At 36.6% G+C, this 114751-nt stretch carries 126 protein-coding genes, 4 pseudogenes and 3 riboswitches; of the genes and pseudogenes, 24 read left to right on the top strand and 106 right to left on the bottom strand.

Going from position 1 to position 114751, the window contains the following annotated elements; all coding sequences use genetic code 11:
* Positions 1–79 precede the first annotated feature (79 nt).
* The 3 genes and pseudogenes from BN30_RS10490 to BN30_RS10080 all read right to left on the bottom strand — a co-directional run bounded on the left by BN30_RS10490 (position 80) and on the right by BN30_RS10080 (position 2035).
* A complete protein-coding gene (locus BN30_RS10490) occupies positions 80–1477 on the bottom strand; it encodes a stalk domain-containing protein (RefSeq protein WP_341348925.1) in 1398 nt (465 codons plus the stop codon).
* Positions 1451–1873, bottom strand: a pseudogene (locus BN30_RS10485) (bacterial Ig-like domain-containing protein); the annotation flags it as partial. The gene BN30_RS10490 and the pseudogene BN30_RS10485, both read right to left, overlap by 27 nt.
* 12 nt (positions 1874–1885) lie before the next feature.
* Positions 1886–2035, bottom strand: a complete 150-nt coding sequence (locus BN30_RS10080) for a hypothetical protein (protein ID WP_019214551.1) — start codon at positions 2033–2035, stop codon at positions 1886–1888.
* Positions 2036–2298: 263 nt separating this feature from the next.
* Between BN30_RS10080 and BN30_RS05685 the strand changes: the two genes are divergently transcribed.
* Complete coding sequence (locus BN30_RS05685; RefSeq protein WP_019214550.1) at positions 2299–2817, top strand: adenine phosphoribosyltransferase; 519 nt, start codon at positions 2299–2301, stop codon at positions 2815–2817.
* Positions 2810–3628, top strand: coding sequence for a tRNA 2-thiocytidine biosynthesis protein TtcA (locus BN30_RS05680; protein ID WP_019214549.1), 819 nt, complete (start codon positions 2810–2812; stop codon positions 3626–3628). Before BN30_RS05685 ends, BN30_RS05680 begins: the two co-directional genes overlap by 8 nt.
* 57 nt (positions 3629–3685) lie before the next feature.
* On the opposite strand, the gene BN30_RS05675 is transcribed toward BN30_RS05680, so the two are convergent.
* From BN30_RS05675 to BN30_RS05660, 4 genes are all read right to left on the bottom strand, one after another.
* Positions 3686–4015, bottom strand: a complete 330-nt coding sequence (locus BN30_RS05675) for a type II toxin-antitoxin system PemK/MazF family toxin (RefSeq protein ID WP_019214548.1) — start codon at positions 4013–4015, stop codon at positions 3686–3688.
* A complete protein-coding gene (locus BN30_RS05670) occupies positions 4009–4245 on the bottom strand; it encodes an AbrB/MazE/SpoVT family DNA-binding domain-containing protein (RefSeq protein ID WP_019214547.1) in 237 nt (78 codons plus the stop codon). The genes BN30_RS05675 and BN30_RS05670 overlap by 7 nt, the downstream gene beginning before the upstream one ends.
* Positions 4246–4650: 405 nt before the next feature.
* A complete protein-coding gene (locus BN30_RS09175) occupies positions 4651–5481 on the bottom strand; it encodes a mechanosensitive ion channel family protein (RefSeq protein WP_019214546.1) in 831 nt (276 codons plus the stop codon).
* Positions 5482–5490: 9 nt separating this feature from the next.
* Positions 5491–6942, bottom strand: coding sequence for an alpha/beta hydrolase (locus BN30_RS05660; RefSeq protein ID WP_019214545.1), 1452 nt, complete (start codon positions 6940–6942; stop codon positions 5491–5493).
* A gap of 552 nt (positions 6943–7494) precedes the next feature.
* Between BN30_RS05660 and BN30_RS05655 the strand changes: the two genes are divergently transcribed.
* Both BN30_RS05655 and BN30_RS05650 read left to right on the top strand, forming a co-directional pair.
* Positions 7495–8037, top strand: a complete 543-nt coding sequence (locus tag BN30_RS05655) for a LemA family protein (protein ID WP_019214544.1) — start codon at positions 7495–7497, stop codon at positions 8035–8037.
* On the top strand, positions 8037–9800 hold the full coding sequence (locus BN30_RS05650) for a DUF2207 family protein (protein ID WP_019214543.1): 1764 nt from the start codon (positions 8037–8039) through the stop codon (positions 9798–9800). The genes BN30_RS05655 and BN30_RS05650 overlap by 1 nt, the downstream gene beginning before the upstream one ends.
* Before the next feature lie 619 nt (positions 9801–10419).
* Here BN30_RS05650 and tnpA read toward each other — a convergent pair.
* Positions 10420–10875 carry an IS200/IS605 family transposase gene (gene tnpA, locus BN30_RS05645; protein WP_019214255.1) on the bottom strand — a complete coding sequence of 152 codons (456 nt, stop codon included), beginning with the start codon at positions 10873–10875 and terminating at the stop codon, positions 10420–10422.
* Between the two features lie 528 nt (positions 10876–11403).
* Positions 11404–11979, bottom strand: a complete 576-nt coding sequence (locus BN30_RS05640; RefSeq protein WP_019214542.1) for a TetR/AcrR family transcriptional regulator C-terminal domain-containing protein — start codon at positions 11977–11979, stop codon at positions 11404–11406.
* A 176-nt stretch (positions 11980–12155) separates the two neighbouring features.
* Here BN30_RS05640 and BN30_RS05635 point away from each other — a divergent pair, with 176 nt between their 5' ends.
* The 6 genes and pseudogenes from BN30_RS05635 (at position 12156) to BN30_RS09165 (ending at position 20406) form a co-directional block, all read left to right on the top strand.
* Positions 12156–14207: an efflux RND transporter permease subunit gene (locus BN30_RS05635; protein ID WP_019214541.1), complete on the top strand. Its 2052-nt coding sequence runs from the start codon at positions 12156–12158 to the stop codon at positions 14205–14207.
* A 13-nt stretch (positions 14208–14220) separates the two neighbouring features.
* Positions 14221–15693 carry a hypothetical protein gene (locus BN30_RS05630; protein ID WP_019214540.1) on the top strand — a complete coding sequence of 491 codons (1473 nt, stop codon included), beginning with the start codon at positions 14221–14223 and terminating at the stop codon, positions 15691–15693.
* A gap of 163 nt (positions 15694–15856) precedes the next feature.
* Positions 15857–16156: pseudogene (locus BN30_RS09170) on the top strand (transposase); the annotation flags it as partial.
* Between the two features lie 163 nt (positions 16157–16319).
* Positions 16320–18050 (top strand): ABC transporter ATP-binding protein/permease, encoded by a 1731-nt coding sequence (locus tag BN30_RS05620; RefSeq protein WP_019214538.1) that lies wholly within the window; start codon positions 16320–16322, stop codon positions 18048–18050.
* The gene (locus tag BN30_RS05615) at positions 18040–19689 is read left to right on the top strand and encodes an amino acid ABC transporter ATP-binding/permease protein (RefSeq protein WP_019214537.1); all 1650 of its coding nucleotides are present in this window, start codon (positions 18040–18042) and stop codon (positions 19687–19689) included. Before BN30_RS05620 ends, BN30_RS05615 begins: the two co-directional genes overlap by 11 nt.
* Positions 19690–19926: 237 nt before the next feature.
* Positions 19927–20406 (top strand): nitrous oxide-stimulated promoter family protein, encoded by a 480-nt coding sequence (locus BN30_RS09165; RefSeq protein ID WP_019214536.1) that lies wholly within the window; start codon positions 19927–19929, stop codon positions 20404–20406.
* A 282-nt stretch (positions 20407–20688) separates the two neighbouring features.
* Here BN30_RS09165 and BN30_RS05605 read toward each other — a convergent pair whose 3' ends face one another.
* The 18 genes and pseudogenes from BN30_RS05605 to ybaK all read right to left on the bottom strand — a co-directional run bounded on the left by BN30_RS05605 (position 20689) and on the right by ybaK (position 38768).
* On the bottom strand, positions 20689–21096 hold the full coding sequence (locus tag BN30_RS05605; RefSeq protein WP_019214535.1) for a hypothetical protein: 408 nt from the start codon (positions 21094–21096) through the stop codon (positions 20689–20691).
* A gap of 368 nt (positions 21097–21464) precedes the next feature.
* Positions 21465–22112 (bottom strand): ECF transporter S component, encoded by a 648-nt coding sequence (locus tag BN30_RS05600; protein WP_019214534.1) that lies wholly within the window; start codon positions 22110–22112, stop codon positions 21465–21467.
* Between the two features lie 42 nt (positions 22113–22154).
* A riboswitch (FMN riboswitch) is annotated at positions 22155–22269 on the bottom strand.
* 41 nt (positions 22270–22310) lie between these two features.
* A complete protein-coding gene (locus BN30_RS05595) occupies positions 22311–22820 on the bottom strand; it encodes a hypothetical protein (RefSeq protein ID WP_019214533.1) in 510 nt (169 codons plus the stop codon).
* Positions 22820–23974, bottom strand: a complete 1155-nt coding sequence (locus BN30_RS10330; RefSeq protein WP_026880668.1) for an NAD(P)-dependent malic enzyme — start codon at positions 23972–23974, stop codon at positions 22820–22822. Before BN30_RS10330 ends, BN30_RS05595 begins: the two co-directional genes overlap by 1 nt.
* Before the next feature lie 27 nt (positions 23975–24001).
* Positions 24002–25036 (bottom strand): annotated as a pseudogene (locus BN30_RS10325) (glycerate kinase); the annotation flags it as partial.
* A complete protein-coding gene (locus tag BN30_RS05585) occupies positions 25029–25973 on the bottom strand; it encodes a D-2-hydroxyacid dehydrogenase (protein WP_019214531.1) in 945 nt (314 codons plus the stop codon). The pseudogene BN30_RS10325 and the gene BN30_RS05585, both read right to left, overlap by 8 nt.
* A gap of 281 nt (positions 25974–26254) precedes the next feature.
* Positions 26255–27625 (bottom strand): sensor histidine kinase, encoded by a 1371-nt coding sequence (locus tag BN30_RS05580; protein WP_019214530.1) that lies wholly within the window; start codon positions 27623–27625, stop codon positions 26255–26257.
* On the bottom strand, positions 27616–28275 hold the full coding sequence (locus BN30_RS05575) for a response regulator transcription factor (RefSeq protein ID WP_019214529.1): 660 nt from the start codon (positions 28273–28275) through the stop codon (positions 27616–27618). The genes BN30_RS05580 and BN30_RS05575 overlap by 10 nt, the downstream gene beginning before the upstream one ends.
* Before the next feature lie 32 nt (positions 28276–28307).
* Entirely contained in the window at positions 28308–29048 is a 741-nt protein-coding gene (locus BN30_RS05570) for a lantibiotic immunity ABC transporter MutG family permease subunit (protein WP_019214528.1), read from the bottom strand.
* Positions 29048–29788, bottom strand: coding sequence for a lantibiotic immunity ABC transporter MutE/EpiE family permease subunit (locus BN30_RS05565; RefSeq protein ID WP_019214527.1), 741 nt, complete (start codon positions 29786–29788; stop codon positions 29048–29050). Before BN30_RS05565 ends, BN30_RS05570 begins: the two co-directional genes overlap by 1 nt.
* Positions 29789–29791: 3 nt before the next feature.
* Positions 29792–30493 (bottom strand): lantibiotic protection ABC transporter ATP-binding protein, encoded by a 702-nt coding sequence (locus tag BN30_RS05560; protein WP_019214526.1) that lies wholly within the window; start codon positions 30491–30493, stop codon positions 29792–29794.
* A gap of 344 nt (positions 30494–30837) precedes the next feature.
* On the bottom strand, positions 30838–31383 hold the full coding sequence (locus BN30_RS05555; protein WP_019214525.1) for a GNAT family N-acetyltransferase: 546 nt from the start codon (positions 31381–31383) through the stop codon (positions 30838–30840).
* 51 nt (positions 31384–31434) lie between these two features.
* Positions 31435–31980 carry a Type 1 glutamine amidotransferase-like domain-containing protein gene (locus BN30_RS09160; RefSeq protein WP_242824748.1) on the bottom strand — a complete coding sequence of 182 codons (546 nt, stop codon included), beginning with the start codon at positions 31978–31980 and terminating at the stop codon, positions 31435–31437.
* The gene (locus BN30_RS10320) at positions 31977–32117 is read right to left on the bottom strand and encodes a hypothetical protein (protein ID WP_242824747.1); all 141 of its coding nucleotides are present in this window, start codon (positions 32115–32117) and stop codon (positions 31977–31979) included. Before BN30_RS10320 ends, BN30_RS09160 begins: the two co-directional genes overlap by 4 nt.
* Positions 32118–32295: 178 nt before the next feature.
* Positions 32296–34776, bottom strand: a complete 2481-nt coding sequence (locus tag BN30_RS05545) for an S-layer homology domain-containing protein (RefSeq protein ID WP_019214524.1) — start codon at positions 34774–34776, stop codon at positions 32296–32298.
* Between the two features lie 77 nt (positions 34777–34853).
* A complete protein-coding gene (locus BN30_RS05540) occupies positions 34854–35054 on the bottom strand; it encodes a DUF4177 domain-containing protein (protein ID WP_019214523.1) in 201 nt (66 codons plus the stop codon).
* A gap of 389 nt (positions 35055–35443) precedes the next feature.
* Positions 35444–38284, bottom strand: coding sequence for an insulinase family protein (locus BN30_RS05535; protein ID WP_019214522.1), 2841 nt, complete (start codon positions 38282–38284; stop codon positions 35444–35446).
* Positions 38285–38303: 19 nt separating this feature from the next.
* Positions 38304–38768 carry a Cys-tRNA(Pro) deacylase gene (ybaK, locus tag BN30_RS05530; RefSeq protein WP_019214521.1) on the bottom strand — a complete coding sequence of 155 codons (465 nt, stop codon included), beginning with the start codon at positions 38766–38768 and terminating at the stop codon, positions 38304–38306.
* Positions 38769–38878: 110 nt separating this feature from the next.
* Here ybaK and BN30_RS05525 point away from each other — a divergent pair, with 110 nt between their 5' ends.
* Together BN30_RS05525 and BN30_RS09155 are read left to right on the top strand one after the other, a co-directional pair.
* Positions 38879–39991 carry an amidohydrolase family protein gene (locus BN30_RS05525; RefSeq protein ID WP_019214520.1) on the top strand — a complete coding sequence of 371 codons (1113 nt, stop codon included), beginning with the start codon at positions 38879–38881 and terminating at the stop codon, positions 39989–39991.
* An 8-nt stretch (positions 39992–39999) separates the two neighbouring features.
* Entirely contained in the window at positions 40000–40878 is an 879-nt protein-coding gene (locus BN30_RS09155; protein WP_019214519.1) for a glycosylasparaginase, read from the top strand.
* A gap of 626 nt (positions 40879–41504) precedes the next feature.
* On the opposite strand, the gene BN30_RS05515 is transcribed toward BN30_RS09155, so the two are convergent.
* Positions 41505–42143, bottom strand: a complete 639-nt coding sequence (locus tag BN30_RS05515; RefSeq protein ID WP_019214518.1) for a YARHG domain-containing protein — start codon at positions 42141–42143, stop codon at positions 41505–41507.
* A gap of 170 nt (positions 42144–42313) precedes the next feature.
* Between BN30_RS05515 and msrB the strand changes: the two genes are divergently transcribed.
* Positions 42314–43348 carry a peptide-methionine (R)-S-oxide reductase MsrB gene (msrB, locus tag BN30_RS05510; RefSeq protein WP_019214517.1) on the top strand — a complete coding sequence of 345 codons (1035 nt, stop codon included), beginning with the start codon at positions 42314–42316 and terminating at the stop codon, positions 43346–43348.
* 119 nt (positions 43349–43467) lie between these two features.
* Here msrB and BN30_RS05505 read toward each other — a convergent pair whose 3' ends face one another.
* The 16 genes and pseudogenes from BN30_RS05505 to BN30_RS05430 all read right to left on the bottom strand — a co-directional run bounded on the left by BN30_RS05505 (position 43468) and on the right by BN30_RS05430 (position 58092).
* Positions 43468–43743 carry a type II toxin-antitoxin system YafQ family toxin gene (locus tag BN30_RS05505; RefSeq protein ID WP_019214516.1) on the bottom strand — a complete coding sequence of 92 codons (276 nt, stop codon included), beginning with the start codon at positions 43741–43743 and terminating at the stop codon, positions 43468–43470.
* Positions 43740–44012, bottom strand: coding sequence for a type II toxin-antitoxin system RelB/DinJ family antitoxin (locus tag BN30_RS05500; RefSeq protein WP_019214515.1), 273 nt, complete (start codon positions 44010–44012; stop codon positions 43740–43742). Before BN30_RS05500 ends, BN30_RS05505 begins: the two co-directional genes overlap by 4 nt.
* A 247-nt stretch (positions 44013–44259) precedes the next feature.
* Positions 44260–45738: a C69 family dipeptidase gene (locus BN30_RS05495; protein ID WP_019214514.1), complete on the bottom strand. Its 1479-nt coding sequence runs from the start codon at positions 45736–45738 to the stop codon at positions 44260–44262.
* A gap of 337 nt (positions 45739–46075) precedes the next feature.
* A complete protein-coding gene (locus tag BN30_RS05490) occupies positions 46076–47098 on the bottom strand; it encodes a PTS sugar transporter subunit IIC (protein WP_019214513.1) in 1023 nt (340 codons plus the stop codon).
* Between the two features lie 201 nt (positions 47099–47299).
* On the bottom strand, positions 47300–47464 hold the full coding sequence (locus BN30_RS05485; RefSeq protein WP_019214512.1) for a transposon-encoded TnpW family protein: 165 nt from the start codon (positions 47462–47464) through the stop codon (positions 47300–47302).
* 101 nt (positions 47465–47565) lie between these two features.
* Entirely contained in the window at positions 47566–48330 is a 765-nt protein-coding gene (locus tag BN30_RS05480) for a class I SAM-dependent methyltransferase (protein ID WP_341348924.1), read from the bottom strand.
* A 235-nt stretch (positions 48331–48565) separates the two neighbouring features.
* A pseudogene (locus BN30_RS10575) lies at positions 48566–48679 on the bottom strand (recombinase family protein); the annotation flags it as partial.
* Between the two features lie 465 nt (positions 48680–49144).
* On the bottom strand, positions 49145–51640 hold the full coding sequence (locus BN30_RS05475; RefSeq protein ID WP_019214510.1) for an FtsX-like permease family protein: 2496 nt from the start codon (positions 51638–51640) through the stop codon (positions 49145–49147).
* On the bottom strand, positions 51627–52316 hold the full coding sequence (locus BN30_RS05470; protein ID WP_019214509.1) for an ABC transporter ATP-binding protein: 690 nt from the start codon (positions 52314–52316) through the stop codon (positions 51627–51629). Before BN30_RS05470 ends, BN30_RS05475 begins: the two co-directional genes overlap by 14 nt.
* A gap of 99 nt (positions 52317–52415) precedes the next feature.
* The gene (locus BN30_RS05465) at positions 52416–53393 is read right to left on the bottom strand and encodes a sensor histidine kinase (protein ID WP_019214508.1); all 978 of its coding nucleotides are present in this window, start codon (positions 53391–53393) and stop codon (positions 52416–52418) included.
* Entirely contained in the window at positions 53386–54045 is a 660-nt protein-coding gene (locus tag BN30_RS05460) for a response regulator transcription factor (protein WP_019214507.1), read from the bottom strand. The genes BN30_RS05465 and BN30_RS05460 overlap by 8 nt, the downstream gene beginning before the upstream one ends.
* A gap of 494 nt (positions 54046–54539) precedes the next feature.
* Entirely contained in the window at positions 54540–55091 is a 552-nt protein-coding gene (gene thiT, locus BN30_RS05455; protein ID WP_019214506.1) for an energy-coupled thiamine transporter ThiT, read from the bottom strand.
* Between the two features lie 25 nt (positions 55092–55116).
* Positions 55117–55210, bottom strand: a riboswitch (TPP riboswitch).
* Positions 55211–55272: 62 nt separating this feature from the next.
* The gene (locus BN30_RS05450; RefSeq protein ID WP_019214505.1) at positions 55273–55539 is read right to left on the bottom strand and encodes a type II toxin-antitoxin system RelE family toxin; all 267 of its coding nucleotides are present in this window, start codon (positions 55537–55539) and stop codon (positions 55273–55275) included.
* Positions 55539–55757: a type II toxin-antitoxin system RelB family antitoxin gene (gene relB, locus BN30_RS05445; RefSeq protein WP_019214504.1), complete on the bottom strand. Its 219-nt coding sequence runs from the start codon at positions 55755–55757 to the stop codon at positions 55539–55541. The genes BN30_RS05450 and relB overlap by 1 nt, the downstream gene beginning before the upstream one ends.
* Before the next feature lie 360 nt (positions 55758–56117).
* The gene (locus tag BN30_RS05435; protein ID WP_019214502.1) at positions 56118–57395 is read right to left on the bottom strand and encodes a sensor histidine kinase; all 1278 of its coding nucleotides are present in this window, start codon (positions 57393–57395) and stop codon (positions 56118–56120) included.
* A gap of 1 nt (position 57396) precedes the next feature.
* Complete coding sequence (locus tag BN30_RS05430) at positions 57397–58092, bottom strand: response regulator transcription factor (protein ID WP_019214501.1); 696 nt, start codon at positions 58090–58092, stop codon at positions 57397–57399.
* Between the two features lie 136 nt (positions 58093–58228).
* Here BN30_RS05430 and BN30_RS05425 point away from each other — a divergent pair, with 136 nt between their 5' ends.
* The 3 genes from BN30_RS05425 to BN30_RS05415 are packed head-to-tail and all read left to right on the top strand — an operon-like array spanning position 58229 to position 60589.
* A complete protein-coding gene (locus BN30_RS05425; RefSeq protein ID WP_019214500.1) occupies positions 58229–59122 on the top strand; it encodes an ABC transporter ATP-binding protein in 894 nt (297 codons plus the stop codon).
* 1 nt (position 59123) lies between these two features.
* Positions 59124–59876 carry an ABC transporter permease gene (locus tag BN30_RS05420; protein WP_026880665.1) on the top strand — a complete coding sequence of 251 codons (753 nt, stop codon included), beginning with the start codon at positions 59124–59126 and terminating at the stop codon, positions 59874–59876.
* A gap of 8 nt (positions 59877–59884) precedes the next feature.
* Positions 59885–60589, top strand: coding sequence for an ABC transporter permease (locus BN30_RS05415; RefSeq protein ID WP_019214498.1), 705 nt, complete (start codon positions 59885–59887; stop codon positions 60587–60589).
* Positions 60590–60639: 50 nt separating this feature from the next.
* Here the strand turns inward: BN30_RS05415 and clpB are convergent, their stop codons facing one another.
* The 47 genes from clpB to BN30_RS10055 form a co-directional block, all read right to left on the bottom strand.
* The gene (gene clpB / locus BN30_RS05410) at positions 60640–63219 is read right to left on the bottom strand and encodes an ATP-dependent chaperone ClpB (RefSeq protein WP_019214497.1); all 2580 of its coding nucleotides are present in this window, start codon (positions 63217–63219) and stop codon (positions 60640–60642) included.
* 20 nt (positions 63220–63239) lie between these two features.
* Positions 63240–64232 (bottom strand): DnaJ domain-containing protein, encoded by a 993-nt coding sequence (locus BN30_RS05405; RefSeq protein ID WP_019214496.1) that lies wholly within the window; start codon positions 64230–64232, stop codon positions 63240–63242.
* Between the two features lie 163 nt (positions 64233–64395).
* Positions 64396–65349 (bottom strand): sensor histidine kinase, encoded by a 954-nt coding sequence (locus BN30_RS05400; protein WP_019214495.1) that lies wholly within the window; start codon positions 65347–65349, stop codon positions 64396–64398.
* Positions 65349–66155, bottom strand: a complete 807-nt coding sequence (locus BN30_RS05395; RefSeq protein WP_019214494.1) for a hypothetical protein — start codon at positions 66153–66155, stop codon at positions 65349–65351. Before BN30_RS05395 ends, BN30_RS05400 begins: the two co-directional genes overlap by 1 nt.
* Positions 66148–67065: an ABC transporter ATP-binding protein gene (locus tag BN30_RS05390; RefSeq protein WP_019214493.1), complete on the bottom strand. Its 918-nt coding sequence runs from the start codon at positions 67063–67065 to the stop codon at positions 66148–66150. Before BN30_RS05390 ends, BN30_RS05395 begins: the two co-directional genes overlap by 8 nt.
* 280 nt (positions 67066–67345) lie before the next feature.
* Positions 67346–67663 (bottom strand): phage holin family protein, encoded by a 318-nt coding sequence (locus BN30_RS05385; protein WP_019214492.1) that lies wholly within the window; start codon positions 67661–67663, stop codon positions 67346–67348.
* Positions 67656–67850, bottom strand: a complete 195-nt coding sequence (locus tag BN30_RS09150) for a hypothetical protein (protein ID WP_154648839.1) — start codon at positions 67848–67850, stop codon at positions 67656–67658. The genes BN30_RS05385 and BN30_RS09150 overlap by 8 nt, the downstream gene beginning before the upstream one ends.
* A 35-nt stretch (positions 67851–67885) precedes the next feature.
* Entirely contained in the window at positions 67886–68611 is a 726-nt protein-coding gene (locus BN30_RS09145) for an N-acetylmuramoyl-L-alanine amidase (protein WP_019214490.1), read from the bottom strand.
* Complete coding sequence (locus BN30_RS05370; protein ID WP_019214489.1) at positions 68598–69035, bottom strand: hypothetical protein; 438 nt, start codon at positions 69033–69035, stop codon at positions 68598–68600. The genes BN30_RS09145 and BN30_RS05370 overlap by 14 nt, the downstream gene beginning before the upstream one ends.
* Complete coding sequence (locus tag BN30_RS09140; RefSeq protein ID WP_019214488.1) at positions 69032–70123, bottom strand: reverse transcriptase domain-containing protein; 1092 nt, start codon at positions 70121–70123, stop codon at positions 69032–69034. The genes BN30_RS05370 and BN30_RS09140 overlap by 4 nt, the downstream gene beginning before the upstream one ends.
* 271 nt (positions 70124–70394) lie before the next feature.
* Complete coding sequence (gene avd, locus BN30_RS05360; RefSeq protein WP_019214487.1) at positions 70395–70739, bottom strand: diversity-generating retroelement protein Avd; 345 nt, start codon at positions 70737–70739, stop codon at positions 70395–70397.
* 63 nt (positions 70740–70802) lie between these two features.
* The gene (locus tag BN30_RS09645; RefSeq protein WP_019214486.1) at positions 70803–71531 is read right to left on the bottom strand and encodes a hypothetical protein; all 729 of its coding nucleotides are present in this window, start codon (positions 71529–71531) and stop codon (positions 70803–70805) included.
* 3 nt (positions 71532–71534) lie between these two features.
* The gene (locus BN30_RS09640; protein ID WP_019214485.1) at positions 71535–73547 is read right to left on the bottom strand and encodes a BppU family phage baseplate upper protein; all 2013 of its coding nucleotides are present in this window, start codon (positions 73545–73547) and stop codon (positions 71535–71537) included.
* Positions 73544–73798: a hypothetical protein gene (locus tag BN30_RS05345; protein ID WP_019214484.1), complete on the bottom strand. Its 255-nt coding sequence runs from the start codon at positions 73796–73798 to the stop codon at positions 73544–73546. Before BN30_RS05345 ends, BN30_RS09640 begins: the two co-directional genes overlap by 4 nt.
* A gap of 1 nt (position 73799) precedes the next feature.
* Positions 73800–76178, bottom strand: a complete 2379-nt coding sequence (locus BN30_RS05340) for a phage tail spike protein (RefSeq protein ID WP_019214483.1) — start codon at positions 76176–76178, stop codon at positions 73800–73802.
* Complete coding sequence (locus BN30_RS09125) at positions 76175–76903, bottom strand: distal tail protein Dit (protein ID WP_019214482.1); 729 nt, start codon at positions 76901–76903, stop codon at positions 76175–76177. Before BN30_RS09125 ends, BN30_RS05340 begins: the two co-directional genes overlap by 4 nt.
* A gap of 9 nt (positions 76904–76912) precedes the next feature.
* Positions 76913–78970 carry a phage tail protein gene (locus BN30_RS05330; protein ID WP_019214481.1) on the bottom strand — a complete coding sequence of 686 codons (2058 nt, stop codon included), beginning with the start codon at positions 78968–78970 and terminating at the stop codon, positions 76913–76915.
* Positions 78960–79316: a DUF5361 domain-containing protein gene (locus tag BN30_RS05325; protein ID WP_019214480.1), complete on the bottom strand. Its 357-nt coding sequence runs from the start codon at positions 79314–79316 to the stop codon at positions 78960–78962. The genes BN30_RS05330 and BN30_RS05325 overlap by 11 nt, the downstream gene beginning before the upstream one ends.
* A gap of 11 nt (positions 79317–79327) precedes the next feature.
* The gene (locus tag BN30_RS05320) at positions 79328–79615 is read right to left on the bottom strand and encodes a hypothetical protein (RefSeq protein WP_019214479.1); all 288 of its coding nucleotides are present in this window, start codon (positions 79613–79615) and stop codon (positions 79328–79330) included.
* Complete coding sequence (locus BN30_RS05315; protein WP_019214478.1) at positions 79615–80172, bottom strand: phage tail tube protein; 558 nt, start codon at positions 80170–80172, stop codon at positions 79615–79617. The genes BN30_RS05320 and BN30_RS05315 overlap by 1 nt, the downstream gene beginning before the upstream one ends.
* Before the next feature lie 15 nt (positions 80173–80187).
* Positions 80188–80520: a hypothetical protein gene (locus tag BN30_RS05310; RefSeq protein ID WP_019214477.1), complete on the bottom strand. Its 333-nt coding sequence runs from the start codon at positions 80518–80520 to the stop codon at positions 80188–80190.
* A gap of 2 nt (positions 80521–80522) precedes the next feature.
* Complete coding sequence (locus BN30_RS05305) at positions 80523–80789, bottom strand: hypothetical protein (protein ID WP_019214476.1); 267 nt, start codon at positions 80787–80789, stop codon at positions 80523–80525.
* Positions 80782–81120 (bottom strand): hypothetical protein, encoded by a 339-nt coding sequence (locus BN30_RS05300; RefSeq protein WP_019214475.1) that lies wholly within the window; start codon positions 81118–81120, stop codon positions 80782–80784. Before BN30_RS05300 ends, BN30_RS05305 begins: the two co-directional genes overlap by 8 nt.
* Positions 81107–81496 (bottom strand): phage Gp19/Gp15/Gp42 family protein, encoded by a 390-nt coding sequence (locus BN30_RS05295; protein ID WP_019214474.1) that lies wholly within the window; start codon positions 81494–81496, stop codon positions 81107–81109. Before BN30_RS05295 ends, BN30_RS05300 begins: the two co-directional genes overlap by 14 nt.
* A gap of 1 nt (position 81497) precedes the next feature.
* Positions 81498–81782: a hypothetical protein gene (locus BN30_RS10070; RefSeq protein ID WP_019214473.1), complete on the bottom strand. Its 285-nt coding sequence runs from the start codon at positions 81780–81782 to the stop codon at positions 81498–81500.
* A gap of 9 nt (positions 81783–81791) precedes the next feature.
* Entirely contained in the window at positions 81792–82670 is an 879-nt protein-coding gene (locus BN30_RS05285) for a phage major capsid family protein (protein ID WP_019214472.1), read from the bottom strand.
* Positions 82671–82672: 2 nt separating this feature from the next.
* On the bottom strand, positions 82673–83092 hold the full coding sequence (locus tag BN30_RS05280; RefSeq protein ID WP_019214471.1) for a capsid assembly scaffolding protein Gp46 family protein: 420 nt from the start codon (positions 83090–83092) through the stop codon (positions 82673–82675).
* Between the two features lie 82 nt (positions 83093–83174).
* The gene (locus BN30_RS05275; RefSeq protein WP_019214470.1) at positions 83175–84569 is read right to left on the bottom strand and encodes a terminase large subunit; all 1395 of its coding nucleotides are present in this window, start codon (positions 84567–84569) and stop codon (positions 83175–83177) included.
* Positions 84570–84571: 2 nt separating this feature from the next.
* Positions 84572–84937 carry a DUF2513 domain-containing protein gene (locus BN30_RS05270; protein WP_019214469.1) on the bottom strand — a complete coding sequence of 122 codons (366 nt, stop codon included), beginning with the start codon at positions 84935–84937 and terminating at the stop codon, positions 84572–84574.
* A 12-nt stretch (positions 84938–84949) separates the two neighbouring features.
* Positions 84950–85108 carry a hypothetical protein gene (locus tag BN30_RS10065; RefSeq protein ID WP_019214468.1) on the bottom strand — a complete coding sequence of 53 codons (159 nt, stop codon included), beginning with the start codon at positions 85106–85108 and terminating at the stop codon, positions 84950–84952.
* 169 nt (positions 85109–85277) lie between these two features.
* On the bottom strand, positions 85278–85544 hold the full coding sequence (locus tag BN30_RS05260) for a hypothetical protein (RefSeq protein WP_019214467.1): 267 nt from the start codon (positions 85542–85544) through the stop codon (positions 85278–85280).
* Complete coding sequence (locus BN30_RS09635; RefSeq protein ID WP_019214466.1) at positions 85537–86652, bottom strand: hypothetical protein; 1116 nt, start codon at positions 86650–86652, stop codon at positions 85537–85539. The genes BN30_RS05260 and BN30_RS09635 overlap by 8 nt, the downstream gene beginning before the upstream one ends.
* Positions 86653–87045 carry an ATP-binding protein gene (locus BN30_RS05250; RefSeq protein WP_019214465.1) on the bottom strand — a complete coding sequence of 131 codons (393 nt, stop codon included), beginning with the start codon at positions 87043–87045 and terminating at the stop codon, positions 86653–86655. It abuts the gene before it with no gap.
* On the bottom strand, positions 87045–88262 hold the full coding sequence (locus BN30_RS05245; protein ID WP_019214464.1) for a phage portal protein: 1218 nt from the start codon (positions 88260–88262) through the stop codon (positions 87045–87047). Before BN30_RS05245 ends, BN30_RS05250 begins: the two co-directional genes overlap by 1 nt.
* A gap of 326 nt (positions 88263–88588) precedes the next feature.
* On the bottom strand, positions 88589–88927 hold the full coding sequence (locus tag BN30_RS05240; RefSeq protein ID WP_034450455.1) for an HNH endonuclease: 339 nt from the start codon (positions 88925–88927) through the stop codon (positions 88589–88591).
* 258 nt (positions 88928–89185) lie between these two features.
* On the bottom strand, positions 89186–89584 hold the full coding sequence (locus tag BN30_RS05235) for a hypothetical protein (RefSeq protein ID WP_019214462.1): 399 nt from the start codon (positions 89582–89584) through the stop codon (positions 89186–89188).
* Positions 89577–89828, bottom strand: a complete 252-nt coding sequence (locus BN30_RS05230) for a hypothetical protein (protein ID WP_019214461.1) — start codon at positions 89826–89828, stop codon at positions 89577–89579. Before BN30_RS05230 ends, BN30_RS05235 begins: the two co-directional genes overlap by 8 nt.
* A 6-nt stretch (positions 89829–89834) precedes the next feature.
* Positions 89835–90644 carry a hypothetical protein gene (locus BN30_RS05225; protein ID WP_019214460.1) on the bottom strand — a complete coding sequence of 270 codons (810 nt, stop codon included), beginning with the start codon at positions 90642–90644 and terminating at the stop codon, positions 89835–89837.
* Positions 90645–90801: 157 nt separating this feature from the next.
* Positions 90802–91197: a hypothetical protein gene (locus tag BN30_RS05220; protein WP_019214459.1), complete on the bottom strand. Its 396-nt coding sequence runs from the start codon at positions 91195–91197 to the stop codon at positions 90802–90804.
* Entirely contained in the window at positions 91187–91723 is a 537-nt protein-coding gene (locus BN30_RS05215; RefSeq protein WP_019214458.1) for a hypothetical protein, read from the bottom strand. Before BN30_RS05215 ends, BN30_RS05220 begins: the two co-directional genes overlap by 11 nt.
* Positions 91713–92054: a hypothetical protein gene (locus BN30_RS05210; RefSeq protein WP_019214457.1), complete on the bottom strand. Its 342-nt coding sequence runs from the start codon at positions 92052–92054 to the stop codon at positions 91713–91715. The genes BN30_RS05215 and BN30_RS05210 overlap by 11 nt, the downstream gene beginning before the upstream one ends.
* Before the next feature lie 143 nt (positions 92055–92197).
* A complete protein-coding gene (locus tag BN30_RS09630) occupies positions 92198–92464 on the bottom strand; it encodes a hypothetical protein (protein ID WP_019214455.1) in 267 nt (88 codons plus the stop codon).
* Entirely contained in the window at positions 92457–92618 is a 162-nt protein-coding gene (locus BN30_RS10060) for a hypothetical protein (RefSeq protein ID WP_019214454.1), read from the bottom strand. Before BN30_RS10060 ends, BN30_RS09630 begins: the two co-directional genes overlap by 8 nt.
* Positions 92619–92629: 11 nt before the next feature.
* Entirely contained in the window at positions 92630–92893 is a 264-nt protein-coding gene (locus tag BN30_RS05190) for a hypothetical protein (protein ID WP_019214453.1), read from the bottom strand.
* A 51-nt stretch (positions 92894–92944) separates the two neighbouring features.
* On the bottom strand, positions 92945–93157 hold the full coding sequence (locus tag BN30_RS05185; RefSeq protein ID WP_019214452.1) for a hypothetical protein: 213 nt from the start codon (positions 93155–93157) through the stop codon (positions 92945–92947).
* Entirely contained in the window at positions 93150–93335 is a 186-nt protein-coding gene (locus tag BN30_RS05180; protein WP_154648838.1) for a hypothetical protein, read from the bottom strand. The genes BN30_RS05185 and BN30_RS05180 overlap by 8 nt, the downstream gene beginning before the upstream one ends.
* Positions 93328–93495, bottom strand: coding sequence for a hypothetical protein (locus BN30_RS10055; RefSeq protein ID WP_154648837.1), 168 nt, complete (start codon positions 93493–93495; stop codon positions 93328–93330). The genes BN30_RS05180 and BN30_RS10055 overlap by 8 nt, the downstream gene beginning before the upstream one ends.
* 70 nt (positions 93496–93565) lie before the next feature.
* Here BN30_RS10055 and BN30_RS05170 point away from each other — a divergent pair, with 70 nt between their 5' ends.
* On the top strand, positions 93566–94069 hold the full coding sequence (locus BN30_RS05170) for a hypothetical protein (protein ID WP_019214449.1): 504 nt from the start codon (positions 93566–93568) through the stop codon (positions 94067–94069).
* On the opposite strand, the gene BN30_RS05165 is transcribed toward BN30_RS05170, so the two are convergent.
* From BN30_RS05165 to BN30_RS05140, 5 genes are all read right to left on the bottom strand, one after another.
* A complete protein-coding gene (locus tag BN30_RS05165; RefSeq protein WP_019214448.1) occupies positions 94035–94397 on the bottom strand; it encodes a hypothetical protein in 363 nt (120 codons plus the stop codon). The genes BN30_RS05170 and BN30_RS05165 overlap by 35 nt on opposite strands.
* A gap of 16 nt (positions 94398–94413) precedes the next feature.
* Positions 94414–94620: a hypothetical protein gene (locus tag BN30_RS05160; protein ID WP_019214447.1), complete on the bottom strand. Its 207-nt coding sequence runs from the start codon at positions 94618–94620 to the stop codon at positions 94414–94416.
* Positions 94613–94915, bottom strand: a complete 303-nt coding sequence (locus BN30_RS05155) for a hypothetical protein (protein WP_154648836.1) — start codon at positions 94913–94915, stop codon at positions 94613–94615. Before BN30_RS05155 ends, BN30_RS05160 begins: the two co-directional genes overlap by 8 nt.
* A gap of 187 nt (positions 94916–95102) precedes the next feature.
* Complete coding sequence (locus BN30_RS05145; protein WP_019214444.1) at positions 95103–95393, bottom strand: hypothetical protein; 291 nt, start codon at positions 95391–95393, stop codon at positions 95103–95105.
* Positions 95394–95428: 35 nt separating this feature from the next.
* A complete protein-coding gene (locus BN30_RS05140) occupies positions 95429–95671 on the bottom strand; it encodes a phage regulatory CII family protein (protein ID WP_019214443.1) in 243 nt (80 codons plus the stop codon).
* Between the two features lie 199 nt (positions 95672–95870).
* Between BN30_RS05140 and BN30_RS09115 the strand changes: the two genes are divergently transcribed.
* The 3 genes from BN30_RS09115 (at position 95871) to BN30_RS05120 (ending at position 99225) form a co-directional block, all read left to right on the top strand.
* A complete protein-coding gene (locus tag BN30_RS09115) occupies positions 95871–96494 on the top strand; it encodes a LexA family protein (protein WP_019214442.1) in 624 nt (207 codons plus the stop codon).
* 12 nt (positions 96495–96506) lie between these two features.
* Positions 96507–97709: a 3'-5' exonuclease gene (locus tag BN30_RS05125; RefSeq protein WP_019214441.1), complete on the top strand. Its 1203-nt coding sequence runs from the start codon at positions 96507–96509 to the stop codon at positions 97707–97709.
* 490 nt (positions 97710–98199) lie between these two features.
* On the top strand, positions 98200–99225 hold the full coding sequence (locus tag BN30_RS05120) for a tyrosine-type recombinase/integrase (RefSeq protein ID WP_019214440.1): 1026 nt from the start codon (positions 98200–98202) through the stop codon (positions 99223–99225).
* On the opposite strand, the gene BN30_RS09885 is transcribed toward BN30_RS05120, so the two are convergent.
* The 7 genes from BN30_RS09885 to BN30_RS09110 all read right to left on the bottom strand — a co-directional run bounded on the left by BN30_RS09885 (position 99174) and on the right by BN30_RS09110 (position 104673).
* Positions 99174–99488 (bottom strand): ASCH domain-containing protein, encoded by a 315-nt coding sequence (locus BN30_RS09885; protein WP_084691375.1) that lies wholly within the window; start codon positions 99486–99488, stop codon positions 99174–99176. The two genes, BN30_RS05120 and BN30_RS09885, sit on opposite strands and share 52 nt — an antisense overlap.
* A 296-nt stretch (positions 99489–99784) precedes the next feature.
* Positions 99785–101089: a 23S rRNA (uracil(1939)-C(5))-methyltransferase RlmD gene (gene rlmD, locus BN30_RS05115; protein ID WP_019214439.1), complete on the bottom strand. Its 1305-nt coding sequence runs from the start codon at positions 101087–101089 to the stop codon at positions 99785–99787.
* On the bottom strand, positions 101089–101475 hold the full coding sequence (locus tag BN30_RS05110; protein WP_019214438.1) for a GrdX family protein: 387 nt from the start codon (positions 101473–101475) through the stop codon (positions 101089–101091). Before BN30_RS05110 ends, rlmD begins: the two co-directional genes overlap by 1 nt.
* A 1-nt stretch (position 101476) precedes the next feature.
* Entirely contained in the window at positions 101477–102415 is a 939-nt protein-coding gene (gene whiA / locus BN30_RS05105) for a DNA-binding protein WhiA (RefSeq protein ID WP_019214437.1), read from the bottom strand.
* Entirely contained in the window at positions 102415–102837 is a 423-nt protein-coding gene (locus BN30_RS05100; protein WP_019214436.1) for an NUDIX hydrolase, read from the bottom strand. The genes whiA and BN30_RS05100 overlap by 1 nt, the downstream gene beginning before the upstream one ends.
* Before the next feature lie 5 nt (positions 102838–102842).
* On the bottom strand, positions 102843–103925 hold the full coding sequence (locus tag BN30_RS05095; RefSeq protein WP_019214435.1) for a hypothetical protein: 1083 nt from the start codon (positions 103923–103925) through the stop codon (positions 102843–102845).
* A gap of 40 nt (positions 103926–103965) precedes the next feature.
* The gene (locus BN30_RS09110) at positions 103966–104673 is read right to left on the bottom strand and encodes a hypothetical protein (protein WP_019214434.1); all 708 of its coding nucleotides are present in this window, start codon (positions 104671–104673) and stop codon (positions 103966–103968) included.
* A gap of 95 nt (positions 104674–104768) precedes the next feature.
* Here BN30_RS09110 and BN30_RS05085 point away from each other — a divergent pair, with 95 nt between their 5' ends.
* Both BN30_RS05085 and BN30_RS05080 read left to right on the top strand, forming a co-directional pair.
* Positions 104769–105998 (top strand): aminopeptidase, encoded by a 1230-nt coding sequence (locus tag BN30_RS05085; protein ID WP_019214433.1) that lies wholly within the window; start codon positions 104769–104771, stop codon positions 105996–105998.
* Positions 105999–106010: 12 nt separating this feature from the next.
* A complete protein-coding gene (locus BN30_RS05080) occupies positions 106011–107141 on the top strand; it encodes a PTS sugar transporter subunit IIC (protein ID WP_019214432.1) in 1131 nt (376 codons plus the stop codon).
* Between the two features lie 346 nt (positions 107142–107487).
* Here the strand turns inward: BN30_RS05080 and BN30_RS05075 are convergent, their stop codons facing one another.
* Positions 107488–109080: an ABC transporter ATP-binding protein gene (locus tag BN30_RS05075; protein WP_019214431.1), complete on the bottom strand. Its 1593-nt coding sequence runs from the start codon at positions 109078–109080 to the stop codon at positions 107488–107490.
* Positions 109081–109406: 326 nt separating this feature from the next.
* Here BN30_RS05075 and BN30_RS05070 point away from each other — a divergent pair, with 326 nt between their 5' ends.
* Both BN30_RS05070 and BN30_RS05065 read left to right on the top strand, forming a co-directional pair.
* Positions 109407–110660, top strand: coding sequence for an ATP-binding protein (locus BN30_RS05070; protein WP_019214430.1), 1254 nt, complete (start codon positions 109407–109409; stop codon positions 110658–110660).
* Positions 110661–110964: 304 nt separating this feature from the next.
* Complete coding sequence (locus BN30_RS05065) at positions 110965–111666, top strand: B3/B4 domain-containing protein (protein ID WP_019214429.1); 702 nt, start codon at positions 110965–110967, stop codon at positions 111664–111666.
* Positions 111667–111756: 90 nt separating this feature from the next.
* Here the strand turns inward: BN30_RS05065 and BN30_RS05060 are convergent, their stop codons facing one another.
* The gene (locus tag BN30_RS05060; RefSeq protein WP_019214428.1) at positions 111757–112950 is read right to left on the bottom strand and encodes a cation:proton antiporter; all 1194 of its coding nucleotides are present in this window, start codon (positions 112948–112950) and stop codon (positions 111757–111759) included.
* 117 nt (positions 112951–113067) lie between these two features.
* Positions 113068–113134: riboswitch (Fluoride riboswitch) on the bottom strand.
* Positions 113135–113562: 428 nt separating this feature from the next.
* Positions 113563–113709 (bottom strand): iron-sulfur cluster assembly accessory protein, encoded by a 147-nt coding sequence (locus BN30_RS10050; protein ID WP_019214427.1) that lies wholly within the window; start codon positions 113707–113709, stop codon positions 113563–113565.
* Between the last annotated feature and the right edge of the window lie 1042 nt (positions 113710–114751).

Genomic DNA, 114751 nt, shown 5'->3' with positions numbered 1-114751 from the left:
CCCAGTCTAACTGGGGGTTTTCTAATACAAAAAAGATCCGCCCAAATCGATGAGCGGACCCTTCATAGGACTTTATAAATTATTTAGATAATACTTTTCTTGTTAGAGTTACTTGTTTATTGTATTGATCCCATATGATGTCAGAACCATCGATTAATCCAAGTGCTCTTGCAATGTTAGCTATTGGAAGCATTGTTCTACTGCTCTTAATTTCTGGCTTAACATCGCTTGTGTAAGTTATACCGTTAACAATAATTCTGTTAGACTTTACAGGTATTTCAACTCTTTGAGTTAAATCCCAGATAATAACAGTTTTTGTTTCAGGAACCCAAGATACTTGTAGGCCAAGAGCTTCAGCAACGTATCTTAGTGGAAGCATTACTCTGCCGTCCTTAACGTAAGCAGGAGTGTCCATTTGATGAACAGTGTGAACGTTCTTGCTAACTTTGTCTAATACGTTTGAACCGATAGCGATAACAGCCTTGTTTTCGTAAACTTGTGGAAGTTTTTCTGCTTCAGCCTTTGCCTTAGCTTCTTCTTCCTTCTTAGCTGCTTCTTTCTTAGCTTCAGCTTCTTTGTCTCTACGTGATCTATAGTAATAGTAGTCATCGTAGTAGTATCCATAGTATGACCAGTCAATAAATTCTACATAAACAGTTACGTTACTTGCTGGCATATCAAATGTATCGCTTGTGTTGTAACCATATCTATAGTTATGGTATCTGTAGTCATATCTGTCAAGGTATCTGTAGTTATAGTAGTGATTAGGGTGTATAGCTCTTAGATATTCTTCATAATTATCATATATGTCAGAATATTTTCTTCTGAAATCATCTAAATATTTGTAATAATAGTTGTCGTATCTATCATACCAGTCATAATCATATCTATCTGTCCAGTAGTCGTAGTCTTCATAGTATCTGTAGTGGCTTGGATATTCATGACGTAAGAATTCTCTGTAGCTATCATATTTTCTTAAGTAATAACTACTATTTTCATATACGTATAAATATTTATTATAGTCATTGTATCTTCCATAATATCTACCATCGTAATAGTATCCGTTATAGTAAGTGTTAATGTTTTTAGTAATTCCATTATATTCTAAGTATACTCTAGCAACTGCATATCCACTATATGGTTTAGCTGTTACAGTAACTGTTTGACCTTTAGTAGCATATTCTTTATCAACTGATGCTGTACCGTTACCAATAGTAACTACTTTTACAGTTTTTTCTGGTGTATCTGGCTTCTTAGCATCATTTTTTGCTTTTGCTGCGCCTATTGCTGCTTTCACTTGATTTGTGTTTTTTGCGCCTTCAATATCTTTTTTTGCAGCTTCTTTTTCTTCAGGTGTTAAATTAGTTAATTTTTCAAGATCAGCTAAAGCAGTTTTCTTAGCTTCTTCTAGTGCTTTCTTTTCATCTTCATTTACAGTCTTTTTAAATCTTACTACTACTTTCTTATTTTCAGTCATAGTAAGTTTTAATTCGTCATTTGCTACTTCTGCTTTTTTGTTTACATCATTAACATTTACTTCAGCTAGTTCATAACCATTTGTAGCCTTAATTTTTATACTTACATTATCGTTTTCGTTGCATTCTTTTTCACCTGATGGATCAACTGTTCCGCCTTCGCCATCAACTTTTGCTGTTAATTTGAATTTTTTAACTTCTGGTTCTTTAGCTTTTATACTAACATTATAAGTTATTGTTTGATTTTCATAAGTAATTGTAAGTTTTTGGCTATCAGCTGCTGTAGATGAGTTAAAGCCTGTTACCATTCCACTTGTAACATCAACAGTTTGAGTCGAATCATCTGATTTTGTAACAATAATCTTTAAGCCTGTTACATCTAGCTCTTCACCAACTTTGTACTCTTTCTTTTAAGTACTGCTAGTATCTATAGCAATACTTTTAACTGTCACTGCTGGTGCTGGTTTATCTCCTGGCTCAGCAAATACATTCATTGGCATTAAGCCTATTAGCATTATAAAGACTAATGCTAATGATAAAATATTTCTAATCTTTTTCATACTACTACCTCCCGTGTAGAATAATTTGAAAGTCCTAATAATTTCTTTCTTATCTATATTATACATCTTAATTAAACCATTTGCAATATAAAAAACGTTTTTTAACCAAAATGTAATATAATATTATACTATGCTAAAGATACTCAATATAAATTCTATCAATGAAGAAATTTTCCGTAGTGGCAAAGGCATGTGCATAATTAAAAATATATTATCATTGCCATAATTATGAATAAGTGGTATAATACCCTTTGGGTGATAATATGGATTTAAAAAGCACTATAAGGGTGATCGAAGGCTTCCCGAAGGAAGGGATTTCTTTTAAGGATATAACTACGCTTCTTAAGGATAAGGACGCTTTCAGATGCGCTATAGATGAATTAGAAAAAAATATTGAGGGTCTTGGCGCTGAGTACATCGTTGGTCCTGAAGCAAGGGGCTTTATGCTTGGCTGCGCGCTTAGCTACAAGATGGATCTTGGTTTTATTCCTGTTAGAAAAAAGGGCAAGCTTCCGGCTGAGACTGTATCTTTCTCTTATGAAAAGGAATATGGCACTGATACTATCGAGATTCACAAGGATGCGATCAAGCCTGGAACTAAGGTTGTTGTAATTGATGACCTACTAGCAACTGGAGGAACTGTTGAGGCTGTGAAGAATCTTCTTGAAAAGATGGGTGCGGAGATTGTCGCTTTTGAATTTTTGATTGAACTAACTGACCTTAAGGGCCGCGACAAGCTTGATGGCTACAAGGTTGACTCGCTGATAACTTATAATGTATAGTATAGAGAAAAAAGAGATTGAGCGCTTCATCATCAAGAGCTACAGAAAAGAGCTTTGGAAGAAATTTCTTAAGGCGATAAATGATTTTAATCTGATTGAAGAAGGTGACAAGGTCTTGGTCGCTATAAGTGGCGGAAAGGACTCGATACTTCTTGCGAAGATGTTTGAAGAGCTGAAAAAGCACTCGATTTTTAAATTTGATGTCTGCTATGTCAGCATGGACCCTGGCTTTACTAAAGAAAACAGAGACAAGCTTGAGGAGCTATGCAAATTTTTGGGTATTGATTTACAAATATTTGAGACGGATATATTTGAAGTCGCTGAAAAGCTTGCGGGTGACTACCCATGCTACATGTGTGCTCGTATGCGCCGCGGTGCTTTGTATGGCAAGGCGAAGGAGCTTGGCTGCAATAAGGTCGCTTTAGGTCATCACATGAATGATGTGGTCGAGACGACACTTATGAACATGCTATACGCTGGTACTTTCAAGACCATGCGCCCGATTCTTGATAGCCAAAACTTTGACGGGCTCAAACTGATTAGGCCTATGTACTACATAAAAGAAGATGATATTAAGAGGTGGCTTAAGAGAAGTGATCTCAAGGCTTTGGACTGCGCCTGCTCCGTTACAAAGAAAAGAAGCGGCAATATCCGCTACGAGATAAAAGACCTTGTCGCAAAGCTTATGGAGACAAATAATATGGCAGAGAGAAATATTTTGAATAGCGCGATGAATATAAATTTGGATTCGTGCATTGCATGGCATGAAAATGGTAAGACATTTTTACTAGGCGAAGAAGTGGATGAATAGATATAAAACAATGGTCGGATTGCTCCGGCCATTTTCTTTATACTTACTTTCACTCGTTTATATTATTTCTACTTGTGAGAAAATTATATTGATAGCTTTTTCTAATATATCATCTGGACATTTCTCAATAAAAATATGTTCTCTTGCATTAAGATCTAGTGACTTAAGATGCTCACAAAGTATTACGCCTGTAGTTTCTGTTCTTGAATCAAGTGGAACATGCAAAGGAAACTCATTATTCGTATTAGTGATTGGGCATAAAATTGCTAATTTTGCATTTCTATTAAAAACGTCATTGCTAACAACTACTGCTGGTCTAAATCCTGCTTGCTCGTGTCCCTTTTGCGGATTAAAGCTTAGTTTTACAATATCTCCTTGTTTTACCATAGTTCCTTACCCTTTGTTTCGCCCCAATCAACTTCTTCTGGCTTGTAATCACCCTTGTATCCATCAAAAAGCTCTACTATGCTTTTTCTTTTATTATGTTTTTTTATGATAATCTTGTCATCATCCTTGCTTATTGAAAGCTCATCGTTTTCGTTCCAACCAAGTTCATCTAATAAAAACTTAGGAAGTCTTATACCTTGACTGTTGCCCCACTTTTGTAAAGTAATCATAATATACACCTCCACGATATATGTATATATATAGTATATACTTTTTATTTTAATATGTCAATATTTTTACATAAAAAATAGGCGTTCGCAAAATAAATATGCTTTATAAACAATTTTAATGCGAACACCTTAATTTTTTCTTAATTTAGATCCTTTTTCTTTTATTCACTAACTTTTATCATTTTTACACCGAATCATAGTCCGACCATGGGACTTCGCAGAGCAAGGAAGAACCTCACCCATTTACAAAGCTTCGCTTTGAATGGGTCCCGAGAACCTTGGTGCAAGACACTTGAGCTGGATTGGACGAAGTGGACTGACGAAGCAAGCGCAGCGTACAGATGGTACGTGAGCATTGCTGAGGAGGGAACGAGTTCAAGGGCTCGCTTGCTCTGCGAACTGTGTTTATTTAATCAATGTTAACGTTTTGTCTAAAACCTTAATCTTATTCCTCCTCAGCTCTTCTATAGCAATTTTACGCATTTCTCTCTCAATTCGCCATTGTTCCCCCGGTACCGTCTTCGCCGCACAAGAAATCACTACACCATTATTATTAAAATCAGTGATGCCCCAAACGCTGACATTCTCAATAACTGCGTGGTCATCATTAACTTTTTCAAGCTCCTTTGTCAAGATGTCCATAGCCATTTGCGCGTCGGCATCGTAGGCTATAGGCACGGTGATTAGCGCTCTTTGGATGTTTTTGTTCCTGTTAGTCACGACCCTTATCTCGCCGTTTGGAATTACGTGCAATTCACCGTTATAATCGCGGATGGTTGTCGTGCGAAGGCCGATTTTCTCGACAACGCCAGTCTTTCCAGCGACTGTGATGTCGTCGCCGATAACAAAGCTATCTTCAAGCATTAGAAAAATTCCGCTGATGATGTCCTCTACAAGACTTTTCGCACCGAAGGAGATCGCGACACCGCCTATCCCAGCAGTTGTCACTATCGCAGAGGTATTTACCCCGAAAATCCTTAGCGCCGACAAAAACCATGTAAATATAATTATGACAGTCGCGAAGCTCTTCAAAACGCTTAGAACCGTCTTAAGCCTCTTCGCATCAATGGTTCTGAGCTTATCATATTTCTTCCTTGCAAGCCTCGATATGACTATGCCAATAACTTTCACAACCAAGATGGCTATGATGAGGTAAATAAGCACAAGTGCGACTTTTCCTAAAGTGTTTATCGCTCCTGCCTCATTTGTAAAATATATTTTTAATTTATCTAGCATCCTTTCCTCCTAATCTTCGCTTAAAAATTTGCACATGGCGTCCATCGCCCTCAAATCCATGAGCATGCCCATGTGTGTGCTTTTTATTTTTTGAAATTTTTCTCTAATTTCTTCTGGCATCTGATCAAGCCTTTGACCCATACATGCTGAAAACATTGGCACTAAGCCATCGCCTTCCTTTGTCACCATCTCTTTGATTATGGTCTCATTCGCATCATCCACGCTGTAGTAGCCCGAAACCTGAGTATCCATGCCCTCTCCAACTATAAACATGGTTCTTGGCCTATACAATAGATTGATGGGCTCAGAAAAACTTCTGTGGCGCCTATAATTTTTTGCTTTTTTCAAAAAACGCCCGAAGCGAAGCGCACCAAGATAGCTTTTCATGCGGCTTTGAACCTCGCGTGGCTCAAAATCTTCAGAGGCACCTGCCTCATGAAGTTTTTCTAGAAGTTCATCGTAGTCCTTATATTTTTTGGATATAATTTTGTCAAAATTTTCTTTATTTAAAATTTTTTGATAAGGGTAGGCGCCAAGCATCTTTGCCGTTGGATATAGCTCTACAAGCCCATCGTAGCCTTGAACAACTTCCTTTTCTATGCCGAATAAATTTTCCAAAATGACATCTTTTATCCCACCAAAAATATTTCCGCTCGCCATTTGGTTGTAAGCGTGAGGCGCGCCCTCATAAGGCGTGCAAAGCGAAATGAATTTGTCGACGCGGCCGCCATGTTCACGGATATAGTGCGCTGCAACAAGGCCTCCCATGCTGTGAGCAACTATGTCGACCTTGCCTTTTTTGCGAATGGTCTTGATAAAGACATCGAGCTTTTTCATCGTCAAAGTGTTGGATTTACGCCAATCGTATGAAAATTGATAGATGGGCCTATCCGGAAACTTGATGAGTAGCGCATTTAGAAGAACCGCGTTCGCAGCGCCCGGTCCCACGTGCCTGTCAAAAACCTTTAGCTCTCTGAAGTCGCCCTCTTGCAGTCCATAAGCTTCGTTCGTGATTTTTAAATCCTCGTTAAGCTCCTTGGCATCGTAGCCTTGTGGCAGCCAGAGCCTTTTTGCGTGCTCTTCATTACCGCTAGATATCATCCCAATTTTGCGCTCAATATCACTTAGATATTTTTCGTCAATGGTGAAGAGTTCGCTCCCAGAAATCCCTGGAATGAATATGATGGGCTTGGCATCGGGCACTTTAGTTTTTTCTTCAGCAATAATATTTTTATTATTTTGACTAATTTTGTCAATTTTGAAAATCTTGTCAATTTTGCTTTTTTTGTCATGATTTTTCTTCTTATTATTAGCTTTGCTATTGGTCTCGCCTTTAAAAATCTTTTCTATTCTTATAGCTTTGTCATGATTTTTCTTATTATTAGCCTTGCTAGCAAAAATATTTTTCTTTTTCTTATTCTTTTTATTTTTATCAGAAAAAATTTCATTTATATTAAACATATCATACACCTCTTGTATAAATAAATTATATCATATATCGGTGTGGATTTGTTATGATAAATCATTTTTGATAAAATACACTAATTTTAGAATATAATTAGATTATTTGGGTAAAATATAATACCAAAGATTTATTTATAAAAATATTTATTAAATCAAATTAATTTTGCAAAGAAAATTTGATGAAGCAAATTAATTTCGCAAACAAATAATTTTTTTGCTACATAAAAAGAAAAGTGATTTTCACGAGCGAAGCATTCGGAGAAAACTGCATTAGTGAAAAAAGATATGTTCCGAAAGCAGCGCATTGAGACAAATTGCTTCAATTGCTTAGAGAAGTGAGCTGCCCGAAAATTCATCTAGTGGAGCGCAGCGTAACGAATATGAATTTTCAAGCGAACGAACTTAGCAATTGTCAATTTGGTGAACTAAGCTGCGTGGAACTATCTTTTTGATGTGTGAACAAGCTTAGAAATTATCAGTTTTCGTAGACTAGCAAGCGAAGGAAAACACTTTTCGATTAATAATCGCGAATTTAAAGGAGGTAATATTATGATAATCGGAATTATTTTAGTAGTTTTAGTACTTTTAGTGTTCTATTTCATTTCAACACAAAGAAGTCTAGTAAGCCTTGAAGAAAACGTTGACAATGCTTTTGCAAACATTGCCGTAAATTTAAACTCACGTTGGGACGCTCTAAAGGCGCTTGCTAACGCGGTTAAAGCTTACTCAGAACATGAGTACGAAACTCTTAGAGACATTATCGAAAAGAGAAGTGCTGTTAAAAATGCAAATGACGTAAAGGAAGGCGAGGCTCTACTTGGAAGCGCTCTATCGAGGATAAACGCTGTTGCTGAGAGCTATCCAGAGCTAAAAGCCTCTGAACTTTACGCAAAAACCATGGACTCGATCAATGACTATGAAAATAAAGTCAGAATCAGCCGCATGGTTTACAACGACTCAGTTACAAAGCTTAACAGAGCTGTCAAAATGTTCCCAACATCCATCGCTGCGTCCATCTTAAACGTTCATCCTAAAGAGTATTTGAGCACAGACGAAGCCAAAAAAGATATGCCGGATTTGGAGTTTAGATAATGAAAAAGTTTTTGGCGAGCATATTCGCCGCCATAATCCTAGTATTTTCAATAAATTGCTACGCATCATCAGATGAAATCCACTCCATTGACATAAAAGCTACGCTTATGGACGATGGATCACTACTAGTCACTGAGGTGTGGAAGGCTAGAGCCGGCTCTGGCACTGAGTTTTTCATACCTAAGAGTCACATGCGAGATATGGTCATTACGGATTTTAAAGTTTCCGATGAGAGCGGCCCATACGAGACCATTGACAATTGGAACGTCGATTGGACCTTTGACGAAAAGGCTCGCAAATGCGGTATACACGGCACCTCTGACGGTGTCGAGCTTTGCTTTGGCAAGAGCGAGCTTAACAAAGACAAGACCTATACATTAAATTATAAAATGTACAGAGCTGCCCAAAGTTTTGATGATATGGACGGCTTCAACATTCGCTTCGTCAATGACCAGATGGATCCTGCTCCAGAAAAAGTTTCTTTCGAGCTAAGTTTGGAAAATGGTGAGATAAATGAGAATAACGCTCGTGTTTGGGGCTTCGGCTCAGACGCGCCAATCGTTTTTGAGGGCGGCAAGGTCGTCGTTCACGAGATAAATGATTTTGGCTCAGAAAATCACCTAACAGTTTTGTTCGGTCTTAATAAAGATATAATTCATCCTATTAGCAAGGGTAGCGGAAGCTTTGAAGACTTGAAGAATACCGCACTTGAAGGCTCTGACTATAACAATCGTGAAGAAGATATTGAAGAAGAAAATAATTATGATAATAATGAAGACAATTACTATTATCCAGAATATAATGGCAATTTCGTCACAAGATTTATTGGCACTGCTAACCCAATTGTCATACCGATGATTTTTATTTTTATTGCGTCAATCTTTTCCATGATTATGTCAGGAATTAAAAAATCCATGATAAATTCTGAGAATAGACTACCGAGAGATGTAAACTATTGGCGTGATTTGCCAATGAATGGAAATATTTTGCTTAACAGCGGCATTTATTCGGTGAATGAAAACTTTTCTGTGACAAATGTGGTCGCCGCCTATTTTCTAAAATGGATTAAGGACGGCAATTTAGAGCTTGTCAAGGAAAAGTTTACTAAGGGACTGATTTTCAAAAAGGACGTTATTGAGGATTGCTTTAAAATTATTAGAGCGCCCGAGAGTGATGATGTGATGGAAGAGTGGCTATATAAGCTGATTACAAGCGCATCGGGCGATGACCTCGTGCTTAGAAACGATGAGCTTACGAGGGCCTTTAACAGAGGAAGCGTTGCCGAAAATTTCGTTAAAAATTACAATAAAAATGCGAATAGCGCGGCTGAAAATTTGAATTTATTATATAAGAAGCCAGGATTTTTGCTATCTAGCTACGATGTTTTCACTGAGCAAGGTCGTGAAGAGGCCATTAAACAAAAAGGATTTATAAAGTTTTTGAAGGATTTCACTTTGATTAACGAGCGTGAAGCGGTTGAAGTCGCACTTTGGGACGAATATTTGGTGCTTGCAGCTCTGTTTGGACTTGGAGAAAAAGTTTTGGAAAAGTTTAAAAGCCTTGATCCAAACTACACTTACGCTGGATATACAGGCCTTGACCCAGTTCTTTTGTATCACGTTGTGAATAATGTCGGCACATCAGTAAACCACGCCTACCAAAGCAATCGCTCATCATCAGCCTCACATGGAGGAGGCGGAGGGATGTCGTTTGGTGGAGGCGGAGGATTTTCGGGAGGCGGATCTGGCGGAGGCGGCAGATAGCCCTTGTATGAGTTTGTGCTAAAACGCGCCCTTGGGCTTGTTCCCTTTTCAGCAATGCTCACCTTATTTCGCATTAAGTTGAGCCCTTTTGCTAGTTTCGAATTGTTTTGTCGCTACGGAGTGCGTTTAGCACACCTCACTCCAAAAAATTCTGTACAACGCAAAATCCATCAAATTATTTCAAGAACTTACGGTTGTGGATGAATTATTTTTAAAGATGTTATATGTATTTAAGTCCACATCGTCCAATCATCTCGAGTGCGAGCTCTGGCGGTGGCTGTAGGTCGCTCGTTATGCTGCGCCTTATTCATCGTAGCGTAAAGGTTCACGTCCATTTATGGACGGGGTTCTTCCTTATTTCAAGAACTTACGGTTGTGGATAAATTATTTTTAATAACTGCTTTATTTGTTTCAGGTCCACTTCGTCCAATCGTCGCATTTTTCCGACAAACTTTAGTTGCGGTTCTGGCGGCGGCAGTTGTGAATAAATATATTATTCTAGACATAAATAAATATCCCCCGGCCTAGCCGGGGGTTTTTCTCATGCGGCCCAAAGGGCCTGTATTACTAGCCACGCCTCAAGGACGTTGGTTAATCTGTCACTTGCAAATTATACTAGCTACCCTTTAAAAGGGTCTATTGTATCAAATGTCAGCTGTTCACTAAGCTGGTCTTGTTTCAATTGATTTTGTATATACTCTTGTATGATTTTTGTATTTTTTCCTGCTGTATCTACATAATAACCTCTACACCAAAATTGACGTCCTCTGTACTTATATTTTAAATTGCCCCATTTTTCATAAATCATTATACTGCTTTTTCCTTTTAAGAATCCCATGAAGCTTGATACTGCTAATTTGGGTGGTATTTCTACCAACATGTGTACATGATCTGGGCAAACTTCTGCTTCTATTATATTAACTTCTTTCCAACTACATAATTCTCTTAAAATTTGTCCTATTTCAAGTCTTTTATCTCCAAAAAATTCTTTCCTTCTATACTTGGGTGCAAACACTATGTGGTATTTGCAATTCCATTTAGTATGTGATAAACTATGTGTGTCATTCAATGACATTTTTAATTCCTCCCTTATTTGATTTTATATTGCAATTGACAGATTACAATTATATTATATCAAATAGGGAGGTTTTTTTGTTTGTTTATCACCGCTAAAGCTAAACTGAACCCCCAGTCTAACTGGGGGTTTTCTAATACAACAAGGATAGAGATTTTATTTCTCTGTCCTTCTTCTTTTATCTATGATTTAATTCTTCGTTTATTTTTATATTTTACTCGCCATTGTACATCGAAAAGATAGTTCCACGCAGCTTAGTTCAACAAATTTGCAGAGCAAAGAAGAACCTCACCCATTTACAAAGCTTCGCTTTGAATGGGTCCCGAGAACCTTGGTGCAAGACACTTGAGCTGGATTGGACGATGCGGAGTCTTGATATAACTCTACAAATTAACTCAAAACCTTAGTTCGCAGAGAAGTTGAGATGATTTTGCGTTGTACAGAATTTTTTGGAGCGAGGTGTGCTAAACGCACTCCGCAGCGACAAAATAATTCGAAACTAGCAAAAGGGCTCAACTTAATGCGAAATTAAGTCATATATTCCTCAATAGAGCTACGTATCGATGCCGCTACTATCAGCGCTATATAATTTGCGATCTTCTCGTGGTCAATGTGCTTTCTCGAGTAAAAGTAGTCGATAATCATGTTGGCGATCGCGCCCGCATACATCTTGCACAGAAAATCCTTGAAGTCTGGGTCCAGGGCTATATCCATATCTTCTTCTGTCGTTTCAATCACTTTTAGCACTACCTCATAGAAATCGTCGTAGAAGAAGTCCTTGAGCCCTTCTCTACCGATCGAGTCGTAGGCGCAATTAAGTATGTCCTGATTGTTATCTATGTAGTCCATGACGAAGAGTATCGCCTCTTTGTGGTCCTTCTTTACGTCGAAGTTCTTCACGACGTGAACCGCCTCCTCCTCGAGCATCCACTTGAAGAGCTCTTCGATGCCGATGAAGTGGTAGTAGAAGGTCTTTCTGTTGACGTCGCAGTCCTTAACTATATCTGAGATTGTGATTTTGCTTAAGCTTTTCTTTTTCATTAGCTTTTTTAATGACTCTGCCAATTTTTTCTTGGTCATAGTCGAAATTTCTTCGTTTTTCATTGTATCACCACTTATATTATACCCGATTTATAAAAATAGCTGCACTTTTAATACATATTTGACCATCAAGTATAATAATTTTGTCCCATTTCACACAAGAACGTGTAAATTGACCAGTTTAACTTAGCTCATATCTGGCTATAATATGTACTAGATTAAAGAAAGGGGATAATTTTGTGAAAAAGATTTTTGCAAAGCTTATTGAAAAGCCTAAGTTAATAGTATCGATCTTTGTGATTTTACTAGTCTTTTCAATAGTTTCGTACCCGAAGATTCGGGTTAACTACAAGATTAATGACTACTTGCCAGAAAAGAGCGACTCGTCTGTCGCCATTGACAAGATGAAGGAAGAGTTTGATGAGGACATCTTTAACGTGCGCGTCATGCTTCCAAAGAAGGATGTCAGCGAGGTTTTGGATACTATCAGCGCCATCAAAATGGTGGATGGCGTCAAAACCGTCAGCTGGCTAAGTGATTTCGAAGATGTGATGAAGCCCATGGATTTCATGGATCAAAAGCATCTAGATAGCTACTACAAGGACGGCTCTGCGCTTATAAACATTTCCGTGGATGAGGACAAGGCGATAGCCTCGACTGAGGCAATCAGAGAGATTATAGGTGAAGAGGCGGCCATGACTGGCTCTGCTGTGAACACTGCCATCGCTACGACTAACTCGGTTAATGAAATCATCATCGTAACCATCATCGGTGTGCTATTTACAATACTTATACTGATTTTAACGACTGATGCGTGGATCGAGCCTGTCATAATCATGCTTTCACTAGCGACTGCCATACTTATAAATGCGGGCACGAATATCATCTTCGGAGAGATTTCATTCGTGACAAACGCCGCGGGCAACATACTTCTACTCGCCGTGTCCATGGACTACACTGTCTTTGTGATGCACAGGTTTAAAGAGGAAAAGCTCAAGACGAATGACAAGAAGGAGGCAATGATTGAGGCGCTTGATATGTCGTTCTCGTCGATACTTTCGTCGGCTCTGACTACCATCATCGGTTTCTTGGCCCTTGTCTTTATGCAATTTAAGATAGGTCCAGACCTTGGTCTAGCGCTTGCAAAGGGCGTATTCATCTCGCTTCTAACTGTATTTACGCTTGCACCCATCATTATTTTGCACTTTGATAAGTACATCGACAAGACTAGCCACAAACGCTTCATTCCAAGCTTTGACGGCTTCGCCCATCACGTTTTTAAACACAAGAGAGCCTACATCGTGGTCTTCTTGCTACTTATCGTGCCAAGCTTTTTAGCGGCTAGCAAAAACTCATACTACTTCGGCACTTCACACATCTTTGGCCCAGATACTAAGCTCGGCCAGGACAACATCGCCATCGAGGAAAAGTTCGGCGCTGAAGATAATTACGCGATCTTGGTGCCTCTTGGAAGCTTAGAAAAGGAAAGGCGTCTTTCTGACGATTTGAGGTCCATGAGCAAGGTCAAGAGCGTTATCTCTTATGTGGACATGGTTGGAGAGACGATACCGACTAGCTTTTTGGACGAGAGTGACCTAAAAAAGCTAAACTCCGATAATTACACTAGGATGATAGTTTCGGTCGACGCGGACTTCGAAGGCGAAGATACTTACAAGCTCATAGACGATATTAAGGCCGCAATAAGTAAGTACTACGGCGAATACTACCTACTTGGCGAAGGCGTATCGACTTATGACCTTAAAAACACTGTAACAGCGGACATGACTACCGTTAATATCATAGCCATCGCCGCCGTATTTATAGTTTTATTGCTTACAGAAAAGTCCTTAAGCCTACCTATACTCTTGGTTGCAGCCATCGAGACAGCGATATATATAAACATGTCAGTGCCTTACTACCGCTCATCGAGCGTCTTCTACATCGCCTACCTGATCATTTCATCGATACAGCTTGGGGCGACAGTCGATTACGCGATACTTTTGAGCGAGAGATACCTTGAAGAGAGAAAGTCCTTGAACAAGGCAGATGCAGCCATTAACACAGTGTCAATGACGGCCGTTTCGATACTGACATCAGCTACCGCGATGATAGTTGTCGGCATATTGCTAGGAAAGTTCTCAACTCACGGCCTGATCTCGCAGCTGGGCTACCTGCTTGCGATAGGAACGACAGCTTCACTAGTCATAGTGCTCTTCGTTTTGCCTGGCCTACTATATAGCCTCGACGGACTTATTCAAAAAACTACGAAAAACACAGAATTTGTTAATTAAGAAAGGTGATATTATGGATAAAAAGAAAAGATTATTAGCGGGCGTTTTGTGCCTCGTAATGATATTTATGGCTACGGCGCCCATCTTAGCAGCGAGTGATAATGCGAAGGAAGAGGTTGTCTACGCTAGTTTAAAAAGCGATGGCGAGGTCAATAGCCTTAGCATTGTGAATATTTTTAGCAAGGGTGCTAAGGAAGACTACGGCTCTTACACTAAGGTCAAGGCCTTAAACTCAGAAGCCGATGTCAAGATGAACGCAGATAAAATTACATTTACAAGCGATAAAGATAGGTTCTACTACCAAGGCGACATGGACGACAAGACTCTTCCTTGGCTAATTAACGTAAAATATTACATCGATGGCAAAGAGATAATCGCAAAAGAAATTAAGGGCAAGTCTGGCGAGGTCGAGATCAAACTTAGCATCAAGGAAAACCCTGCCATGGACAAGGAGTTCTTTGAAAAATACACACTTGAAGTCTCGACTAAGCTCGACACAAAGAAGTTTAAGAATATATCTTCAGACAAGGCCTCTCTTGCAAATGAAGGCGAGATGAAGCTTATAAACTTTATCGTCCTTCCAAACACAGGGATTGAAGCAAGCATAAACGCTGATGTAGAGGACTTTTCATTCGAAGGCTTCTCCATCAATTGTCTTGATTTAAAGCTAAACATCGACCTTGAAAGCCTTGGACTTGAGGAAAAAGCAGACGATTTGAAGAGCGCGAGCCAAAAACTTAAGGACGCGAGCTACAAAATCAATAAAAATACAAAACCCCTTGCCAATGGTGCAAGAGATATAAAGGCTTCATATGATAAGCTTGAGGGCGCAAACAGAGCCTACATCGAGAAGAGCGTAGAAGTTTTTGATGGCGTAGCAAAACTTGATGCTGGGCTTGAAGCCATTGACGCGAAGTCAGATGAATTAAAGGCAGCTTCAAAGAGCGTGGAAGATGGTCTTGAGAAGATCGCTTTACTTGCGCAAAATAACAAGAATATGGCCCAAGCCATTGCCATGATAAAAGAATCATACAAGGCCTTTGACGCGGGACTTAATGAGTACGTAGGCGGAGTGAGTGTCGCGGCTAAGTCAAGCAAAATGCTAAACGCAGGCGCTGCATCCATGAGCGCAAAAGCAAGTGAACTAATAAGCGCAAACTCTAGTATGACTAAGGGCATGGCGAGCTTCACGAAGAGCCTCTCAGACTACCTAGTCGCTACAGACAAGATTACAACAGGCTTTACGAAGCTATATGACGAGATAAAGAGCGAAGAAAATAAAGTTAAGGACAAATTCGTGAAAAATGACAGCGCTAGCACTTATGTGAAATCATTCGCTTCAGAGAAAAATGAAAACGTTAGATCCGTGCAATTCGTGCTAAAAACAGAAAAGATAGAAGAAGAAGTCAAAGAAGAAGTCCACGAAAAGAAAGTAGACGAAAAGAAAAACGTCTTTAAGAAGTTTACAGAACTCTTTAGTAAATAGATTTAATTTATATATACATGAAGGCAAGTCCTTCCATATAAACCTCTCAAAAATAAAGGATAGAGAAAAGTTGATATGTACCCTCTTTACTGGACAAAGCAGTAAGGAGGGTATTTTTATGCGATATAGTTATGAATTCAAAAAAGAATGCGTAGAAGGCTTAATCATGCACTCAGACCAAGGCTGGCAATATCAAAACAGCTACTACATCAAAGAACTAGAAAAGCATCAAATAACACAGTCAATGTCAAGAAAGGGAAACTGTTACGATAACTGTATCATGGAAACATTTTTTGGTAGACTAAAAACAGAGATGTATTATGGATGTGAGAGAGAATTTAAAACATTTGAAGAATTTTCAAAAGCTATTGATGAATATATATACTACTATAATAACGAAAGAATTCAGAAGAAAACAAAATGGATGCCACCTACTTTGTATAGGTTAGCATCCATAGTGTAAACTAAATATTAATGCGTCCAGTTTTCTGGGTACACATCATTATCTTCATCCTATACTTTTTTATTTCTATAAAATATCTAGTAATTCAAACCAATTTATGTTATACTTAATCTTGGTTAGTGCTAGCTAAGTCACGCACTAAAATACATAAAGGAGAAAATTTATGCTTGATAAATATTTATTCAAATCTATTGGCAATGCGAAAAAATATATTCGTAACAGCGTTTTTATGATGATGCTGCGCGTTGTAGGCACTGCTCTACTTGCTCTGGCCTTTGGCACTTTGGCTGAGGCGCTTTACTCAAAAACTGCCATTGACATGAAAAGGCTTTTAATAATCTTTGCTCTTGGCGTAATTATAAGGGTTCTAGCGCTTTTCAAGGTGACTGATTATCAATCAAACATCATCGGCGAGGTTAAAGGCAAACTCAGAGAAAGGCTTATCACGAAGGCGGTTTCGATCGGTCCAAGCTACAAGGAGCAAATTTCTACAGCGACTTTAATCAATTTAGGCTCGGACACTATTGAGCAGCTGCAAAACTATTACGGCCGCTTCCTTCCTGAATACTACGGCGCATTTGGCGCAAGTCTTGTGAATTTCGCGGTTCTAACGTATATCGACTGGCACGTGGGACTATTATTCCTAGTTCTAATGCCAATCATACCACTTTTATTAAAATTTATCTTGACTATGGTTGGGCGCATGCAAAAGAAGTATTGGCGCAAATATCAAGACGTTGGCGAGCTATTTCTTGACAGTTTACAAGGCATCACTGCTTTAAAAATTTTCAGAGCGGACGCGAAAAGGGCTGACGAGCTTGACAAAAAGGCTGAAGACTTTAGAAATGAAACGATGCGTATACTTGCTATGCAGCTAAATTCAATAACTCTAATCGAATGGATTGCCTATGGTTCGTCCATCGCCTGCATTTTCATGAGTCTTTATGTTTATGCAAAAACTGGCCTTGCTCTGCACTTTTTAATCATGATTTTAATCATGTCCATGGATGCTTTCAGACCGATGATTACGCTTACAGCAAGTTTTCACGTTGCAATGACTGGTGTTGCGGCTGGTAAAACGCTTATAGATTTTCTAGAACTAAAAGAGGATGAAAGAGGCATGAGCTTCCCTAAAGCTGATGATATCAAGCTTAGCGTAAAAAATCTTTCATATAAGTACCCTGACGGAGATGAATCTGCTCTTCAAAATATTAACATAGACTTCCCTAATAAAGGCTACATCGCTCTTGTTGGCGAGAGCGGCTCGGGTAAATCAACTCTTGCAAAAGTTTTGTCGGCTGCGATGAGAGCAAGTTCTGGCGATGTTTTTGCAAATGATACTGCGTATAATGAGATAAATTCTGCATCCATCGCCTCGAATGTCAATAGGATTACGCATAATGCACACATTTTCGAAGGATCTTTGAGGGAAAATTTAGTGATGGCAAAAAATAATGTCAATGATAGTACCATAAACACAGCTCTTAAAAAAGTTAATTTATATGAGGAGATCATTGAAAGAGATGGCCTTAAAATGCCTTTATCAAGCGGCGGAGTTAACCTTAGTGGCGGCCAAAGGCAAAGGCTTGCTCTTGCGAGAGCTATGATTGAAGATTCGAAAATTTTCATTTTTGACGAGGCAACTAGCAACATTGACATCGAAAGTGAAGAAATAATTTTAGAAAATATCAAAAATATTGCCAAAGAAAAGCTTGTAATCATAGTTAGTCACCGTCTTTCATCGATTAAGGACGCTGACAAAATCTATGTCTTAGCTAAGGCAAAACTGGTAGAAGAAGGCACTCATAACGCGCTCATGGCGCAAAATGGCGAGTACAAGCGCATTTACGATGCGCAAGAAAGCTTGGAAGGAGGTCTTGTAAGTGAAAAATAATAAAAGCGGATTAAAAACTGTTACTAAGCTTTTAAAAGTAGTCAGACCTCTTAGCAAATTCATGGCAATAGCTGTTTTAGCGGGATGCATCTCATTTTTATTCTACACAGCAATTGGCGTGATGGGCGCAAAACTCATACTTCAGTACGTCGAAGGCGGCTCGCAAATGGCAAGCATCATGAAAATAATGGCTGGAGCTGTCATCTTGAGAGGACTTTTCAGATATCTTGAGCAGTACATGAATCACTTAATCGCCTTCAAAGTATTGGCTCTGCTAAGAAATAGAGTGTTCGCAGCGATTCGTAGACTTGCTCCTGCTAAGATTGAGATGATGAATAAAGGAGACCTGATCAGCGCCATATCCTCTGACATGGAGCTATTGGAAGTCTTCTACGCTCATACCATATCCCCAGTTTGCATAGCAATGATCACAAGCCTTGTATATGCGTTTTTCTTGGGACAAATATCACCTATAGCAGCTCTTGTAGTGCTTATGGGCCACGCAGCCATCGCTATAGTTTTGCCAATGATATTCTCAAAGCTAGCTGGAAATGCTGCAGCTGAGACAAGACGCGCACTTGCGAGGATTAACAACAGCTTTTTGGATTTGCTAAGAGGCATATCCGAAATAATTAGTTTTGCTTATCAAAAAGAGGCGGTAAAAAAAGTTAATGCGCTAAACGCGAGACTTAAAACTAATCAAGATACGCTAATTAAGCAGCTTGCAGTACTTCTTGCGCTTGAGGACATGCTTGAAGTTTTGGTGACTGCTCTAGTCTTTCTAGCCTTGATAGTGGCTGGAACAACTGGCTCAGACATCTTCCTAGCATCTGTTTTAACATACTTTAGTTTTGGCGCCGTCAGAGCCGTTTCGCTTCTTGGTAATGGCCTTTCACAAACGCTTGCCTCGGCTGATAGGGTTATGAATATACTTGAAGAAAAGCCTATGGTTGAGGAAATTACTAATAAAGAAAATTTAAGAAAAAATGCAATTGCTTCATACGAAGGAAATATTATTGAAATAAATGGCATAAATTTTGCTTATAAAGATGAAAAGATTTTGAATGATTTTAGTTTAGCTGTTAAAAATCATGAATTTATCGGCATTCAAGGACCAAGTGGCTGTGGTAAATCGACTATGCTTAAGCTTATCATGCACTTTTGGAATCTTGACCGTGGCGAGATTAAAATCGCCGGCAAAAATATTATGGATATAAATACGGCATCGCTTTACGAGAATCTTAGCTATATGACACAAACAAGCGAATTTTTCGAGGGCAGCATCAGAGACAATCTATTGATTGCAAAGCCCTATGCGTCTGACGAAGAGCTTAAGGAAGCGCTACGCAAGGCATCGATACTTGATTATGTAAGCTCACTTAAGGACGGCTTAGACACATATATCAAGGAGCTGGGCGAGAACTTTTCAGGTGGCGAGCAGCAAAGACTTGGACTTGCGAGGTGCTTTTTGAAAGATGCCGAAATTTATCTCTTCGATGAGCCAACAAGTAATTTGGATGCGCTTAACGAGAGCATAATCCTAAACTCGATTGTGAATTATATGAAGGGAAAGACCGTGATTATGGTGAGTCATAGGATTTCGACGCTTAGGATATGTGACGACATCGTGAAAATATAAATTTCGCGCCAAAATCGTATCTAAGGCTTGCGCGCTCGCTTCCTCCTTGCGGAGTACCTGTACGTACACCTCAGTCGGTCGCTCGTTATGCTGCGCCTTATATATCGATTTTCATCGCAAAATTAAATAAATAAATTTATAAAAAATTAATATATTTTCATCGCAAAATTAAATAATTAAATTTATAAATAATTTTAATCTCTCTTAAAAAATAATATATAAAAAACAAGGTGAAAAATGATAAAAGAAAAAACATTTCCAATACTAAAAAATAAAATCTCCATCGACAAAAATAAAGAAGCGAGGAAAAAACTATTCGAAAAGAAATTATTTCTCTTGATGACGGCTATTTACTGCGAAAATATGGTGAGAGACAGTAAAAAATCCATTAGCAAATATAAATTTGAAGAAGGCATAGATGAATTTATCAATAAAAATCCAAAGCTTTGGAAATACAAGATAAATGACACTTATTACGAGCTAATTATGAAAGCCTTTAGGCACACAGATCGCTGCCCACACTCCTTCTACAAAACTTTCTGCCACCAATGCCCGACCACCTGCTACAAGAGCGAGGATTTAGAACATATAGAGCCGATTATGAAGTACGCCGGCAGAAAAATTATGATGAAGCACCCGATTATAGGATTGAAATTTGTGATAAATTTGTTAATGGCTAAAAATTTGATAAATAAAAACAAGGACAGAGAAAATTAATTCCCTGTCCTTTTGTATTGATAGATGTATTTTGTTTTTGATTGAGATTGAGTCCAAGGGCGCATTGCGATGATTGGACGATGCGATCTGACGAAACAAGCGGAATGTACAGATGGTACGTGCTCTTGGTGCATGGACTTAACAAGTCCAAGGGCGCATTAGACGTGAAATGTAATTTCATAGGATAAATGCGATGATTGGACGATGTGGACTGACGAAGCAAGCGGAGCGTACAGATGGTACGTGAGCATTGCTGAGGATGGAACGAGTCCAAGGGCGCATTTAGCCATGAAATTTTATATAGTTTAGCATAAATTTAGCTCCAGCTAGACTAAGTGCACCCCCTAGACCTGTATAGAAAAAAGATATGAAGTTCATATCCAAAAGCTGATATTTTCTGATAAGTATGCCTCCTGTCATCATTATCGCCATGATGATGAAGCTCTTGAGATCAAAAAAGTTCCAAAAGTATCTTTTCTCTTCTTGATACGCTTTTATCCTTGCAGTGTGCTTGTTTACAAGCCTGTTGAAAACCATGAACCAAAAGGCTATAAAGACCGCTATGGATAGCAAAACGTTTAGTGCCGAGAAATTCGTTTTGTAGGCTTCGAGGCCTAAGTTTAGAACTTTTATCCCTGCGAATAACCAAACTAGGCTCGCTATGAGTAGTAGATATCTTTTCTTGACCATGATGTGTCACCTTTCTATTTTATTTTGTTTTTATTTATACCCAAAAGATAAAAAAGTGAGCACATAATCAATGTACTCACTTTAATGTGATTATTATTTAATTCCGCTTACAATTAAAGAACCTCATACACCAAAGTGTACGAGAACTTTTGCGCTACACAGAAAAATTTGATTTAGTATCCACTTATCTTTATTCACTAATTTCACTGGAAAATTTGATGAGATTGGCGTTGTACAGAATTTTTTGGAGCGAGGTGTGCATAGGCGCACTCCGCAGCGACAAAAGAATTCGAAACTAGCCAAGGTCGCAAATTGAAGAACCTCGTACTCACGTACGAGAACCTTGGTGCTTCGCACGAACGTGAAATTTATTTAAGTCCGCCTCTCATATACACAATAAGCGCGATCAAACAAAGTAATATTACAAAGCTCACCATCTTAATAATATTCCAAGTAGCATTTTTGCCTGTTTGTACTTCTTCTGTAAGGCCTGCGCCTGCAAGTGCGCTCTTGATTGGTTTATACAAAAGTATGATAAGTGCTGCGTTTACTCCGCCTTTGATTAAATTAAATGGTATGATAACTGGCATAAGTTTTATGACTTCTGCTCTTGGAAAGCCTGTATATATCGGTGTTACAACTAGATTCCAAAGTGCCATAACTACTGTTAGCGATAAAACTGCGCAAACTAGTGATAAAACTGCTCCCTTTGTTGTTCTTTTTCTGTGGTAGATAGCTGCTGCTATACCTGAGAATGAAAGTGTTGCGATGATGTTCATCAATGCGCCCCAAGGTCCTGACTCGGAGAACGTTACCATCTCAACAACTACTTCGATGACTGCTGCAAGTATTGCAACTAGTGGTCCAAAGATGAAGCCTGCTGTTGTTAGTATGACGTCTTTTGGGTCATACTTTAAGAATGGTAGTGATGTGATTGGGAAGCGAATTATCGCTGTTAAAACTATTGCCATAGCGGCAACTGCTGCAATTAATGTGATTTTTTTTGCTCTTGACATAAAAAAAACACCCTCCTTAATGATTATTCAACTAATAACCTTTAAGATCTTTTTCCGTCCTGACTATACAGTCGGCACCTGAATTTCACAGGTTCTGCAAATGCTCGCGGGCTTTACCGCCGGTTAAAAGGAATTTCACCTTACCCCAAAGTATTAGATGTACTTTTATTATAGTCCTCTTAAAATAATTTGTCAAGGCTAAATAAAAAATTCAAGGCTCATTACGGCCTTGCTGCCCTCATTCATTTTATAATAGCGAGCCTCGTGGTACCAATTTGTAAATATTTTTAGATAAATTTCTCCCATGCGTATGGCGTAGCCTGTGACTATCACCCAATGTGCGCTTTTTACTGATTCTATTAGGAGCATGGCTGTGATATGTCCCTCGTCGATGGCTTTTACCATGTCCATGGTTTTTGGGAAATATTTTCTTTTAATTTTTACGCTTGTCTTTCTATTTTTAATAATTTTTTTGAGGCGCGGCTCCATAAATAGTACTGGGCCCGATTTTATATGTCTATAGACTTCATCAAAAGTGACTTCGCTAAAACCCATCATCTTCATGATATTGGTGGCTGTGGTGAAGGCGCAGTGATTGTTAAGGCCCGTCCCCTCAAAGTCACCCGTAATAGAAAGTGATGCCGGATCAATACCCAGCATCACTTCTTTATCTAATTTATCTATTTTTTTAATAAATCCGTAGCTCATTACTCTCTGTATGCGTCATAAACTGCTTTTGCAACGACTTTTGGAACTCTTTCGTCGAACATATCTGGCATGATGTGACTGGCTGTTAGGTCCTCATCTGATACAAGTCCAGCGATTGCATGTGCTGCAGCAACTTTCATATCGAAAGTGATTGTCTTTGCGCGTCTATCAAGTGCTCCTCTGAATATGCCTGGGAAGGCTAAGGAGTTATTGATTTGGTTAGGAAAATCGCTTCTACCTGTTCCAACTACTTTAGCACCAGCTTCTTTTGCTTCGTCTGGATAAATTTCTGGAACTGGATTTGCCATAGCAAAAACTACTGCGTCTTTGTTCATTGTCTTAACCATGTCTTTTGTAAGAACGCCAGGTGCTGAAACGCCTATGAATACGTCTGCGCCTACCATTGCGTCTTTAAGTGTGCCTTGTTCGTTATTTGGATTTGTCTTTTCAGCTATTTCTGCCTTGATCCAGTTATTCTTTTCATTTCCTCTATAGATAATGCCCTTTGAGTCGCATATCAAGATATTCTTAACGCCTAGGTTAAGCATCATATAAGCGATGGCGATGCCTGCTGCGCCACTACCATTGATAACAACTTTAAGGTCAGCGTATTCTTTTTTAATAAGTTTGCATGCGTTGATAAGTGCTGCTGTTACGACGATGGCTGTACCATATTGATCGTCATGAAATACTGGTATATCAAGCATCTCATCTAGTTTTCTCTCTATCTCAAAGCATCTAGGCGCACTGATATCTTCAAGGTTAATGCCGCCAAAGCCTGGAGCAATGTTTTTAACTGTATTAACGATCTCGTCAACGTCTTGTGTATCAAGCATGATAGGGAAAGCGTCAACATTACCAAACTTTTTGAATAGTATGGACTTTCCTTCCATAACTGGCATACCTGCCCTTGAACCGATATTACCAAGGCCAAGAACTGCTGAACCATCTGTAACTACAGCGATAAGATTGCCTTTTGCAGTGTATTTGTATTGAAGTTCTGGATCTTCGTGAATAAGCTTGCAAGGCTCGGCAACGCCTGGTGTGTAAGCAAGTGCAAGGTCATGTGCGTTATTTACCTCAACCTTTGGAACTACTTCTAATTTACCTCTTTTTTCTTCATGAAACTTAAGTGCTTCTTCTTTGTAAGCCATGTCATCCTCTCCTTTTAAATAATTATTGATTATCTTTGCCGCTCTATCAAGTGACTCGGAGTCGTATGTAAGGTCTATCATCCTAGTAAAGCCTTGCTCGATAAAAGAGGCTTTCTCCTCTTCAGCGTCAAGCGCAAGACCGATAATCTCTTTGTCATATTGTTTTGCCTTGTTCAAGACAAGTGCCCTAAAGCTTTCTTTTCTTAACTTTAAGGACAGATAGTCGTCAACTAAGATTATTATATCACTTTTTTGAGTAATATTGTCAAAATTAAAATATTTTTCTAAAAATTCTCCCAAATCGACTACTTTTGCATTTAAAAATTTAATTAGGCTAAGCATGGAGCCGCCGCCAGCGCCTGCCGCTTCAATGCTTTTAACTTTGAAGTCAAAATGGTTTTGCAAAAGATACTGAAAATTCTCCATATTGCGCTCGAAAATCTCAAGAATCAGATTGTCCTTGATGAGCCTGTTTTGATAAGTAGTGCCTCTGTAGCCGATGAAGCGCGTTTTGGAGTACTTGAAGACGATAAAATCAACACCCTTAATCAAATTATCCAGCTCAGTCGTGTCAAAGCGCTTGATCTTGTAGATGTCTCTCGTCTCTTTCACTTCTTCGTCTAAAACGTTATAGAATTTCACGCCCATGGCACGCAAAAAACCTACGGCAGCGTCATTGACTCCACTTCCACCCACGCTGATGGTGATCTTTTTCTCGCCACTTTCAATAAGTTTTTTCACAAGAGCTCCTGCTAAATAACTTGTAGAATTAAGTTCGCCCTTCATCTTGTAATTTACTATGCTTGAGAAGGAGACGATAACTCTGTCGTCGTGACGAAGGTACTTTAATAGTTTTTCTTCGCCAGCTTCGTTCATTACCGTAAGCTCCTCGACTTTAAAGGATTTTAAATCCTCTGTCGACTCATAAATGTTGCCATAGCCGTCTGGAAGCGCGTAAATATCTACGTCGGCATCTATTTTCCCTTGTATCGCCTTTAAAAGCTCAATCGATGAAATCCCCGAAATGAAAGAGCCAGCGATGAGTGCGACCTTCTTAGACAATTCTGTTTAAGCTCCTTCCATTAACGTATGCATCGATATTGTCATAAATAACTTTGTAAAGCCTTTGCCTTGCTTCAAGGGAAGCCCATGCGATGTGTGGCGTGAAAGCCGCATTATCAAGCGCATATAGCTTGTTGTCCTTAGTCATAGGTTCAGGCGCAGAAACGTCTGAAGCGTAGAAAGCGACCTTGCCATTCTTAAGAGCGTCAGCTAAATCAGCCTCGTTTATAAGACCGCCACGTGCTGTGTTTATGATGATGGCTGTGTTTTTCATAAGCGCAAGACTATCTTTATTAATAATTTCTTTTGAATCCGCATTCATAGGCGCGTGTAAACTGATTATGTCCGCTTCTTTGAAGAAATCTTTATAATCACGGAAGAAATCGCCGTCCGCATGGTGACCCGCTACCTTTAAAGCTATGACCTTCATGCCAAGAGCCCTATAAGCATCAGCTACTTTTTGGCCGATGTCACCATAGCCCACAATGCCAGCTGTTTTGCCAGCAAGCTCGTGAATAGTGCCTAGGAAGAAATTAAAGTCTTGATTGTCCACCCATGCTCCCTCACGAACCTTTTTCGCATAACTATAGACATCGTTAGTAGCATTAAGCAAATGAGCAAGCGTTAGCTGTACAACTGAGTAAGTTGAGTAGCTAGGAACGTTCGCAAGGCCTATGCCAAGCTCCTTAAGCGCATTTAGGTCAAGGTTATCGAAGCCAGTCGCTGCCTCGGCGATGAACTTAACCTTAGTGCCCTCAAGCTCAGCTTTGCCAAGCCTTACCTTGTTTGTGATCACGATGTCCGCATCTTTGATTCTATCTTTTATATCAGATGGATTAGTTCTATCGTATGTAATAAATTCTCCAAAATCCTTGAACATAGCAGTGTCAATGTCGCCCGGATTTGAATTGTACATATCTAAGAAAACAATCTTCATAAATATCACCTCTAATGTATAGCTACCCAAAAAGAAGTGATTTTAAACGGTGGGGTGGGTTTGTAAAGGCAAAATCAAAACCTTGTAAGCTCAAAGCTTAAATATTACTGATAATGTAACTCGGATTATAAAGGAAACATTTGTAAAAAATAAATTAAATAATAATTCTAAGTGCTTTGTGCTTGGAAAAAAATCAGACCATAACTTACTTATTATGGTCTTTTTATATAAATCAAATATAATAAAATAAAGAAATTTGATATTATAGTAATATTCTCTATTTATTTCTTTACAGGTAGTAATATGCTTACTTTGGCACCGATTTCATCAGTTCTATTTTCTAAAACAAGACTTCCTCCGTGCATATCAATAATTTGTTCGGCAACAAATAATCCGATTCCATGGTTTTCTTTTGAATGCCTACTTTTGTCTCCTTGATAGAATTGATCTTTTGCATATAAGAGGTCTTCACCTGTAAATCCATGTCCTTGATCTAATATTGATATTTCGAGCTTAGCAGCTTTGGAACATATAATTAACTTAATAGTTGAGTTTTTAGGGCTGTTTTCTTCTGCATTACTAAGAATATTTAGAAAGGCTCGTTCAAAATTTTTCAAATCTACTATTAAAAAATCATCATCATAGTTAATATCTTCTAAAAGATTTAACTTATAAGTTGATGTAAATTCTTTAGCAAGTTTTTCAATGTTTTCAACAAATTTTTCTGTCTTAATTTCATTAAAATTTAATTCATTTGCTTGATTAGATTTATTAACAAGCATTAAAGTTTCGACATATTTATCAATACGGTTTGTATTTTTTCTAATATAATTTAGATATGTTTCTTGCTCTTTAGTTAGATTTGTTTCTCCTAATAATTCTGAGTTTCCCTTTATAATTGAAACTGGAGTTTTTATATCATGGCTTAATGCTGAAATCTGATTTCTTTTTTTCTCTTCCTCTCTCCAATTTGTTCTTAAAGATTCACTTAACCCTAACTTTATTTTTTCTAAACTTTCTAATATGACATTAAATTCCTGAACATTTGACTTTTTAACTTGGAAGTCTAAGTTTTGTTTCCCGATTTCTTCCGAAGCTTCTAGCAAAGGATTTAATTCTTTCGATATTTTCTTTGCCCAAATTAATGTGATAGTAATAATACTAATAAAACAAAATATTATCAGTAAAGTTAGTAATAAAATATTTATTTGTGGTAGATTTTTTTGCATCCAAGGACTTTTATAAAAAGGCTTTAGGTCATAAGCTACAAGTACATATCCATCTGATCTCTGTATTTCCATAAAGGATAAGTTGGAATTAGAATTAACAGAGCCCTTATGATAATTAAAGGCTATATCTTGGATATTCTTATTCATATTTGTTTCTATAACTTTTTCGTCTTTTGATAGAAATAGATAAGATGTATTATCTGGAAGTAATGATTTTTCGAAATTTTTTGAAGTGGCAATATCTGTTCTTTTTTCAAGAATTAAATTCTCAGTATAGTTCGCAGGAAATATCCACTTAAATTGGTAAGAAGCAGATATAAAAGCCATTATTAATCCAACAGAGATTACTAGTCCTAGTGCAATACTTAACAAATATTTAAAAAGTATATTTTTAAGAGATTGACCTTTTGATTTTAATTCCATTTATATCCGATCCCCCATACTGTTTCAATTGGATTTTTCCCATATTTTTGAAACTTTGCCCTAATATTTTTTACATGTTCTGATATTGCAGATGCATCTCCTATACCATCAAATCCAAAGATAAGCTCGTATATTTGGTCTCTTGAAAATACTTGTCCTTTTCTTTTTGCCAGTAATTCTGAAATTTGATATTCAGATTTTGTCAAATGAACTTTTTCATCTCCTACAAAGACTTCATTGGAAGATAAATCAAAACGAATCTCACCGAGATTTAAACTACTGTGTCGTTCTCTTTTTTCTCGTCTTAAATGTGCCTCTATACGAGCTAGGAGTTCTGCTGCACCGAATGGTTTTGTGATGTAATCATCTCCTCCAATTAATAAGCCTTCAACTATATCTTCTTCCATAGTTTTTGCTGTTAAAAAAAGAATAGGGCAGTCTACTTTAGCTCGAATATCCTTACAGAAACTAATTCCGTCAATACCTGGCATCATAACATCAAGTAGAATCAAATCATATTTACTAAGCTTACTATTATCAACGTCTAAAGGATTTTGATATACATCGACTTGATGCTTGTTCTTTTTCAAAATGTTTCTTATTAGATCAAGCATATCTAACTCGTCATCAACTGCAAGAATTAAAGACATTTTATCACCTCATAATTTTTCATAAAACATTTTTATTCGCTAAGAGATTTCCCATCCCACTTATTAAACCAAATAATTGAGGAAATAAATAGGATTAAGATAATAAACAAAGCTACAAAACTCCAAATTCTGAACTCTTTATAAAAATAGGAAGGATCCGAAACTTTGCCCATAGTAATATACATAGCTGGAAGTCTAGAGCCCCAAGTACAAGGTATAAAATACCAAATACTATCACCAATTACAGTCATTGAAAGTAAAGTAATCATTGTTTCTAGAAAACCTAATCCAATAGATGCACCACTACTTAATACGATTGATACCCAAAGATGAATCATGTATAGAGAAAAGCTGCTAATAAAAATTAAGAAAAATTCAATAACCCAATCAAAGATATTTTGATATACCGACAATATTGCAAAAATTATAATCGCTAAAGTCAGAGAAATAACAAATCCCAATTCTAATACAAGGAGTTTTCCTATATATGCTTTGCTTCTAGATTTTGTAGTAGATAAAAGCACTTGAAATTTTCCAGCACTCATTTCCATATCAACTACTTTTGAACTTATCGAACTTAATATTATTGGCATTACTGCTCCTAAAAGTACAAAATAAGTTTGTATTATATCTCTTTCTTCAAAATTTTTTAATCCTGTGGTTTTTAATGCCACATAAAATAGTAAAGAATAGGCTATAGGTAAGACTATGTGAATCCAAGGAAGCCAGGTGCCTTTAATTTTGTATATTTCTGATTTTATTATATTTATCATTACTTTACCTCTTGTTTTGAAAACCATTTTGCACTTATCATTGTTAGTAAGGTAAATAGACATATAGATAAAATACAAGGAATAAGTAACGATGTGTTTGATACCATTGGATTTGATGCTTCTATTAAAATACCACTTGGTAGAATATGCATAACAGGAATCATTAACCTAATTCCCCAAGAATATGGGCAATAAATCCAAAAAGCACCGTCAGACAACAATATTCCTGCTCCTAAACCTAATACTGCATTTACTGCAATACTTGCGATAAAGCCAAATTTTTTTGCCAAGAAAAAGCATAAGGGGATTTGCCAAATATTACTTATAATTAGTAAGAAACTTGCAAATACCAATGTTAAAAATCTATAGTTTGGTGCTAATTGCCCGCCGATTAAAAATTGAAAAATATACACTCCTAGCATATGAATTATAGCAGCAATACTCATATAAATAAATGCTGTAATTATTTTTGAAACCCATAACTTTTCAAGCTTAATATTTAGAGGAAAAACTGCTCTGTAGTTTAATTTTCTACTTTCTTTTCTATCCATCATTGCTGGGATTAAGGCAAAAGTTGCAGGCATTATTATGACGTACCACCAGTTATAGGAATTGGTAGTGAAATAGCTTGGCATAAGAAATAATGACAATAAGATTAAAGTTATCGGCATAATAACTAATAACTTCTTCAAGAAAGTGCCCTTATGTTTTAAATTTTCTGCAAGAATATAATTTATCATTTTTTACATCCCCATTCCATTTTTTATAACATTCGTAAAAAGTTCTTCTAAGTTGTCATCATGATTAATAGTGTTTTGATATTGCAATTTTCCATTATTAATAATCCCAATATGATCAGCAGTTTGTTCAACTTCTGCTAAAATATGACTAGACAAAATAACGGTTATCCCTTTTTCTGGGAAACTTCTTATTAAATCACGCAATTCCTGAATTCCTAGAGGATCAAGTCCGTTTGTTGGTTCATCTAAAATCAAAAGCTTAGGATTGTTTAATAAGGCAATGGCGATACCTAGCCTTTGTTTCATCCCTACAGAAAATTGACCACTTTTCTTTTTGCCAGTATCTTTTAAACTAACTATTTCCAAAAATTCATCAATCCTAGAATCTGGTAAGCCTAGTAGGAGTGTCCTTACTTTTAAATTTTCCCTAGCCGATAAGTTCTCATACAAGGCAGGCATTTCTATCAAGGCACCAATATCCGACAAATCGTCACGACTCCACTCATGACCTTCAAAAAAAATTTGACCAGATGTTTTATGAAGCATTCCAGTAATCATCTTCAATGTAGTCGATTTGCCAGCGCCATTAGGTCCTAGCAAGCCATAGATAGAATTCTCTTTTATTTTTAAAGAAATATTATCTACAGCTTTTTGCTTTCCAAAAGTTTTAGTAAGATTTTTTGTTTCTAATATAAATTTGTCCATAAATGAACCTCCTCTTCATTTTATAAATAAATTATAAAATATAAACTTAAGGATTTCATAAGGAAGATAAAATTCTTTTAAAATTTAATATCTTATCTAGTACTGAGACTAAAAATTTGAAAATGTTCTATAATTAGATTAATTTAGTTGTAAAAAATTAAGCACAGAGAATCCCTGTGCTTTAACTCATATCAATTAGAGTACCTTGTCCTTAACTAATAAGGCTTTAGGTGCTTTTATTATATCAAATGTTATAAAAATGTCAAGCAAATTTATTCCATTTCACATTGTAAGTTGTTTTTGCACCTAGCATCCATAATTTAATAATTATTTAAACATCACTTTTATATGCTCTTCACCATTTTTATACTGCTATATAGGGTTCCATCCTTTAAGATGATGGCATTAGGAGTCTCTCCCACTTGAATAAATCCAAGTTTATCATAAAGAATTCTTCCTCTTTCATTACCTGAGTAATAATCAAGCTCAACTTGTGAAAGCCCTAATTTTTTCGCATAGTCTTCAAGGCAATGAAGCACCTTTGTCCCTATTCCTTTGTTCCATAATTCTTTTAACACAGCAAGCGCTACATTTCCTCTGTGGCGCATCTTCTTTCTTCTAAACCTTGTAATAGTGCCGTTTGCGATCAATCTTCCATCCAGTTCAACGACAAGCATAAGGGTATCATCAGATTCGTTAAAACCTTTTATTAACTTAGCTTCCTCTTCGGCTGAGATACTTATTTCTTCTGGATAAGCATTCAAAAAATCAGATTCACCACTAACAGTTTTTAAATACTCAACTGTTTCTTCAGCGTCCTTTACTTGAATTTCTCGAATTGTACAGATTCTGCCGTCTTTTAATTCAAAATTTTCTGGTGTAAACTTCATATTTATACCTCCAATAAATTTTAATTTGCCCTTTTCATAATATGAAAACTCTTAATTTAAAACTTCTTTCTTCACACCTTTATCGCTCCAAGAAAGTTTATATGCATTTTTACTTGGGTTTGATTTAATCACTTTCATTTCATAATTATCCCAAACAATTGCTACCTGATTTTCTATTGCAATAGCATCTGTTAGCTGCCCAGCATAAAACTCATCAAAGCCTACTCTATCAGGCTCGTCATAATGAGGACAGTGCAAATAAGGAATGATTCCTAAACCTTTAACCCATATAGGTTTTGGCTTTTCAATATCTTCTATAAACTCACTATCGCTATGGCCTGAAATAAACCAGCATATAGAGCCTGCACTTAAGCCGGAGAGTACTTTGCCACTTTTATAAGCTCTAATTAATGCCTTGTCTACACCGTATTCTTCCCAAACTTTCATCATGTATTGGGTGTTGCCACCACCAACATAGATGATATCTGCATTTTCTATCTTTTGATTGACCTCTTCCTTGTCTACTTCTATATTAGATAAATACAAGGTGTCAGTTTTGCATCCTAGCTCACCATATAATTTACTAATAATTTTCACATAAGCCGGAGCATCTTTACTTGCTGTCGGAATGAATAGAAAATTTGGTTTTCTTTTTTGGCTGCCTCTACAATAAATTTATCTATCTCGTAAGTTTCATTTAAGCCTACTTCCCCGCCTCCAATAGCTATAATCATAAAATCCCTCCTATGTTAATATTGACTTTATTATATCATATAAAAGTCTTTGCTAATATTAAAAGTTTAATACAAATTTTATGTTTTATCGCCAACAAAAAAGGATCAACAAGCTATACTTGTCAATCCTTTTGAATAAACTAAATTTTTTACAAAGCGATCAATCGCTTAGTCTACATTATTTAATTACGCTAATAACAGCTGCCTCGCCATTCTCATTTAGTGCAATCTTAATCACACTATCCTTAGCATAATTCCTGCCAAAAACCACTCTCTTATCGTTAGCAAATACACTTAATTCCTTACCCTTACTATCTTTAAGCACAAGTTTTTCGCTTCCACCTGCGTCGTACAAAACGTTTTGAACTGTGTATTCTTCGCTCAAATCTGTGATTAGTTTATCTAGTCTAAGAACTTTTCCGTCCTTGTCAAGGCTTAGCTTAACGATGTCGCCTGCCTTGCAATTCTCAAATTTTTCGCCATTAGTCTCATAAACTCTAAGTGTTTGATTTTTATCGTAACCTTCGAAAGATTTATCAATCTTGGCATCGTAAACGCTTCTAAGCTCGATTATATCTTCTTTGTCAACTACTTTCTTCTTTTCTACGTTTTTGAAAACGATGGCTACTGGCGCGTTATCTGCTCCATGGAAGCTATCGTACTTAGTAACGTTTTTGTCCTTAAGGTCCTTAACTGTGAATACATAAGCTGTTACAGTCTTGTCAAAACCTGCGTTTTTCACTTCATCTAGGCTAATAGTCTCTACTTTATAATTCTTTCCTACTTGAACTAAATTATATAGAACTGTGTTGTCAAGAAGGTTTACTTCTTTTCCTGCCACGTAAATAGTGCTTCTCTTAACGCTCTTTGTTGGCGCGAAGACTTTATATGTCTTGCCGTCCTTGTCAAGTGGCATGAAACTCTTGTCGTAGTCTTTTAGTCCGTTTAATACAAATATCTTTTGAACTGCGTCTTTATTATAAATTGCGTAAACGATGTCTTGATTATTTAGCTCAGAAAGTCTGATTTCCTTGCCATCTCTATATATTCTTAGGTCAAGTGAGTCTTGAACCCTAATTTCTTTGCCATTTCTATCAATTAGTGCAACTGCGTTTGTAGTCACTCTATCGATCATGAAAACGTCTTCATCAAAAGAAAGTTTTCCGTAAATAACTTGAACGTTTCCAAATATATCTAGTGCTAAATTAACTTTTTCGTTTACTAATAGTTTTACTTCGTCATTATAGTTTGCTGCATTAACTTGTGAGAATACTTTGTCATCTACAGTAGCAACTGCTCTTCTTGATTTTTCATCGCTTAGCTTATAGTCTTTGTCAGCTAAATTGATGTATGCGCCGCCTTTACTTAATTTGTATCTAGCGCCTTGTCCTTCTACTTTATTTTTTACTACGATGGCTTCATCGCTTGAGTAGAAGTGTAATACATCGTATTTTTCTAGCTTAGCTGGGTCCATTGGCATAAGTTTGCCATTGTCATAAAGGTAAGCTTTTTTAAGATTTCTCTTAACTATGGCAGCTGACTCGTCGTCTATAGCCTTAACTGCGCCATTGTCATAAGAAAATACTGGCATTATATCGTTAAATGTATATGCTTTGATGTAGACAACTTTTGCGTTAACGCTTGTAACGTAGGCAAAGTCTGCCTTGTAGTTGATTTCTTTAGCAAAATCTGTGAATAAATCGAAATATTTGCCGTTAACTGCTGCGCCACGGAATTTTTGTTCAGTAAGCGCTGCCTTGTCTTCAAGAATTGTCGAATCCTTTGTAGAATCGCCAACATAAAGTCTTAAGCCTTTGATATTGATAGGCGCAATCTCAGTTTGAGCGATGGCGCTGTCTCTAAATGACTTAATCATGTTCTTTTCGTCGATGTCAAGGTCATAAACTCTGCCAACTATGTCCATAGGGTCCATGCCGTCCTTAAGGTCTACGATGTAGGAATTACCTTCTTTAAAGCCATCTAGGCTTGATTTTAATACGACGATTTCAGCTTGCTTTTCTGATAGATTTGAATTAGCATTTGTCTTTGTAACAATGGCTGTAAGCTTTGATAATTCAGCTTCTTTCACGCCATTAAGATAGTTATAAATCATTACAAAAACATTCTCTCTTGTAGCTTGATCTTTGTATTTTAGATCTGTAAGGCCATTTAAAATGCCTTTATTTGCTGCATAGCTGATAAATGGTGCTGCCCACTCGCCTTGAGTTGCTGGCTTGATATCAGTTCCACCAGCTGCAACAGCTAGCATCTTGATAGCTTCTTGATAAGAAACGTTCTTTCTTGGTCTAAAAGTTCCATCGCTATAGCCAGCGATAATTTTTAGCTCGCTTGCGATATTAACAAAGCCGTTTGACCAGCGATCAACAGCCATGTCCTTAAATGCGCTAGGTACGTTCATAGCTGCCTTAGCAGCATTTTCTTTGTTAAGTACCTTTGTTAGCATAACTGCAAACTCTTCTCTTGTAATCGAATCACTAAGTCTAAGTCCTTTGGCATCGCCTAGAACGTAGCCTTTTTCAACAAGATAGTCAATCTTGTCTTTATTAGTTTTTGTTTCACTTTGTGCAAAGCCTACGTTAATAGCACTCGCTACTAAAACAAAGGCTAGTACAAAGGATAAAATTCTCTTCATCTTCATAATATTACCTCCCATTATGATTTGTTTTATACTTATATATACCATGAAAATGGATTTTTCAAACAAAAAAAGAGAAGCTATTGCTCCCCTTCTGTTACCAACTCTCTTTCGAATACTAATTCCAATCTTGGATTTGCATCCACAAAATCCCTACTCTTATCGATTGAATCAATATAGCGCCAGCCTTCTTCCCCGTGTTTTTTTATTATTTCTTGGTAATCGTCGTACCAAAGACCAGTTGTTTTTACAGTGACAAAGTCGTATTCATACTTTTTCATAAAATCACCTCTTTTTTATTAAATATTCTTTTAAATAGAGCACATCGAAAAGTGTATTACGCATATAACGAAAATTGATTTCCTTCGCTTGCTACGTCTACGAAAACTGCGCTCGTGAAAATCAATTTTCTCACTAATTAAATTTGCTAAAATATATACACCGAGCAAATTTCTTAGATAAAATTCGATGATTGGGCGACGTGGAGCTTCGAGGCAAGCTTGGCCGTAAGTTTAATCAAAAGTCCAAGCTGCTCATAGCCATACAGATTTTGCGAAGAGAATTGATGGATAAGGCGAAGTGCAGTTTTTTGACAAGCGGAGTGTACACATAGTACTCGAGCATTGTCAACAAAACGAACAAGCCTTAGGCGCAATTCTAACGCAAAATCCTATCTTATGTCGATTATTTCGTCATACTCGATGCTATCATCAGATTCTGGTCCAATTACAGCATAACTAGCATCCTTCAATTTTTTCAATTTTTCTACATATTTTTTCTTTAATAAATCCAAATCCGTATCCAAAATTTCTCTGTATGTCTTCAAATCGTCTTCTTCTGTGAGACCTTGAAGCATTCTCACAAAGGCAAGTTTGCCTTTTTGTCCCTTGCCGTACGCCTTATTATACTTAAGTGTGGAAGCGATCTTTCTTCTCTCAAGCTCGTCTTGGTCAAGCTCGCAGCCCTCCAAGAACTCAGCCGATTTTCTCATAACGTCAAAGCTTCTCGAAACGTGCGGATCTCTAAAAGTAAACTCTGCAAGGTAGTCAATGCCTGCACTTAAGCCATCACCATAAGCGCCGCCCTTAGCACGAAGCTCTGTATGCAAATAGTCATTTGACATTATTTGTCTTAAAACTTCTACATCGCCGTCATTATCGCTATCTAGGCCAGTTGCCATGGCGTTGAAATAAACTTTGGATGAAACGATTAATTTAATATTTTTCTTTTCAATATTTTTTTCTATGTTAATGGCTGGAGCATCCACGCTCTCAAGTGAAGCTTCTAGCTCTGCTATAGCCTTATCTAGCTCAGGAATTTTGCTTTCGAATGAATAGTGCGATAGAAAACCATTTCTTCTAAACATAGTTTTCATTAGTCTTTCATAGTCTTTTATCTCTTCTTCCTTAAGCTCATCAAAGTTTGTCTTCAATTCTTTAAGGTGAATAAATTTTTCTATGCCATGAAGCTTTAGCGTAAGTCTCTCTTTTTCAAGGCTTTGCGCTTTCGCCACATCCATCGCAACGTTTGAAGCTATATTTAAAATATTATTATCAAAGTCTGAAACGCTCTCCAAAACGTTCATCTTAAGGACTTTTTCATCGCTTGGATCGGAGTACTTGATGATCTCATCAATTAGTTTCATCGCGCTCTCTGCCTTATCCTTCGTAAACTTCGCGCTGCATTGCACAAACGGTGTCAATTTGCCGTTCTTGTAATTTTTCACAACGCTCGCAGCAAAATTTATCGCGCCAGTAGTTTTGAATATATCTGTCTCAAGTTTTTCTCTCGATGACTTAGTAGTCTTGATGTCAGCAAGGAGATCAACTAAATTAGCGGCTTTCACGTAATCCTCCTCGGCAATATGAGAAATGTCGAAGAATAAGTTTAGATAACAAATTTTGCTATCTTCCTTAGAATAATAAGCTGAGTCAGAAATCTTTTCAAGCGGCAGTTTTTCAATATCGCGCGGCAAATCACTTAATTTAAGCGTTGGTATGCTAGCGATGGCTTCCTTACTATCCATAGCTTCTTGCATAGCCTTAAGATCTTCATTTTCCTTAATTAGCGCCTCTAGCTCCTCATCCGAAAGACTTGCCTTGAACTCGTCAAGCGCCTTTCTCTCAGCCTCGTCTCTGTCTTTGTAAAAGTCTTTTACTGGATAAAAATCAATTAGCTTAGCATCTTTATGAACATCTTTCACAAAGTTTATAAAAGCGTTTTTATCCTTCTTAAGCTCCTCAAGTGTAGCATTATACGCAAATGCATCCCGTGGCGACTTATCAAATAGCCACATAGCCACAGCTTTTAGCGCAAGTGCAATGCCCTTTGTTGCAGTATTTGCAAACTCTTTAAGGGTAAAGTCCATTAAATTAAGCGCCGAGTCATAGATATCGCCATTGATGCGGCCAGCCTTGATATTCTCAAGCTCTTCTTCAACAGCATCTTTGTAAATGTTTGCCTTGCCGCCATCTGCGTCTTTTAAAATCATATTTATGTCAGTGAAGTTGCCATTACCATAGCCATAGTTGGAGTAACTTAATAAATCACTCGCAATGCCCATCTCTTGGATCTTCTTCTTAAGCGGCGAATTTGAGAAATAGCTTAGGTACTTACTCAAAAACTCTGTCATGATGCTGTCACGAGTGTTGTCAATATCGCCTGTGATGAAGCTATATGCATAATTGTGCTTATCTGAGACATCGTTTGGATAAGCGCGCTCGATAAATTTTTTACTATCCTTAGCTAAACACATGCCAATTTTATTCGGAATTTCCTTGTAATCGTAAGCCGACAAAAATTCGTCCAAATGTTCAAGTTCTGCGTCTACATCGCCATCGCCATACAAAACTGTGAAGGAATTCGATGGGTGGTAGTGCCTTCTGTAGTAGTCAAGAAGCTCATCGTAAGTAAGTTTGATGATCTCGTAAGGGTCGCCGCCTGTATTGAAAGCGGGATAAGTGCCGGGATACATCTCCTCTCCCACAGCTTGGGAGATGAACACTTCAGAAGAGGACATAGCACCCTTCATCTCGTTATAAACAACGCCTTGGTACTGTATTTCGTCATCTTTATTAAAAATTTCGCGCCTAGTTCCTTCTTGAAGGAAGACTCTCTTATCCGTTAACAGTCTTGGATTGAAGACAGCGTCTAGGTAAACATCCATCAAATTATAAAAGTCCTTCGCATTTCTTGATGAAATCGGATAAACTGTCATGTTTTGGAAAGTCATCGCATTCAAAAACGTTGCAAGTGACGACTTTGCAAGGTCCATGAAGGGCTCCTTCGTTGTATATTTCTTTGAGCCTGACAAAACTGCGTGCTCAATTATGTGCATTATGCCCTTTGAATTCTCTGGAATCGTTCTAAATCCTATCATAAAGGCCTTGTTGTCGTCGTCATTTTCAAATTTTATGACCCTAGCCTTAGTCTTATTATGCGTAAAAATTTTATAAGCTGAACTTATTTCGTCTATAAATCCGCTCTCCACTAGAGAAAATTTTTCGTTCATTAAATCACCTCAATTATCCTTATTGTAACACAGCCGTCTTAACTATGTCAATGGCAGTCGCATCCGTTAGCTTAATTAAATCCGCTGGACTTATTTTTATTTGCAAACCAATTTTGCCTCCGCTCACGTAAATGTATTCCTTATCCATCGCCGATGCGTCTATAAATGTCCCAAGTTTTGTCTTCATGCCAATGGGTGAGCAGCCGCCATGCACGTAACCTGTTAGTGGCAGTAAATCCTTTTGTTTGAGCATGTCCACTTTTTTAGCGCCAGCTGCCTTCGCCGCCTTTTTTAAATCAAGCTCCATCGCCACGGGCACTATAAAAACAAAGTGTTCCCCTTTATTTGTCTCAGTAACGAGCGTTTTAAAAACCATTCTTTCATCTTCATTAAGCGTATGGGCAACGTCAGTTCCACTGATTCCAAGGCTCGCATCGTATTCAAATTCTTCATATTTCACGCCAGATGCTTCAATAAGGCGCATCGCATTTGTTTTTTCATAAAATCACCTATTTAATTATACCCAAAACTATTGTCAAAACTATTGTCATAGATAAGCTTTTGTGCTATGATTTAATTAAGGAAGGTGGATTTATGCTGCTTGTTAAAAACGCAAATTATAATGGTAATGGTGTTGATATATTATCTTTAGATGGCACGATTACTAAAATTGAGAAAGATATAAAAAATTATTATGGGATTGATGAGATAGATTTAAATGGAAAAAGAGTTTTTCCAAGTCTTATCGATGGCCACGTACACGTGACTGGTGGTGGCGGAGAGATGGGTCCTACTTCGCGCGTTCCCGAGATAAAGTATGAGGATATAATTATGGCTGGGGTGACGACTGTAGTTGGCCTACTTGGGACTGATAGCACGACTCGTTCGGTAGAAAATTTGGTCTCAAAGGTCAAGGCGCTAAATGAGTACAACGTCAGAGCCTTTGCACTGACTGGTGCCTACGAATATCCTTCTAAAACCATAACAGGCTCAGTCAAAAAGGACATCACTTACATAAGTGAGATCATCGGCTGCAAGCTAGCAATTTCAGACCACAGATCAAGTTACATCACAGAAGACGAACTCGTAAGGCTCGCGAGCGAGTGCTACATTGGCGGCCTCTTCGCAGGCAAAGTAGGTGAATTACACATGCATACTGGCGGACTGGGTAAGGAGGGTCTTTCAAAAGTCTTCGCAGCCCTTGAAAAACACGAAATTCCGATCAAGACATTCAGGCCGACTCATTGCAAAAACATAGTTGACGATGCTGTTAAGTTTATGAATATGGGTGGATACGCTGATTTCACTGCAGGAGAGAGCGGTTTAGATGCGATCGATTACGCGATAAAAAACGCACCATTCGATAAAATCACGCTTTCATCCGACTCAAACGGCTCTGTGCCTATCTGGTCCAAGGACAAGGAGCTCTTAGGTATAGGAGCTGCCAAGATTTCAGAGCTTTTTGATACTATAAAGGCGCTTTGCCATAATTATGGCTATGAGCTAAAGGATATGATTAAACTTGCCTCGACAAACGCAGCCAAGGCGCTTGAAATAGACAAAATTACTGGCGAGATCAAGGAAGGGCTTTCACTGGACCTTATGGCGCTTGATGATAATGATGGTATTGACACAGTTATCAGCAAGGGAATTCTTGAGATGAAGGACAAAAAAGTTCTGCGCAAGACTAATTTTTCTGATTTTTAGGAGGACTTATGACGATTATAGCAACTTGGAAAATGGCTTTGATGGGCACAAAGCTCGCACGTGAGGCGCTTTTAAAGGGCGCTGCGCTTGAAGAAGCCTTGATTACACTAATAAAAGATGTTGAAATGAACGAAGATTTTCACTCGGTCGGCTACAGCGGCCTACCTAACGAAGATGGCGTTGTTGAGTGCGATGCAGCAATCATGAACGGGGACAATCTGCATTTTGGTGCGGTTGCTGGCCTTAGAAATATGAGGAGCGCTGTCTCAGTCGCTTATACTCTCATTGATAATGAGTACAATAATTTTTTAGTCGGTGAAGGCGCTTTGAAACACGCTAAAGAAATGGGTTTTAAAGAAGAAGAGATGCTTACAGACGAAGCAAAGAGGCGCTGGCTCGAAGAAAATGCAAAAAAGCCAAAGGTTTATAAGGGCCACGATACAGTCTGTGGCCTCATCGCAGAGGACGGAAGATGCGTCGCGGGAACGTCGACCTCGGGCCTCTTTATGAAAAAAATGGGCCGCGTGGGTGACTCGCCACTTGTAGGTCCAGGTCTATATGCAGACAGCGAAGTAGGCGCCGCAGCTGCAACAGGCGTCGGCGAAGATATAATTAAAGGAACACTATCGTTTGCAATTGTAAGTTTAATGGCGAGTGGACTAAGTCCTCAAGACGCCGCTACAAAGGCAGTCAGTGATTTAGACACAAAACTTAGGGCAAAGGGCGAAGTGCCACGCGATTTCTCAGTAATAGCACTTAATAAGGACGGAGCATGGGGCGCCGCCACAAATATAGCCGAGTTTCCATTCATAGTGAGCGAGACAAATGGCGAAACGAGCGTGTATATAGCGAGAGACTTTGGTAGAGAGATAGAAAAGATTAAGTAATTTAATTGAGAGAAAAAAATTAAAATACCCTCCTTACTGGAAAACCAGTAAAGAGGGTAAATTTTTGCCTAAATATTATATCAGTATATACACCGAGCAAATTTTTTATTGTGTCAAAGAACTGGATCAAATAAATTTTGTAAGAATAATGCGATGATTACACCTCTTCAAATTATTTTATCAGTATATATACACCGAGTAAATTTCGCAGGAAAAGAAGAACCTCACCCATTTACAAAGCTTCGCTTTGAATGGGTCCCGGCCGTAAGTTTAATCAAAGCTATGTTCGCTTCGCTCCATACCTTTGTAAACTCTGGCATAAGGCATGCATAGCCAATCGAACATCGCCAAACTCGTTCTCTTGGTGCATGGACTTAAGAACCTTGGTGCTTCGCACTTGCGATGATTTGGCGAAGCGGAGTTTTGTCAAAATATATACACCGAGTAAATTTCGCAGGAAAAACGAGATGATTTAGCGTTGTGCAGAATTTTTTGGAGTGAGACGTATAAACATACGTCGCAGCGACAAAAAAATTCGAAACTAGAAAAAGGGCTCAACTTAATGCGAAATAAGCGAGCATTGTCGAAAAGCGAACGAGCCCAAGGGCGCATTTTAACACAAAATTCTATCTTCGGTCTAATTCTTTTTCATACTCCATAATGTATTTAATATTCTGCGCTTCCGTCGTCGACAAAAATGCACTATTATAATGCTCATCAACCTTATACCATGACTTTTGCTTAAAATAATCAGCTATTTCCTTAGTCTTGAACTCATAGCCGTGGCGAGCCAAAATTTCTGCCTTAATCAGTCTAATCTCGTTACGCGACAATGCTTTCAAGAGCTTCATTGGTATCAATTTTGCATCGCCATTAAAAAGATATTCGTCCTCAAAAACTTTTTTGTATGACTTGGCGAAATTCTTGTCAAGCTTCTCTTTCGGCTCAATTGGCATAAAATACTCAGCTTGCGCCCTTATGAAACTTGCGTCATCTATCTTCAGTTTGAATTTTTCGTCGGCCTTATTAAACTTCTCAAGGTCAAGAACAGTATCCTTGTAAATTTCCTCGTAAACTTTCGCGTCCTCACTCGCTTCCTTTATATATACATGGCTTGTTGTATATTTATACAAAAAATAAAAAATCGCCAAAAGCGCTAAACATACCAAAGTTAAGACGATAGCATAGACCTTAGACCTGTCCCTTTGGCCTTCGCCTCTGCCCTCAAAATTTATGTAAACACTAGAGTTTCTTCTAATTCTCATTTCATCACCTAGCTTAATTATATCACTATGGGGCAATGTTTTCAAGAGCGATTGGGTATCTATATTATAATTAAGATTTATGTTTATGGACTTGCCACTTCGATCTTATTAGTCATGGCTAGTCCATAAGCATCGTAAATATAGTTAAATAAATATATAGAGGTGATTTTATGAATAATAACAACAAGACCATACACTTAGCTGGCGGCTGTTTTTGGGGCATGCAAGGCTATTTCAATAGAATACGCGGTGTTATGGGAACAAAAGTAGGATACGCTAATGGCAAGGGTGATAGCACTAATTACGAGAAAGTTAAAGAGACTGATCACGCTGAAACCGTTGAAATAACTTATGATAAAAGCCTTGTGAGCCTAGAAGAGATACTTCTTCGCTACTTTAAGGTCATTGACCCAAAAAGCGTCAATAAGCAAGGCGGCGACAGGGGTAGGCAGTATAGAACTGGAATTTATTATAGTGATCCAGCTGATAAAAAAATTATTGACAAGGTATATAAATATGAAGAAAAAATTCACGGCGAGCTCGCTGTTGAGGTCGAGGAGCTGAAAAACTTCGTATTAGCAGAAGGCTACCACCAAGATTATTTGGAGAAAAATCCGGGCGGCTACTGCCATATCAATTTGGCTGAAGCTGATGAGCCCATTTTCGAAAAAGAATACAAAGAAGTTTCTGATGAAGAAGCAAAAAAGCTCTTGGATGAGCTTAGCTACAAGGTTATGAGGGAAGAAGGCACTGAGCATCCTCATAGCTCTGAATTAAATGATGAGTGGCGAGCTGGCATTTACGTGGATAAATTAACTGGTGAAGTGCTTTTTACTTCACAAGATAAATTCGATGCAGGCTGCGGCTGGCCTAGCTTTTCGAGGACTATAAATAGTGACAGCGTTAGCTACAACAGAGATGAATCGCATGGAATGAGGCGTGTCGAAATCAAGAGCAAATTTGGCAAGAATCACCTAGGCCACGTTTTTAGCGACGGACCAAAGGAGATGGGCGGACTAAGATACTGCATCGATGGCGCTGCTCTGCGCTTTGTGCCGCTTGAGGACATGGATAAGGAAGGCTACGGCGAGTACAAAATATTTTTCGCAGGTGATGTGTATAAGGAAAATGCAGTGAAAAATGTGAGCGAAGAAGTTAAGGCAGATGAGCCAGAAGCTTCAAGTAAAGGGATTAGTGCTGATTGACTGATTATTGTTTTAGTTGTGATTATAATAGCTAGACTATTATGGAAAAAGATAAAAAAATAAAGATGCTATAAAAATGAAAGCTGTGAGAAAAATAATCTCACAGCTTTGTTTGTTTATTAAAATAGATTTGAATGTGAACCAGCTCTCAATATATTAAGTATCAGAATATTTTCTTGTTTTTCATATATTAGAAGTAAATCTGGTTCAATATGGCACTCTCTTGCGCCGAGATAATCTCCTAACAGAGGATGATCCTTGTATTTTGCATCTAAAAATTCGCCTTTAGCTAGCTTATTAATAATGGCTAAAATTTTATCTGTATTCTTGCCCTGCTTTTTTAATAATTTAAAGTCTTTTTTAAATTTAGATGTTAATAAGACCTTATATTTCATACTTCTAAAGCTCTTCTAAGATCTTCCATATTGTCATATAGCGGTGTTGAAGGATCCATTGCTAATCGTCTTCCTTCTTCAATCGCTTCTAAAGTCTCTTTATTAGGCGCTTCTAGTTTTAAATCAAAAGGAATGCCGCCTTTTCTAATGCTTGCTCTTAAAAACATATTTATGGCTGTCGACATATTAAAGCCAAGTTCAGCGTAAACTTCTTCCGCAGCCTTTTTTATGTCCTTATCTATCCTTACATTTAAGTTAGTGTTACTCATAAAATCACCTTCCTTAATATAATTCTAGCACTTTATAAAGACTTTGTCAATACAATGTCATTAAGTTAGCTTAAAATCTTTAGTGAAATTAAATTATAACTGTTTAACAAAGTCTCCGCAATTCTAGTTCTGTTAGCAAAATTGATGAATAAGGCGAAGTACAGTGAGTGAGTGCCTGAGGCGTGCTAGACGCACTCCGCAAAGCACAAACGAGCGAAACAAGCCTTAGTCGCAATTTTGATAAGAACTAGGCATCACTTCTAGAAAATCCATTCTTCATAAGTGTTGAGCTTGTATAAAGAACTTTATCCAAATAATCCAAAGTTTCTTTTTCTACAAAATCTGATATTTCTTGGTTTGCTTTTTCGAAGAAGGCCTCTTTGTCCTTTGCATTAGCATATTCCTCATCAAATTTATTAATCATTTCATTCATTTTATTATTGATCTTGATTTGATAACGTTCAACATTTGAAGCATTTTCAGCGAAGTGTGCGTCTGCAAGCGCGCCTATAATCCTGTTGATCCAGTAGAAATTGTCTGTAGATGGCTTTGTAACTGCCTTTCCAACGTAGTCTGGAGTTTTGGAAACCTTTGTGTAGAATGGTACTATCGCGTTGAAAACGTTAGAGCCAAGTGCTAGCCAGTGAAGTGCTTTCAAATCGTCTGGCATGTAGCCTCTAACTTGTGTTAAGCCCAAAACGTTATTTCTATTTATACCAATAGGTCTAAATATGCCTGTGTGCATTTCGTCTTTGTGTTTTGCATAGCAGTCATAAGGTGTACCTTGATAATGGTTAGATAGTGCCCATTTAACTTCTTCTATAGTAATTTTCTTTTCTGGTACTAGTGCCCATGGTAAATTGTCGTCTGTTGGTCTGAAATCTGCGTCGTAGCCATCCCAGAAGAATGTTTTTGGATTGAAATAGCGTAGTAAAACCCAAGCTCTTGGTGTGTTATATGTGTGGTCTGAGTCGTCGTGTGAACCAAAGGCGTCTCTTGGGTTAAATACCTCTTCTTCGCTCATTCTCTTATCTAGGTGTGCTTTTTTAACTAAATCTTTTAATGATTTTGAGCACATATATTCTTTTTCTGCGCCATAAGCGTCGTCAAAATCGAATTCATCTATGCCTAATTGGTTTGGCATAATTACATAAGCATCGTCCGGAACCCTCTTTGCCATCCAGTTGTGGCCGCCAATTGTTTCAAGCCACCAAATTTCATTTTCGTCTTGGAAAGCAATACCATTCATCTCGTAAGTGCCGTATTTTTCAAGAAGTGCGCCCAATCTTCTAACGCCGTCCTTAGCGCTCTTGATGTATGGAAGTGTGATAGTAACTAGGTCTTCTTCGCCTATACCTCCAAAATGCTCAGTTCCATCTTCATCTTTATGGTACTCAACAAGTGGATCAGCGCCCATAACTAGCTCATTTGTAGTAAGTGTTTCAGTCGCGTTCATGGTAACGTTTTTAGCGTTTACACCATAAGCGCCCCAAATGCCCTCTTTTGTGTCAGAGCTTGGTGAATAAGTGTAGTCCATCGGATCGTCTGGTAAATCGATCTCAACCTTTGAAATAACTGCTTTGTATTTGCGTGGTTGGTCCTTTGCCTTCATCACCGCTAATCTTTTTGCGCAGAAGATGCCAGATGGTGAGTCCTCATTTCTTGCGACTATAGTTGAGCCGTCGTAGCTCGCATTTTTACCGACTAAAATAGTTGTACATGCCATATAAAATACCTCCTCATCTTTTGCTATAAAATGCGCCCTTACGCTCATTCGCTTCTCAGCAATGCTCGAGTATCTCATATACGCTCCGCTTGCTTCGAAGCTCCATTTCGCGTAATCATCACATTTTCTTAGCAAAATATTATTATAACATTATTAATACTTAAATATATTTCATAATATAATTGCCCTTTTTGCTTTACTAGCAAAGTCATCAAATTTTCTACAAAATATATTTGTAAATATAATCTTTACGAAATATTTTTACCCATTCTAATGAAAAAGACTACACATTTTATAGTATAGTCTTTAAATATGTCTAATTGGAATAAAAAATAATTTAACGCGAAAGTAATAGATCGTCGTCCTTCACAAGATTCATTTTTTTGAATAAATTATGGAATAAAAGCGATAAAACCGCTGGTAGCACTATATATGTCAAAAGAACTCCAAGCATTGTCATGGTCATATCTGCACCTTGCATTGCGTTGAAAGTTTCTAGAATTCCGACTAATCCAGAAGTACCCATACCAGCTCCTAGCGGTGTGTTTTTTAACCCAAATACACATGTCGCGATGGGTCCAGTCACCATGGACGCTAAGCTTGGCGCAAGCCATATCTTCCAGTTCTTTACTATGTTTGGTATTTGTAGCATGCTAGTGCCGAGTCCTTGAGCAAGCAGACCGTCGAAGCGATTTACCTTAAAACTGATCACCGCGAAGCCCACCATTTGCGCGCAGCAGCCAGCAGTTGCAGCGCCTGCAGCGAGATCGCTTAGCCCAAGCATCATACAAAGAGCCGCCGACGATATAGGCAGAGTCATAACCATGCCGACTATCAAAGAAACTATGATGCCCATAAAGAATGGTCTTAGCTTAGTCGCTTCAATGATTATATCGCCTAGTCCCACCATCATCATGTTGATGGACGGGCCAACGAATTTTGCGATGGCAAAGCCTGAAAGTATTACAGTTAGTGGTGTTGCGATGATGTCTATCATGGTTTCCTTTGAAATAAGTTTGCCGAGCTCAATCGCAACGACCGATGCGATAAGGCAGCCAACAGGTCCGCCAAGCTGGTTTCCTATGTAGCCAACTGTAAGCGATGAGAGCATAACTAGGTTTGGCGCCTTTAGTGCGACCCCTATCGCCGCGGCGATGGCTGGGCCAGTCATATCTTTGCAAAGCGGCCAAAGCTCTTCAGATAAAAATTTCGCTCCAGTATGTGTGCCGATTGTGTTTAGTATGGTGCCGATCAGTAGCGATGCGAACAGACCCATCGCCATGTTACCAAGCACGTCAATAAGGTAGACCTTGTAGGACACGAGCACGTTTTTCTTGTGTAAAAATTCTTTTATTTTCATTTCATCAATCTCCTTTTTTGATATTATAGCACCAATATTTTTTATGTGAAGAGTTTTTACTAGCTTTTTTGCACTGTTTTTATGAATTGTGAATTTTTAATTTTATCTTTGTTAATTATGTGTTAATATTTTAACTTTCTTGTTAAAGCAATCCCTTTGGGAAGATTTGTCAAGGACATAAATAAAATTTCTTTGACAAATTTATATCTTCTCTGTTTCTCTCATGATTAGCTTTAGTATTTTATCCTTGTATGTTTCGCCTGTACCTTGCTTGAAATATAGGTTTACAGTATATTTTGTCTTTCCAATATCCATTATTAACTGTTTATTGGGTGGTGCTTGTATTTTCCTTTTTTCTTCTTCCATAAGTTCTCCTTTCCATTTTTGACAAAGAAAAAACAGTAAACCTTTTTTTGATTTACTGTTTCGTAAGTTGATATGTTATAGATTGTATTTAGTTGCTTGAGTTAAACAAACTCAATTTTATTTATAGCCATCTTCATCATATCATCGCCTATCTTTGCAAGTAAACGATGAGAGAAGCGAACGCCCGGACTTTTCATATCATAGTAGCCCAACATATAGCCCTTTGAGGTAATTTTTATTTTCTCTGACCAATTAAGATCTTGTATCGGATTGTTTGTATAGAATAATCCTTCTACATCGCTGATACCCATATTTTTTAGTGTCTTTGACATCATCAGCTTTAAACCGAGCTTACCTACACTATCAAAAATCAAGCAGCCTCCTACATATCTTTTAGAAAGCTCTAAAACCAAATCCTTTACTTCGTTTCTCTTAAAATAATGAAATACCCCTGCCGCAAAGAAAATAACTCCATTTGAACCGTCTACTTCGTTCATCCATGAATAATCTTTTAAATCACAAGCAACATTTTTTTCTCTTTCATAATTTGAAATAAGCTGATTACGAACTTCTATAACATCGGGGAAATCTATATTGACTATCTTACAACTTCCATTATCACAAGCTTTTCCTGTTTCGTCTAAGCCGCAGCCAAGATTTACAACAGTTGCCTTCGGATAAGTCTTTAGATATTCTTTGATTTCCCACATAATATCTAATTGACGCATTGCTGCTTCAAGTGATCCAAACTCATATAAAAACGAATTATTTTTTCTCTCTAATTCTGAAAAATCATAATCCAAACTATCACATAAATTCTTTGCGAAAATGTCTGTATAAAGTTCAGGAAATTTTTCAGAACACATTTTTCTACCATATAGTGGCACAAGCAATGTTTCCTGAACAGTATTCTTTTCTATCTTTACTTTTTGTATTTCAACACACCTCCTTAAGTTAATTTGAATTTTATTTCACTCTATATTTATAATATTATATCATATTTTTACTAAGTTTTACAGACCTAACTCATGCTTCTTGACCTGTGTTAGTCCTCTCTTTTCTTGCAGCAATTTATCTATACAGCTTCTAACACTTTCAGCCTGTTCCACTTACTCCATCAACGGTATAGTGATAGATATTTACAAAACCGTTTCTTTTCGCATAGCTTTCAAGCAGCTGTTTTTGATTGGTGATGGAATTGCTGTCCCCTACCATTTCATCATCACGACTTAAACGCTCATAAAGTACCGTTTGTCCTGTTCTTTTCGTTTTTGATATGAGAATTACCTCCTTTCCAAGTTTTTATTATTTTCTCTGTCCCTAAGAGGTTAATCCTTTTGACTCGTTTCAAATTTTTTCTTCACTGCGATGAACAATAAGTTCAACTCGTTCAGAAAAATTCTCAACTTTGACAAATCATCTTGCTTTTCCGTCGAAATTTAAAACTAGACAATTGATATTGTTCTCTTTAAATAAAACACTTATTCTGATCTATTTATTGAGAAAAGTGTTTTCATTTATCGTCACAATACAATTGCCCTTGTCAATGAACCTGCACAAACAGATTTTTCAGAGCAAGCTCAAGGGTTCATTGAATTAGGGATTTTAGAAAAACTAGTTCATAAAGTCTTTAGGTGGCAAGATAAAAGGCTATGAGTTTTAATGCTCATAGCCTTTTTCTTATATACTCTTGAAAGTATTATCTGAGTTTTCATTTATTGTTTTAAAACCACTTTTTATCGCAAATAAAACTCCTGCAATCATAAATACAAATACTACTATTAGAGGGATATAATTCATATTTGTTATCAGACCTTTTATCGCAAATCCTAATTCATAGTTACTTCTATAGGCTCTCAATGCAATTCCAATAATGAACATAAAGATATAGGCTAAGAAAATATTTTTAAACAATATTTTCCCCTCTCCGAAGACCATCTTTTCCATTTGTTTTTCTGTCATACCTGCTGTTGATAGAAGTTTAAAGTCATTGGCTCTTGCCCTAAGGTTGCCTTTAAAACTATTATAGGCATTGGACAGAGCAATGGTTATAAGAATGATTTGGATGCCAAGATTTAAAAGTTTTTCATTTCTCGTTTGTTCTTTATTCATAGCAGCTTTTATAATTTCTGTAGAAGTGCCATGATCTGATTTTGGAACATAGGTCGAAATCACTTTTTCGGCATCTTCAAATACTTTTTCTTTATTTTTATCAGCTTTGATTTTTACAAAATAATAGTAAACAGGATCTGATTTATCTATTCCATACTCATCAATAAATTTCTTCATATTACTTGTGCTTGTGTAGATGGATATTTCATTATTATCATAAGCTTCTAAGTCATAAGGCATTTCATCAATACTTGCGTCAATTTTTATATTTATTGGTTTGCCCTGTGCATTATATTTTAAAGTAACTTTTCCTGTATCCTTATCAGAAATTTTTATATATTCATTTAAAGAATAAGGACTTCTACTATCTTTTGCAATTTTATTTAGTAGTAAATACTTTGCATTCGAAATATTATTTTCATTTAAAAGTTTTTCAAAATCCTCATCTTTTAAGGCATATATATTGGAATATAATTTATCTTCCGGTATTTTACCGCTATTCAAGGCTTCATTTAAATCCTTAGAAATAAAGTCCTCATTTTCACCAGCGTAAAATTTTGTATCTACTCTTTGATATACATGCAATTGGTCTATGCCTTCAACTTTTTCTATATCGTGAACAAAGTTTTTATCCAAAAAATCATCTACATAAATACTAGAGTCAAAATTGTAAGGACTTTTATAAGAGTTATATTTTTCGTTCAAAGTTCTATATGATTGGCTAACCAAAACTGTTGTCAATACAAAGGCAGAAAGAGCCATTGAGATTACAATAATTCGATAGGTTGATCGATATGACCTATAATAATCTTTTGCTAAAGTCTTTTCTATAGGTCCATTTATTTTTGATTTTCCTAATTTTATATTTTTTTCTGTAATTCCATTTAAACCTTCTATTATCTTTAATTTTGCACTCTTCCTAGCAGGGATCGTCGCAGACAAATACACCATTAAAAGAGATAATAAGAGAATGATTATTATAGAAATAGGATTTGGACAAACGAAATGAAAGTCTGGCGATATTAAACTTTCTCCTACTATCTCAGACATATTTTTATAGGATATAGAATTGTTAAGCCACATCAAATATAAGAGCAGATTTGCAGAAGCCAAAGATAAGATTGTTCCCAAGGCTATTGGTAAGGTTGAAAGTTTAAAAGCTTTCTTTCGAATCATTTTTTTGACCTGCTTATCTGTCATCCCAGTGCTTTTTAATAGAGCAATTTCTTTTAAATCTCTAGTATTCCATACATTAAAAGCACCATAGATAATAAAGGCAAAAAGTACGGTGAGAAAAAAAGCTATCCCATATTTTTCTATAGCTAAATTTACAACACTTTTAGGTGGAATAATTCCTTTAGGATAAACCATACTGTGTTCTAAAATATGTTTGTTGTAAAATACTCTTCCAATATCTAAGGCTTGTTTCTCATCAATATTCATTTCAGATAAAATTTTTCGAGTCTTTGTGTAGGTATCCCTTATGCTTTTATACCAAATCCATGCTTCTATTCCAGCATTGTTGTCAAATAGATAATCCTTTTTATTACTATCTGCTAAACCTATAAGCATAGTATCTTCAAAAGAATATCCATAATCATCGTAAACACCAACTATGGTATATGTCTTTTTATTTTCAATAATCTCAGAACCTAAATCGTACTCCTTATTTTTTATTAAAAATCTCTCTGGTACTAAAAGTTCATTTGAATTTTCTGGTTTTCTGCCATTTTTAATTTCATAGCCGAGAAGACTTTCATAATCTCCATTTTCATATATAACCGCATTTAAGTCTGTATTAATAATTTTATTGAAAGAAACTTTTTCTATATCTGTATCGTTTTTTAATTTATCATAAAAACTTTCGTCAATTTCAGCTATATCTACATGATAATCTCCAATAGCTTTCTTTACATATTCATACTGTTCAGTGTTCATTGAGTCGAAAACAAAAATAACAGTTCCTAGTAAAATCACTGCTAAAAGTATTGATATTTTAATAGCAAAACTGTCTTTCTTATTATTTTTTACAGCTCCATCAGCTAGGTCATTAATAATTTTCATAAGTTTCATCTCCTAAGAAATTTAACCTACCATCTACCATTCTATAGACCTTATCACAAGAATTTGCTACTTTTTCATCATGAGTTATTATCATAATTGTAGAATTTAATCTCTTATTTACTAGTCTAAAAAGCCCTGTGATTTCTTCAGAATTTTTTCTATCGAGATTTCCTGTAGGTTCATCTGCTAAGATTATTGCAGGTCTTGTAATAAGACTTCTGGCAATAGCGACTCTTTGTTGCTCGCCACCTGATAATTGTTTTGGATACCTATCAAGCTTTCCTTCTATTCCTAGTATCGATAAAATTTCCTTTAAATATTCTTCATCTGCCTTTTTATTGTCTAACAAAAGAGGAAGTAAAATATTTTTTCGAACGTTGATGTTTGGAATCAAATTAAAAAATTGATATACTACGCCTATATTCCTTCTTCGAAAGATTGTCATCTCATCTTTGTTAAACTTGGTAATATTTTTATCTTGAATAAAAATATCCCCACTTGTTGGTTTATCAACTCCTGCTAATAGATGAAGCAAGGTAGACTTTCCTGACCCGCTATCTCCAATAATGGCAACAAGATCTCCTTTTTCCATTTCAAAATTCACATTTGATAGAGCGTGTACTTCTACTCCACTATTGTAAGTTTTTGTTAAATTTACTGTTTTTACAATATTCATATTTAGCCCTCCTTAACTTGTCTATATAATACTAGGCTTAAGTGACTGGAAAGTGACTAGAAAAAATGACTGTGCTTTATTTACACAGCCATAATTAAATCAATTATAAAATCTCAGTTCAAAGGAATTTGATTTCTTCCCCTTATGATATAAAAGCTCTCCATTTTGCCTTTCCATAACAGATTTTGCCATAGGAAGCCCAATCCCATAACCTTTTGAATTTGGATCCAGTTTATAAAAACGTTTAAAAACTTTTTCTAACATTTCTCTATCTAAACCTTTAGAAAAATCTTCCACAAATATACTCTTATATAAGTTCGTTTCTTTTAAGTGAATTTCTATATGCCTATCTTCTGTAGCTTCTAGACCATTTTTCATCACATTAAATGCTGCTTCATAGGTCCATTTCTTATCACATATAAGATAAAAGTCTTCTCCATCAAGAGGAATTTCAATATTATCATTGATAAAATAATCTTTTAGATTTCGTATGATATCTTCAATTAACTCTCTAGCTGATATACTATCTTTTGCCATTTCTATTGTTCCAGAATCAAGGGCTGCCAATTTTAATAAAATGTCAGATAAGTTATGTAGTCTAAGTAAATTATCTCTAAGTCTTTCTATATATTCTTCTGAAACATTATCAATTTCGTCTTCTAATAGGTCTAACAATAATAGTGATCCAGTCAACGGAGTTTTTATTTGATGAGCAATGTCTTCAGTATATTCTCTTAAAGTTTCCTTATTTTTCTCTGCATTTTCAGCTATTCTCTTATTCTCTATAATAATTTTAATAATCTCATCTCTGAGTTTACCAAATTCATCGTCTATAATTTCGTAATTATCAGAGTTTATATCAAGCGAATGTAGTAGGTTAAATATATTATTAATCTTATCCTCAAGAGCTTTTTCTTTTTTCTTTTCAATTTTTGAAATAACTATAAATAGAATTATATTTATAAGTAAAAAACCTATAAGTGTTAGAATATCAAATCTTGGATTGAGATAAACTACAAATAAAGACATTATCAAATTTAAAATTAAGACAAGTAAAATATTTTTGTTTTTATTCATTGTCCCACCTATATCCTATCCCTCTAAGAGTTTTTATATGACTGCCATAATCTCCGAGTTTAGATCTGAGTCTTTTTATAGTGACAGTTAGGGTATTGTCATTTACTTCATAAAAATCATAACCCCAAACATAATCTAAAATTCGCTCTCTTAGTAGATTTATATTCTGGTTTTCTAAGAGCATTTCCAATATAGCAAACTCTTTTAAGTTAAGGTCTAAATCTTTTCCATCTATCGAAGCTTGTTTTGATATAAGATCTAAAGATAAATTTTCAAAAGTCAGTTCTTCAACCTTTTTTATTCTTCTGCTAAATACATTGTCTATTCTCGCCTTTAGGACAGGAAGAGAAAAAGGTTTTGTAATATAGTCATCTGCTCCTTGGGAAAGACCTTTTATTACATACTCGTCTTCATCTTTTACAGTAATCATTATTACAGGAAGGTCAGAAAATCCCCTTAGCCACTTTAAAAAATCAAAACCTGAACCATCAGGAAGATTGACATCCAGAAGAATTAAATCAAAATCATTAAAATTAAGATTTTCTGTCAGAGAAAGCTTGTTATAAATAATAGTTTCAATATTATGTTTGTTTAAGTAAGTTTTAACAGCAAAGGCAATTGTGCTGTCATCTTCAATCATTAGTATTTTCAATTCTATACTCCAATATCTCTGATATAACACATTTAAAATATCTATAAATTCTACACAAAAGTCCTCATCTAATAATACTAAGCCGTTGTATGTGATATTGTATTTCTAATCATTCTATATAACATTATATCACATTTTACAATTTAATCCTTATAAATTTCTAAAGACGGATATATTTCCGTCTTTTTCTAATCAAAAGCAGCATTTTTGTCTTAGGGCTAGTGAAGAGGAAAACTAAGCTTATTAATATTTACTTACTCAAGACATACAAATTTGTCTTAGGACTAGTAGAGGGAGATTTCTCTTTACAAGTTTGCACTGAAAGAATTGCCTTAAGTACTCAAAAAGCTTCTACGGGCGCGAGTGCAAAGCACCAAGGTTCTCGTCCGTATGGACGAGGTTCTTCTTGAACACAAAATAAAAAAGGAAGGCTACTATAGATATAAACCCATAATAGCCAATGCAAAAGATATATAATTTTTTATAAGAAAATCTTATCTGCTTCTATCCAATCCATATAACAATACGTTTTTGGATAATATAAGTATAATTACAAAAGCAATAACCGCTTCCACTCCCAAGAAAGTACCATTATAAATAACTGAGTACATAAGTGGACCGTGGCCTGATCCTTCTGCATATTCTGCGAAGAAGATGTAGCCAGATAAAACGTGGCAGATGAATCTACCTAGAACGCCGACTATAACAGCGACTGGTACGTAGAAAGATTTTCCTTCGCTAACAATTTGTTTAGAGAAGCATCCAGCAAGTCCAAGTAAGCCAAAAGCTAGTGGATAATCAAGTATAGCTTGGATAGGTGTGTAGATGTAGCCGCCAAGCAGCATGTCTAGAACGCCATAAACAGCGCCTACGATTATACCATAGCCAGCGCCATGTCTTATTGCGAAGAATAAAAGTGGAATCATTTGTCCAAGAGTGATTGAGCCGCCTTGAGGCATTTCAAAAATCTTGAATCTACCAAGAACTATTGACAAAGCAATCATAACAGCCGCTTCAGTCAATATTTTTGTACTAAATTTTTTCATAAAAAAACCCCCTAATGATGTCACTAGGAGTTTACTCGCACTTGCCTACGCTGGTACTAACCAGATCAGGTCATAAGGGTCGATAAATCTCTCAGCCAATGGCTCCCCTAGTGATAAATATTAATTATTACAATGATGATTGTAGCACAAGAAAAATAATTTGTCAAGGAAATGGACGGATTTATTTATAAATATCTCTTCTGTGACCAATTTCAATCGCGATTATGATTAGGCTCTCATCCTCAATATTCGCTAGAACGCGGTAGTCGCCTATCCTGTAGCGCCACATATCCTTCTTGTCACCTTTAAGCGCCTTGCCAAAAGCCCTTGGGTCACTCGCTCCATCGATATTTTTCCTGAGCCATGCAAATATTAGTGCGCTCACGGCCTTATCCATCTTTTTAAGCTCCTTAAGCGCCCTCTTTGAAAAAACTAATTTGTAGCGCATCACAGACCAAGCTCTTTCTCTACTTCGTCCATAGAATAAGTCTCTGGATCAGACAAATATTCTTTCATCGCTTCTTCGTAAATTTTGATGTCGTATTCGTCCTCGATGCGCTCCAAAACAGAGCTTCTAATAAGTTCAGACATGCTTATACCATTGATATCGGCATAAGTTTTGAATAATTTCGCATCTCTTTCACTTAATCTAACTGATATAGTCATAGCTCTTCCTCCTTTATTTATTACATTGTATTACATTTTCGTTTTTTTGTCAATATTTTTAAATAAGTCTATAATTATGTTTATTATTAAAAATTTTGGGTATATATAATTGAACGATTTATCACGCTCAAGTGATTCCTAAGCACCTTAAGGAGGTTTACATATGGATAATTATTTAATTTTGAAAGCCGTGGGACTAATTATTGGCCTTGCAATAATTTATTTTCTTCTAAGGAGCTATAAGAAAGTTCAAAGGAAACATTAATTATAATTTGATGAAAATATTTTTTCATTTTGAAATATCTCCTTCAAAAAGAGCCTGTACATTTTTGTACAAGCTCTTTTCCTTTTTTATTCACTTTATTTATCAAAGATAAATGATACTTCCAAACCTGAGTTTTTATTTTTTATAATAAATTTCGCATCGTGTAGCTCAGCTATTTGCTTAGAAATAAATAAGCCTAAGCCATGTTTTGTAATATTTGTCAAATCTTCTTCGTTAATTCTCTTGATAATATCTTCACTTACGCCACTGCCTTCGTCCGATATAGTGATACTTATCACGTCTTCACCCTCTCCAAGCGTAACTTTAATTTTGCCAGATGTATAAGTAAGTGCATTTTTCAAGATATTTTCAAGCATTCTGTAAAATAAATTCTCATCCATCTTAATTTTCGTATCTGTTTTAATATTATTTTCGAAAATAATTTCTCGCTCTGGATTTTCATTTAGTTTATCAACTATAAGTTTTCTGATTATTTTTAATGGGTTTTCACTAGTAAAATTCTCTTTATCAATGCTAGAGAGCGATATAGTGAGGTTTAGCCCCTCTAAGATGTTTGAAATTTTCAAAACCTCGTCCTGTATAAGTTTTTTATCTGGATTTTCTTTGTTTACTTCCCAAGAAATTTTCGCAAGCGGCGTCCTCACATCGTGGCTAACGCCTCTAATCCATTTGCCTTGAGACTTTTTTAGCTCCCTGTATTTTTCATTCGCCTCGTTTATGGTTTTCGTCAAATCTTTCAAGTCGCCGTATTCATCAAGCTTTTCGTAGTCATCCTCATACAGCTTATCTATGGCTCTTTGCAGTGGGAGTATATTTTTAAGGATATTTTTAATATCTATCTTATAAAATACATAGACAAATAATAAGAATAAAATTAAAAATCCCAAAACAAGTATTATATTGAAAATAAATTTGCTGTAACTGTAGTAGTTTGAAGGCAATTTATCCAAGGAATGCTTCGGATAGGCAAAGACAATTATGCCATCGTCTAAAACGTAGGTAAATACAGGGTAATTAGCTAAGTAGTATCTCGCAAATCTCGCCACATCTCTTATATCAAACTTGTTCTTAAGCTCTTTTGGCTTATTAAAGCTCTCTATAAGATTTCCCTCTTTGTCAAGTCTTATAGCCCAAATATCTTTTTCTTGTAAAAACGCTGTATTTTTCTCGTTTAGATAAGTATCCGTTTTATTTTCATTCACATAGGAGTAAATATAATTAGGGTTTGGATATTTATTATTTAATCTATAGTTTAAGTATAAAAATATCATAAGTAGTAATAATAGAAAAAATAATAAACTTAGTATTCTGATGACAATTTTTTTAAATCTTTTTAATATATAATTAAACATTTTAATCCTCTTTAATTAGTTTGTAGCCAAGACCCTTTATTGTGATCAAAATCTTGGGATTTCTTGGATCATCCTCAAGCTTTTCTCTGAGCCTGTATATATGCATTATCAAGGTGTTTTCGTAACCATAAGAGTCTTCCCAAATATTATCTAAAATTCGGTCAATTGAAACTATTGTATTTATATTTTGGGATAAATAATCCAAAATTTTAAATTGCTTTGCTGTTAAGGGAATTTCTTCGCCGCCCTTTTCAAGTATGCCTCTCGATTTATCAAAAACCACTTTACCTAAATTTATTTTCTCCTCGCTTTTAATTTTTTTAATTCTTCTTAAAACTGCGTCTATCCTCCAAAGCAGCTCATCTGGGAAGAAAGGCTTAACAAGGTAGTCGTCCGCCTTATTCTCAAAGCCTTCTCTTCTGTCATCTATGCCATCAAGCGCTGAAAGTATGATAACCGCTAAATTAGACGTGCTTCTTATCTCCTTTAATAAATCAAAGCCACTGCCGTCTGGAAGCATTAAGTCTAAAACCACCAAATCGATTTTATAATTTTCTAATTTAAATCTGGACTCCTTCAAGTTTTTGGCAGTATAAACCTCTTTAAAGCCTTTATCTTTCAAAAAATTATATAAATTTTCTAATAAACTTTTTTCATCATCGACTAACAATATACTAAAATTACTTCTAAAATCCATTACCCCACCTCATTAAGATTATTATACAACATTTTTTTAATATATTTAGCTTTATTTGAATTTGTTATCTAAAAGTGAGCTTGTGTAAACTTTATATTTATCTATGCGTGCTATTATGATTTTAGGAGGAATGATTATGAAAAAAATACTTGAAGTAAAAAATTTAAAAAAATCTTACAACAAAAAGTTGGTCCTAGACATTGATTCTTTGGAAATCGAAGAAGGCTCTATCTATGGCCTTATCGGTAAGAATGGCGCCGGCAAGTCAACTCTTATGAAGATTGTACTTGGTCTTGTGAAAAAAGACGCTGGCACAGTTAAAGTCTTCGATCAAGAGGTAAACGCCAAAAACCAAAAGGATTTTAATAAAAATCTTGGCGCTCTTATTGAAAATCCATCATTTTACGAACACCTAAGTGGCTACGAAAACCTTGAGATAGTCGCAAGCCTAAAAGGAATTAAAAAAGAGAGCATCAATAAAACTTTAGATCTAGTAGGCCTTAACAATGTGGGCAAGAAAAAGGCTAGGAACTACTCACTAGGCATGAAGCAAAGGCTCGGCATAGCCATGGCATTGATGGGCAGCCCAAAACTATTAATATTAGATGAGCCAATCAATGGTTTAGACCCTCAAGGGATTGAGGAGATGAGAAATTTATTTAAAAACATCGTGAAAAACACATCTACCAGCATACTTATCTCTTCGCACATACTTGATGAAATCGAAAAAATTTCCACTCACATAGGTATACTTAAAGAGGGTAACTTGACTTACAATGGCAGTCTGGACGAATACAGAAGGCTTCATCCGCCATATATATCAATGATAACTTCTGATAATGACAAGGCTAGAGAACTTTTAGACCTTGACATAGACTGCATAAGTGAGAAAAAGATAATTTTAGGTAAAAAATCTAACCAAGATATTGCAGATATAGTTAATTTTTTAACAGGAAAAGTTGATATATACAGGATAGAGGAAGAAAAAGAAAGTCTAGAAAAGCTATTTATTGAAGAAAGCAGGTCTTAAGATGAAAAATTTAGAGAGGAAAAAATATAAAAGACTTGGAATAAATTTCTTAATAATAGTAGTTTTTATCGCTCAAATGCTGATGGTAGCAGGCGTTAGCCACTCGAAATCGTTTGCAGAAGGTGCCTATCCACTTGCCTACATCCTAGACACTTATTTATTTATATCACTACTGATAAACCCAATACTGATCTCGTCCCTTGTGAAAAAAGTTATAGAGATTGAAGAAAAAAATAATATGTGGAAAATTCAAATTATGCTCGGAGAGAAGGTTAACCATATACTTATAAATAAATTTAAAAATTTATCCATAAAATTAATTTTGCTGCAAGCGCTTGAAGCTCTATTCTTTATCTTGCTCGCAAGAAAATCAGTAAACTTCAATATGAACAGCGAAATGCTCCTAAGATTTCTACTGGTAAACTTATCAGCACTGATAATAAATTTATTTTTCTTGGGATTTTTCATGATAGTGGAGATGAAATCGAAAAAAGTCTACACCCTTTCATTTATCTCAATCATAGGCGGTCTTACAGGTATCATCACCATGCTAACATCTAAAGTGCTTTCATTTATCAACCCATTTGCTTGGATGGCATCTCTTTTGAATGTTTCTTATGTGATAGAAAACCAAAACTTCGTTCAAGTGCTAAACCCAATAAATTTCTACACCATAATCATTGCCTTTGCATTTTTAGTGCTTATGATAATTTATATTAAAACAATGAAATCATATAATTTATGGAAGGACTAGGAGGAAAAATGTTAAAATTAGAATTAAAAAAGATAAAATTTATAAATATTTTGCTAGTAAGCCTCATAATACCCTTATTAGCTAACGCCTTTGGGCTTATAAACTACATGGGTAACAAGGCTTCACTAACGCACGAGTGGCAAAGTCTGTGGGCTCAAGTAAGTTTATTCTACTTCTCCTTCTTCTATATACCTTTAATTGCAATCGTTGTAGCAAGTTTGTGGTCTGTTGAGCACAAGGCGGGACTTAAATTCATAAGACTGAGTCCAAAAAAGAATATGTCCTTTGTATTAGCAAAGACGATTTTAGCCTTCATCATAGTAAGTCTATGCCAAATATATTTTTTCTTCTTATTTTATATAGGAGGAAAATTTATAGCAAATTTCTCTAGTATAAACTTTAGCATATATTTTTACTATATAATGATGAGCATAATATTATCACTTCCAATAATCGCCATATTCAGCGCACTTGCCATAAGGATAAAGTCCTTCGGTATCATAGTGCTTTTATCTAGCATATTTACTATACTTGGTTTGGGAACTGCGTATAGGGCACTCAAAATAGTTGGACTAAGCTTTTTAGCGATTGAGTCAAATAACTTACGATTTATAAATCTTCACGATTTAAGCTTACTTGCTGTTTTTGCAGCGGTGGAGATCATCATATCCTTGTATCTTTCTAAGAGATTTTTAAAATATGAAAGCAAGTAAACACAAAAAGAGCTTGTACATTTTTTGTACAAGCTCTTTTTCTTATGCTATTAATTTTTCTTAACTGTAATATCTTTGCCGTCGTAGTCCATAGTGATGTTTTCGCCGTCAAGTACTTCTCCAGCTATAATCATTCTAGAAAGTTTTGTCTCAACTGTTCTTTGGATGAATCTCTTAACTGGTCTTGCGCCAAAGGCTGATGAGTAGCTTTCTTTAAGGATGTATTCCTTCAAAGCTTCTGATATAGTCAAAGTGATGGATCTTGCTTCAAGTTTAACTCTGATCTTGTCAACTTCTTTTTCTATGATGTCAAAGATTTCTGCCTTCATAAGCGGCTTAAACATAACAATCTCGTCGATTCTGTTTAAAAATTCTGGTCTGAATGCGGCCTTCATCTCGTCATTAACTTTTTCTCTTGTTTCGTCTGTAATCTTGCCGTCTTCGCTAATTCCTTCAAGTATATCTGGCGAGCCGATATTGCTTGTCATGATAATGATGGTGTTCTTGAAATCGACTGTTCTGCCTTGATTATCAGTTAATCTACCATCGTCCAAAACTTGAAGTAGTATGTTGAATACATCTGGATGAGCCTTTTCTATCTCGTCAAATAATACTACCGAATATGGTTTTCTTCTTACTTTTTCAGTAAGTTCGCCGCCTTCTTCGTAGCCAACGTATCCTGGAGGTGCGCCTATTAGCCTAGATACAGCGAATTTTTCCATGTACTCGCTCATATCAATTCTAATCATGTTCTTTTCATCGTCAAATAAATCTTGTGTCAATGCCTTTGTTAATTCTGTCTTACCTACGCCAGTTGGTCCTAGGAAGATGAATGAGCCGATAGGTCTGTTCGGATCGGATAGTCCCGCTCTGTTTCTGATGATGGCGTTTGATACGGCTTCTATCGCCTCATCTTGACCGACTACTCTTTGATGAAGTATCTCGTCAAGCTTTAAGAGTTTTTCCTTTTCGCTCTCTTCAAGCTTAGAAACAGGTATGCCAGTCCACTTCGATACAACGTCTCTGATCTCGTTTTCAGTAACTTCAAGCTTTAAATACTTTTGCTTTTCATTGACATTTTCGTTCTTTTCCTTAAGTTCTGCCTCAAGTTTCGCTAGTGTACCATATTTTAGCTCGGAAAGTTTTTCCAAATTGTACTCTCTTTGAGCTTTTTCTATCTCGTATTTTGTCTCATCTATCTTTTTCTTAAGCTCTTTAACGTCTTCTATCCTGTCCTTTTCCTCTTGCCATTTCTTTAGACTAACGTCGTATTCCTCTTGAAGTGCTTGCAAATCCTTGTTAAGCTCTTCAAGTCTCTTCATGCTGCGCTCGTCGTCCTCTTTTTTAAGAGCCTCTCTCTCGATCTCAAGCTGCATAATTAGCCTTCTCTTCGAGTCAAGCTCCTCTGGCATCGAGTCAATCTCAGTTCTAATCATCGCCGAGGCCTCATCCATTAGGTCTATTGCCTTGTCTGGTAAATATCTGTCGGTGATGTATCTGTCTGAAAGCACTGCGGCAGCTATAACAGCGGGGTCAGAAATTCTGATTCCGTGATAAACCTCGTACTTTTCCTTTAAACCTCTCAAGATGGAGATGGTATCTTCAACAGATGGTTCAGTGACCATAACTTTTTGGAATCTTCTTTCAAGTGCCTTATCTTTTTCGATGTATTTTCTGTATTCGTCAATGGTTGTCGCACCGATGGTTCTCAAAACGCCTCTTGCAAGTAAAGGTTTTAGAAGGTTTCCTGCGTCCATAGAGCCTTCAGTTCTGCCAGCTCCGACGATGTTGTGAATTTCATCGATAAATAGAATTATCTTGCCTTCAGATTTTTCTACTTCTTTTAAAACTGCCTTTAATCTCTCTTCAAACTCGCCTCTGTACTTAGCTCCAGCGATTAGTGCGCCCATGTCAAGCTCAAAAATTGTCTTGTCCTTTAAGTTTTCTGGCACGTCGCCCTTAACTATCCTTTGTGCTAGACCTTCGACTATAGCTGTCTTACCAACGCCTGGGTCACCGATTAAGCAAGGATTGTTCTTTGTTCTTCTCGAAAGAATCATAAGAACGTTTCTGATCTCATCGTCACGGCCTATAATTGGGTCCATGTTGCCCTTTCTTGCGTATTCTACAAGGTCTCTGCCGTATTTTTCAAGCGCTTGATAACGCATCTCAGGGTTATCGCTAGTTACATTTTGATTGCCACGAAAGCCCTTCAAAGTATCTAAGAATGCCGCTCTCGTTATATTGTATTTCTTGAAAATGGCATCGATGTTCGCATTTTTCACTTCCATAATACCTAAGAATAGATGTTCAACGCTTAGGTACTCATCTTGAAAGTTTTTCATCTCATTTTCTGCTAGTTCCAAAACTTTATTGTACTCAGCTGAAGTATAAATGTTTGAACCGCTTTGTTTAGGGAAATTGTTAATTATGCCTTGGACATCCATAAGCATCGCGTCAACATTTACGCCCATCGCCTCAATCGTAGTTCTGATAAGGCCTTCCTTGTCCTCAAGTAGAGCCTTTAGTAGGTGCGCAGGTCTTATCTCAGGATTGCCAAGTGACCTCGCAGCCTCATTCGAATTATTTATCGCCTCAATTGTTTTTTTCGTTAATTTATCCATGTTCATAATATCACCTTCTATTATATTTATTTATATTTATTTTCTAATTCTTTGTATAATTTTTCGCTTTCCTCATCAAGTTTTGGGTTCACCATGTTAAATCTGATGTATAAGTCGCCTGTATTGCCCTTCATATCAGTAAAGCCCTTGCCCTTGATCCTCATAAGCTTGCTTACGTCGTAGCCCTTTGGCACCTTGATCTTGATCTTCTTGTCAAAAACTTCGACCACTCTTTCGCAGCCGAAATACGCGCCCCAAGGGTAGATGTCTACGCTTGTCTTGATGTCGAGACCATCAAGTTCGTAGCGGCTGTCCTTCAAGAATTGAATTTTGAAATAGATGTCGCCACTTACGCCCCATTTTTCGCCAGCCACTTTTATGGACTTGCCAGCTGTAATACCCTTTGGTATATTAAGAGTTATATTAATGTTTTTGCCGTCAATGTTTAAAGATACTGACCTCTTTGAGCCGTGATAAGCTTCGTCAAGCGTGATATATAGCTCAGTATTGTACCTTTGTCTCTCTTTTTTTGCCTTGCCTCTAAATAAGTCATTTATATTAAAGCCCGATTTTTTATTAGATTGCGCTTTTCCGCCAAAAATGTCATTTATATTAAAGCCTGATCCTTTTCCTGAAGCTGATTGAGAATCGCCGCCAAAGAACATATTAAAGAAGTCGGAGAAGTCGCCACCAGAGCCGTTTGTTTCGTATCTGTAATAAGTGCCGCCATTACCATTAGCACCGCCAAAGCCGCCAAACCCAAAATCGTTCGGGTTAAAGTTTTGGCCGCCTCTAAAGTCGTAGTTAGAACCGAAAGCGTCGTACTTTTGTCTCTTTTCCTTGTCAGACAAAACTTCGTAAGCCTCATTTATTTCCTTAAATTTTTCTTCGTTCGCCTTGTCACCTTGATGCAAATCAGGGTGATACTTTTTGGCAAGCGTCCTAAAAGCCTTCTTAATCTCAGCATCAGAGGCCTTTTTGTCGACACCTAATATTTTATAATAATCTTTATACTCCATAATATCACTTCCTTTGACTATCTCTGACTTATTTATACCCAGTAAATGAAAATATAAACATATTTTTTATTTTTCTATGAAAATAGTAAAAAAATCGCAAAAAAAGAAGCGATGATAATTAAATATCATTCGCTTCAATGAGTTTATTATGAATTTATTTTTATTAGTTTAAGGCCTTGCCTTTGATTGTAATTATAAAAATATCATCTTCGTATGAGACTGTTGCTTCTAAGCCCATCAATTCACACAAATTTTCGACTATGTTTAACCCCAATCCGCTCGACGCATCATTCTTCGACTTATCTATAGTGTAGTTCCTCTCGAAAACTCTCTCTATATTATCATCCGTTTCAATTTGAGCAAGATTAGAAAATTTTAGCTCGAAGTAGCCATCTTTCAGCTTAAGCTCAATCTTGTCCTTGCCTTCTGAGTACTTCATCATATTTGAAATCAAATTGTCGACAACTATCTTAAGATTCTTCTCGTCTTGGAAGCATCTCACTCTATCAAGCTCTACATCAATCATTTGGCCTTTGGCGATGTAGTAGTCGTAGTAATTAACTATCTCTTCCTTGATAAAGTCATCGAGATTAAAGACCCTCTTGTCAATCTTGTAGGACTTCGACACAAGCCTTGAAAAATCATAAAAACCGTCGATGAGACCCTTTAGCTCCTCGGCCTTCTTCTTGATTATCTCAAGGTACTTCTCGTCCCTAGTCTTCTCGTAGATATCGATGTAGCCCATGATGGACGTAAGCGGCGTTCTGAAATCGTGCGAGATGTTCGTAATCATGAGGTTTTGGTTCTCGATTGAGGCGTTGTACTTTTGACCCATGGTATTTTTCGAGTCAATGATCGCTTCGATAATTTTACAGATCTCATTCAATTCACCCGTATAAGAATAGCTTTGCAAAGCGACCTTAATCTCGCTTGCTTCCTTGTCCTCAAGGTTTTCGCGAAACTCCCTAAGCTCTTTTCTTGATAGGTATATGGTGTAGCAAAGATAAATAACAAGTCCCAATAGTATAAGCATTACGCTCATCAAATCTAAACCAAGAGCGGCTACTAAAAAAATTAGTGCCGCTGCTATAATTATGGCAGGAAATACCCTCTTCATTAAAATTCTCTTTTTCTGCCTACAAAGTAGATGCCAGCCCAAACAAGAGCTATCCAGCCAAGCATGATATAAAGATTATTGTAAACATTCAAAATCTTATCTGTATAATTATAGCTTTGTAAAAAGGCAAGATCGTAGCTTCCCATCATTCCAGTTATTGATTGGACAATTCTTGATGGTGCTAAGATTATTAATCTTGGATCCCATTTAAATTTATTTATAATTATATAAAGTACTGGTTGGAAGATCGACATGGCAACATAAGATATGGCGATGGCTGATGATCTGTGTCTTGTAAGTATTTGGAAGAACAAAACAAGTGACACATAAAACCATAGGCATGGAAGTAAATATGCAAAGCCTATTAAAAAGTTCTTCATCATATCAGCAAATGGCGTAGTGCTGATAGGTGCGATGATTGCGCCGACTCCTATAAGTATAGTGCACATGATGATCATGTAGACTAAGATATATAGGAAGGAAATAATTGCATTTGCTAGATAAATCTTAATCCTTGATTGACCAAGTGCTAGGTTGTTGTTGATGGCGCCTGATGCGTATGGTTCAAGCGCTGTTAAATTCACCATTAGAGGAATTAGTATGGATGCTAAGGATAATATTTGGCCTAAAGTGAAGAACATCATCGATAGGTCACGGTCCACTTCCCAGCCTGCAAAGCCCCTCCTTTTAAGCCCTGAAAAGATGTATAAAACAAGGGCGCACATCACAAATCCGAAGATGTATAGACCTACATTGTACTTTCTTTTACTAATTCTGAAAACTTCTGCTTTTATAAAATTAAACATCTCTTCTACCTCCTACTAAGCTTAAGAAATAAGATTCAAACTCTTCCTTAGCTTGATTTATCTCGATGATTTCAACGCCTGCATCTTGGAAGGCCTTGAATATTGCGCTGCTATTAACATTATCATAAATTGCAATAACATTATCAGCTAAAACCTTGTAATTGTGAAGCTTCATGTCCTCTTCCAAAACTATAGTAGCCTTGGCAGCGTCGTCAACCTTGATCTTTGTAGACGATTTAAGCTTTTCATCAAGCTCATCCTTAGTAATCTCTTGGATAAGTCTGCCATTGTCAATGAAGCCGTACTTAGTAGCAACCATGTTAAGCTCGCTTAGAATGTGGCTCGAGATCATGACAGTAGTCTTTCTCTCTTGATTAACAAGCTTGATAAGATCCCTGATCTCCTTGATACCGATAGGGTCAAGACCATTGATCGGTTCGTCTAGGATAAGAAAAACTGGATCATCGATAAGCGCGATACCGATGGCAAGCCTTTGCTGCATACCTAGTGAGAAGTTCTTCGCCTTCTTGTTCTTAGTATTCTCAAGGCCGATTAGCTCCAAAGTTTCATTAACCTTCTTCTTTCTGTCCTTGATATCTCTGTTGATCGCGATGTACTCAAGATTGTCCCTTGCACTAAGCGTTGGAATGAAGTAAGGCCTGTTGATTAAAGCGCCTGTCCTTCTCCTCGCTATGTTAATATTTGCGCCCGCATCGCCAAGAAGCTCGATTGAGCCACTTGTTTGGTAGCTAAGGCCAGTTATGATTTTTAGTAAAGTAGATTTACCAGCGCCGTTCTTGCCGACAAGACCATAGATCTCGCCTTCGTTTACACACATGTTGACATCCTTCAGTGCGTAGAAAGAGCCGTAAACCTTGCTTACAGAATTTACCTTTAAAATTTCTTTCATAGTTTTCACTCCTTTTTTATCTTTATGGGTCTATTATACAGTATAAATCTTAATTATTTCTTAAGAAAGTCTTAAAAATTTCTTAAGTTTTGAAAAATCGCCCACACCACTGTATATTACTCCATTGTAGAAATCGTCATAAAATTAAAAAATCATAAAAACACCCATAAAATCATCGAAAAACACCCTTACTAGTTACAAACTAGTTACAAACAAACACAAAATTTAATCATCACAAAAGCAAAAGGGGGGCTATTATAAAACCCCCTCTTTCTATTTTTTATTCATTTAATTTTTTTTGAGCCTTATGCAACTCTTCTACGGCACTTTTAATAAGTATCTTTGCTTCATTCGTTTTAAGTTTAGGAAATCTCTTGACAAGCTCATCATATACAAATTTGTATTTCTCATCTCCTCTGCCTTTTCCGATAAACATCTCTTCCGCCGCATTAACAAGTATGCCAGCAATCGTCTGTGTGATTAATATCTCGCTCTTGTTCTTACTTTTCTTAATATATGGTACAAGCACTCCAGTAATTATACTGCCCGCAAAAGCAATCACAGCTAGCGCTATATTCATGATCATTTCTTTATCCATCTAAATCTTCTCCCTTCATATCCTCTTCGCACTCTTCATCAGAGTGTTTTATTTCTTTTCCTTTTATAAAGGCCAGTCCCCAAAGTTCAGCCGTAGTAAAACTAAACCAGCTACCTACAAGCACATCAGAGACAAATAGCCCTCTGTAGTTGATGTATAGCACCGCCGCGCAGAAAATTACATTCATCGTAATGATCAGCGCGACGATCCATTTGCTAAACCTCATCTTACTACTATCTCTTTAGTATTTTGATTCCAGTCGACCTTGTAGCCAAGCTTCTCAAGCAGTTCCCTTGCTTGTACATAGTTATGTCCACCTATAAGCTTACCTTCAGCCTCAATCTTTTTGCCTTTAAAATCAAATTTAATTTTGTTCACAGTATCCCTTCCTTTCATCTCTTTTAAATCTTCTATTAACTTGTCCCATGGAAAATATTTACCAGGGCAGTTCGGTTTTTCCTTCGGCGCGACCTCGTAGTGACCTATTATATGCTCACGATCTATACTTATATCGTAGCCGTAAAGTCTCTTAACTGTATCAATGATGTAGCCATGCAGCCAAAGCGTCGCTTTGTATTGCGCATCAGTAAGTGCGCCTTCTCCCTCTTTGCAGCTAAATCCCTCATGTTCTATGGATATGGTAAATAGGTTTGCGTTTATTACTTTATCTTTAATTATATGGTTCGTGCTGCGTTTGTAATAGTATTTTTTTAACTTGCTACTTGACTGTGTACCATTGCACCACGCTGTATTTTGTATATCTACAAGCTGATAGATTTTACCTAGTCTAGTAACCACAAAGTGTGCAGATGCTTGCGACTTAGGATTGCAAAGCCAGCTTATGGATCCCATTGCGTAGCCCTCTGTGATGTGATTTACTATAATGATAGGCTTCTCGCCTTTACGTCCCTTAGTGTAGTTTTGACTATATTTTCTAATTATCTCCAAGTTTTTTCACCCCATCTCCACTTCTTATAGGCAGCGCCTCTACATCTGGTTTATACTTGTTTTTCACAATACCATTGCCGCCAACGAGTTCGTAGTTTCTACAGTTTTCTGCAAATATTTCATAGTCCTCATCACTTACATATTTTTGTCTCATAAACTTTGCGTGCTGATTCTTAATTTCTTGCTTCAAGTGAGTTCTGCTCCTGCGATTTGACAGCTCTATATAATCACTTAGTTTTGCGTCTAAGTTTGCGAGCTGTTCTTCATGCGCTTCAACGCGTTTGTTAATCTCTTCTTGCTTCTTTGCATTGTCGTGCATCCTGTCATTGTACTTTTTTAATTTAAAAAGCATGGTTGATACACCCCCTAGTGTTAGTACAATCGTGATTAGTTCTTGTACTGTTATTTTGTCTAAAATTGTCATATACTACCTTCTTTTTCTAGATTTTTTGTAATCAGCTTTAATTTGTGATCTTGCATTTCAATATATTCGCTTTTTTTTACGAGGCTTTTAATAAAGTTGTAGCTGCTTGCGTTATTCGCATGTCCGAGCCAAGAGTTTAGTATCTGCTCTATCTTTATAGATTTTACATTCTTATTCTTAACTAAGTTTGGTATAGCCTTAACCTTGCGCTTTATTTTCTTTTTACTTGCGTTTCTTAATAGTCTGTGCGTTGGATGTATTTTAAATCCTATCGCGTTGACTCCTTGGCCAAGTGGAAATATTTTACTTTTCTTACTATTTAATTCAAGATTAAGTTTGTCACTTATAAAAGTTTTGATCTGCTCTTTTGCCTTTCTTGCTTCCTCTTTATTTCTTACTATTATAATCATGTCATCCATGTACCTTACGTAAAATTTAAGGCGCAAGCTATGTTTTGCAAATTGGTCAACTTCATTTAGATAGATGTTCGAGGATAGTTGAGATAAAGTATTGCCGAGTGGCAGGCCTTTATCATCTATTTCAGATGCTGTATCGACCAATAGATCTAAGAGCCATAGTGTATCTTTGCACTTTATCTTTTTTCTAAAGAGTTTCTTTAATATATCTCTGTCTATAGTGTAGAAAAACTTTTTTATATCGAGTTTTACTATATAAGCCTCGTCTCCATACATCCACTTAGCTTTTCTCATAAACTTAGAAATTCTATCTACACATTTATGTGTGCCTTTGTTATCTATGCTGCCGTACGAGTCATAAATAAATGTTTTAAAGTATATTTGTTTTAGTATGTTATTTGTAGCGATTTGCACCACTTTATCTTTAAAACTAGGAGCATATATAAGTCTTTCTTTTGGTTCGAATACGTAAAAACTAGTGTAACCATCGTGTTTATAAGTTTTATTTTCTAGACTTTCTCTTAAAATTTTTAAATTGTATGTTTCGTCCTCGGCAAAAATTATTGCGTCTGGCGAATATTTATTTTTACCTAGTAGTACTTTTTTATATGCTAGATACAAATTATCTTCAGCTATTATCTTTTGGTATAGATTATTAAATTGTTTCGACAATTTTGATTTTCACTTCTTTCTTTAGAGTTACTAAACAAATTGACTTTGCTTATGTGTTTACACATGTCGTGAAGGAACCGCCCTCTCTTGAATCTATCAAGCCTTGTAGTAAAAACCTTAATCTTAACTATCTAATAAGCTTCATATAATCAGGACAGGGGCGCCAGCCGTAATTACTGTACGCATTGCCCGAGCTGTTGGCGTTCGCGTTAGACACGCAATTGTAGCCACGTATAGAGCGAAGAATATTTTGCAGGGCGGTCCCTAATTTTTATTTATTTAGTGTTGATTTGATATATCCAGAAAGCATCTTGCCTATTTCTGTAAGTTTTAAATCAATTTCTCTGTATTGCCCTATGCTTACATATTTTCTATCTCTAGCTAGCTTAATCATAAATTTTAATGCCTCTAAATCTGCTTCCGCTTCCTGCAAGTAGTATAATCTTTTTGATTTGACATAGTTTGCTTGTGAAATCACCCCATGCAAATTAAAAAGTTTTGATCTGATGTCGCTGCATAAGACATATTTTTCTGCTTTTGGGAAATTAATAAGCTTAGGATATATTTCAAGTGTAAATGTTTCCACTCTTTTTAACAGTTGTAATTCATTTTTCATTTTTGCCTACCTATTTTTAATCGGCTACTCGCGCTCTCGCGCGTATCCGCCGATGGTTAGAGTTTAGCCGACAATCTTAAGACAGGGGCGCCAGCCGTAATTACTGTACGCATTGCCCGAGCTGGCGGCGTTCGCGTAAGACACGCAATTGTAGCCACGTATAGAGCGACAGTTCTCAGCATATGTTGTTTCTTGGCACCATGTATATAAGTTGTTTGTGAGTAAATCTGCATCTGTATAGCCTATACCCCAGTTATCTGTTGGCGACTTGACATTATTTGAATATGCCCAGCTACTTGGCGCTTTTGTGTGTATTGGTAACATTAAAGCGTTCCACATTGATTGATAATTTGAAGTTCCATCATAGGGTTTATAAAAAGTCTTAGGATTTGGCTGTACGTCTTTGCCTATACCTCTTGGTATCATTACTTCATAGCTTTTGCCTTTAATTGTGACTTTTCTATTTCCGTAGACAGCGTTTGCAGCATTAATTTGATCCCATGAAATTGTGTGTCTATAAGGTTTTTTAGCCATCAAATAAACGTCGCCCTCGTATGCAAATTTAAGCCATGGCTCATTGCTATATTGACTAGTACCAGCTGTAATTCCGAGCATATTTGCTAGAGCATCTCCACTTATAAAATCATTTGATGCCACTTCTCCGAACCAACCAGCATCCATTGTGCCTTTGAGTAACTTTCTTTCACCTGGTGCTCCTATTTTGTCATCATATATATTTTTAGCTTTTAGATCTGTAAATCCATGAGCAATTAGTAAGTCATTTACATTCATTTTTTAGCTCCTTTCTAATTCTTTCTTATAGATAAAGTCATTGCTATCATAGAATAGCTTCCACGTTTTAGTGCTTTTAATTTGCTGATCTTGATATTCACTTAATTTTATCTTACTATATTTTGGTGCCTCTCCTATAAGCTCAGATTTATAAGCAAGTTCGCCATCAATTTTTCTATAATCAACAGCTTTATATATTTCATTGTCAAGGTTTAGACCAATTATAGATAATTCTTCTACTATGGAGCTATTTTCATTCCAGCGCTTCTTTTCTTCATCTGTTACAGTCCTGTGCGTGCTGTCACTACTAAGCTCTGATAAACTAGTTTTAATATCTGATTTATTAGCCTTGCTATTCCAAGTGTTTTTTTCAGTATCTGTTACTGTTCTGTGACTTGCGTCGTCTATCATTTCACTAAGCTTAGTCTTTATTTCTGTCTTGTCGGCTTTTAATGATAGCTTGTCGCTAATATGCTCATTCACGCTTCTCTCGAAACCTTCCATTTCTGATTCTAAATGGTCTATATAGTTATCAAATTCTACAATTTTATCTCTATATCCTTCAGTAAAATCAAGTGTACTAAGCCCTTTGCCTTTTATTTTGTCAACTTTGCTATTTAGTTTGTTGTTTAGGTCAATTGTCTTAGCGTATGGGCTTAGATCTATATTGCTTATGCTATTATCAACATAACTTGTCTTTGCATATCCTGTCAAATCCACCTCAGTACTGCCTATAAGTTCAAAAGCGCCATCTATCCATAAATATTCTAAATAAACGTTATTTGCCTTACCTTTTGCGTCCTTAACAAGATATATCACATCATCTTGTCCAGTACTTGGCAAAGTATCGACTACATCTTTCTTAAGCGTTTTAATCTTAGCCAGCGCTTCCTGCAGTTTTGGTTCTGTAATATATTTATTTAAATCGCCACTTACGATTATGTCTTTTAAACTTTGTTCAGCTGTCGCTGATTGACTAAGTAAATCTTGCAAAGTAGTTATACTTGTGTTTGCCTTTGTATCAGTATCTTTTAGCTTATTATCAGTAGTGTTGCCCTTAGTAGTTGATTCATCAAGCTTAGTCTTTGTTGTGTTCGCTCTATCAATGCTACCATCAAGATTTGTCTTCGCTGTATTTGCTTTACCGATACTCGCATCAAGATTTGTCTTGCTCTTATCAGCGTTTGTAATAGATGTTGCAAGGTTTTTATCAGCTGTATTTATCTTTGAGACTACATCTTGCCCAGTCTTAATCGATTGACCGAGCTTAGTATTTGTATCTATGCCTTGAGCTGTCTTTTCTTGCAAGGTGCTTTGTGTGTTTTTAGCTGTCGATATATTAGCTTGTAAGTTAGCGTTTGTCTTATTGCCTTGAGCAATGTTTGCTTTTAAGTCGTTATTCAATGTGTCAGCGCCTGTTCTAGTCGCTTCAAGTTTTGTGTATGTTTCGCTTGCACTTGCAGTAGATGTCTTAAGGTTTGCGTCCACTCCTTGAGCTGCACTCGTATTTGATACAAGCTCTTGATTGACTTTGCGTCCCTCATTGATGTGAGTGCTTAAGTTTGTATCAAGATTCTTACTTTCTTCAAAAGTCTTTTCGTAAGCCTTGATTAAGTCTAGCGCTTCTTGTATTTTGCTAAAGTCTACAAGTACGTTATTGCCTACTGTTGCGCCATTTTGTATTGATTCTTCTACGTGTAAATCAAATATCTGTGAGCCCACTTGTAAGCCTTGAGCATCATATAGTACAAACTGAGCCTTGTTTAATCCACTCTTTGTAAACTGCTCATTTACAGGCTTTACAATAAATTTATTACCGCTTATACTTGCTTCAACCTTAGTGACTTTCTTGTCATTTCCTACATAAAATTCAAGCTTATGTCCAGTAATATCAATAGCGTTGTCAAGCTCGTCTCTTACTTCAATTTCAAAAACTCTACCTGTATCTCCTTGAGTAGAAAATAATACTCCATTGAAGCTGTCATCAAATTTTAATTTCAACTTATGCTCAATCATATGCTAAGCTCCTCCACTTCGTCTGCTGGTTTGCCTACAAGCTTAACAAGTGCATCTTGCAAGTCTTTTTCTTTTTTCTTTAGCTCTTCAAATTCTTCCTTAATTCTCTTTGAGTTCCTTATTAAATCTTCTTTCCTATAGCCAATTCTTTCTATCTCTCTTTTTAGCTCAGCCTCAGATAAGGTATATATACTCGTTTCAGTTATTTCAACCTTATCATCAAGCTTTTTAATTTCCATAGTGTTTTCCATTTTAATAACCTCCATATCCAAGTAACGCTTGTATAAATATGCTTGCACTCACACGTCCTAGATCACTGTTGCTAATAGCTATCGTGTTCCAGCTTCCTATGCTTAAGTAATTTGCAATGTTTAAATCGTTTTGCGCTCTAGAAAAACTGTAAGAACCTGTCAAGCTACTAGTGATGTCTCTGCCATTGACCGAAATAGTATAGTTTGCGCTACCTCTCTTTGTGATAATGCCAAAAACAGGGTCATGCGTGTGTGCAGGTATTTCAAATCCATGCCTATGATTAGGTATATCAACTTTGTGGCTATGATCTCTAATTTCAATCGTGTGTTCATGTTTTCTAGTGTGCCAAAAAGGTTCAGTTTTACCAATGGTCTTACCTTCAAATCCCCAAACTGCAAGCGTTGTTTGTCCGCCGTCCACTTTTTCAAGCCCGTGCGTTGTATCATATACTCCACCACCACTACTAGTTGACGCATAATCACCACCACCGCTATCAGATGTAGAGTATTCACGCTTTGAGTATTCATTTCCTCTTTGATAAGCTCTAAAGTCGTCAATGTATATGTTTAAGCTTGCCTTATATATCCTCTTGGTTTCACGTGGTATATAGATGTGTAATTCCAAAGGATAGCCTCGGTCAACATTGTCAGTTTGAGAGTCTTGCCAAGATTGCAATATGCCCTCATCGTCTAAGACAATTATGTTGCCACTCTTGTCACTAAGCTTTAAACCATAGCGACCAGATGCCCAGTTGCCAAGCTGTACTCTTTCTCTTTGGTAATTATCTAAGACCTGCAAGCCTTTAGCCTGTGTAATCTTTACGTTATTATACATAACATCTTGCTTAACTACCTTGCCATCAAGTGTAGTTATCTTGCCGTCTACAAGCTTCAAATCATTTCTAACTTTGCCAGTTTCATCAACTATCTTGCCGTCAAGTATTTTAAACTGCTTGCCTAAGTCGCTGTCAAAAAAGTTGTTATTGACATTGATCTGTGCTGCATTTATCTTTGCATACTTACCAAGCGTACCAACCACTTCATCAGCGACTACACCGTCAGCAGTTAGAGCCGTTCTCCAATCCCAAGAGCCATCAGGCTTTTTGCTATTTGCTATCAAAATCTTACCAGCGCCCATATATACTACCTTTGTTGGCTCTTTGTCTATAGGCTTGTCAAAAGAGTAGTATCCAGCAGGTAAATTATATTTGTTGCCAATCTTTAAATCGTAATTGTATGCCGCATCATTAAAATAAGTTTCTGTGATCTCATCTCTCAAATCATCAAGATATTCATTAAAGACGCGAGTTTGAGTTTTTCTTTTTGCGTCCTCGGCCTTTATCCTTTCAGATGCGCTGCTTACTATTTTGTCCCCAAACTCAAAGTCCGTAACTTCATCTTTTAAGTAGTCTTTTTTAATCTTAAAGACCCTCGTTAGATAATTTATGCCGATGTCTTTGCGTCTAATTCCTACAATTTCTCCTAGTTCAACATCTTTTGCTATGCCCTTAGCCTTAAATTGTACTTTAGGCCTTGCATTTTCTTTTGTGTATTTATAAGTTGCCTCATACAGCTCATTTGCATCTTCTATGTCGCTAAACTCAACAACACCAAGCTTTGGGCTTCCATCAGGGTAACCATAAGCCTTAGTCGCTTCTATTAGCTCAGCATAATCTTTTCCTTCGTGATTAAACTTTAGCTTTTCTTTGTTTTCATTTTTAATCTTTTTGCCATTTGCGTCAGTAAGTTCTAAAGTCTTGCCTATGCCAATAAAGCCAGTATATAGATCATCAGTATTAGATTCAGCCGTAACACTAATAAGCTTATCTCCATAAACAAAGCTTCGTCCGTAGTTTCTACTTATCTCATCATAAAGATCGATCCTTTTGTTATAGATCCTGCCATCTTTAAAACTAATATTGAGCTTAAACTCGCAGTCCCATTTTTCTATGATCTCATAAAAGGCAGCTAGTGCAGATTTATTTTCAATCTCAAGACTTGCTATGCCCCTTGTAGAATTATTCCCCACATGCCAGCCACTATCCTTTAAAATCTTTTCAACAGCTAAAGCTGCACTCTCGTGCTCAACCTTGTTCTTGCGTATCACGCGTCCCTTTAAGTCATCAAAAAACATGTGTATGCCATCAAAAGTCAGCTTTCCATCCTCTTTACTTACACTTCTTATCCTGTAGATGCAAAAGTTTTTATTATCTTTTACACCAAAATACTTTGCTTCTTCAGCCTCTTTACTATATGCAAAACTTAAAGTTGAAGTAATCGTTCCTCCCAGTTCAAAGGCTGCCGTATTCTCCAGGATAATGGAGGGGGGTATATTTTTTATTAAGTTTAAATTTATATCAAATAAATATGCTCCTATCATAAAGCACGCTCCCTATACCTTATATTAAGCTTGCCAGCACTTGCTCTTATCTCATCTTCACTATAGATAGTAAACTCGTGATAATCGCTCTCAACAAAGTCTAAGTAGTGCAGGATATTCCTTCCATTAAGACTTATCATCTCACTAGTAATCTTAAGCTCATCGCCTTTGCTAATAGCACCATTAAGAATTATCTTCTGGCCATTACTAATATTTGTGATCACAAGCTTCTTACACTCTTCGCAAGATATATTCATCTCTTCAAGCTTTATAGGATACTTCTTGTATTTTAGACTTGGTATTTTACCGCTAGACTCCCTTATGCTCGAGTAGATAAATGGATCAGATGTGTGTATGATAAAAGACCCTACCCCAATGTTACTATCATAAGGTGGGTCTTCAATACTTGCTACTTGGCCATAGCGAAAGCCTTCCTCATCTCTGAATGAGAACTCGACTTCACCATCCGTCTGAATGAGCTCCGTAAGCCTTTTTATAAGCTTTAAAAATTCAGAGTTTCTCTTCGCCTGAACTAAAAAATATACCTTTATGTCCCTAGCAGGGTAAGCCTTGCTAATAAAATAGTCGCCATTTTTACCTGGTATATTTACAGACTCCAAACTAGGAGAGAAGAGCTGCCTTCCCTCCACATTTATCGTCATATAGCCTTTAAGGTATTTATCTAAATTTACATTGTTAAATGTTATTGCACAGTTGCTATACATATATACCTCCTAGTATGCAAGCTCAAGATCTATAGTCTTGTCTTGCTCATTTGATATAGACTCGACAAAAGCTTTAAAGCTCTTGCCGCCTATAGACAAATTTATGGCCATAGGCTTTGAAGAGCTAATCTCATCACTAGAAAAGTCATAAGCATCAAGAACACTCGATGCGAAAGTAATCTTCTTTGTAAAGTCATTTCCCATAGCGTCTTCAACGCTTCTCATAGCTCTTTCTACTGGAGATATATTATCTTCTACACCCTTAGCTAAGCCTAGCATAGTATTCTCTCCTATGCCAGCAAAGACTGTTGATGGTGAATGTATTCCTAGGAAGCCTTTAATTCCACCTACTATACCGTCAACAACACCTTTGACCTTTTTAGTAACCCAATCAGCAGCAGATTTGATTCCCTTCCATAAGCCTTCAAGTATATTCTTACCAATGTTAAACATCCCATCAACTAGACCAGTGAAAAAGCCTGTTATACTATCTATGATGCCTTTTATGAAAGTACATAGGCCATTCCAAACTTCTTCAGTCTTAGTTTTTACAGTATTCCACGCATCAGCTATCGCCTTGCCGATATTTTCAAATGTCGTCTTAATCTTATTCCAAACATTTTCAATTACCTTTTTAATCTCGCCCCAGTGTGTTATTACCAAAGCTACCAATGCACCAACAGCGACTCCTATAGCTATAAATGGATGTGCCATAATTAAACTAAACAGTCCACTTACAGCAGTTTTGACAGTGCCTAGTATGCCTGTAAACTTAGTAAATACACTTCCTACGCTCGTAACTATGCTTGATATAGCAAGAGATGTTTTTAAGCCTACAAAGCCGCCTATTAAAGCAGTAATTACAGGTGTTAAAATGTTGAACTTGTCATTTAGGTCTGTAAACCATTTAATAAGCTCACTAAGTGTAGTGCTTATGCCGCTTAAAGCATCACCCAATAATTGTATCCCAGTTTGTACAAATGGACTGCTTGCAATATCAGATATAGCTTGGACTATACTTGCTATAATATCGCCTATAGCTGTTAAAACTGTTTGAACGATGCCGCTTTGAAATATCGTCTCTATTGCTTGCCATGCAGTGCTTATAGTCGTCTGCATATTCTCAAAGGCAAGCTTTATACTGTCACCAAGTCCAGGTGCTAAATTATTTAAGCTTTCACAAACGATATTAAATACACTCTCAGCCATAGTCTTTGCCATCGGTAATAAATTCCCAAATACAAATGTTTTAACAGATTCGAGTAGATTGTTAAGACTTTGATCTATGTTTTGACCCAAGGCAATGTTGCCCAATAGGTCGGTAAAAGCCGACTTCATCATGTTAAACGAACCAGTAAATGTCGTAGCCGCTTCTTCGGCTGTAGTTCCAGTTATATTTAGTTCGCCTTGTATAACGTGTATCGCTTCGTATACATCTGATAAATTCGATATATCATAATGCACACCACTAACTTTTTCAGCTTCAGCTAAAAGCCTTTGCATTTCTTCTTTTGTTCCTGCAAAACCAAGTTTAAGGTTATCCAGCATCGTATAATTACCACGAGCGAAGCCTTGGTACGCATTTTGTATACTCTCAAGCGACGAACCCATTTTGTTGGCGTTGTCGCCCATATCAATCATCGCCATATTGGCAATATCTGCAGCTTTTTTAGTGTCGCCACCTACAGAAGATATGAGTCCAGCGCTAAATGATGTAACATTTTCCATATAGCTATTGGCACTCATACCTACAGTTTTAAAGGCCTCAGATGCATTCTTCTTTACAATTTCAGCAGCCTTTGAAGTTTTTGTGTCAAATAAAGTCTCTATACCGCCAAGTGACTGTTCAAGGTTTGCTCCTTCTGCAAATGCTGTGCCAATAATCTTTCCTATACCTAGTGCAGATACACCCTTAACTATTGTGCTTTTTAATGAGCTCATCATGCTAGTGCCACCAGCTATACCAGCAGAGCCAGCCTCATCACTTACTATCTTTCTAAGCTCACCAGATATGCCCTTTGCCGATGGAATTATCTGCACATACGCTTTACCTAATTCACTTGCCATTTATTATTTCCTTTCTCTTTCTCATAAAGTCCTCACTCGTGTAAAAGACTTGATTCTTATCCTCAGTTTTATTGATCATATCTAATATCATCTTTGGACGATTGCGATTGTGTTTAGCGTCCTTAGTTTGAGCGTAAAGTAATAAACTTAATCTATCGTGTATGCCAGCTAAAAGTAAAGTATCGTTCTTTATTTTTGACTTACTCATTTTAAGCTTAATTCTTGCCTCGTCTCTTAAGCCACACGCTAAAGTAGCTAAATTTAAAAGGCCTATACTTTCCCATTCGTATAGGCCGTAATATTCAGCTAGATCACAATAAAGCGCATCTTCATCAAGTCTTATCATGTAAGTGAGGACTAAGATTTTTTTAGCTTTACATTCTTGAATATCTCTGCAACTTCAAGCTGAAGTTTGTCAACTGGCACTGTTCCATCTTTTTCTCTTAAGTGATTCATAAGCTTAAGCTTGCCCTCATCTCCAAGAAGTAGTGTAATAACTTTAGATATTAAAAGAGGATTTGCTTCGGTTTCGTACAGTGCGTCTAGGAGTTCAAAATTGTTTAACTTGCTATAGCTTATTGAGTACTTAAAGCCGCTCTCTGTAGTCCCGTCAATACCCTTAATCTTCTTTTTTACTTCAGCCATTATTTTTCACCGCCAAAGATGTATTCGTAGTGTTGATTGCCATCTTTATCAGCTAGTGCTTCGATAGTTATTTCATATCCTACAGCATCATCATCAGTGTATTCAATATCGCCTACATCTGTGATAACAGCTTTAGGTATAACTATTCTCTTTAAAATGTCATTCTTTAGTATCATCTCTACAACATAGCTACGAGCTTCAGCTGGATCCGCATTTACTTTTAGTTTGATTCCAGTTTTAAGGTCTCCTTCTACGTTGTTCTTGCCATATACAGTCTTTAGTACGTCTACATTAGTTGTCTCTATAAGTTTAAAAGTGAAAGTATCAGGCTTTCCTTTAGATATTACTAGGACTGTATCTCCGCCCCAGGCAGGTATTTTGTCAGATTCTGGACTGTTGGAGTTTGACAATCCATCTTCAGAGATATATCCTAAAGATACTAAACTTGTGTCTAGATCGCTCTTAGCGTCGTTTGGTAGTGTAGCAGTAGTTTCTCCAACATATATTGCTCCACCAAACTTAGGCTTTGCCCAGCTTACATTGTTTGCATTACTCAAATTAAATCACTCCTTTTAATAATATAGATCAAATACCGCTTGGTATCTGTATCTTTTTGTCTGTGTATCTGTAAAGTTGTAGTCGCTATCGAGCTTTACCGAGCCTATATCTTCACTCTCAATAATTTTAAGCATAGCGCCCACTACTTTTTCATTTAGTATGGCCGCTTCTTCCATAGATTCAGCATAAGACTGCACGGCAAAGCTTGCTCGATTGATTCTATCGACCCTTGCTGAACCAAGTTTTTCTATCACTACATAGCTTTCTTCTTTTTCTTTCTGCTCTTCCATATACACATGCACTTTTAATTTTTTAATTAAATAATTTAAAATAATCTTTTCAATCATCTTTATTGTCCCTTTAGTGCTTTTAAAAGCGTATTGCTCTTAAGGTTATGGTAGTAAGCCTTGTAACCATCTGCTCTTATATTTGCGTGCAGCCTCTTCTTACCAGCTCCAACTTTTAACTCATAGTTATAAGCTTCGCCTTTAGCGTCTGTCTTATCGCATCTATTTAAAGCAGCGTTCCCGTACTCTTCAAGTATCTCTTTCATTTCTTCGCAGAGTAAAAGCTCGCTTACTCCTTTTTTGTTGAGTACAAATTTTACCTTACTCATAGCGCTCCACCATGACTTTCTTGTGCCACCTAAGTGGTACCATCTCTTCTATGCCCTCTGTGACATTTCCAAAAGTTCTATATTTTTTACCAAATATAATCACTTCTCTGTCTTCCCACTCGTGCGTATCACCTTTTGGTATGCCTAGGGTATATACAGCTTTTTTTCCATATAGATCAAGATTGTTTGTGACGGCTTCGGTGTCAGTAGGAGATACTAAGACATCTTCAACTTCAATCTCCCTATCCTCATATATAGGACTGTTAAAGCCATCAACTCCGACCTTTACCTTGTCAATCAAAGTGATCTTTATGCCCTTAATCTTTCCCATAAAAGTCAATCACCCCGTACTTTTGCGTCCTTAATCCTAATCTCTTAAGCTCATCTTTTTTAATAAAAAGACCGCCACCAGGTACTAAGTAAGTACCGCTAAATGAATAGCCAAGAGCAGACTCAGCAGACTGTATCATAGGCTCTTGATCTGTTGATGTCATTAAATTTCTTGCGACTATATCACAGACTATAGACTTGTATAGATCTAAATAATCTTTATCCTTTACAAGCTCATCGATGTTCTTATTTACTCTTTTCGCTTCAACCTTTAAATTAGCTTCAACCTTATCAATCAGAGCCCTTGCCCTTTCCATTTCGTCTTGTTTAAGGGGTCTCCACAAAGTCATAAGTTCATCTATGCTTAAGTAAGCCATACTACTCACCCTTTTTATTATTTCTTTTCTTAGGCTTTTCTTCCTTAACTTCTTCAGCTTTTTCAGCTTCTTTTACTTCTGCAGTTTCTGCTGCTTTTTCAGCTGCTTTTTCAGCTACTTCTTCAGCTTCCTTTGCGTCTGCTTCTTCAACTGTTTCCATTTTTTCAACTGTTGCTACTTCTTCAGCTTCCTTTGCGTCTGCTTCACTTATTAGCTCCCAGTCATCTCCAGATAATAAACAAGGGCTATCAATCGTAGCCCCTGTTCTTTTGTTAACATATATCATATTGACCACCTATTCAGCTTTGATAGTTGCAAAGCTCTTAGCGTCAAATATGCCCCAGCCAAGGTAAGCTTCTGCTCTTAAGTAGACTTGATTATAATTTTTCAAGTCTTGTTTCTTTCCATCTGGATCACCATATTCAATTATTTCTAGTGGTATTTCTTTTGCGTATCCCCATTTAAACATATTTTCAAAGTCACCTACTATTGATTTAAGCTTGTTATTAGTGCCAACTGTTGTGTTGACATCTGCAGTTAAGCCGTTTATCTCTCCAGGGTTAGCGCCCCAAGCAAGCTCTGGATATACTCTAGCTCCATTTGCTTTAAGTTTCGCAAGAGCTGATGCAAAGCTTGTATCTAACGCCATACCTGTAACTATGCCTTCCGAGCCTTGTACTAAAGCTATAGCTGCTTCAGCATTTTCATCTGGCTTAGTCTCGTCAAATAAAACATTTTGTGTAACCTTTTTTATAAAGCAATTATCGCCTATGATAGTTGATGCAGTCTTGCTTCTAGGATTGATTCCATGTATAGCCATAAGGTCTAAACCTCTTGCTAATTTTTTCGCGAAGCCGTCATTGAAACTTCTTAACATATCAAGTTGTGTTTCTTCAGCTGCATACATAAATTCGTCTGAGACTCTTGCTCCATACTCTACTTTGATTGGCATTACTTTGATTGGCTCAATAGTAACCCCGCCTTCTCCTTTTTGTCCATTTTCAGCTACTATGTCTATATCTGAATCCATAGTAAATGTGAATAACTTTTCACCTAGAAACGGTATAGGTGTTTGGTGTGATAACACCGCTAGTGATGATCTACCTTGTACTTTGTTGATAAGGTCAGATACTAATTCTTCGCTAAATAAAGCTCCTTTTGATAATACTGGCATGATTATTCTCCTTTCAAACCATCTAATAATTTTTTGTACGCGTCATCCTTCTTTGGAGTAGTTTCAATATTCCTCAAGGGTGGCGCTTCTTTCTTAAAGTAAGCTTGCAAGCTTTTTGCATCCTCGGCCATAGACTCTTCATCATCGCCTTGTATTCTGTCGGCTAGGTCGTAAGGTATCTTATACTCCATGGCAACCTTTCTTTTCATCTCAGCCTTTTCATATGCTTGAAGCTTCTTTTGTAAAGTTTCAATCTCTGCTGAGCTTTCCTTAGCCTTACTTAGCTCTGCTCTCAAAGAGTCGTAGTCTTTGTACTTTTCTTGCACTTCCTTACTTAACTTATCTCGTTCTCTTTTAAGTCTGTCCTTGATGACTTCATCAAGTTCTTCTTGCGTTGTTATAGCTTTAAATTCTTCAGCCATTCTTATTCGCTCCTTTCCGTTTTGCCCTCGTCAGGTATTTATATTAAAAAAAGACAAGTAAAAACTTGCCTTTGCTTAATAACTAATATATAATCTTTTGTTTCTTAGGCTTTACATAATTCTTGCAAGCCCAATGTGCTAGCAGCGCACTATCCATTAAGGATATGTCCATCTCTTCAAATTGTGCTCTATATCCAAAGCCGCCTTGGCTTCCTATGTTTCTCTTCTCACAATTTGTAGCAACTTGCGATAGAGAGGCTTGATCCATATGTGAGATGGTCTTTTCATATATAGCCTGCTCCCATAAAGAGTTAGCGTTTATAATTTCTTTTACAGTCGGTAGGCAAATATTCTTAATCTTAGCTGCTCTTAATTCTTCTTGTAGTATACTCTGTCTGCTTGCGCCATCTATAACTATAAGCTCAGGCTTAGACTGCTTCATAAAATCTATAAGCCAGTCATCACCATTTTTGACCGATTGACAGTCGATAGACTCTATAAAGACGTCATCTTCCACAGTTTTAACAGCTATGCTGAGAGCTGCGTTTCTACCATCTTGGCCAAACTTAACTCCACAAAACAAGCTTCCCTTAAGTTCAGGAAGCTTATCTACCTTACAAGCGAGCCAATCGACTTCACTTATAGCTGATTTTTGATTGTACTTGATCCATAGGCCTAGCCTTTGTATGTTAAAGTCTACTATGTCATTACCTATCTCATCTTCTACACTTCTTTCAGTAAATATAGTACCTAAAGATGGATTTGTCTTGTACCATAATTTTTTATCGTGTGGATCAGATTGCTCTTCAACTCCCCACTCACACCAAGCGCCGTTCTTACTAGCGCCTTCTATGACATCATTCTTGAAATCAACAAAGACTGTGCCAGCGCTTACTACTGTTGGCGGAGTACCACACATCAGAGTCTGAGGATTTTGTGAGTCAGTAACAACATACTTAAGAGCCGACTCTTGATCAGCAGTGTACTCTTGAGCCTCATCAATGATAAGTAGGTCGAAGCCTTCGCCGAGACCCCCTGTAGTGGTTCTTGTTCTAAACTCCACCCTGCCGCCCGTCTCTGGTATCTCAACCCTTTCTCTTCCAGTTGCTCTTAGCGATTCATACGTGATACCTATCTTGTCAAGCACCCTGCATAGCTTTTCCCACGATGCGTGCGACGTTGTCGTTCTGTGCGCCGTGTGGTTTATTTGCTCGCCTTCCATAATGCCATATAGCTCACGCATAAGTAGTATCTCACTCTTACCATTACGTCTAGGCAAAGAGTAACCAAACTTGGTATGCACCCATAAATGATTCTTATTGTACGCTAAGATGTGCTTTAGAATCGTTTCTTGCCATTTTTGAGCCTTATTGCCAGATTTTTCGTATAGATCTATCGCTTTTTTGTAGTCGCTCTTAGTGTATCTCTTAAGCTTAGAAAGAGTTGGTGTCTGACTTCCTATCTTTTTTCTAGCCAAGGCTAAGCTCCTAAAAGAGCTTGTATAATAATTTCCTCAGCAACTTTTTTGATAATATCAAAACTTACAGATTTGAATTTATTAAAAATCTTCTTCTTAGTCTCAGCCCATACATTATCATTAACTATTGCGTCCAATAAGTCATTACCTTGCCAAGTCAAGCTTTTTATATAAGCATCAATATATACACCATTCATAGCCTTATTTATGTTTGCATTTATAAGACCAGCTTCCTTCATAATCTCAACATTATAAATAACCTTTTGTAAATCGTTTGCGTCGTTTATAAAACTTTGGCAGTTTAAGTCGCCCATAGATTTGGAAGCTTCAATAAGTATAGATCTTACAAGTTCCATATCTCTTTTCACTCTATCACTCCCTTAATATTCATCCTTTAAATCAGCAATAATCACTAGGATATAAACTATAATTCCAGCTAAAAGCAGTGGCGCCCATATAGGAGCAAGTACCCACAGCCATGGCCATGTAATATTGCCAGTAAGCTTAAGCGTTATAAATACAATAGCAAGTAGCGTCATAAATCCTGCACCCCTTGATTTCCTTTCATTTTTCTTCGTCGTTACCTCCTAAATTTTGCAATAAAAAATCGTGCGTTATAAAACACACGATTGATTCCTCTATATTTACACATTTTCTTTATATTTTCACACGATTAAGTCTCGATTATTCACGATTAAACAAGCGGCACTATAGCCTTAACATTTTTAATAAAGCATTATATGCTTGTTCTATTTCTTTTCTAAAGTTTGTACCTTCTAGTCCAGGTTCTGTTTGCTCACAAATATCAATTATATCATCATTTAAAAAAATAGCTACTTCATGATTTTCTTTTTCGATGTCCCAGAAGTTGTCGTGAATATAATCCTCTATATTTGTTGAAAAATCATGTTCTTTAACTAGTTTGTTTTTTAAGCCATTGTTTATTATGCTTAATAGCTCATTTATTTTATCCATTGATCTCAATCCAATCCTTTCTTGGTAAATCTCTTTCTAGTATAGAAACAAAGTCTCCTGTCTCCATGTCTCTAACTAGATATATATTTTTTGAACAATAAATCAATCTTCCACTACCCTGAGTATATTTCGGTTTTGATTTTGCTATATTTATTAAGTCTTCTTCGGTCAAGCCAGCCTTATTTATTGCCCTATCCAAACCTCTAGCTATAGCGTGGCTAGAAAATTCAACCTTCTTTTTGTGAGCATCTCTATAGAGTTTTATCGCCTTAGCTTTAAACTCAGGACTCCAGTTTTTTTCTTCAATCTCTTTTATTGTTTGCTTGTTGATGTTTCTCTTTGCTTTATCTAATTTATCAACTTTTTTATATAATTCTCTTCGCCTTTTCTTTTTATGCTTTTCTTCGTTCCAATCATTATTGATTCTCTTTATGCCTTTTTTTGTTATATGCTCAAGCTTGCATCTGCAAAACCTATGCCTCTTCCACACATTAGGGTTTGCTTCAGTATCCTCTGGATACTTATAAGTCCCTACGAGATTAGCGCAGTATGGACAGCAATTACCAGCTTCCATTCTAATTATTCTTGACTCAAGGCCTGCATTACTATTAAACTCTGCATTTACTTTTATCGTGTCATCTACTATGGATTGACTGCTATTAATAATTGGCTCATCTAAAAGCCACTTAGTATCTTCAAAGTCTTTTTCAGCTATCTTCTTGCAAAGATTATCTGCTCTTTCTTCATTAAAATTTGCTCTTTGACTTTTTATATTTATACCCGCTTTTTTGTTTAAACTATCTTGAACATCTTTAGTATATCCCGATACAATCTCGTAGTTCCTTTCAATGTTTGGCTTTATAACACCTTTAGCAAACTCTTCACTCATCTTGCCATTTTCAAATAATTCTTCATTGATTTTTTCTGTAAACGTCTGTGCAAGTAGCCTTCCTGACTCTATGGAAATTTCATTAGTATCAATGTAAGTGGCAATCTTTTTACTCAGCTTCTTTACCTTTTCTTTTACAACTTTGCTGTTTACAAGCTTATCATCAAAAGTATCAGCTATCTCTTTTTTAAGCTTTTCTATTAAGTCTCTCTCGTCCATCTAAAACACCTTTACTACTTCCCATTTGACTTTAGCATTTTTATACTTTTTTACTAAGTCTAAATTAGATTCAAGTACATTTGCCAAGTTCATCATATCCCTTTGCCTGTTCCTAATGATTACATTGGTTTTTGCTTGCCTAAGTCCAGTATCGATCAAGACAAATCTCTTATTGTATCCTCTAAAAGCTTTTGCTTCTTCCTCTGTCGGGTAACAAGTTATGTGGCAAACCTCATCATTTGTTTTTAATAATCTTTGCGTAAGTCTTATCTGATCAGATTTTTTTGAATACATTGGCATGTAGTCTAAATCAGTAAAAGGCTTAAAATGCTTTTGAGCATATGTTGTTTTGCCTGCTCCGATTAAACCACATAAGAATATAACAGTTTTCATTACGCATCAAGTCCAGTAAAGTCAGATAAATTATCCTTGTTAAAGTAATCAGGCACAGCTTGATTTATCTTTATGGCCGCATCACCCACACCAGAAAGTGCTGCCATGTCAGGCTCGAATACAGGGTACCACTTAGCCTTAGTTAAATAAAACTGATTACGCACATAATTATAGTCATCAGCTAAACACCTGGCAACGTAGCCGACATTTAGAAAGCCACTGCCAAAACATCTTTGAGCCTTACGAGCTGTTACTCTTAAAGTCTCATGGCTTGCCTTAATCGCTTCAGCACTTGACGGATTGTCAGTCACGAAGCCTAAGTCATCAAGAGTAAGACCAGTCTCACCTGCAAAGCTCGATGCTATAGTCTTTAGCTGCTCTGTAAATGGCGACATCGATGTAGATGTAAACTGTCCAAGCTTTGGCGCGTCTCCGTCTTCGTCCTTTGTGAATTGCAGCATACTTGATATGGTCGCCTTCCACTTGTCCATAGGCTCAGCCGTTTGAGACAAGCCTACAATGTATTTCTGTGGAAAACTATAAAACTCAGCAGTTATATCTGCACGCTCTAAAGTTCTCTTTGCGTGTCCTTGATAATACATACATGCCCTTGTTATTCTAGACCTACCGAAAGGTCTCACAGCATCAGGCCTGTGTATGATAGGCACAAGTAGCGGCACGTCAGCAGGATTGCTTCTACTGTCAACAAGATCATTGCCATTATAAAAATCAGTCCTATCGCGTAAAAAGTGTGCTTCCAAAGTCGGCTTGCCCTTGTCATCACGATCAAGCACAGCATAACCCTCTTTTAAAAGTCCAGTAATCGGATCTAGTATGCCAGTAGCGTTGCTTGCCTCAATTACCTGTAATCTTGGATAACCCTCATCACCCATAGAGATATACACAAAGGCACAAGACGCAATCAAAGCAGATAATATTGCTGAGTCGAAAAATATATCAGGGTTGTTTAAATTAAAGATCTCGTTCAGTTCAAAATTATCTTCAGCGAACTCTTTAAAGACAAGCCTATCTGCAAGAGCGTCAACCGCCTTAGTGCACCAACCTAAGCACGAGCGATACCTCTGCCTTATGTCTGGAGGTATGACTAGCCCTAAGTCCCTTTCTTGGTACTTACTGTCGTAGTAAGTGTACCTGGTATCAACCCTTCTTTTGTGATAATTAAGTTTGCCTCTTAAGTAATCTAAACCTTGTTCCATAAAAACCTCCTAGATCAAGCTTATTTTATGTAAAAACATTAACTGTCCATAAGAAAATCAAAATTGACTCATTTTTTACACTTTGGTACATAATTTTGTAAAAAACAGCACATTTTGAAGACATTTTTTCATAATTTTTCTAAATTTTCAAAATTTTGATGCAATTTTCTTTAAAAAACTCATCCATTATACTTTGATAAAATATATATATAAATTAGACATCTATCGCCCACCCTCTCCCCTCGTTCCTGCACGCGAAAAAATGTACAATAACGAGCTGAAGGTATTTAGCCGATATGGGTGGGGTGGTATGCCCCCTCTAATGTCTAATCTTTTGCCTTGTAGTTCTTCCAATCACAACTTTGTGGCAAATTCCTGTTCGTTGGTATCTTCTTCTCTTGCATCACAAAGAGCTTGTCTGACTTTTGTCTGTTGCAACACCAATGAGCAAGCTGCAGATTCTCCAGTGCGCTCGGGTGTCCCCCTTTGGCGATTGGAATGATGTGATCCACACACCCAGCCATCGGGTCAGGGTACTTCAGACTCTTATCAACAGGTCTGCCACATATCCCACATACAGACTCCATCTTTAATATCTTCTTCTTGTTTATCTCATACTGAGCCCTGTGTGGCCCAGCCTTGTCAGCCCTTAGCTCCTTCGCCATATACATAGCCTCCCCTAAAATAATATAGCACCCCCCCTACAAAATATAGCCTCGGCTATTAAAAGCCATCGCCATGTAAAGCCACCCGTGGTTTATATAAACCATAAGCTAATAAAGCAAAGAGCCCTCGTACCAACTACGAGAGCTCCGCTAAATTAATTCAAGGAGGTGATAATGAATCGTTATCCATCTATGCACACTATCATTATATCACGACCCCAACTATCATTTACTATCATTCGCTCTCATTTAGATAAATTATTCAGTTTTACTTAGTTTCTTAAGAGCCTCCCCGTGGATCCTTAAGACATGACTCTCCGAATAGTGCATCTCCATGGCAATAGTATGCCACACCTTTCCTTGCAAATACCTCTTGCTCATCACCTCATAGTACACACCCTCAAGAGACTCAATAGGCTCCTTAGCCTTATCCTTTAGCCTAGTCAGCTCATCAATCTCATCTTTGACCCTACTTTTCATATCACAAATCTTAGCAATCGAGCCATCAAAACTAGATGGGCTAGAGCCTCTTATACTAGATTGATAGTCTACACTTCTTGCATAACGTAAATCATGCTCAAGCCTAGCGATCTCACCACGTAGACAGTTAATCTTCTTGTCCAGGTCAATAATTCTTCTTAAATCCTTCTTAGTCATTTATCTTCCTCGTAGCCCACTCGCTTCTAAACATAGCAGAGCAGCCAGAACACTTGCGACCCCTTGAGCCATAACCTCTAACCTGCGCTCTCGTCTTTGTTCCACAAAATGGGCAAGTTATGATATAGTAGTTGTTTGCGTCCTTGCTAGGATGATACTCCATCTCCTTAATCCTCTTTGCAGATAATAACTCTCCCTCTTTTTTCATAATGTCTAATAAATACGACTTACCATTTCTGTACATATAACATCACTCCTTTAGCCTCCTGAGCTTTAAGTACACACTCCATCCAGTGAACTCATTGTAAATAGCCTTAAAGCCATAGTCCTTGTCTAAAATCGCATATCCAGGATAAAGCCTTTTAATCAACTCAAAGCTAGTACCCTCAGTCGCAATAGTGTTTAAAGCCCTTCTCGAGTACCTGTGATCATTATTCCTTATCCACGGCCTTGCTAGATTTTGAGAGCAAGACCACCTTCTCTTCTGCTTTGGGTTTCCCGATAGATACGAACACAGTCTTTGAATCCCGCTGTTATAATCAGCGCGTATCCTGTCGCAATTTACAAAACCAATAGAGCGCTTGCCCTTACCCTTGCCCATAGTCTTTCTCCATAAGCCTTCAATCGCATCACGATCTAAGCCGTCATTCATAAGGACGTGGTGATGCACACGAACAGGACTCTCATCATCATCACACCTAGAAGAAGTAACTACGATGTACTTTAAATCATCAAGACCCTCCTTCTTCCTTCTTCTCGCCACACGTCTTAAATAGTTCCTTAGCTCCCTCTCAGCTCCCTCAAGAGAGTCAGGCAGAAACTCATCACTATAAGTCAAAGTCACGGAGTAACTGTTCTTAGAAAAGTTCGCTTCACAGATCCATAGAAACCTTCTTCTAGCATTCTTATCATTGAGATTTTTCTGCGCGTTAAGAGATACCCTCTCCTTCTTCGCACGTTTGCCCTTCTTAGATATTTGATTTTTACTTAAAGAAAATAAATCCACCTCCATGTAATCACTTCCACAGTGAATTTTTTTCTCCCTAATAAACGTCCTCATACTACACCTACAAATTGGTTACAAAAATAATACCTAGTACAAGCTCATCAAAGGCTTGCACATTAAGCCAATAAATGGTATAATATATATAAGAAGAGACATTATACCATTAGACAACCTAAGGGGGGCTTATAAAAAAGCACCCCTTTTTCTTTTTCTATAAATCATCAAAAACACCCATAGCGCCCTCAAGTCTCATCAAGTGCCTTAAGAGATTATTAATCTTGCCTTGCGCCTGATCATACTTTCTACTATATATAAAGGAAGAAAGTTCACCCATCAAATCCTTACACTTGTTATACATAGTAATCACCCTATCATTGTCAATAGTGCAGTCAGCGTCAATACCCTTTGCGTCCACCTCATCAAGCCACTTAAGAGGACAGACCACAACAGAATTAGTATTGCTGTCAAGCACCTCAGCGTATGGATCAACCAGACCCTCACCCATACGAAAGACCAAAGCACTAATCTTTTTATACATAATGCCGTCCCTCATCACAGGCGCACCACTTATAAGCAGTTCCTTCGCCCTTTCATTACTAATCGCCAAATATGCCACCCTCTTTATTCACTATCTTTCTAAGTGCTATTTCTTCAGTATCCCTTTGGATAAAATGATATACTTTCTCAATAGCCTTCTCTAGATCTATATAATAATGCATAGCACACTCAATGATAGCTTTTATAGCTGTACCAAGAGCCTCTTCACTATATCCATCATCAAGAATCAAGCTCGTAGCCTTAATAAAGTTCCTGATAAGTGTATCTTCTCTACAGCTATCAATACTTGCCTTTATCAGTGGGTCTTGTACTCTCTTTATTTGATTATTATATATTTCTAATATGTTTATATTCTTTTCTAAATAGCCATCAATATAATTTCCAGCAATTAAACTTGCGTAAGTATATGCTAATCCTGCCTTCATTGCGCTTTCATCACCTTGACACATAGCAAGAATTACAGCAGCCATAGCACCACATGTTTCAAGTTTTTGCCTCTTAAGCTCCATCTTTTCATAAAGCTGCCTGTTTATAGTTATTATCCTTAGCCTTATGCTAAGCTCCTCAATATTCATTATCCCTTACCTCCTTATTGTTTAGATCGTGGCGCTTTCGCCTCTCCATTTCAGCCTTGCATATATAAAGACTTGCGATGCCGCGTAACTGCTTTTCTAATTCATCAGCTTCCTTAGCTCTTTTAGCTTCCTTGTAGACTTCAAATGCTTTTAAACTTGACATAGTCAAACAAAATACAAGTATCATTATCGCCAGTAAAAGTATAAACTCCAAAATTCCCTGCTTGCTAAAATAAGATAAAAGCGCTGCAATACATATAAATACAGCTAATACAATTAAGTTAGGCTTGTTTTTTATAAACAGAAAATATAAATAATTATCCTTCTTCATTTTCCCCTCCTCGTTTATCTTAATAGCCCATCATCGCCCATAAAAGGATATATCCCATGAAAAACAAAGCAGTTATAGAAAGCGCGCCCAATAATATCCCAGCTATATCTTTCACTTTTCTAGCCAACCTCCAAAACGGCGCATTATGATTTATCTTTCTCATTACAAACACCTATTTCTCTGTACTTTTCAAGCTCAGCCTTGTACGTAGATAGCATATCTTTAGTAAATTCAAACTTTTCCTCAATGTCCTTAATATATTCACACATAACCCTTACAGTAACATCATTCATACTAAGCTTCTCACCAAGCTCATCCTCAAGCATTCTTATCCTTTCCTTAAGCTCAGATACATCCATATTTTCAAGCTCATAAGAGCTTAGCTTTTCCTTATAAATCCCCTTACTCATATTCAACCCCCGTAAGCTCAGTAATCTCCCTTATAACATTTCTAAGCCTTTTTATAACCTCATCATTTCTGCCCTTCCTGTTACTAAGACGGCACCTGTTAATCTCTTCCTTAATAATATTTATGCAATCAGTAACCCCACAAGTATATTCCATATAAAACCCTCCTAATCATTAAACCTAGCCTCAATACCAGCTTGAGACTTAACACTTATAAAAGGTATCTCACCCTTCTTAAACCTCTCCCACAAAATCGGATGCACATACACAACCCTCTTCTTACCAGACGAAGCATTCGCACATACCCCAAAAGGAAATAGCCCTTGCTCCAGAAAAGCCCTCACAGTCGGCTGAGCTAGACCAGTAAACTCACTAATCTCATCAATGCTAACTTTCCTTAAACCAGCCTTGTAATCAATATTATTTTCCATTATTCCACCATCCTTATTTATAAATAATTAGCCTTGCGTCCCTTTTACTGATTAAAGTTCCTGATTTTCAATCCCCTCAATCTCAACAGCTTCAACACAGCTAGTATTTACCAATATCTTTCTGTCCTCATCATCAAATACTATAGTTATGGGTCTACTCTCATCAAGAGCCTTGAATATATTCCTAAGTTCATTCTCATCTTTAACCTCATGATCTATAGTTGTGCCACTAAAATAATAAGTAACCTTATGCTTTTTATTCATTGTAAATTCCCCCTTCAATAATCTCACTTACATCAATCCCCTTGATAAACCTCTCAAGGTGCCTTAGCTGATCAGCCATAGGCACACAGTAACCAAGAACCTTTAAAAGCTTCCTTCCATAGTCCATAGCCTTCACTTTGGATACCTCATGCCAATCACTTCTTCTAGATCTAATCATTATCATCTTTTTTAAACACTTCGTAATTTTGATGAGTAAAAACACTTATATCAAGAGTGCATTTACAGTCAAACAATTCTTCAATTTCAGAAAACATCCTTATAAACTTCTTAATATTCTCTTCATTGTCAACAGATAACTTGCAATTAATCTCCATCATCATTCCCCCTTTAATAATTTGCTCTCTTATCTCCCCTTAGTGATATAATAATCACAAGGAGGTGAATAATTTGATTTTCTACCATGTCGATAGAACAGATACTCTCAAAAATCTAAAAACCATCGAGCTAATACATCCACACGTACTACCAGCAGAGTTAAACGAAACACTTCTCGAACTCTTCCCAGGCGGCCTATCCTTCCATGGCGACCAGTATGCCATAGAATCATTCAAAGACTTCCATAAAGAAACATCTACCGAACAAATCTTCGAACTATATAGGCGAATGTACTTCCCAGATAAGCCGTCACGCTTTCAAAGCTTCTTTGCTTTTACATCATTAGAAGACGCTATAAACTTTGCGCTAAAATATCCTTTCTTCAAAATCTATGAAGTAAGCATAGATCATGAAAACTATCACATAGGCGATATGAATCTCGTTAAGGGCGAGACGATCATACAGTGCCACAAGCTTGCTTTAGATTATTGGTCTGGACGTCTTAGCAATGAGCCGTTAAAAGAAGCGCTACTCATCCCACCTATTCATATAGATCGTCTTCTAATTCTTTCATAGCATCTTCTTGGTATAAGTAGTGCCTATACCTAGCACCAGGCACAGTGTAGTGGTATACCTCAGGATTGAAACCTATAGAGCTTAAGATTAAAGTTAAGTCATTAGTCTTGAGCTCCTTTTCTTTTACTAATTTTCTAAACGCGTCCCTTCTAGACTTGCTTTGAGTAATGTAGCGTATCCTTCCAAAGTGAATCTTGCTTATGTCCTCATCTTGAATATGAGACTTAACAGGCCTATGAGGAATCCACTTTAGTTGTTCTAGAGGAATCCACTTAAGGTATCCTATTTGTCCTTCAAACTTTTCTTGTCCTTTGTTTTCTTCATTCATAAATAATTTCCTCCTTTTAATCATTTCGTTCTATTTTATAATCGACTTTATAATCGACCCCTGTGACTTCCACAATCTTTTTCTCAATACTTCTTAGTATACTCATGATCTCATCATTGCAGCCATCAACGTTTCTATCGTGGTATCTTCCAATTTCCTCGCCAATTGCGTATAAAGAGTCAAGAACACCATTAGTGTATGCTATGCTAAGTTTTTTATTCATATTCAACCCCCGTGATATTAACAATCTCTTCTATGGCCTTTTGTAATCTGTATATGATATCATCATATCTACCATCACTATTGTTAAGTCTGTATTTGATAATTTCGTCTCTAACAATATTCATACAATCTATAGCTCCACTTGCGTATTGCGCGTCGTAAGTATTACATTGCTCAAATTCTTCTAATTCGCCACAAAACTTTCCTGCATGTGTTATCATCATCTCTGACGGACTCACTATTCCAAAGATTTTAAGTATTTTTCGAAATATTGCGTCAAAATTAATCTTCATCATTCTCATTTTTCACCTCTCTTCTCACGATAATTTTGAAACAAAAACTATTAGCCAAGCTTGTAATAACACGAAACTTAGCGCTAATACAGTCATTATATAAATGTAGATCATATACTGTAGCCACTCGTTATCGCTTATAATCTCATAGATCATTACAAAAGCCTCAGCAATCGTTTTTAAGATTTTTTTAATCATTTCGTTCCACATAATTTATCGTCTGCCTTATCACCTCACACGTGCAAGCCTCAATACTGTCCGTGTGTATGTTGATAAATAAAACCTCCCTGCATGCATCCTTAAACCTAACAATAATTTGCTTTCTAGGTTCAAAATAATCAATACTTGCAATATCGTAGCCCGTCACGTAATAGATAAGAGTTCTGAAATAAATTAACTTTTTCCTTCTTTCAGCCTCCTCAATAAGGCTTAAAGCCTTCACATGCTCCTCATCACTCCAATCAGCAACTGCTTCATTCATAAATAATCACACTCCTTTGTTTGATTTTCGTACATTTATTTGGCATGTTTTAAGATATGTTTATTTTCCGTACATTTTGAAGCAAAAAAAATTTCCATAACCTCGCAAGGGGTTAGTTGATACCTTTCAATTATTGTTTCGATTTCGCTTCTTAGAAACTCTGTTTTGCCGACAGTTTTATTGCACAATGTTTGTACACTAACTCCCAATGCTTTTGCTAAATCATCATAAGTATCGCCAAAGTCCACCATTTTTTTTGTAAGACTTAATGTTTGCATTTCGAACACCACCTTTCTTTGTTTTGTATAAATTGTTTATTATACGAACATTATATGATATATTTTTTGCTTTGTCAATAGTTTTTTATAAAATTTTTTTTATTTTTATAAAATTTTTTTTATTTTTATAAAATTTTATTGCATTTTATATAAAATAAGTGTACAATGTAATTAGTAAATATATATGTGAGGTGTTAAAATGAAAAATACAGATCTTAATAAAAAAGCTGGAGCTAGATTAAAAGAACTTAGGCTATTAAATAATATGACTCAAACAGAGCTCGCAGAAAAGTTAGGAGTCACTCACCCTACAATAGTCAGGTATGAAAAGGGTGATGTTGGTGCTATGAAAACTAGCGTAATAAGTAAATTGGCAAACATATTTGATGTAAGTCCAATCTATATACTTGGAATGGATTTACAGGATATAAATGCAGAGCCAATAATAAAAGTCAATAGATTGCCTATATTGGGCAATGTGTGCGCAGGAGATGGAATTTGGTGCGAACAAAACTTTGAAGGTTACTTCTATATGGATAAAAAAGTATCTAATGCAGACTTTGCTCTTATAGTTAATGGAGATAGTATGATAGGAGATAATATCTGCGATGGAGATAAAGCTTTTGTAAGAAAAACTAATTATGTTGAAAGTGGAAAAATTGCAGTAATTCTATTGAAGGAAAATAATGAAGTTATGATAAAAAGACTTTTCTTGAAAGATGATCATGCCGTATTGCAACCTTCTAATCCAAACTTTGAACCAATAGTTACAAGTGATTTCTTAATACTTGGTGAACTTGTTGGTGTATATCACGAAATATAAAGTTGGTGTATTATGAAAAAGATAAAAAAAATAATCAAAACACTTCTTTTTATAATATTGTATTTTTTATTCCTTTCATTTTTAGTTGCAGAGCTAAATATGACAGCTGATCAATTCTTACTTGTACTGTTTGTAACTCCTATTATTTATGTTGTTATTAGCAAAAAAAGAAGAACTAAGTTTGCTAAGTGGATAAAAAAGACTAACGAAAATGCAAAAATAAACCAAGAAAAGCTAAGAAAGATTAAGGAAGAGAAAGAGACTAATCATAGTGTTACAAAAGAAATAAAATCACCAAAGAAATCGAAGTCTAAGAAAAAGCCATATGAAAGGCGCGATACATCTGGACCATCTATACCACTACCAAGTAGTTACATCGTACTAGACACAGAAACAACAGGCTTTAGCCACTTGTATGATGACATAATACAAATAGGTGCAATAAAAGTTAGTAACGGAGAAGTAGTTGATACATTTAACACGTATTGTAAGCCATATATAAAGATTAACAATACAGAAATACACGGAATAACAAATGAAATGGTTAAAGATTATAAACACGCAAAAGAATACATGCAAAGTCTTTTAGCTTTCATGGAAGATTTGCCAGTATTTATATACAATGCGCCTTTTGATACAAGAATGATCAACGTGGAGCTTGAAAATAATATGCAAAATCAAGTTATTGATATTTTACAGTTAGCAAAGCAATATGACTACAGAGAAGATTATAAACTTGAACACATTAAACCAACACTTAATATAGAAATAAGCTCACATGATGCTTTAAACGACTGCATAACAACAGACGCATATTATAAATATTTAATAAAAGAATATGGCATAACAGACTTGCCAACTTATATATCATTAAACATTGATGATGTTAAGATTTCAAGAGAAAATCAATATGCTTATCAGATGTTAAAAACATACATTCCAGATAATTATATTGATAATGATAAATTAAATGGTAAAAACGTTTGTTTTACAGGAAACCTAGAAAGCATGTCTAGGTGTGAAGCAGGTAAAAAAGTTATTACAAATAAAGGCAACTATCAAGATAACGTTACCATGAAGACAAATATATTGGTAGTAGCAGACTTTGGATGTACTACAGGAAAATTAAAACAAGCCATTGATTATAACGAAGCAGGTAAAGCAGACATAAATATAATCAATGAGAAAGAGTTCTTAGAATTATTAAATGAATAAAAAAGACCGCGCATCCCACCACGAACGCCACGGTTTATATAAAACTTGACAAAGCTATTTAAAATCTGTTATTATTTACTTACGGATAGAGGCAGTGTTATTAGCCAACGAGAGGGAATGCTTTGTTAAGGAGCGTTCCCTCTCGTCCTTTTATAAGGCTATATTAAAAGTTGACATATAGTAAATAATAACATATAATAGAGCTGAAGGAAGCGAGGTTTTCGCTTACATTTAAGCTCTGACAAATATTGTTAGAGCTTTTTTGTTTAAATAAAAAACCCCTTAGTTTCGGTACATCTCGTATGGGGAGAGTCCTACACCTAAGGGATACAATATATACATTATACATTATTTTATAATAAAAGTCAAATAAAAAGACCGTGCATCCCACCACGAACGCCACGGTCTGAAATAGCACACACAAATAGGCTATTTTCATGCCTATTATACCATTTTTTCGATGATTTTGCAATATAGAAAGGAGAAAATAATGAGAAGAGCAAACGGATCAGGATCCATAATAAAGCTAAGCGGCACAAGAAGACGTCCATATCAAGCAAAAGCACCAGGCTCATATGATCCAGTTACAGGCATTTACAGCCAAAAAACCATAGGCACATACAAGACAAGACTAGAAGCAGAGGAAGCACTCATCGCCTACATCAAAAACCCTATATCCCTAGAGAGCATAACAATCAAGCAGCTCTACACACGCTGGAGCAGTTGGCACTTTGACAACATCGCAGAGAGATCAAAAAAGAGCTATAAAAATATGTTTACCTACCTTAAGCCAATTGAAAATGTAAAGCTTAAGAATTTAAACCTATTTATCTTGCAAGATTTGCTAAACAGCTACAAAGATAAATCTCAAAGCACAATCAAACGTATTAGAAGCATGATGAGTATGTTATGCAAAGAAGCACTTAGGCTAGAGTACATCCCAACAAACTACGCAGAACTACTTGTAACACCAAAAGGAACAGCGCCTAAAGAGAAAAAGATATTTACAGATATAGAAGTGCAAAAGATGTGGTCAAGCCTTGGCAAAGTTAAAAACATCGAGATCCCTATCATACTTATCTATACAGGAATGAGAATCGGCGAGCTTGCCACTTGTAAGATAGAGTACATTAACCTCGAAGAGCACTTTATAGTCCACGGTAGTAAGACAGAATCAGGCAAGAATCGTATCATACCAATACCCAATAGACTATTGCCATTAATAAAGCAATTATGTACAGAAAACCAAACATACTTGATAGAGAAAAGTCCAGGAGTCGCCTACCGAGATGTGTATCTAGGTCAAACAATATATTATAAAGCACTAGAACAAGCAGGAGTGAGTAAACTAACTTCCCACGCTTGCAGAAGAACATACGCAACCATGATCAATACAAGCGTTTTGAATAAGCAGTATATAACAAGAATACTTGGCCATACAGACTTCGATACAACCGACAAGTACTATATAATAAACAGAGCCAAAGACCTCGTAGACGCAGTAAGTAATTTATAATTAATTACAAACAAGCACGAAACAAGCCTCAAAGCAAGCAATATACACAAGGCGCTATTATTTCTTAAATTACCAACTTTTGGTAAATCCTCATTTTCCATTTCATAAAATTTATACAGTGAAGATGTGGCGGTTTTTATTCCATGAGATATTAAATATAACAGTTCATCTTCAATACTCTCATCAAAACTCCACATAGACTCATCACTAACATTTAATTGATTTTCTTTAATGTATTTTTCAATTTGTTCTCTCATGTTCATTATTATCTTCCTTACAAATTCTAATTTACCTTATTCTTCCCCGTCCATACCTTTGACACAACCTATCAAAATATCTAAAGTGTTAAGCAATTTTCTTAATTTCCGCAAGCGAAACGAAGAGGAAATTATTGAAAATGCTTACCTACTTGGTGCTACAACCTTTTCATAATATTTATAGTGTTGCTGCAAACAAGTATTTAGAAAACATTTCTGATAACTAATTTCAAAATTTCCAGACTCTTATTGTTGAATCTAAAAATCATACACCTATTAATTTTAAGCCTTTCAAAGTCTGGTTACTCATTTTCTCTTGTCATCAATACTACGCTCTCCAAGTGTCCACTTCTTGCAAACATATCAACTGCGGCTACTCTCTCCACTTTATACACCTCACTCATCAAGGCGATGTCTCTCGCTAAGCTTGCGTGGTTACAGCTGATGTATACAATCTTTTCTACGTCGCTAGTCTTTAGCATATCTACTACTTTTTTGTCTAGGCCCTTTCTCGGCGGGTCGACGATGACTGCGTCGTAAGTTTTTTCTTTCAATACTCTATTTATCGCGTCTTCTGCTTTGGCGTGTATGAATTTTGCGTTTTTTATGCCATTTGCCAAAGCGTTTTCGTCTGCGCTTTTAACTGAGGCTTCTACGACTTCGACTGCTGTGACTGATTTTGCTTCTTTTGCGGCGCATAGGCTTATTGTGCCTATGCCTGAGTATAGCTCCAAAACGTCCATTTGCGATGCATCCCCTAGATACTCAAGTGCTTTTTTATATAAAACGTCCATCATCTCTAAATTTACTTGCAAAAATGTTTGCGGATATATTTTAAAATCAAGTCCCAAGATATTAACGCTTAAAAAGTCGTCTCCATATAGTTTAATGAATTTCCTTCCGTACAAAACTTTATCTGATTTATCGTTTATGTTTAGATAAATGGATTTGACTTTACTCATGTCGATGGCTGCTTTTAATTTTTCAATATCGATAATAATTTCATCGTGCGATACAAAGGTGATCATCAGCTCATCTTTTTCGTTGTTTCTAAAGACTATGTCCTTGATATCACCTTTCTTTGCCTTCCAATCGTAGCCCTTATAATTTTCTTTTACAAATTTTCTAAGTCCTTTGTAAACCGAAAGCGCTCCCTTATTCATGTAGAGCATCTCTTCTGAATCGACTACTGTATTTGTGCCTTCTTCAAAATAACCAATAGCTACTTCACCATTATATCCGCGAGCGACTTTGACCTGTGTATTGTCTCTATAGTGTGTTAAAGTCTTCGCCATATATTCTTCTACGTCCACGTCAAGCCCAGCCATCTTCTTAAGATTCATCTTAAGTCCATTAACTTTCCACTCGAATTCTTTTTCATAAGAAAGAGAGGATAAAATCGCCTCATCACTTGCTCCGTCCACGCGAAACTCCGATGGCGAGACTATTTGCAATACATCTGCCTCGATAAAGCTCTTCTTTTTCACTTCGTTTGTGATTGTGACTGTGTCGCCAAGCACGGCTCCTTTAATAAAATAGACCAGTCCCTCGGACTTAGCAACGCCCCTTAGCTGACTGGTCATATCTTCAATGTAAAACTCTTTCATTAGATTGAACTTCTTAAATTGATTGTGTTGTCTATGATGGAAAGGTCTATGACTTTGCAGTCGTCGATGACGCGCTCGTTGTAATCGGGTGTTTTCTCGATATTTAAAAATTTGTTAATGGTTCCGATTGCTTCTTCAATTATGATAAGTCCGTCTTGGTCTAGTCCTTTTCCTTTTTCCAAAATAATTGTCTTAAATGGTGTTTCATTCGGCTTAACTGATCCTGATAGTGGATGTGTAAGTAGTTTATATCCTTCGTGAATTAGGTCTCTCGCCTTAAGTAAAACACCTGTGTAATTATCGACTTTGTCTATGTAGATCATGTCAAAGTCATCTTTGTATTTGTCTCTAACGTAGTCGTTGTTTGTAACTATGGTTCTTTTCATTTTAATTCTCCTCATTTATTCTTAAATTTTCTGCTAGCTCAGCTAGTTTTTTAAGTCTATGGTTTACGCCTGATTTGCCAAGTTCTGGCTCCATAAGCCTTCCAAGCTCTGCAAGTGATGCGTCTCTGTTATTCAGTCTAAGTATTGCGAGTTCTTTTAAATCAGCATCTAGTGCGTCTAGGCCTATCATTTCATCGATGTACTCGATATCAGCTACTTGCCTTGTCGATGCATCGACTGTTTTCTGTATATTGGCTGTTTCGCAATTGGTCCTTCTATTGGCATTGTTCCTAACGTCCTTAACTACTCTGATATTCTCAAAGCTAAGCACCGCTCTCATCGCGCCTATAACTGTGAGAAAATCTGAAATTTCTTCAGCGCCTTTTAGGTAAGTGATGTAGTTACCTTTACGCATAACGTACTTCGCCCCAAGACCGTAGACGTTCATCAAGTCCTTTACCTCGTTTGCCTCGAACTCGCTTTCAAAGAGCATTTCGAGATGGTAGCCGCGCTCTGGATTAGTGATGGAGCCGACTGCCAAAAAGGTCGCTCTTAAGTAGCTCCTCCTCATATCGTCCGATTCTTTGATGGCTCTCGGCACTTTGTTCACGTCCAAAAAACCTTCCATGCGCGTATCTTTAAACATCTGCATAACTATATCCGTATCGTTTAGGACTATGGTATAGATATTCATCTTTTTTAGCTGCGTCATCTTTGATATGCCTACATCAAGGTCTGTATCGTATAAATTTCTGATTACTGTAAAAATTCGTCTTGCGAGAGCCGCTTTTTGCACTCTGAATGAAACAGCGACTTTCCCCGATATGAAGCTAATGGATGAGACGTATCTGACGTATGCCATAAGCTCAGCAAGGGAAGTGTCTTCGTCTGTGATCATCAGCTTAGCCGCTTCGTCCTTAGCTTTTTGTGAAAAACTCATTACTTCTCCTCATTCTTTTCTCTGTCGTACTCTTCTATAGCTTTTCTGATTATTTCTCTTTCTTGGCTGTATTTCATAAGCTTGATCGCTTCATCTCTTTCGTAAAACTTTGCAGTTTTAAAGCCTTCCATGCTCTGAGGCTTAGTGTGAGTGTCCTTTGTTGACATCAAAAAGAAGTGTACTGTCTTATCAATCCTTATGTTTCTTACCTTGTTAATGAAAGAATATTCAATCTTGCCTAAATATTTTTTAATCTCGCCAGTGATGCCACTTTCTTCCTTTACCTCGCGAAGCGCAGCCTCTTGAATACTTTCGCCACGCTCTATCCTGCCCTTTGGTAAAACGTAGTCGCCGTTGTACTTTTTCAAAAGTAGTATTAAATTGTTATTGATAATTACGCCTCCTGAGCTAAGTACCCTCACCTAAATCACCTGAACAATCTTAAAAATTTTTCTTCCTCATCTGAAATATTGTCTTGACTGAGTAAATATTCCTTCTTGATAAGTATCTCTTCTAGTTTCAGCCTGCCCTTCTTTGTTAGAGCCACGCTGTAATCAGAGTCTTCTTTCTCTATATATCCCTTTTTTAATAGCACTTCATAGGAACTAGTTAATTTTTCCTCGACAAGCTTGTCAGCCTCGTCCACTCCTAAGTAGCTAGCGATTTTATCCTCTTTTATGTCATAAAATTGATATATTAAGTAAATGTACTCATCTATGTCCTTTATGTCAAAAGTTTTGCCACTTCTTTCTTTTTCTTCGTATTTTTTCTTTATTCTAAATTTATTTCTAAATCTTTGATTCTTAGTCATCAAAAATCCAACGATTATAAATGCTAGTAAAGCCACCGCTATAAGCCCCTTAAGAACTATCTCCGAAATGCCAGGCCTATCGATGCGTGTAATTTGCGTCCTCATCAGCTCTTCGTTACGGTAGTCTTCGTAGTCCATGTCCTCATAAGGCGCGTTCACGAACTCATTTTTAGGATACTTAATGCCTATAGCTATGTCAATGGGCTCATCTATTTCACAAAGGCCAGTCTTTCCATTTGCAAATTTAGCATTAAGACCCTTCGATGTAAATAGTTCGTATACTGGCTCATCATAGTAAACACTGTCAAAAGTTATGTCGATGTCGTTGATATGCGTGTTAAATGAACGATAAAGGCCAAAAACAAATCCGTCCGCTCTTTTAAATGCCTTTGGAAGGCCCTTTATCTTGTATGAGACTTCTTTGTCGCCGCCGTTAAAGTCAAAGATGTACTTTGTTCCCGAAAGAAAATTGTCTCTAAGACTCTTTCCTTCTACATCGTAGACTTCAGCACCCTTTGGCACATCGATTGCAAATTTAAAACTTGTGTGCTCCGTCTCGATTTTAACGTCTACATACATCGCGTCCTCCATGAGATTCATCTTGTAAGTCATTTTATTTTCGCTCTTTGCAAAAGCATTAAATCCTGTCAAAACTATTAGCATGACAGAAAAAATTATTAAGAACTTAAATTTCTTCATTTGACTCTCCTCCTCGTACTCTAAATACATTTATACCCATTTACTCCATAAAAGCTAACAAATTCGCGTCCTTTTTTAAATTTAATTTATTAAAGTCATCCTCATTCATAGTGACTAGGCAAATGGCGGATGGCCCGCCCGATTTATGATAATCAAAATCATGATTTACTATGCGCGCCCTAAGTCCTGAGTGTGCCTCAATCTCAGCTATTTCATGTGCCGCACCTTTTGAGCCGATGGGAACGATGTCATGAATATAGTTTTGCTCCTTCAAATATATATAATCACTCATGCTCATGGCTTTGTCACGATGCTTTATAAGCTCCTCGCCGACAAGTGCCTGACCGATGGCGTAGACCCGATCGCCTTTTTGCGCCTTGCGTATATCAAAGCCGCGAGCCAAAACTGTAACGCCTATCCCAGTCATATTTGTTAAAAAATTTTCTTCGCTTGAGCCGGTAAAAGCATTTTCACTCGTCATGCCCGCTTCACTCATCGCCATCTTGATACCGTGAATAATTTTTTCGCCATAGGGCTCTCTTTCGTTACAAAGCGTGTCAACCAAGACCATGGGCGTGCTTCTTGCGCATAAAGCCTCAACTATTGGCACAAAAGCCGCATAATATGATACCATTTCAATGTTTGCAAAGACTTCGTCACATGGCTTCTCGCCTATGCCCCCAGCGCTGTCACAAGCAAGAACTAAATTCATTTCATCTAAAATTATTAAATCTCTAAATTTTTTCATACGGCCTCCATTACATATTTTTAATAAATATGATATAATATATATTATATCACAAGAAGAGTGTATTTAATACTTTATTTACTAAGGAGGGCAAAATGAATTTTGAAGATAAGTTAAAAAATTATGCGAAAGTTGTTATCGAAAGGGGCATAAACGTACAAAAAGGCATGCCGCTAGTTATAAATACTTCAACTGAGGCGATGGATTTCGTAAGACAATTAACTGAACTTGCCTACGATAGAGGCGCAAGTGAAGTAATTGTAAGGATTCACGACGACGAATGTGACAGAATGAGCGCGATGATGATGAGTGAAGAGGCGATCAAGCACGCACCCGAGTGGAAGCTTGATATGATGCTTGATTTTGCAGAGAGAAAAGCAGGCTTTTTATCAGTAATCGCACCGAATCCGTCTCTAATGAAGGATGTCTCTCCTGAAAGACTTATGCTTATGCGCAGCGTGAACGCAAATCTGATGAAGCCTTTCCAAAAATACACTATGAACGACATAAACCCATGGTGCGTCGTAGCTGTGCCATCAAAGGCTTGGGCAGATAAAGTTTTATCAGACGTATCTGAAGACAAGCGTATATCTGAGCTTTGGGATTTAATATTTAAGATAGTTAGAGTAGATGGCTCTGATCCAGACAAGGCTTGGGACGATTTCGAAAATACTATACAAGAAAAAGCTAAGTACTTAAACGAAATGCAATTTGAAAAACTTCATTACAGATCAAAATTAGGTACTGACCTTACTATAGAGATGCCAAAGAATCATCTATGGATAGGCGGCTCATCCATGAGCGAGACAGGCGTTCGCTTCACAGCCAATATCCCGACAGAAGAAATTTTCTCAGCTCCTAAAAGAGATGGGGTGAGTGGTATAGTTTACGCGACAAAACCATTATCATTATCAGGTAAACTTGTTGAGAACTTTTCACTAAGATTTGAGCATGGTAAATGCGTAGAAGTAAAAGCAGAGAAAAATCAAAAATTATTAGAAGATCTTATAGCTACAGACGAAAATGCTTGTATGCTAGGCGAAGTCGCTCTAGTGCAAAACGACTCACCTATTAGCAATAGTAAAAAATTATTTTACTCAACACTTTTCGACGAGAACGCATCTTGCCACCTAGCTTTTGGAGCTGCTTACCCAACTTGCGTCCAAGGCGGCGCTGCCATGAGCGAAGAAGAATTACTTAAAAATGGTATTAATGATAGCAAAATTCATGTCGATTTTATGATTGGTGATGAAACAACAGAGATAATTGGGTATAAAGATAATAAAGAATACAAAATATTTGAAAAAGGCAATTGGGCCTTTTAAGGGGGAATAATTATGAACGAAAATTTTGTATACGATGAATTTAATCCTAAGATGAAGGGCGGCAGAGCAAGCGGCATCACAGAGATTTTCCAAGCAACAAACTCCTACATCAAAAACAATATCAAGGCACTTCTTTGCTTTGCACTAGTTTACATCGTGCTTATAGGCGGATTTCTAGCCTTAAACGTTGGATCCATAATGCAAATCTCATCAGAGGCATTAAATATCCAAATGAGAAAGAATAATCAAATCGAAACAAATTTCGATGGACTTGAAGATTTCACAAACGAGCTAGATGACGCAGAAAGCTTTGATGATGTTATGAGCAGCATAAAGAGTTTTAGAGACAGAGGCGGCTTAAATGATAAAGACCTAAACGCTTTCATGAATATCACAAGAACATCAACACTTATGATACTAAGCTTCTTAATCATGGGCATAGCAATTCAATTAATCGCCATCGCCTTCGTTACACACGTTAACAAATGGATATTCAAGATGAATAGAGGTGTAAAAGACGTAACAGAGTCCGTATTCATAAAATTTATTAAAGGTATAGCAATAACAATAATCTTTGGGCTAATATCTGGCGCGACAGCCATAATCTTTGGTATAATCAGCGCTATGACAGGCTCTTATGATGCCATAGTCATAATCATGACCCTAGTTTTAGCACTAGTAAACTTCTACATCGGCCTAGCAGGAGCCTTCGCCTACTACTTAGTTACAACAAACAAGTACATCGGCATAGACACATGCATCAGCGCAGCCTTTGGCATAGTCAATAGATTTATACTCAACTGGATAGGCAAAATGCTAATTATTTATATAGGCACTTTTGTAGTAGGAGGCTTCGCAACACTAGTTATAGCCTTTATTGCAACAGGACTAAGAGCACCATGGGTATTTGCACTAGCAGCCATTCCTTGGATATGCGCTACGCTTTATTCAACAGTCTACTCACAAATGGCGATGTGCGACTACACAAACCAATACGAGTTTAGAACAGGAAGAGTAGTCAGAGACTACGACTACTACGACATCTACGAAGATGACGGATACGACTACACAGACAAACCAAGACGCTACCAAGACGACGAAGCAAGAAGCGTGGATGATTTTTATAATAACTTGGATAGATAAATTTGATTAAATTGATTAAAATTAAAAATATTGATTGAATTAGAAAATAGTTTTGAAAATATTTTAAGCGCATCATGAGGTGCGCTTTTTTTGTAGAGAGATTTGTTTTCGAAAATCTATTTGTCTGATAAGTACAAAACTAAATTGAAGAACTTAGGACTAAACGTCCTAAAACCTTTGCGCTATGCAGAGCAAAGAAGAACCCTGTCCAATATGGACAGGAACCTTTACGCTATGATGGATTACGCGAAGTGGAACTTTTAGGCAAACGGAGTGTACAAATGTACTCGAGTATTGCCTAAAAGCGAACGAGCGTAAGACGCAATTTTAACGCAAAATTATTATATTATTTTTGTAAATCTATAATATTATCAAAGAATTGTAACTTTTCATCAGAAAATTGGTGAGATACAATAATTACAAGCTTATCCTCAATTGAAAGTAAAATGTCTTCGATTTTTTTCGCTGTAGTGTCATCAAGATTTGCAAGTGGTTCATCAAAAATCAATATATCAGTATCTCTAAGTAAGGCTCTTGCTAAGCAGATACGCTTTTTTTCTCCGCCAGATAAGTTAAAGCCATTCTCAGTTATTATTTCATCCAAAGCTTTCTCTGTCGCAAACTTTTTTAAGCCAAGATTTTCAAGCACTTTAATTAAATCTTTATCCGAAATATCTCTATACATAGTCAAGTTATTTCTTAAAGAATCATTAAATAAAATTGCTTCCTGTCTAACAACCGTAGTACAATCATAGGTATTAGAATAATCATTAATAGAAATTCCGTCAAATTCAATGTCGCCTTTTGTAGGATAATAATACTTTAAAATCATATTCACAATAGTTGTTTTTCCGCATCCACTTGGCCCTTTAATTAAATAACGCTTACCCTTTTTAGCTAGAAAATTAAAATTATTCAAAATCACTGGTCCATCAGGATACGCAAAAGATACGTTAGAATATTTAATTTCTCTATCTAATTTTAATAAGGACTTTCCTTGCCTTGCGCCTTCAGCCTCCATTATAAATTTATCCATGGCTTCACATGATGGCTTAATTGCGACAAGTTGTCTGATTATTTCTGCAAGTGAAATAAGTGGATATGAAAGTTGATCAATCATGCCTATTGCTACAAAAAACTTACCAGCAGAAAATTCGCCAATAAAAACAAGCCACGTAGCAAAAATCAAAACAACAAAATATGATAAGTATGAAATAAGTGTTGTAATAAGTTGAGACACAGCTCCAAGATTCAAATCCTTAAGTAATTTATTCATAGAGCCTAAATTTGATTCATCAAATCTATCAATAATTTGTCTCTCAATGGAGAAATTTTTGATGATTTCAAAACCACTTAGCCAGTCATTTATCTTTGCTAGATTTTCTTCAACTGATTTCAAATAATCATTTTGTGCTTTCTGTAATCTTTTTTCTAATAATTTTGGAATATAAAGAGGAGTAGTTAGAAGTAAAATAGTAATTAGTGCAAGTCTCCAATCTAAAACAAAAAGAGCAACACTGACGAAAATTATTTTAAATAAAATTTCCCAAAACAGTGGTAGCATCTCAAAATGTCGAGATTTAATAGCATCAGCTTCATTCACATATTTTGCAATATATTCTCCTTGTGATCTTTCTTTAAAATCAACATAACTACGATTAATTATGCCCTTAAAAATATCTTGTTTTAATAGTTTCGTGCATCCAACAACAAATTTTGCTTTAAATAACCTATAAGCAAAATAAAACAATATTTCGCAAAAAATGAAAATAATTAATAATATCGCATATTTAACAGTAGTTTTAGTTTCGCCTGCAATTGCGTTATCTAATACATCACCTTTAAAAAATTGTAAGACTACAGCAAATATAGTACTCGTAAAAATACTTATCAATGTAAGTATAAAATAATTTAAATTTCTTTTTTTATATTTTTTCATTCTTTTAACCTCTCTATTTAATAAGTATTTGACACGCTTAAACGAGTAGTAAATTTTATAATTATTTATAGCTATTATTTTCATTCATTATACTTTCATTATAATATATTTATGCTATGATTACAATAAATAATATACAATTCTTGGTCTTTTGTCTTATTTATCAAGACATGTCTTACACTTTGGAAAGTATTTTTAATAAATTTGACTGAAAATTAAGGGGAAAATTCCCCCTAATTTTCATTTTGCATATTGACTATGCTTTCTAAATCTATTATAATATAGATAAGTAAAGGTATTGACCATATATTTATGGAGGTGATATTATGAGAATTTCAAGGGACAAGTACTTAAATGATTTGATAGTTAGGATGCATAATGGCTTAATTAAGGTTATAACAGGACTTAGACGAAGCGGAAAATCATATCTATTGTTTGAAATATTTAAGAGCTATTTACTAGAAAACAATATTAGTGAAGATCATATAATTGAAATTTCTTTGGATCAAAGAAAAAATAAGCAATATAGAGATTCAGACACTATTCTTGACTTTATAGAAAGCTCTATACTAGATGATGACGCTTACTACGTCTTCTTAGATGAAGTGCAAATGCTTAATGATTTTGAAGAAGTACTTAACTCTTTACTGCACATAAAAAACGTTGATATTTACGTTACTGGAAGCAATTCGAAATTTCTATCAAAAGACATAATCACTGAATTTCGTGGCCGCGGTGACGAGATCCATATATATCCACTTGCTTTTAAAGAGTTTATGCAAGTCTATGACGGTGACAAGTACGAAGGTCTTTCTGAATACATGGTATACGGCGGTCTGCCTCTTGTAGCCACAATGAAAAATGATGAGCAAAAGGTGAAGTATCTTGAAAATTTATTCGAAGAAACTTATTTAAAAGACATCAAGGAACGCTATAATATAGAGAAAGTGCAAGAGATGGACGACTTAATCAAGGTTTTAGCCTCAAGCGTTGGCTCTCTTTCAAATCCATCGAAAATTGCAGACACTTTTAAAAGCTCATTAAAGTCAGACATTAGCATGAATACTATAAAAAATTACATCACTTACCTTGAAGAATCTTTTTTGATTAACGAAGTCAATAGATATGATGTCAAGGGCAGAAAATATATAGGCACTCCGCTTAAATATTACTTTGAAGATATTGGCCTAAGAAATGCAAAGCTTGAATTTAGACAAATTGAAGAAACTCATTTGATGGAAAATATAGTATACAACGAGCTTAGAGCAAGAGGTTTTGTGGTTGATGTAGGTATGGTTGAGACAAAGGAAAAGAATAAAAGCGGCAATTTTGAAAAGAAGCGTCTAGAAGTCGATTTCATCGCCAATAAAGGAAGTCTCAAATATTATATACAGTCCGCATATAGCCTGTCAAGCGATTCAAAGATAAGACAAGAAAAAAGCTCCCTTCTTAATATTAATGATTCTTTTAAGAAAATAATTATAGTTAAAGACGTTATTAAGCCTAATAGAGATGACAATGGCATTGTCAGCATGAGTTTATATGATTTCCTTTTGGATGAAAACAGCTTAAGTTTATAAACTTGACTGAAAAATAAGGGGAAAATTCCCCTTATTTTTCATTTTACATATCCATTGGGTGCCGAAAACATTTTATATATAAGTACGGATACTAAACTTCGCAGAACAAATTGAATTATAGGACGAAGTGGAGCTTTGAGGCAAACGGAACGTACTAAGCGTACGTGAGTATTGCCGAGAAGCGAACGAGTTATATAAACAATTTGAATGCGAAGTGTTTTGGCTATACTATAAACATGGTTTTGCAAATAACGTCTCTTTATGTTATAATAAGTACAACGAGAAAATATTTAAGGAGGAAGAAATGAGTAAATTTATAGCGGACAAAAGCTTTTTTGAATTATTTCCTGAGGCGAAGCTTGGGGTAATTTTGATTAAGAATATGGAAAATTCGGACGAAAGCCCGATTGAAGTAAAAAAGATGCTACTTGATGCGAATGATGAGGCGGAAAAATATCTTGTAGCTGGACAGCTTAGTGAGAATAAAGAGATAGCTGTTTGGAGAGAGGCTTACAAGAAGTTTAAGACTAAAAAAGGCGCAAGATGCTCGATTGAAGCGCTTTTAAAGAGACTTTCTAAGGGCAACATCGTTGGCTCGATTAATACTTTGGTTGACATTTATAACGCTGCATCGCTTAAGTTTGCGCTTCCATGCGGTGCTGAGGACTCTGATAAGTTCGTTGGCGATTTAAAATTAACTATCACTGAGGGTGGCGATGAATTTCAAGCTATCGGCGAGGATCCGTCTGAAACTTATGAGGGCGAACTTTGCTACAAGGACGACAAGGGCGCTATCTGCAGATGCTTTAACTGGCGTGATGGCATAAGAACCATGATTACTGAGGATACTAAGAACGCTTTCATGATTATGGAACTCGTTGATCCTGATAGATATGATGCGCTTGAAGGTGCTCTTGAGTTTTTGAAGGAAAATTTGGCAAAGTACTTAAATGCGGAAGTGGCTGTTCATATATTGGATATAAATAATCCTTCAGTAGAAATATAAAGAATTTTTTGCATAAGAATGGGCATATGGTCTAAACCATATGCCCTTGTTTTATTGTATTTAATTTAATATATTGGTTTTACTGCTAGCTTATTTCTCAAGAAATTTTTTGTAGCTTAAATCCATGAGCGTCGCTCCTAATGGCGCTGTTATAAGTATCGCAAGTGCTGCGACTGATAAAATTATCTTGCCGCTTTCAAGTCCCATAGCTAGTGGCACTGAGCCTATCGCCGCTTGCACTGTCGCCTTTGGCAAGTAGCTAAAAACTGTGAATAGTTTTTCCTTCTTATTAAGTCCAGTACCTGCGGTTGAGATGATTACCCCGACTGTTCTAAATGCAAGCGCTGCAAATATCATGACGACAGCCATGAGCCCAGCGTCTAGTGTGTAGCGTATGTCGACCTCAGCGCCAACAAGCACAAAAAGCATGATCTCGGCGGCTATCCAAAGCTTAGCGAATTTTGACGACAGTCTCGAAGAAACGCTCTCCACACTCTTTATTCTGATGGTCATCGCCATGGTCACGACGGCTATAAGCGAGGAAATTGCGACTTTTTCCTTAAGTAGTCCCTCGATTGCAACTAGTAAAAAGCTTAGTGCCATGATGATTAGAGCTTTCATGCTATTTCTTATTAAATGTTTTTTCGAAAATGATTTTTCAAAGACAAAGCTCGATACAAGCCCAAAGACCGCGCCTATTGCTATGCCTAAGACTATGCTGATGGGGATCGCGGCGAATTTACTTAGGTCAACGCCTTTACCCATTGCCATGCCTAAAAAGCTTGTAAATAGAACAATTACGTAGATGTCGTCCATGGATGCGCCCGCCATAATCATTTGCGGTATGGCTTTTTTTGTGCCGAAGCCCTCATCCATGAGCATGGACATACGAGGCACAACGACTGCAGGTGAGACTGCGCTTAGTACGGCGCCCATAAGCAAGGCGTCAATGGCACGAATTTTTAGCAAAATGGGTGCAAGAAGTGCATAGCCCAAAATTTCGAAGGTCGCTGGCAAAAAACTTAGTAAAAGTGCTGGTCTGCTTGCTTTTTTTAAGTCGCTTAAGTCCAAGGATAGTCCTGCCTTGATCAGAATGATGAGTAGAGCAATTTGCCTTAGTTCAGCCGAAATCGATAGGATTTTTGGGTCTAAGAGATTTAGTACGAAGGGACCTAAGAGAATCCCTGTAAATAGCATGCCGACTATGCGTGGCAGCTTAAGCCGTTTTGATAGCTCAGCCATGATTAGACCGAGTAATAGGATAAACGCGAGTGATTGTATCATAAAAACTCCTTTCTTTTGCGTTTAAACATGCCCTTGAGCTCGTTCCGCAAAATATATTGTTCTATTTATAATTCTTGTTATTATATAATTTAAGCCACAAAAAAAGCTGCTGCTCCTGTAAAAACAGAAGTCATCAGCTTATAGCGGTTTCATTTCGTGGGAGAACTTCATTCCCATGTATTTATTATATAATTATTTTAATTAATTTTATAGATTTTGTCAAGTGCTTTTATATAATTTATTTAATTATTCATGTTACTGAGCCTAAGCACACTAAAGTTCTTAGGAAAAGAAGAACCCCGTCCATAAATGGACGTGAACCTTACTGCTTCGCATCGAGATGATTGAAGAACCTCGCTTATCTAATTATTCTGTGGGTCAAATCAAAAATTTACACCGAATAAATTTTGCGAATATAAGAAGAACCCCGCCCATAACTGGGCGTGAACCTTTGCGCTATGATGGATAAGGCGAAGTACAGCGAGCGACCGACTGAGGTGTACATACAAGTACTCCGCAAGGAGGAAGCGAGCGAAACAAGCCTTAGGCGCAATTCGAAGAACCCCGTCCATAAATGGACGTGAACCTTGGTGCTTCGCACGAACGCAAAATTTAATCAACGTAGACTTGAAAGCCCTTAGCCAACGGATTACTTGAATAATCAATCGTAAATTTTTCAATATAATCCATATTCTTGTTCACACAAATTTTAAAACCATCAACGTCCATGATTATGTCGTTTTCATCTGACTTATCCAAAGTCACGCCATAGATGGCGCCCCTTCATGAGTAGTTCAAAACTCTTATGCGTAGGGCCTTGTCTTTATTTTCCTTCACGCCAAGCTCATTAAGCCTTGCCGCTGCTTTATTTTTTATTTCTATTTTCATATCATCACCCGCCTATATATACCCAAAGCTATAAAATTTATCTATACTTTCAATGTTTTTATAAAGATTTATGAATGATATTGCCATTATAATGGAAAAACGTACTACTAAAGTATGAATTTTAAAAAAAGTACTTGACAAAATCGATTTAGCATGCTATACTATAACCAAGATAGATGGATAACATCTATTGAAAAAGAAAATTAGCTCCATCCCTTGACTTTATATAGATACGAAGCTAAATATTTTAGCAAGGAATGAATGACTTAATTTTTACTATTTGAGAGCGATAGGTGGATCAAAGGTAAATAAAGTCTAAATTAGATGAACCTCAAGCGGCGATGGCTGCAAGAGTGCTTGTTTAATCATATTCTCTTAATTCTTATATAAGAAGAATAAGATATTTATTAGTGGAGGTAATTTAGAAATAAAATTTAATATTTATGACGATGGTAGATGACATGTGTTAAAGGTCACGACTATGAAAAGACTTTTATTCATCTCTTAAGGGAGATTTACTTATCTTTTCAAGGTGAAAATTAAACAATGAAGTGCATATGGATGAATCTACAAAGTAAGATCGCTAAGAAAGGATGTATAAGATGTTCTTTTGAAGCACACGAACGAAAGGAAGTTGTTAAAGCGATGATTGAACCTAAAGGAAATCGTCAAGGGATGGATAGCTAGTATTTGATCTACTAGCTATTTTTATTTGTTAATTTCTTGTTAAAACTAGCCCTTGCGCTCATTCGCTTTTCATCAATGCTCGAGTACTTTTGTACACTCCGCTTGCCTCAAAGCTCCATTTCGCGCAATCATCTAGTTTTTCCTAAGAAATTATAATTATTATGAGACTATCTTTTTAAATATTAGCTTTTTTTGTGTTCAAACGCCAATCTCAGCATAGCGCAAA

Origin of the sequence: Fenollaria massiliensis (assembly GCF_000312505.2) — a bacterium.
GTDB classification, from domain to species: domain Bacteria; phylum Bacillota; class Clostridia; order Tissierellales; family Peptoniphilaceae; genus Fenollaria; species Fenollaria massiliensis.
Note: the sequence above shows the minus strand (reverse complement) of the source record. Positions and strands in the feature narration are given on the sequence as shown.

Coding starts and splice junctions, on each gene's coding strand:
- BN30_RS10490 (WP_341348925.1), bottom strand. CDS start 1,477: ATGACTGAAAATAAGAAAGTAGTAGTAAGATTTAAAAAGACTGTAAAT.
- BN30_RS10080 (WP_019214551.1), bottom strand. CDS start 2,035: ATGAAAAAGATTAGAAATATTTTATCATTAGCATTAGTCTTTATAATG.
- BN30_RS05685 (WP_019214550.1), top strand. CDS start 2,299: ATGGATTTAAAAAGCACTATAAGGGTGATCGAAGGCTTCCCGAAGGAA.
- BN30_RS05680 (WP_019214549.1), top strand. CDS start 2,810: ATGTATAGTATAGAGAAAAAAGAGATTGAGCGCTTCATCATCAAGAGC.
- BN30_RS05675 (WP_019214548.1), bottom strand. CDS start 4,015: ATGGTAAAACAAGGAGATATTGTAAAACTAAGCTTTAATCCGCAAAAG.
- BN30_RS05670 (WP_019214547.1), bottom strand. CDS start 4,245: ATGATTACTTTACAAAAGTGGGGCAACAGTCAAGGTATAAGACTTCCT.
- BN30_RS09175 (WP_019214546.1), bottom strand. CDS start 5,481: ATGCTAGATAAATTAAAAATATATTTTACAAATGAGGCAGGAGCGATA.
- BN30_RS05660 (WP_019214545.1), bottom strand. CDS start 6,942: ATGTTTAATATAAATGAAATTTTTTCTGATAAAAATAAAAAGAATAAG.
- BN30_RS05655 (WP_019214544.1), top strand. CDS start 7,495: ATGATAATCGGAATTATTTTAGTAGTTTTAGTACTTTTAGTGTTCTAT.
- BN30_RS05650 (WP_019214543.1), top strand. CDS start 8,037: ATGAAAAAGTTTTTGGCGAGCATATTCGCCGCCATAATCCTAGTATTT.
- tnpA (WP_019214255.1), bottom strand. CDS start 10,875: ATGTCATTGAATGACACACATAGTTTATCACATACTAAATGGAATTGC.
- BN30_RS05640 (WP_019214542.1), bottom strand. CDS start 11,979: ATGAAAAACGAAGAAATTTCGACTATGACCAAGAAAAAATTGGCAGAG.
- BN30_RS05630 (WP_019214540.1), top strand. CDS start 14,221: ATGGATAAAAAGAAAAGATTATTAGCGGGCGTTTTGTGCCTCGTAATG.
- BN30_RS05620 (WP_019214538.1), top strand. CDS start 16,320: ATGCTTGATAAATATTTATTCAAATCTATTGGCAATGCGAAAAAATAT.
- BN30_RS09165 (WP_019214536.1), top strand. CDS start 19,927: ATGATAAAAGAAAAAACATTTCCAATACTAAAAAATAAAATCTCCATC.
- BN30_RS05605 (WP_019214535.1), bottom strand. CDS start 21,096: ATGGTCAAGAAAAGATATCTACTACTCATAGCGAGCCTAGTTTGGTTA.
- BN30_RS05600 (WP_019214534.1), bottom strand. CDS start 22,112: ATGTCAAGAGCAAAAAAAATCACATTAATTGCAGCAGTTGCCGCTATG.
- BN30_RS05595 (WP_019214533.1), bottom strand. CDS start 22,820: ATGAGCTACGGATTTATTAAAAAAATAGATAAATTAGATAAAGAAGTG.
- BN30_RS10330 (WP_026880668.1), bottom strand. CDS start 23,974: ATGGCTTACAAAGAAGAAGCACTTAAGTTTCATGAAGAAAAAAGAGGT.
- BN30_RS05585 (WP_019214531.1), bottom strand. CDS start 25,973: ATGAAGATTGTTTTCTTAGATATGTACAATTCAAATCCGGGCGACATT.
- BN30_RS05580 (WP_019214530.1), bottom strand. CDS start 27,625: ATGGAATTAAAATCAAAAGGTCAATCTCTTAAAAATATACTTTTTAAA.
- BN30_RS05575 (WP_019214529.1), bottom strand. CDS start 28,275: ATGTCTTTAATTCTTGCAGTTGATGACGAGTTAGATATGCTTGATCTA.
- BN30_RS05570 (WP_019214528.1), bottom strand. CDS start 29,048: ATGATAAATATAATAAAATCAGAAATATACAAAATTAAAGGCACCTGG.
- BN30_RS05565 (WP_019214527.1), bottom strand. CDS start 29,788: ATGATAAATTATATTCTTGCAGAAAATTTAAAACATAAGGGCACTTTC.
- BN30_RS05560 (WP_019214526.1), bottom strand. CDS start 30,493: ATGGACAAATTTATATTAGAAACAAAAAATCTTACTAAAACTTTTGGA.
- BN30_RS05555 (WP_019214525.1), bottom strand. CDS start 31,383: ATGAAGTTTACACCAGAAAATTTTGAATTAAAAGACGGCAGAATCTGT.
- BN30_RS10320 (WP_242824747.1), bottom strand. CDS start 32,117: ATGATTATAGCTATTGGAGGCGGGGAAGTAGGCTTAAATGAAACTTAC.
- BN30_RS05545 (WP_019214524.1), bottom strand. CDS start 34,776: ATGAAGATGAAGAGAATTTTATCCTTTGTACTAGCCTTTGTTTTAGTA.
- BN30_RS05540 (WP_019214523.1), bottom strand. CDS start 35,054: ATGAAAAAGTATGAATACGACTTTGTCACTGTAAAAACAACTGGTCTT.
- BN30_RS05535 (WP_019214522.1), bottom strand. CDS start 38,284: ATGAACGAAAAATTTTCTCTAGTGGAGAGCGGATTTATAGACGAAATA.
- ybaK (WP_019214521.1), bottom strand. CDS start 38,768: ATGCGCCTTATTGAAGCATCTGGCGTGAAATATGAAGAATTTGAATAC.
- BN30_RS05525 (WP_019214520.1), top strand. CDS start 38,879: ATGCTGCTTGTTAAAAACGCAAATTATAATGGTAATGGTGTTGATATA.
- BN30_RS09155 (WP_019214519.1), top strand. CDS start 40,000: ATGACGATTATAGCAACTTGGAAAATGGCTTTGATGGGCACAAAGCTC.
- BN30_RS05515 (WP_019214518.1), bottom strand. CDS start 42,143: ATGAGAATTAGAAGAAACTCTAGTGTTTACATAAATTTTGAGGGCAGA.
- msrB (WP_019214517.1), top strand. CDS start 42,314: ATGAATAATAACAACAAGACCATACACTTAGCTGGCGGCTGTTTTTGG.
- BN30_RS05505 (WP_019214516.1), bottom strand. CDS start 43,743: ATGAAATATAAGGTCTTATTAACATCTAAATTTAAAAAAGACTTTAAA.
- BN30_RS05500 (WP_019214515.1), bottom strand. CDS start 44,012: ATGAGTAACACTAACTTAAATGTAAGGATAGATAAGGACATAAAAAAG.
- BN30_RS05495 (WP_019214514.1), bottom strand. CDS start 45,738: ATGGCATGTACAACTATTTTAGTCGGTAAAAATGCGAGCTACGACGGC.
- BN30_RS05490 (WP_019214513.1), bottom strand. CDS start 47,098: ATGAAAATAAAAGAATTTTTACACAAGAAAAACGTGCTCGTGTCCTAC.
- BN30_RS05485 (WP_019214512.1), bottom strand. CDS start 47,464: ATGGAAGAAGAAAAAAGGAAAATACAAGCACCACCCAATAAACAGTTA.
- BN30_RS05480 (WP_341348924.1), bottom strand. CDS start 48,330: ATGTGTTCTGAAAAATTTCCTGAACTTTATACAGACATTTTCGCAAAG.
- BN30_RS05475 (WP_019214510.1), bottom strand. CDS start 51,640: ATGAAAATTATTAATGACCTAGCTGATGGAGCTGTAAAAAATAATAAG.
- BN30_RS05470 (WP_019214509.1), bottom strand. CDS start 52,316: ATGAATATTGTAAAAACAGTAAATTTAACAAAAACTTACAATAGTGGA.
- BN30_RS05465 (WP_019214508.1), bottom strand. CDS start 53,393: ATGAATAAAAACAAAAATATTTTACTTGTCTTAATTTTAAATTTGATA.
- thiT (WP_019214506.1), bottom strand. CDS start 55,091: ATGAAAAAATTTAGTACAAAAATATTGACTGAAGCGGCTGTTATGATT.
- BN30_RS05450 (WP_019214505.1), bottom strand. CDS start 55,539: ATGCGCTACAAATTAGTTTTTTCAAAGAGGGCGCTTAAGGAGCTTAAA.
- relB (WP_019214504.1), bottom strand. CDS start 55,757: ATGACTATATCAGTTAGATTAAGTGAAAGAGATGCGAAATTATTCAAA.
- BN30_RS05435 (WP_019214502.1), bottom strand. CDS start 57,395: ATGTTTAATTATATATTAAAAAGATTTAAAAAAATTGTCATCAGAATA.
- BN30_RS05430 (WP_019214501.1), bottom strand. CDS start 58,092: ATGGATTTTAGAAGTAATTTTAGTATATTGTTAGTCGATGATGAAAAA.
- BN30_RS05425 (WP_019214500.1), top strand. CDS start 58,229: ATGAAAAAAATACTTGAAGTAAAAAATTTAAAAAAATCTTACAACAAA.
- BN30_RS05420 (WP_026880665.1), top strand. CDS start 59,124: ATGAAAAATTTAGAGAGGAAAAAATATAAAAGACTTGGAATAAATTTC.
- BN30_RS05415 (WP_019214498.1), top strand. CDS start 59,885: ATGTTAAAATTAGAATTAAAAAAGATAAAATTTATAAATATTTTGCTA.
- clpB (WP_019214497.1), bottom strand. CDS start 63,219: ATGAACATGGATAAATTAACGAAAAAAACAATTGAGGCGATAAATAAT.
- BN30_RS05405 (WP_019214496.1), bottom strand. CDS start 64,232: ATGGAGTATAAAGATTATTATAAAATATTAGGTGTCGACAAAAAGGCC.
- BN30_RS05400 (WP_019214495.1), bottom strand. CDS start 65,349: ATGAAGAGGGTATTTCCTGCCATAATTATAGCAGCGGCACTAATTTTT.
- BN30_RS05395 (WP_019214494.1), bottom strand. CDS start 66,155: ATGTTTAATTTTATAAAAGCAGAAGTTTTCAGAATTAGTAAAAGAAAG.
- BN30_RS05390 (WP_019214493.1), bottom strand. CDS start 67,065: ATGAAAGAAATTTTAAAGGTAAATTCTGTAAGCAAGGTTTACGGCTCT.
- BN30_RS05385 (WP_019214492.1), bottom strand. CDS start 67,663: ATGGATAAAGAAATGATCATGAATATAGCGCTAGCTGTGATTGCTTTT.
- BN30_RS09150 (WP_154648839.1), bottom strand. CDS start 67,850: ATGAATGTAATTTTCTGCGCGGCGGTGCTATACATCAACTACAGAGGG.
- BN30_RS05370 (WP_019214489.1), bottom strand. CDS start 69,035: ATGACAATTTTAGACAAAATAACAGTACAAGAACTAATCACGATTGTA.
- avd (WP_019214487.1), bottom strand. CDS start 70,739: ATGAAAAATGAATTACAACTGTTAAAAAGAGTGGAAACATTTACACTT.
- BN30_RS09645 (WP_019214486.1), bottom strand. CDS start 71,531: ATGAATGTAAATGACTTACTAATTGCTCATGGATTTACAGATCTAAAA.
- BN30_RS09640 (WP_019214485.1), bottom strand. CDS start 73,547: ATGATTGAGCATAAGTTGAAATTAAAATTTGATGACAGCTTCAATGGA.
- BN30_RS05345 (WP_019214484.1), bottom strand. CDS start 73,798: ATGGAAAACACTATGGAAATTAAAAAGCTTGATGATAAGGTTGAAATA.
- BN30_RS05340 (WP_019214483.1), bottom strand. CDS start 76,178: ATGATAGGAGCATATTTATTTGATATAAATTTAAACTTAATAAAAAAT.
- BN30_RS09125 (WP_019214482.1), bottom strand. CDS start 76,903: ATGTATAGCAACTGTGCAATAACATTTAACAATGTAAATTTAGATAAA.
- BN30_RS05330 (WP_019214481.1), bottom strand. CDS start 78,970: ATGGCAAGTGAATTAGGTAAAGCGTATGTGCAGATAATTCCATCGGCA.
- BN30_RS05325 (WP_019214480.1), bottom strand. CDS start 79,316: ATGATAAGACTTGATGAAGATGCGCTTTATTGTGATCTAGCTGAATAT.
- BN30_RS05320 (WP_019214479.1), bottom strand. CDS start 79,615: ATGGCTGAAGTAAAAAAGAAGATTAAGGGTATTGACGGGACTACAGAG.
- BN30_RS05310 (WP_019214477.1), bottom strand. CDS start 80,520: ATGATTGAAAAGATTATTTTAAATTATTTAATTAAAAAATTAAAAGTG.
- BN30_RS05305 (WP_019214476.1), bottom strand. CDS start 80,789: ATGAGTAAGGTAAAATTTGTACTCAACAAAAAAGGAGTAAGCGAGCTT.
- BN30_RS05300 (WP_019214475.1), bottom strand. CDS start 81,120: ATGGGAAAGATTAAGGGCATAAAGATCACTTTGATTGACAAGGTAAAG.
- BN30_RS05295 (WP_019214474.1), bottom strand. CDS start 81,496: ATGGCTTACTTAAGCATAGATGAACTTATGACTTTGTGGAGACCCCTT.
- BN30_RS10070 (WP_019214473.1), bottom strand. CDS start 81,782: ATGATATATGTTAACAAAAGAACAGGGGCTACGATTGATAGCCCTTGT.
- BN30_RS05285 (WP_019214472.1), bottom strand. CDS start 82,670: ATGCCAGTATTATCAAAAGGAGCTTTATTTAGCGAAGAATTAGTATCT.
- BN30_RS05280 (WP_019214471.1), bottom strand. CDS start 83,092: ATGGCTGAAGAATTTAAAGCTATAACAACGCAAGAAGAACTTGATGAA.
- BN30_RS10065 (WP_019214468.1), bottom strand. CDS start 85,108: ATGACGCTACTTGCTATTGTATTTATAACGCTTAAGCTTACTGGCAAT.
- BN30_RS05260 (WP_019214467.1), bottom strand. CDS start 85,544: ATGGATAAAATAAATGAGCTATTAAGCATAATAAACAATGGCTTAAAA.
- BN30_RS09635 (WP_019214466.1), bottom strand. CDS start 86,652: ATGGACGAGAGAGACTTAATAGAAAAGCTTAAAAAAGAGATAGCTGAT.
- BN30_RS05250 (WP_019214465.1), bottom strand. CDS start 87,045: ATGAAAACTGTTATATTCTTATGTGGTTTAATCGGAGCAGGCAAAACA.
- BN30_RS05245 (WP_019214464.1), bottom strand. CDS start 88,262: ATGGAACAAGGTTTAGATTACTTAAGAGGCAAACTTAATTATCACAAA.
- BN30_RS05240 (WP_034450455.1), bottom strand. CDS start 88,927: ATGGCGAAGGAGCTAAGGGCTGACAAGGCTGGGCCACACAGGGCTCAG.
- BN30_RS05235 (WP_019214462.1), bottom strand. CDS start 89,584: ATGACTAAGAAGGATTTAAGAAGAATTATTGACCTGGACAAGAAGATT.
- BN30_RS05230 (WP_019214461.1), bottom strand. CDS start 89,828: ATGTACAGAAATGGTAAGTCGTATTTATTAGACATTATGAAAAAAGAG.
- BN30_RS05225 (WP_019214460.1), bottom strand. CDS start 90,644: ATGAGGACGTTTATTAGGGAGAAAAAAATTCACTGTGGAAGTGATTAC.
- BN30_RS05215 (WP_019214458.1), bottom strand. CDS start 91,723: ATGAATATTGAGGAGCTTAGCATAAGGCTAAGGATAATAACTATAAAC.
- BN30_RS05210 (WP_019214457.1), bottom strand. CDS start 92,054: ATGAAGAAGGATAATTATTTATATTTTCTGTTTATAAAAAACAAGCCT.
- BN30_RS09630 (WP_019214455.1), bottom strand. CDS start 92,464: ATGAGTAAGGGGATTTATAAGGAAAAGCTAAGCTCTTATGAGCTTGAA.
- BN30_RS10060 (WP_019214454.1), bottom strand. CDS start 92,618: ATGGAATATACTTGTGGGGTTACTGATTGCATAAATATTATTAAGGAA.
- BN30_RS05190 (WP_019214453.1), bottom strand. CDS start 92,893: ATGGAAAATAATATTGATTACAAGGCTGGTTTAAGGAAAGTTAGCATT.
- BN30_RS05185 (WP_019214452.1), bottom strand. CDS start 93,157: ATGAATAAAAAGCATAAGGTTACTTATTATTTTAGTGGCACAACTATA.
- BN30_RS05180 (WP_154648838.1), bottom strand. CDS start 93,335: ATGATTAGATCTAGAAGAAGTGATTGGCATGAGGTATCCAAAGTGAAG.
- BN30_RS10055 (WP_154648837.1), bottom strand. CDS start 93,495: ATGATGGAGATTAATTGCAAGTTATCTGTTGACAATGAAGAGAATATT.
- BN30_RS05165 (WP_019214448.1), bottom strand. CDS start 94,397: ATGAATGAAGAAAACAAAGGACAAGAAAAGTTTGAAGGACAAATAGGA.
- BN30_RS05160 (WP_019214447.1), bottom strand. CDS start 94,620: ATGAATAAAAAACTTAGCATAGCATACACTAATGGTGTTCTTGACTCT.
- BN30_RS05155 (WP_154648836.1), bottom strand. CDS start 94,915: ATGATGAAGATTAATTTTGACGCAATATTTCGAAAAATACTTAAAATC.
- BN30_RS05145 (WP_019214444.1), bottom strand. CDS start 95,393: ATGAATGAAGCAGTTGCTGATTGGAGTGATGAGGAGCATGTGAAGGCT.
- BN30_RS05140 (WP_019214443.1), bottom strand. CDS start 95,671: ATGCAAACATTAAGTCTTACAAAAAAAATGGTGGACTTTGGCGATACT.
- BN30_RS09115 (WP_019214442.1), top strand. CDS start 95,871: ATGAAAAATACAGATCTTAATAAAAAAGCTGGAGCTAGATTAAAAGAA.
- BN30_RS05125 (WP_019214441.1), top strand. CDS start 96,507: ATGAAAAAGATAAAAAAAATAATCAAAACACTTCTTTTTATAATATTG.
- BN30_RS05120 (WP_019214440.1), top strand. CDS start 98,200: ATGAGAAGAGCAAACGGATCAGGATCCATAATAAAGCTAAGCGGCACA.
- BN30_RS09885 (WP_084691375.1), bottom strand. CDS start 99,488: ATGAACATGAGAGAACAAATTGAAAAATACATTAAAGAAAATCAATTA.
- rlmD (WP_019214439.1), bottom strand. CDS start 101,089: ATGAAAGAGTTTTACATTGAAGATATGACCAGTCAGCTAAGGGGCGTT.
- BN30_RS05110 (WP_019214438.1), bottom strand. CDS start 101,475: ATGAAAAGAACCATAGTTACAAACAACGACTACGTTAGAGACAAATAC.
- whiA (WP_019214437.1), bottom strand. CDS start 102,415: ATGAGTTTTTCACAAAAAGCTAAGGACGAAGCGGCTAAGCTGATGATC.
- BN30_RS05095 (WP_019214435.1), bottom strand. CDS start 103,925: ATGAAGAAATTTAAGTTCTTAATAATTTTTTCTGTCATGCTAATAGTT.
- BN30_RS09110 (WP_019214434.1), bottom strand. CDS start 104,673: ATGAAAAAATTTAGAGATTTAATAATTTTAGATGAAATGAATTTAGTT.
- BN30_RS05085 (WP_019214433.1), top strand. CDS start 104,769: ATGAATTTTGAAGATAAGTTAAAAAATTATGCGAAAGTTGTTATCGAA.
- BN30_RS05080 (WP_019214432.1), top strand. CDS start 106,011: ATGAACGAAAATTTTGTATACGATGAATTTAATCCTAAGATGAAGGGC.
- BN30_RS05075 (WP_019214431.1), bottom strand. CDS start 109,080: ATGAAAAAATATAAAAAAAGAAATTTAAATTATTTTATACTTACATTG.
- BN30_RS05070 (WP_019214430.1), top strand. CDS start 109,407: ATGAGAATTTCAAGGGACAAGTACTTAAATGATTTGATAGTTAGGATG.
- BN30_RS05065 (WP_019214429.1), top strand. CDS start 110,965: ATGAGTAAATTTATAGCGGACAAAAGCTTTTTTGAATTATTTCCTGAG.
- BN30_RS05060 (WP_019214428.1), bottom strand. CDS start 112,950: ATGATACAATCACTCGCGTTTATCCTATTACTCGGTCTAATCATGGCT.